Consider the following 115343-nt stretch of genomic DNA (forward strand, 5'->3'; position numbering starts at 1 on the left):
TCAGAATGAGACTCTTTGGCGCTTGTTTGTGTCAAATTCAGCTTATCCTGCAACAACTTGGAGATCTCCAGCTGGATGCATTCCAGACCGTCGACAATCGGCTCCAGATCGCGGATCGTCGCCTGGCGGGGAATATCATCAAGCACAGCGCGAAACGCCGTGTGGTGGCCGTTCCAGTCGATGTCTGGCATTTCCTCAAAGCCCAGCTCAATCAGCTTGACGATGTCGCGGCGCAACAGCGTCACCTTCTCCTTCATCAGCTTCAGCTGCAGCCGCTCGGCCCGCACCGTCTGCGCCATGGTGTCGAACTCCTGCGCCCGCACCACCAATGGTGCCAGCGAGAAGCCAAAGGCCTCGCCGCCCTCCCCTGCCTCCGTCACCCCTGCCCGGGCTTTGCGCGCATAACGCTTGCCGTTGGGGCTGTCCTTGCGGAAAATCAGGCCGGTTTCCACCAGCGCGCTCAAATGCCGGCGCAGCGTTGCCGGCGCCATGCCGTGCGCGCGCAGCGACAGTTGCACATTGGACGGAAACACCACCAGCCCGCCCGCCTCGCTGAGCGCGTTCTGCGGATAGAACGTCAGCAGCGCGTTCAAAACCACCAGCGCCCGGTCGGAAATCCCGATCAGCGCCCGCGCCTCGCATAAGGAGCGAAACAGCTTCCATTTGTCGACCGAAGCCTCGGGATCGACGTCGCTGGCCTGCGCCTGCGTTGCCAGCATGCCAAGCGACAGCGATCGCCGCCCGAAGGGCGTCGTGAATGCATTCCCCGACTGCATCGTCTTCTACCTTTCAATAGGCAAAAGAAATCCATCCGCCCAAACGACGCCAAAATGTCTTGACACTGATTCCCGGAAATGCGATTCTCGATCCTGCTAGAGATATGAGAGAAGCCTTCCAAGACAGAGATGTTTAGGTGGGCTTTTTTCTTGTGCGGTTAATCTCCTGTTTTTCCTACTGTTTCCGATTCCCTGAAGGCTCGATAGAGTTCGTCAAGGTTATCGGCAATATATGCACCGAAACGAGAAGCATTTCTGGCCTTCAACGCCAGTGTAAAGCTCTTTCCCGTATCTTTGATCTCTGCGTTAAGCGATTTATCCTTTGCCGCCCAGGTTTTCGTCCTGGAAGCGCTAGCTTTCGGCGTCGGCCGCTTTGCGTTGTTCAGGCTATCGAACAGGCGCGCAAACCGGTCATCGCTGTTCTCGACAGCAAAATCCGGAGAGCGAATGAACTCGGCCGCCTTGGCCTGATTTCCCGGCTGTTCCAGAAATTTGGAAAGCTGCCACCAGCGATCCCGCCCCGTTGCCTTGGCCGAACCGATGGCAAGAACGATAGTTTCTGGAATGTGCGACGAAACCGACTGCATCTTGGAAAAAGTCGTCGGATCAAGCGCTAGCGCCGATTTGATGACGGCGTGATCATAGCCAAGATCGCCCAGCCGCTTTGCAAACAGCGTCCGCTCGATAAAGGAGAGGTTTTGCCGCGCCGCGTTTTCCTGCCCCTGCGCGATGACGTGATCCTGATCCGCCATCGGCTTGACCACGGCACGCACGAGCTTGCCGAGATGCCGTGCAACCTTAACCCGGCGATGGCCGAAAACGATCTGATAGCGACCCGATACAGAGGGGTGCGGGCGAACGAGAATGGGCGAATCCTGCCCCCTCTCCGCAATGGCAGCCAGCAGCTCCTGAAAGGCCTGATCGTCATCATCGATGCGATCGGTGACAAACGAACCGTCGATCAGTTCCGGATCAAGTTCCACGACACTGCCCTTGGCCAGTTCCTCGAACGAGCTCTTGATGGAGCGCGATGCGCCAGTCACCACATAGGACAAAGCGTCGTTGCGTTCCGTCTGCGCTGGCGCTGCGTTCATCACGCTGCTGAAAATATCCTTCCGGGCCATCTAATTTAGTCCATTCCCAGTCATGCGGTTGATTTTTCTTGCGAAAATCAATGTTTTTACGGCAGTAAATCGTAAGTTCATGTCATCGGCCCCACGCGCGGTGCACGAGCGAGGCGATCTCGGCATTGACAGCATCAAGTGACTCGATCGCCCGCTCATAGGTGGAGCGCGTGAAACTGTTCTTCTCCACCTCGTAGAGCGTCTGCTTGGTCAGGCCGGCATCCGATACCGCCGTGGATTTCAGCATGGCATTGGCCAATATCTCTTCAGCCAGCATGGACTGCATGAAGCCCACCATCTGCGCCTGCGGAATATCTGTCGGTTCATAGCGGGTAATCAGGTAGCGGAACCAATCGAGTTCCACTTTCGCTCCCGCCTGTTTCACGGTCTTCAGGATACCGCCCAGCATGAGCAGGAACTGCGACATGGACATCAGATCCAGCATCTGGGGATGCACGGTGATCAGAACAGCCGTGGCAGCCGACATTGCCGTCAACGTGAGATAGCCGAGTTGCGGCGGGCAATCGACGACAACCACGTCATAGCGGTCATCGACACTCTCCAGCGCGCTGGCGATACGGGTGAAGAACTGCCGGCCTTCGCGCGATGCCTTGTCTTGCATCGCCAGCGGGGTATCGTACTCATACTCCTGCAGTTCGAGATTGGCCGGAATGATATCGAGCCCGGGGAAGTTGGTCGGCAGGATCACATCGGCAATCGGCTTGCGCTGATCGTCATAGCGGATGGACTCGTACAGCGACAGATTCCGGTCCAGTTCAGGCTGGAAACCGTGCAGGGCGGAAAGGGAAGCCTGCGGATCAAGATCGATCGCCAGAACCCGGTGGCCCGTCAGCGCCAGATACTGCGCGAGATGCGCCGACGTCGTGGTCTTGCCGGAACCGCCCTTGAAATTGACGACAGCGATCACCTGCAGCTTGTCGCCGGGCTTGCGGTGCGGCACATATTTTTTAACCTCGGTCCGGCCGTTGCGGTCGAGATAATGGCGCAGCTCCAGCATCTGCTCCGCCGTATAGGAACGCCGCCCGGATGCTGCCTGCGCCGGCACGGGCCCCTTGCCTTCCAGGTGCAGCCGCTTGAGATTATTCTGCGTCACACCAAGATAGTGCGCCACTTCCGCCATGGAGAACTGCCGCAATGTCTTCTTGGCATTCGGCGGAAACTTTTCCATGCGAAGCTGATTCAAGCGGCGTGATATCTCTGCACCCTGGTCGAGGATCTTGTCATCAAACTCAAACTTGGGCAGAGGTAGAGCGAAATTCATCGGAGACAAAACCTCTAATAGCGCTTTTTCAAAGCAAATCTTCTGAGAAGCGCCATTAAGCTCCGATTCGAACAAACCATCAAGAAATTTTAGGTTAACAGAAACTTAACAACAGTTTTGTCATCCAACACATGCGGAGCTTTGAATCCCGATGCATATCCCGCGGTGCCGGAGCACCCCGCATCAAAACGCGATTAACACCCTGTTTTGCTTACAAAAACACGAGAATTTACTGCAGTAAATACGCCTTTGAACCGGAAAACTGACACGACCAGGACAATTCATCCTTCAGCCGGGCGCCGCTTCACCATTGGAGCCCACCTGACTTATCCGATGATTTATCAGCAGGCGCGCCCGGAATCACGCGTTTTCAGCGTCGGTCTGGTCATCGGCGGCGAATCGAACGCGGTTCCTGCCCTCCGATTTGGCGCGGTACAGCGCGACATCCGCCGCCTTGATGAGTTTCGGCCATCCGGCAGAGCCCAACACGCCGCTGGCGACGCCGAAACTTGCGGTCATATTCAGACAAACACCGTCTGCCAGCCGAATCTCATGCCGCTGCAGGGCGAGCCGGATGCGGCGTGCGCGCATGACGACGTCGGCAAGCTGGTCACCCGTCGAGAGAATGGCAAACTCCTCGCCGCCGAACCGGGCGATGACATCCGCCGACCGGACCATCGACTGCAAGAGGGCCGATACGTCCTTGAGCACATGGTCTCCGGCCTGATGGCCATAGGTATCGTTGACGAGCTTGAAGTAATCGATGTCCAGAAGAATAAGGCAGGCCGTCTCTGGCTGCTCATTCTTTTTGGCTGCGCTCTGACCGATCAGGTCGAGCGTGCGTCGGTTGAAGAGACCGGTCAAGCCGTCGGTTTCGGCCTGCTCCTTCAATTTATCCGTCAAGATTGCCCGCTCATGCAGCTTGCCGCGCAAAACCTGCAGCGCATCGAAAAGCCGGCGCATTTCCCCGGCATAATGCTGCCTGTCGCCAAGTTTGACCGGCACGTCGTGGGCAAGGCCGATGACCTCTTCGCGCGCCTGCAGGAGCGGTGACAGCACGGACCGGTGCACCATATGAACAAGGCTCGCAAGAATGGCCAGTATCGCCGATGTTATGGCGACAACCATGATCAAGGTGCTTAAGGCACGATCACGCGTGTGCATGAGTTCGTCGATCTTGACGTTCAAAAACTCGCTGCGCAGGCTCTCCAGCGGTTGAAGCGTTTTGACAAAGCGGTCCGTGAACTGCTCAGCCGTCATGGAATATTGCCCGGAGACCCGACCTTCCGCGACAAGAGCATCGACCATGCCCAGACCCTCGCCGAAAAACACACGCTCGATTTCCTCGCGCTTGCCGGCAAGACGGGCATCGCTGCGGAAGAGGGCATCCTGCACGCCAATCAGGCGCCAGAGCTCATTGAGCCGCCCGCGCGTCCGGCTGCTGTCAATCAGGTGCTTGCGCTCCAGGGGACGATGCGTCGCGATCGGTGCCATGATCTGGGACGCGATGCGACCGCCATATTCGCGGAGATCGCTCAGCATGTGGCCTGTCATCACGGATGCCGCGATGGCATCATCGGACCCGACAAGCTCATTGACATTCCAGGCCACGATCGACTGGAAATCGTCAACCACGGCAAACATGCCTTCAATCGCCTGCTGGACGTCGTTTGTAGTGCGCTGGTCAAATGGCATCGCAGCGACCCGATCGACATCCATTCTGGCGCGTTTGAGATCAACGCCTGTCTGTTCAAGCAGCCGGAGAGGGATGGGGTGGTTTGGGGTTCCGGAATCAGGTGTTTGTGGATCTGCCACTGCGGCAAGAGCCGCATCGCTGGCCGCCCGAAACTGGATCAGCCGCTGGGTTACGTCAGGTGTCAGAGGATCGGCGCTCCCCATGACCGTGTTCGACGGGCCGCGTTCCGCCGACAGGCGATTGGCGGCGTCCAGAACCAGACGAAAGCGCTCAACCCGATCGAGGTTAAGTCGTGCGAGCCGATAATCCCCATAGGATGGCGCTATAACGCTCGCTGCGAGAATGGCAGTGCAGGCCACCGCCATGCCGACGGCAATCCACAGCTTTCGATACAAGCTGGCGCCTGCATTGTTTCGCGGGGCATTTGGGGGTAATTCGGTGGAGCTGGACTGTGGCAGGGCGGGACGTCTTCCAAAACGGGCCGGACGAAATGAAGTCAATCAATACTATCCTATCGCAATAGTTCCCGCCAGCAGCTGAGGCGCTACCGGCAAGACTGTCCTTCGTCCCCTCTGAAGTCCGCGTTTTCTGACAAACGCTTGGTCTTGTCGCTCAATCGTATGGCTGGTTTAAGGGAAGATATCAATAGGCAAGCACACGTATAGGTTGATATTGATGTGCACTTTTTAGTTGTATTATTTCAAGAGGCAAGGGAAAGCCTGGTCTGCAGTCAAATACCGGGCGGCAAATGAGACACATTTGCCGCCCGGCACGCCGGCGATAAATCATCCGACCAATCAAGTTCAAAACAGATATCCGTTGCTATTTCTTGCCGCCCGCCTTGCGGCTGGCATCGTCCTCGACCAGTTCATACCACATGGCATTGAGAACGGCGAAAGCAGCAGCAAACGGCAATCCGAGCAGCCAGGCAAAATACCACATTCTTCTACTCCTTCTTCGTCCTAGTACGCGTGACCGCTCTTGTTGGTGATTGTCTTGTCATCCACTTTCCCCCACAGCACGTGGTACACCCAGCTTGTGTAGAGGACGATCAGCGGCACGAAAATGACCGTCACCACCAGCATGATGAACAGGGTCAGGTGGCTTGACGACGCATCCCAGACTGTCAGGCTCGACCGCGGATCAAGCGACGATGGCAGGATGAAGGGAAACATCGACAGGCCTACGGTCGAAATAATGCCGAAAATCGACAGTGCGCTTGCCAGGATGGTGGTGATTTCCCGCTTGAGACGGAAACCCAGCATGGCAACAAGAGCGCCCAGGAAGCCGAGGAGGGGGGCAACCAGCATCCATGCATGTGTGCTGAAATTGGCAAACCAGGCGTTCTTGTCCGATACGACAGTCTTCAGCAGCGGATTGGATGGCCCCGTTGGATCGACGACGCTGGAAATGCGATACCCGTCCAAACCGGTCCAAAGGATAAGTCCCGCGGCGGCAAACAGAAGCACGGTGAGCGGTGCCGCGATCCCGCCAAATCTGCGGGCGCGCTCGGCGATGATCCCCGTCGTCTTCAATTGCAGCCACGCACTGCCGTGCATGACCAGCATGGCGACCGAAAGAAGCCCGCAGAGAAGCGCGAACGGGTTCAGCAGCCCAAAGAACGACCCTTCATAGAAAATGCGCAGATCGCCGTCAAAACGGAAAGGAACACCCTGCAGCACGTTGCCGAGCGCCACGCCGAAGATGAGTGACGGTACGAAGCCGCCGACGAACAGGGCCCAGTCCCAGGCAGCCCGCCAGGTGGCGCTCTCGCGCTTCGACCGATATTTGAACGCGACAGGCCGGATGATCAGTGCCGCCAGGATAACGAACATGGCGAGATAAAAACCGGAGAAGGAGACCGCATAGAGTGGCGGCCAGGCGGCAAATATCGCGCCGCCGCCAAGAATGAGCCAGACCTGGTTGCCTTCCCAGATTGGACCGATCGTGTTGATGGCGATACGGCGCTCCATGTCGGTGCGGGCCACAAAGGGCAACAACGTACCGATGCCGAGGTCAAAGCCGTCGGTGACGGCAAATCCGATCAGCAACACGCCGAGCAGCACCCACCAGATCAACCTTAAAGTGTCATAGTCGAGAAATTGATGTAGGATCATGATTGTTTACTCCGCCGGTACGATATGGGGGGAAATCAGGACGGCTTCTGGCTCATTGTCCAGTTCCGGTCCCTTGCGAATGGCACGAAGCATCAGGCCCATCTCGATCACGAACAGGATTGTGTAGATCGTCACAAATCCGGCAATCGTGATCAGCAGGGACGTCGCGCCCAGATTGGAAACGGCTGCCGCCGTTGGCAGGACGCCCTCGATGATCCAGGGCTGGCGGCCGAATTCCGCAACGATCCATCCCATCTCCGCTGCAACCCAGGGGAGGGGGATCGCCAGGACTGCAATGCGCAACAGCCACGGATATGTATCGAGTTGCCGCCGGACCGACAGTACGAAGAACGTCCCGGTCAACAGGATGAAGAACATGCCGAGACCGACCATGATGCGGAACGACCAGAAGAGTGTTGGAACGTGCGGGACCGTATCCAGCGCCGCTTTTTCGATCTGGGCATCGGTCGCCTGGCGCGGATCGTCGACATAGCGCTTGAGAAGCAGGGCGTAACCAAGATCGGCGCCGTTGTCTTCAAACTTGGCCCTTACGTCCGGTGCGATCGCATTGGTGCTGCCGGCAGCGCGAATCTGTTGCAGCGCGTCGTAAGCCAGGAGCCCCTGTTTGATCCGCACCTCCGCATGCTTGACCAGATCCTCGATTCCGGGGATTTCCGTGGTCAGCGACCGCGTTCCGATGAGCCCCATCACCCAGGGAATACGAACGGCATAATGGGTTTCGCGGCTCTGCTGATCGGGAAAGCCGAATGCCGTGAAGGCAGCCGGAGCAGGCTCGGTCTCCCACATCGCCTCAATAGAGGCGAGTTTCATTTTCTGGTGTTCGGTGGAGAGATAGCCGCTCTCATCGCCAAGCACGACGACGGAAAGGGCCGCGGCCAGTCCGAACGATGCCGCCACCGTCATCGACCGCTTGGCCAGCGCCGTGTGACGTCCCTTCAGCACATACCAGGCGGAAACACCCAGAACAAAGATGGAAGCCGTTACGTAACCGGCGGAAACCGTGTGAACGAATTTCGCCTGGGCGACCGGATTGAACAAAACCGCAAAGAAATCAGTGACTTCCATGCGCATCGTCTGGGGATTGAACGCTGACCCCACCGGATTTTGCATCCAGCCATTGGCGATCAATATCCACAAGGCGGAGAAGTTCGAGCCGATTGCAACCAGCCAGGTTGCAGTGAGGTGTCCCACTTTGGACAATTTATCCCAGCCGAAGAAGAACAACCCGACAAAGGTCGCTTCCAGAAAGAATGCCATGAGGCCTTCAATGGCCAGCGGCGCGCCGAAGATATCGCCGACATACTGGCTGTAATAACTCCAGTTCATACCGAACTGGAATTCCATGACAATGCCGGTGGCGACACCGAGCGCAAAATTGATACCGAACAATGTGCCCCAGAACTTGGTCATCTGGCGCCATATGACGCGGCCGGTCATGACGTAGACGGTCTCCATGATTGCAAGCAATACGGAGAGGCCAAGCGTCAATGGTACGAAGAGAAAATGATAAAGCGCGGTTATCGCAAATTGCAGGCGCGAAAGCGCTACGATGTCGAGTTCCATCTGCTCATGCCGGGCTTACGCCCGACCCCCTGTTGATCAGCGCCGCGAAGGGCGGACGCCGAGTGATTGAGACTGCGTCCTCAGTCCGGCCGCAGTGCTGCAAGTGCGGCGTCGAATTCTGGTTCGCCGCGGTGTAAAGAGGCAACGATCTGCCCCTGTTTCATGATGAGGAGACGATCGGCCATTTCAGCCTCCCGCCGTATATGTGTGGCGACAAGGACCGTGTGACCGGTCATCTCATGCCTCAGCCGCTGCAGGACATCCCGGGCTGTCTCGCCGTCCAGCCCTTCGGTCGGTTCGTCCAGCAGCCAGAGCGTCGCGTTGCGCAGAAGCAGCCGTGCCAATGCAAGACGGCGCAACTGTCCGCCCGAAAGCCCCAACCCGCCTTCGCCAAGCCTTGTATCGAGCCGGGTCGGTAATTTTTCCACATGGCTTGCCAGCCCGGCTATCACAAGCACCTGCCAAAGGCGGTCATCCCCGGCGTCTGGATCGGCAAGCCTGAGATTCTCGCGCAGACTATCCTGAAAGAGCTCGGTCCGTTGCGTCAGGCGCGCCGAAGGGACATAGGCGGCATGGCCATTCACAGGCTGCAATTCACCGGCAATCAGGGCCAGCAATGTCGATTTTCCCGCACCGCTGGCGCCAACCAGCGCAACGCGCTCGCCCTTCGCCAATGACAGCGAGACATCCGTGAGGGCAGGATGAGCTGCGCCCTGATGAACGGCAGTGACTTTCTCAAGCACTACTGCCAGACCATCGGGAGGAGGGGAGGCGAGGGGAGGCGAGGGCGCAGCGGCAAGATTGCCGCCGATGCGCCGCGCCGCAAGAATGGTGCGGCCAAGTTCAACTGCACCGCGCCGCAGCCCGGCAAAGGGTTCGAGCGCTGCCAGAGCCATGAGAATGGCCAAGGCCGCAACCGGCGCCCCGATCAGGCCCACCTGTGCAAGAATGGCAACGGCCAGCAATGTACCCGTGAGAAGCACGGCGGAGGCGATTCCGAAACCTGCGGTGACCGCCATTTCAACGCGGTTGAGCCTGTCATCCGCATTCACCAGACGATCATCGGCGGATTGGATCGCAGCGCATTGCGCCGCCACCCGGCTGGCCATGATGAGATCCGTCTGCCCCGCGACAAGGTCGATCACACGCGAGCGAAGCGCTTCCATCGCATGGGCCCGGCGGCGCGCCGCATCCAGCGAAAAGCGCCCTGCCAGAAAGGGTATCGCCAGCCCCGTTGCCAAAAGCCAGGCGGCCACGCCCAGGCCAAACAGCGGATGCATCAGCCCGAAGACCACGCTCACAGCCACCGCGGAACACAGCGCGACGGCGCCCGGCACCACAATCCGCAGATAGAGCGAATCCAGGGCGTCAATGTCGGCCGTCAGCCGGAACAGCAGCTTTGACGGCCGGCGAAGCAGCAGACGGGCGGCTTCGGGTCTGGCCCATCCGCGAAACAACGTCTCGCGCAGACCGGCGAGAACGCCGAGCGTGGCCTCATGCGTAGTCAAACGCTCGCCGTAACGCGCAGCGGTACGGGCAAGAGCCAGAAAACGGATACCTGCCGACGGGGCGAAGACATCGAACGCGAAAGCCGTTGCCGACGACAATCCGGCAATGGCCGTGGCGGTAATGAACCAGCCCGACAAGCCAAGCAGGGCAATGCCCGCAAGCACCGTCGCCGCCGCCAAAAGCGCACCTGCCAGCAGCATGAACCGCCGCTCTGCCAGGAAAAGCCGCAGCACAGGCCGGAAATCGCGCCGTAATGACATCACGCATCACTCCTTGCGAAAGCGGTCCGAAGATCGATGATGCGATCTGCCCGTGCGGCAAGAGCCGGGTCGTGCGTTGCGATGACCAATGTCTTGCCTCGCGCCAGCGCAAACAATCTGTCGGCAATATCATTTGCCGTCTCATCATCGAGGTGTGCGGTCGGCTCATCGGCAAGAATCAGGTGCGCATCGAAATTTGCGGCAGCGCGCGCCAGGGCGAGACGCAGCGCCTCGCCGCCGGAAAGACCCGAACCGCCTTCGCCGATGGACGATTTTCCACGGGCATTGGCGACAGTGTCCAGGGCGGCATTGTGCAGCGCCGCCGCCACCGCATCCGCATCGACCTCCGGCCGGCCCAGCGAGACATTCGCGCCGACAGTCCCGGCAAAGATATGCGGTTTCTGGCCGACCCAGGCGATGCACCGCCGCTGTGTCGCAGCATTTGCTGCCATGGATTTGCCGGCAACCATTATGTCGCCGCCGTCCAACGGCGCCAGGCCTGCAATCAGGGCCAGCAATGTCGATTTTCCCGATCCGCTCGGTCCAAGCAGGGCCACGCTTTCACCCGGAGCGATATCGAGGCTGAACCGTTCGAAAACCGGCCGCCCGTCCCCGGCATAACGGAACGTGACATCACGCATATGAACGGAGGGCATTCCGATCTGCCCGGGGAATGCAGTCCGGTCATCATGGGGCTTGTCGCCGTCACGCGGCAGGTCCATGCCCTTGACGGCAAGTTTCCGCAGCGCCTCCAGCGAAGCTTCGCCTGCAGCACGGTCATGCCAGACCGCCGAAAGCTCGCGCAACGGCTCAAAGAAAGCGGGAGCGAGCAGCAGAATGAACAGCCCTTCGCTCAAGGAGAGCCTGCCGCTCCAGGTTCCGAAGTCGAGTTGCCCGAGGAGATGAAAGCCTACGTAGACCGCCACCATGGCGACGCCAAGCGCGGCAAAGAGCTCGAGGACAGCCGACGACAGAAAGGCGATGCGCAGGACCGCCATCGTGCGCGACCGCAACGACTCCGCATCGGCCCTCAGGCGCTTTGCTGTCACATCCACCGCATCGAGCGCGCGAATTGTCGCCAGTCCGCGCAGCCGGTCGAGCAGAAACGCGTTCATTCCGCCCACTTCGACCAATTGCGCCTCGCTCGCCGCCTTGGCGCGCCAGCCGATCAGCGCCATGAACACGGGAATGAGCGGCGCGGCAAGGAGCAGAACGATGGCAACAGCCCAGGACAGGGAAAGAACGCAGACAAGGATTGCAAGCGGAACCAGCGTTGCCTTGAACCGGGCCGGACGAAACCGCGCGAGGTAAGGCACCACGGCTTCCGCCTGCTCGGCCAGGATACTTGCAGCCTCCCCGGAGGCAATCCGGCCGGGATCAAGCGGCGAGCGACGTGCAAGGGCGAAAACGGCGTCCCGGCGCAGTCCGGCAAGCGTGGAGCGCGCACCATGGAAAGCGAGCCGGTTACCCGCGGCGTCGATGAATGCACGCACGACGCCGATTGCAAGAACGCCGGCGGCGAGCCAGACGATACCGGACAAACCGTTGCCCGCAGCGATCCGGCCGACAGCGATGCTGAGCAGGGCCGCCTGCGGTAGCCACAGGAGCGCGGCAACAGCCTGCACAAGGGCTGCGGACCGCCCTCCAGGCAAACGGCTGGACGATTCCACTCCTGTATTATCCGGCTCACTGGTTTTTGCGCGCACCTGGCCGTTTGCGGCCGGATCTCCTGCCCGCAAAGCTATCGGGGAACTGAGTGCATCGACTGACATGACATTTATGCCTTGTCCGGACTGCGTTTGGTGCGGCCGAGCGAGACGATCTTGTCTTTCGCCTCGAGCAATCGCGTTACCTTGGCGCCAAGCGTCAACAGAGTGGCAAGGCGGTCAGTTTCGAGCTTCTTCACGTCATCGTACCAAGTTGTGAGGCGCTCGATAAGCCCATGCATTTCCGCCATGCGTTCCTGGGCATGCCGCTCTGCATCGCTCGCCGGCTGCTGCATGAGTATTTCACGCAAGACGGAGAGTGTCGGATCGACCTCGCGCTTCTTTCGTTCCTCCGCCAGCGTGCGCAAAATCTGCCAGACATCGTCCGGGGTCGTGAAGAAGTCCCGCCGGTCATCCGGCAGGTGTTTCAGCAGGACAAGATTCCAGGCCTGCAGCTCGCGCAGGCTCATCGACACATTGGATCTGGAAATGCCCAGCGATTCGACAATCTGATCGGCATTCAACGGTTCGGGCGTGACATAGAGCAGGGCATAGATCTGCCCCACGGTGCGATTGATGCCCCACCGGCTGCCCATTTCGCCGAAATGCAACACGAAGGACTGAACGAGAGGAGGAAGGTTCATCAGAGATTCCCGACACAACAGTTATTTCAGTAATTACTGAAATTACGATATTCGATAAATCAATGAGATGCAAGTGACCTCGGAACTCAACCTAGCATTGCAACGATGACGGAAAGAATACGCTGTCTGTTCAGGGGCTTGGCCAACAAAAAACCCGGCCGTTGCCAGCCGGGTTTTCCAATTTCCATCTGAACGCCGTGACGCGGTCAGTTCAGTCCGAGCTTGCCGCGCAGGGTCGAAAGGTCTTCAGCCAGCGTGTTCACGGCCGCTGCAAGCACCGCGCGATCGTCGTCGGTCAGCTTGTCATAGAGTTCGTAGCCCTCAGCCGTCTTGTACTTCGACAGGGTTTTGCCGACCGTATCGAAATTACCCGCAACCTTGGTGACGAACGCGCCGTCACCCTTCTCGATCAGCGGACGTGCCAGCTCGAAAATCTTGCGCGAACCATCGAAGTTTGCCTTGAAATCCCACAGGTCCGTATGGCTGTACCGGTCTTCTTCGCCGGAAATCTTGGTCGCCGCCACTTCTTCCATCAAGGTCGCCGCGCCGCCGAAGACCTTCTCGGGCGGGAAGGTCAGATCGGTGATGCGCTTGTGCAGTTCGACCACATCGGCCTGGAGCTTGTCGGCAAACTCCGCCAGGCCTTCCGTGCTGTTCTGGCTGAACAAGCCATACTCAAGACGATGGAAACCGGTGAATGCGGGGTCTTTTTCCTTCAGTTCGTGATTATCGGCGCGCGAATCGATGGAGCCATCGAGATCGCTGAAAAGTTCGGCCACCGGCTCCACGATTTCGTAGTTCATGCGGGTCGGGGCATAGAGCTTCTTGGCCTTTTCGAGATCGCCGGCCTTAACAGCATCGGTAAAGGCCTTGGTCTCGCTGACCAGCTTCTCCAGGTTTTCACCGATGAAAATCTTGTACTCGGCAATGGGCCCGACGAGATCGAGAGGCGAGACCTCCGCATTGGCGGCGCGCGGGGCCGCAGCCGCAGCTATCGCGACGATACTTGCTGCAAGATAGGCTCTGAATTTCATGGTTAGCTCCTTCAGGATTTGGTGTTTGTTGGCGTATGGCCGGCTGCTTCCAAGAGGGTTCGGCCAAGAAAATCGTCAGCGCCGGTGACGCCCGGCAGAGTAAAGAAGAAACCGCCGCCAATAGGCTTGATGTATTCTTCCAGCGGCTCGCCATTCAGCTTGTTCTGAACGGCAATGAATCCCTTCTCCAGATCCGCCTGGTAGCAAATGAACAGCAGCCCCTGCTCGAGCTGACCGGATTTGCTCACGCCGTTGGAATAATTGAACGGGCGGCGCAGGATGAGATGCGCGTCGGCGGCCTTGCTGCGGTCATTTGCCAGCCGGATATGCGCATCGAGCGGCGTGACAGCACCGTCCGGGTCTTTCGCATAATCGGGCACTTCCGTTTCGGTGCGGCCGCCAAAGGGCGCACCGCTGGGCTTGAGCCGCCCGATGATGCGCTCCTGCTCGCCAAGCGGCGTACGATCCCACCGCTCGACGAAATTACGGATGATCCGGACCGCCTGATAGCTGCCATTGCGTGCCCAGGCCGGTTCGTCGCCACTGTCCTGAACCCAGACAATCCGCTGCATCAGACCGGCGTCGCCGGCATCGGGATTGGCCGATCCGTCACGAAAGCCGAGAAAGTTGCGCGCACTCTGGTGCGTCCCGTCGGGGCTGCGCGGCAGGACGGGAACCGACCCCTCCTGCTTCCAGCGCAGGACCATCAGATCCGGCAGGTTCTTCAGGATATCGCGCAGGGCGTGAATATTGGTGTCGGGAGTGTTCGACGATATCTGCAACGACAGGTCGCCATGACACAGCGACTGGTCCAGCGCGTCGTTCTTGAACGCCTTCATGCGTGACAGGCGGGCAGGCTTGTGGGATGAAAGCCACTCCCGCTGCTCGAAGAACGATGCGCCAAGCGAAACGGTGATTGTCAGATTGTCGGGCAGGACCACCGGGCCGAGGATGCCGCTGTCTGCAGGCGGCAGCTTGTCGTCGAGGGCAGGGGGCGTGCCGCCCTTCATCAGGAACGCAATCCGCTCGGTGAGGCTTCTGAACAGCCGCTCCACCTCTTCCGGCTTGCTCGCCAGCACCCGGAACGACGCCACCATGCCGGCGGCCGGACGCGGTGTCACGATGCCGGACTGATATTGTCCGTGGAAGGGCTGCTGCTCCAGCATCTTGTCGCTCACGGGAGCGTCGGTCACCTGTTCGCCGTGGCTGTTCGCAGCTTGAGACGTCGTGATGCCGGCCGCGAGCACACTGCCAGCTGCGCCTGCTCCGAGAAGGAGGCCGCGGCGGCTGGTCATGAAGGGCTTGTTGTCTTTGTCCTTTGTCATGATTGCTTCCCCGGGGCCTATTCCAGCCCGACAGCGGCATTCAGTTTGCCGATGGAATCGGCAAGTGCCTGCATCTGTGCGGCCAATGCCGTCCTTTTGTCCGCGCTTACGCTGTCATAGGCCGGGAAACCATCCGCACCGCGCAGCGATTTCAGCGCGGCGTCCACGGCAGCGAAGCGCGCTTCGATATCCGCGACAACCGCAGGAGAGCCCTGTGCAACCACGGGCTTCATCAGCGCGATCATGCGCGATACACCGGCAAGATTGGCTTCAAAATCGGCAAGGTCGGTTCGCGCGTAGTGATTTTCGCCGGCGGCGATCCTCGTGCCTGCAATGGTACCGATCAGGCGGGCAGCGCTGGCGGCAATCTGATCAGGCGGGACGCGCAATGACCGTACCCGATCCTTGAGCGCCGAAACGTCAGCCAGCAGTTTTGCCGAGACAGGCGCAAGGCCATCGAGGCTCTTGACCGAATAAAGCCCGTACTCGATGCGGTGAAAACCGGTAAAGCCGGCGTCCGCCTCGCGCTTTTCCAGATAGTCGGCGACAGGATCGATCGCATTGTGCAGATCGGCAAAGCGGTCGGCCATGGGCTCGATCTGCATGTAGGGCTGGCGGGCCTTCTGGTAGAGCTCCCGCGCCTTGTCGATATCACCGGCCTTGATGGCCTCGTCAAGCGCCTGCACGCCCTTCACAAGCGCACTCGTCTGCGTGGCAAGAAAGACCTGGTATTCGGCCAGCGGACCAACGAACGCCACCAGCGCCGGGCGCGCAGCCGCCGCGTCGGCCTCCGCCGAAGGCGTTACGGTCAGGGTACCGCGCGGATTGTTGAGCAGCCCGCAGGTAATTTGATACGTGCCGGGATTGAGCTTGGCGGTAAATGTCTGGGTAAAGCCCGGAACAATATTCTCCCGTTCTTCCAGCACCATGACGCCGTCGAGAATTTCCCATTCAAGGGCCCGGTCCGACTTGTTGACGATATTGAACGTGGTGCGCCCCGCCGGAACGGTCAGGGCATTCGGATCACATTTTCCCTCACTGATCGTCACCGTGATCGCGCCAGCCGAAGCGCCGGTCTTGACCTTCGTCGAGGCATAATAAAATGCGCCTCCGCCAGCAACGACAAGCAAGCCGGCGCCCATGACGGCAAGCTTCATCAGCGCTTGTGACGGCGGGCGGGGAGCAGACGGGTTCGCATTCTGGACCATGGGACGCTTTCAGTGGGTTGGCCGGGATGCCGCGGCAGCGGTTTGACGCTGCGCAGGCCGCAGAAAGAAGAACAGGCTTACGGCGAGAAACACGACATAGGCGATGATCTCACCCAGTGTCGGCATATCCTGATAGCCGAACATGCCTGACAGCAGCGTACCGAAGGCGCTGCTGACCGGCAGCACGTTGCTCAAATCGAACACCACCGTCTGCAGGCTGTTCCAGACGCCCGCTTCGTGCAGGTGCCGCAGCGAACCGGCAAGGATGCCGGCGGCCACCACGAGGATGAACAGGCCTGTCCAGTAGAAGAACCGCTTCAGGTTGAGACGGACACCGCCGGCATAGATGCCGTAGCCGAGACCGATGGAGACCAGGATGCCCAGAAGCGCACCGAGCGGCGCATCGGAGTTCGCGCTCTGCTGAAAAATGGCCAGGAGGAAGAAGACGGACTCAAGTCCCTCGCGGGCCACTGCAAAGAAGACCATGGCAACCAGCGCCGCTCCCTGCCCGGAGGAATGGGCGAGCGCATCGTCGATGGATGTGTGCAGTTCCGATTTGATGGAGCGGGCAGCCTTGCGCATCCAGAAGACCATGGACGACAGCACGATCACCGCGATGAAGCCGACAAGGGCTTCGAAAAATTCCTGGGCTTTCTGGGGAAACTGCGCACTGACCATCTGCAGGCCCGCGCCCACGAACAGGGACAGGGCAACGGCAAGCAGAATGCCCACCCACACCGCAGGCATCCAGGCATCGCGACCAGTCTGCTTCAAATAACTCGCAACAATGCCGACAATCAGCGCGGCCTCAATGCCCTCGCGCAGCATAATCAAAAATGGAACAAGCATTAAAACCAATCCTCGGCGCGGCCAGCCCGATGTTGCGCAGCGCTGGGCAAGTCATAAACCGGGACGAAAAACGAAGCAATAACAATATATTAGAAGAATTCTAAGAAGATGCGATGGCGAATTTCTGCAATCTTTTCCGTATGTTGAGTGGTTTTGTCCACTATTTTGCGACACGAAAATGCGCCCTTTGCAGCGCTTGCAAATACCACTGGTTGCAGAACATGAGGTCTTCAGGCAGGTTTTACCAAGAGGAAAGGCGCACCTGCCGGAAAATTCATGCCTCGGGCTTGCCGTAGCCGCCGCCCGTCGGCGTGACGATGATGAAGGCTTCACCTGCTTCCAGCACGGTGTGCGCACAGCCCTGCAGCGCTTCGACGGCCCCACTCCTGCGGCGCACCGCATTGGAGCCGGTCTGCCCGGGCTCTCCGCCCAGCAGGCCGAACGGCGCCACACGGCGATGACCGGAAAGAATGGCGAAGTCGAGCTTTTCCTGTGCACGGATCGTCCGCTGCGTGCCATTCCCGGCTGACCACTTTCCCTTGCCGCCGGAACCGGCGCGGATGTGGAAATCTTCCAGCACCACCGGGAAGCGCGTTTCGAGAATCTCCGGATCGGTCAGGCGGGAGTTGGTCATGTGGGTGTGGATGGCATCGGCGCCGTTATAACCGGGGCCAGCCGGGGCGCCGGAGCAGATCGTCTCGTAATACTGGTACTGGTCATTGCCGAAGGTGAGATTGTTCATCGTGCCTTGCGCGGCAGCCTGCGCACCCACCGCGCCGAACAGGCAGTTCGTGACGGCCTGGCTGACCTCGACATTCCCCGCGACAACCGCAGCGGGATATTCCGGCGAGAGCATGGTGCCATCGGGAACAATGATATGGATCGGGCGCAGACATCCGGCATTCATCGGAATGTCGCTCTGCACCAGTGTCCGGAAGACATAGAGCACGGCGGCGCGCGTCACCGGGCGCGGCGCGTTGAAATTGTCGGACCGCTGTTCCGACGTGCCGGTGAAATCGACAGTCACCTCGCGCGCAACCTTATCGACCGAGATCTTGACGACGATGCTGCACCCCTGATCCATCTCATAGGTGAAGCTGCCGTCCTGCAGCTGATCGAGCACGCGGCGCACGCTCTCGGCGGCATTGTCCTGCACATGGCCCATATAGGCCTCGACGACATCCTCGCCGAAATGACTGATCATCTTGCGCAGCTCCGCCACGCCCTTTTCGTTGGCAGCAACCTGCGCCTTCAGGTCATTGACGTTCTGCAACAGCGTGCGCACGGGATAGCGGGCGCCGGTCAGAAGGGCCGCCAGCTCATCCTCGCAGAAACGGCCGCGATCCAGCAGCTTGAAATTGTCGATATAGACGCCTTCTTCTTCGATGTTCGTTGCCAGCGGCGACATGGAACCCGGCGCGATGCCGCCGATATCCGCATGGTGGCCACGGCTTGCCACCCAGAAACGGATCGTCGTACCGGCATCGTCGAACACCGGCGTGCAGACCGTCAGGTCGGGCAGGTGGGTGCCGCCATTATAGGGGGCGTTGATGAGGAAGACATCGCCGGGATGAATGACCGGATTCTCACGAATGGCGGCAGCGACGGAAGCATCCATCGAACCGAGATGCACCGGCATATGCGGCGCATTGGCGACAAGATTGCCTTCCGCATCGAAAACGGCGCAGGAGAAATCCAGCCGCTCCTTGATGTTGACGGAATAGGCGGTGTTCTGCAGCGTCACGCCCATCTGCTCGGCGATCGACATGAAGAGATTGTTGAAAATCTCCAGCATCACCGGGTCGGCTTTCGTGCCGATGGCGGAGCGGTCCGGCAGCGCCTTGATGCGCTTGAGAACGATATGGTTCTTGGCCGTCAGTTCCGCCTGCCAGCCATCCTCGATGACAATGGTCTGGTTCGGCTCGATGATGATGGCCGGGCCGGTGAGGCGCTGGCCGGGCTGCATCGCACCGCGCAGCACCACGACCGCCTCATGCGCTGCCCCTTGCGAATAAAAACGGTTGTGCCGCACCGCATCCGGCTCGCCGGTTGCTGTCGCATCGACGGCCCCCTCGGCTTGACCGGCACCGCCGCCGACGGTCTCCACTTCCACCGCGTCAATGACCAGCGCCTTGTTTTCGGCAACAAATCCAAAGCGGCGCTTGTGCAGGATTTCGAACTCGCGCCGCAAACGGCCGATGTCGTCATGCGCCGGAAAGGTCGCCTCGACGGCCAGCACGGTATCCGTACCGGCGTAGCGGATATGGGCCCGCACGATGGTGGTGATCTCACTGTTGGCGATACCCTGCGCATTGAGCTCGGACAGGCATTCCTGCTGAAGCTCCGCGGCCAGACCGGCAAGCGGGGCAGGGGCGGCCGGATCGAGCGGCACACCCAGCGCCTTCTGCCGGGTTGCCCGGATATCCGCCAAACCCATGCCATAGGCGGACAGCAGACCCGACATCGGATGCACGAGAATGCTCTTCATGCCCAGTGCATCGGCAACCAGGCAGGCATGCTGGCCGCCGGCACCGCCGAAGCAGCTCAGCGCATAGCGCGTCACGTCATAACCGCGCTGCACGGAAATCTTCTTGATCGCCTCGACCATATTGGCAACGGCGATGCGGATAAAACCGTCAGCCACATCTTCGGGGCTGCGGCCATCGCCGATCCGGCCTGCCAGTTCGGCAAAGCGCGCGCGCACGGCATCGACATCCAGCGGCTGATTCTGGTCCGGTCCGAAGATCGGCGGGAAGAATTCGGGCAGGAGCTTGCCGACCATGACATTGGCATCGGTCACGGCCAGCGGGCCGCCATTGCGGTAGCAGGCGGGACCGGGATTGGCACCGGCGGAATCCGGTCCGACGCGGAAACGACCCGCATCGAAATGCAGGATCGATCCGCCACCGGCGGCAACCGTGTGGATGAGCATCATCGGCGCGCGCACCCGCACCCCTGCAACTTCCGTCTCGAAGGCGCGCTCGTATTCGCCGTCGAAATGCGCGACGTCCGTTGATGTGCCACCCATATCGAAACCGATGACATTGGGAAAGCCGGCTTCCTCGCCGGTGCGGGCCAGGCCGACAACGCCGCCGGCCGGGCCGGACAGGATGGCATCCTTGCCCTGGAACATATCGGCAGCGGTCAGACCGCCCGAGGACATCATGAACATGACCCGCGCGCCGGTGCGGGCAATGTCCAGTTCTGCCGACACCTGTGCCACATAGCGGCGCAGGACCGGCGAGAGATAGGCGTCGATGACGGTTGTATCACCGCGCCCGACCAGCTTGATCAGCGGGGAGACTTCATGGCTGACGGATACCTGGGCAAAACCCATCTCCCGGGCGATGGCGGCCATGGCAGCCTCGTGCGCCGGAAATTTGTAGGCATGCATGAACACGATGGCGAGCGCGCCATAGCCCTCATCCTTCAACGCCTTCAGGGCTGCGCGCGCCTGCACTTCGTCAAAGGCGATTTCAACCGTGCCATCGGCGAGCACGCGCTCATTGATTTCAACAACCTGATCATACAGTGCTTCGGCCTTGATGATCTCGGTGGCAAAGATGTTCTTGCGTTCCTGATAGCCAATGCGCAGCGCATCGCGAAATCCCCTGGTCGTCACAAGGGCAAGCCGTTCGCCCTTACGCTCCAACAGGGCATTGGTGGCAACGGTGGTGCCCATGCGCACTTCGCCGATTCGTCCGGCCGGAATGGCTTCGCCCGGCTTCAGCCCGAGATGCAGGCGGATGCCCTGCACGGCGGCATCCTTGTAAGCCTCGGGATTCTCGGACAGCACCTTGCGGGCATGCAGCACGCCGTGCGGATCGCGCCCGATGACATCGGTAAACGTGCCGCCCCGGTCGACCCAGAAATCCCAGCTTCCGATGCTCATCCCGCACTCCTCTTGATCGACTGCCACATTTGTAAGCATGCCCAATTAATAGACTATAGCGTCATTGACAATATGTCGATAAAATGATGATATAAATTCGTCAAGGCGGAGGCAAGCAGAATGACGACTGGTCCGAAAGACCACACCACGGCGGATCTCGAACAATTTGCAACGGCTTTGCCGAAGCATCTCAAACCCGTCTCCTCCATTGGTCCTATTGTCTCGTCAGCCCATCTTGCCGAGGGCGGTTCGCCCGGCCTTTCCGACGTCGAGTACGGCATGATCCTCGCCTCCCATGCTTTTTCCCGCTGGATGGTGCGCTGCATGGCGGCCGCCGGACTGCCGGGGCTTTCCGCCACAGAAATTCTCATCCTTCACTCCGTGCGGCATCGCGGCCGCGAAAAGAAGCTCGCCGACATCTGCCTGGTTCTCGATATCGAAGACACGCATGTCGCCACCTATGCCATCCGCAAGCTGGAAGCGGCCGGGCTCGTCACCACCGGCAAGGCCGCCAAGGAAAAGACGATCAAGATCACCAACAAGGGCGCCGATGCCTGCACGCGCTACGCCCAGATTCGTGAGCGGCTGTTCGTGGCATCGACGACCAATGCCCGGCCGGCCGAGGATACGCTGTCGGAAATCGCCGCCGTCCTGCGCTTTCTCTCCGGCGCCTACGATCAGGCGGCCCGCGCCGCCACCACACTTTAAGGATAGCTGCGTGACCGATACTGCTTCAGCCCCGCTCTTGGCCGTGGACAATCTTTCCGTCGCGTTCGGTCCGTCGCGTGTCGTGGAGAACCTGAGCTTTTCGGTGCGGGCAGGGCGCACGCTTGCCATTGTCGGCGAATCCGGGTCGGGCAAGTCCGTGACCTCGCTTTCCGTCATGCGGCTTGCCGATATGATGGGCGGCCAGTTCCCCATCGGTCAGGTGCTGTTCGAAAGCCGCCAGGGGCGGATCGACCTGACCACCGCCACGCAGAAAACCATGCGCGGCATTCGCGGCAAGGAGATCGCCATGATCTTCCAGGAACCGATGACCTCGCTCAACCCGGTGTTCACCATCGGCGACCAGATCGCCGAAGTTCTGATCCTGCATGAGGGCATGTCCAAACAGGCGGCGCTGGCCGAGGCCAAACGGCTTCTGGACATGGTGCGCCTGCCCGACGCTGCCGATCTGCTTGGCCGCTACCCGCACCAGCTGTCCGGCGGCATGCGCCAGCGCGTCATGATCGCCATGGCGCTTGCCTGCCGTCCGAAACTGCTGATCGCCGATGAGCCGACAACCGCGCTCGATGTCACCATACAGGCGCAAATTCTGACCATCATCCGCGAATTGCAGACCGAACTCGGCATGGCGGTGATCTTCATCACCCACGACATGGGCGTTGTCGCCGAAATGGCCGACGACGTGGTGGTGATGTGGAAAGGCCGGAAGGTCGAGGAAGGCCCGGCTGCCGATATCTTCGCCCGCCCGCAGCATCCCTACACCCAGACACTGCTCGCCGCCGTACCGAAACTCGGCAGCATGACCGGAGAGGCCTATCCCAAGCGCCTGCCGCTGACGGTCATGGACGGTGACACACCCCGCCTTGTCGGCGGCGAGCATGTTCAGGACACGGCCCGCTACGGCCTGCCGCCCGTCCTTTCAGTGCGTGATCTCGTCACCCGCTTCAACATCAAGAAGGGCATTTTCGGCGGCGTTACCCACCGGGTCCATGCGGTTGAGAAGGTTTCGTTCGACATCCATCCCGGCGAAACTCTTGCGCTTGTCGGCGAGTCCGGTTCGGGGAAATCCACCATCGGCCGCACGATCCAACAGCTCCAGAAAGAAACATCAGGCACCATTCTGTTCGACGGGCGCCCTGTCTCCTCGATGAATGGCACCGAACGGCAAAAGCTGCGGCAGGAAATCCAGTATATTTTCCAGGACCCGTTTGCCTCGCTCGATCCGCGCAAGACCGTCGGCTTCTCCATCGCCGAACCCATCCGCACCCACGCATTGATCGACGGCAGCAAGCCGATCCAGAAACGCGTCGATGAATTGCTGGAACGCGTCGGCCTGACCAGCGCCCATGCCAGCCGCTATCCGCACGAGTTTTCCGGCGGCCAGCGCCAGCGCGTCTGCATTGCCCGCGCGCTTGCTTCCAATCCCAAACTGATCATTGCCGACGAGGCGCTGTCGGCGCTCGACGTGTCCATTCAGGCGCAAATCCTCAACCTGTTCATGGAATTGCAGGAGCAGCAGGGCCTCTCCTATCTCTTCATCAGCCATGACATGGCTGTCGTTGAAAAGATGAGCCATCGCGTCGCCGTCCTTTATCTGGGCCAGGTCGTGGAAATCGGCACCCGCCAGCAGATCTTCGAAACGCCGGCGCATCCCTATACCCAGCGCCTTTTGTCGGCAGTCCCCGTGGCTGATCCGGCGCGTGCGCGCAACCGGGCCATGCTGGAAGGCGAAATACCGAGCCCCATTCGCCGCGTCGGCGACGAACCCGCCATTTTCAAGCGAACCGAAATTGCACCCGGCCACTTTGTGGCGAGTGCGGCCTGAACCAAACGTCTACATATAATGAGGAGAACACAACAATGATAAGAACACGACGGGGAATACATGCAGCGTTTCTGGCGCTGGGTCTGGCAGGCACAGCCTTGCTCGCAGCACCCGCATGGGCGGCGGGAACGCTGACCATTTCGTCGCCGCAGGACCCGGGCAGCTGGGATCCGATCGATACGTTTCTCGTCAACTGGGCCTCGGTTGCCACCAATATCTATGATGGCCTGACCTATCGCGGCGCCGATCTGAAACTGGCGCCCGGCCTTGCCACCGCCTGGGAAGAACTCGACGAAGGCAAGCGCATCCGCTTCACCCTGCGCGAAGGCGTAAAATTCCATGATGGCGAACCCTTCAATGCGGAAGCCGTCAAATTCACCTTCGACCGGCTTCTCGGCGAAGAAGGCAAGAAGGGTCCGCAGCGTTCCAACTATGCCGCCATCGACAAGGTGGAAATCATCGACGCGAAAACCGTCGATTTCCACCTGAAGGCGCCGGATCCGGTGCTTCTGACCAAGCTTGCCGGCTATGGCGCGATGATCGTGCCGCCGAAATACATCCAGGAAAAGGGTGACGATTATTTCAACGCCCATCCCGTCGGCACCGGCCCGTTCAAGGTGGTCTCCTACGAGCCGAAGATCGGCATCAAGCTCGAAGCCTTTGCCGACCATTGGGGCGGCGCTCCCAAACTCTCCAACCTCGAATACCGTTTCATCGCGGAACCCGCGACCGCCGTTGCCGAATTGCAGGCAGGCCGCGTTGACCTCGTCATTCCCCCCACCATTCCCGTCGGCATGATCCCGACCATTCAGGCCGATCCGAAGCTGGAAGTGGTCAGCACCGCCGGACCGACCGTCTATGCCCTGCGCTTCAACACCAAGAGCGGACCGACGGCGGATGAACGGGTGCGCAAGGCACTGATCCTTGGCGTTGATCGCGATGCGATTATCCAGACCATCCTTGGCGGCCAGGCAGCACCGATTGCCAGCTTCCAGGGCGCCCTGTCCTTCGGCAACGATCCCGACATGAAGCCGCTGCCCTACGATCCGGAAAAAGCCAAAGCCCTGCTGAAGGAAGCGGGCATTGCGACCGGCACCACGCTGCAGATCGACGTGCGCGGCAACGACTCCACGTTCAACGAGGTGTCACAGGCCATCGCCAGCTATCTCCAGGTCATCGGGCTCAATGCCACGATCAAGCCCTACGAAACCAATGTCCTGCTCAATGACATCATTCCGGCGGGCAAGACCGGTGCGATGTTCGAACAGGCATGGGGCGGCTGGACGCTCGATTACGACAACACCGCCTATTCCATGTATCACTCGGGTGAAAAGTGGAATCCCTATGACAGCGATCCGAAGCTCGATGCGCTGCTGGAATCGCAGCGTTCCATCACCGACCGGGCAAAGCGCGAGGAAATCCTCAAGTCCATCGCCCACTACACGGCGGACCGGGCGCTGGAAATTCCGCTCTACAATTACAATGCGATTTTCGGCGTGAGCAAGCGCGTGAAGAATTTCACGCCTGTTCCCGACAGCCGCCTGCGGCTGACGGATGTCACGGTCGAGTAGCAAAACAGGCCCGTCGCCTTGCAAGGGGCGGCGGGCCAAGGATTGAAGGATAGAGACGTGGCTGGTTTTCTCATCAAACGCTTTCTGCAGGCGATCTTCGTCGTCATTGTCGTGACGCTCATCGTGGCGTTCGCCATTCGCCTCACCGGCGACCCGGCGCTGATGCTGACACAAGGTGCAGGCAGCGTGACCGAAGCGGACCTTGTCCGCATCCGTGAGGCGCTCGGTCTCAACCAGCCGTTTCTTGTCCAGTATTTCGGGTTCATCAAGGGGTTATTCACGCTGGATTTCGGTCGCAGCTTCCTTGGCGGCACGAAGGTCTCCACCCTGCTTGCCGCCGCCTTGCCCGCGACGCTGCTCCTTGCCTTCTCCTCCCTGATCGTCTCCATCGCCATTTCCATCCCGCTTGGCATCAAGGCGGCGACGGCGCGCGGCAAGTGGGCGGATCAGGCGATCCGCATTCTGTCCCTGGTCGGCCTGTCCTTCCCGAATTTCTGGCTGGCGCTGATGCTGGTGCTTTTGTTCGCCATCACGTTGAAATGGCTGCCGCCAAGCGGCATGAACGGTTTCGAGAGCTTCATCATGCCCGCCGTGACCATGGGCATCATCCTCACCGCCACCAATGTGCGCCTGGTACGCACCGCCATGCTGGAGACCCTCAACTCGCAATACATCATGGTGGCACGGGCCAAGGGCCTCAGCGAGAATGTCGTCCTGTACAAGCACGCGCTGCGCAATTGCGCCATTCCGCTCATCACCTATTTCGGCCTGCAGTTCGGCGGCCTGCTCGGCGGCATCGTGGTGGTCGAGCGCGTGTTCAACTGGCCGGGTCTTGGCACACTCGCATTCGATGCGGTCGGCGCGCGTGATTATCCCGTGCTGCAGGCGGTCATCACGGTCCTTTCCCTGATGATCATCGGCGTCAACCTTCTCGTCGACATCGCCTACGGCCTTGTCGATCCGCGCATCCGGACGGAGTAAGCCCATGTCTGCCGTAGCCTCCACCCCTCGATTTGCGCGGTTCCGCAATCTGGAATTCATCCTCGGCGCACTGCTCGCCGGCGGCATGTGCCTCGCCGTCATCTTCTCCAGCGTCATCTTTCCGGGCGGCGCCGAAAAGATCGACCTGATGGCGCGCCTGCTGCCGCCTTTCATGAAATGGGCGCATCCCTTCGGCACCGATCCGCTTGGCCGTGATGTGCTGGCACGGGTGATCACCGGCGGCAAGATTTCGCTGCAGGTCGGCTTCATCTCCGTTGCCGGCGCCGTCATCATCGGCGTGGTGATGGGCCTGATCTCCGGTTATTACCGCGGCTTCTGGGACATGGTGGTGATGCGGTTTGCCGATGTGCAGCTCGCCATGCCGTTCATCCTTCTTGCCATCACCTTCATTGCCATTGCCGGCGGTGGCCTGACCAACATGATCATCCTGCTGATCGTCTCGCAATGGGTGCAATATGCCCGGCTGGTGCGCGGCTCGGTGCTGTCGCTGCGGGACCGGGAATTCATCCTCTCGGCGCGCGCCATCGGTGTGAAAGACCACCGCATTCTGTTCCAGCATCTGCTGCCGAACCTGATCGGCCCGGTCATCGTGCTGATGACCCTCAACGTCGCCACCAACATCCTGCTGGAGAGCAGCCTGACCTTTCTCGGCCTTGGCGTCGATCCGCTGATCCCCAGCTGGGGCGGCATGCTCGCGGACGGGCGCACCTACCTGCAGAATGCCTGGTGGGTCAGCGTCTTTCCCGGCCTTGCCATTCTCCTGACCGTACTGGGCTTGAACCTTCTGGGCGATTGGCTGCGCGACAGCCTTGATCCCACCGGACGAACATCGCGCTAATCAACAGTGAATTGAAATGACACTTATTTATGAAAGCGGTTTCAACCGCACCCTCGACCAGCTCCTCGCAACCTATGGCGAAGCGGCCGCCCGTGGCACGCGTCTCGAAGCCTGGCTGTTCGAGGATGCGCCGAGCCGGCGTGCCGCCGAGGAAAGGCTTGCGGCCTTTGGCGTCGAGGCGCGCTTGCGCAGCGCCTATAAGCCACTCCTGCATTTCTTTCTGGAAGAAGTCGATACCGGCGCCCTGAAAAGCATCGCCATCGCCTATCCCGTGCACGAAAACTGCCCGCAGAACCGCTTTCTCCTTGAGACCTATCCGCTGGCGGCGCTGACCGGCACCGCCGAGCTGCGCTTTGAAACCGGCAGCAGCGCACCCTTCACCTATGATGTGACGCTGGTCTACAAGGACGGCCGCAAGGCTGAGCACACGATTTTCGCCCCCAATCGCATCCATACGGATTTCATTGGCGAAACCCTTGTCTCGCCCACCGGCTGGATCCGGCTGAACGGCGCCTTCGAGGGCACGCGCCTCGAGACCGACTATGAGGCCCTGTTTGCCAATGCCATGCGCGCCGTGATCGATCACGACTGGGGCAATACCGAGCCCTATTTCGGCGAGCTCAATATCCGCGCAACTCTGCCCATGGCCGACCAGCCGCTGCCATTCGGCGATGAAGTCATCAGCCTGCGCGAGGCGCTGCACGAAGACTTCTATTTTTCGCTGCTGGAAGTATTCCAGAAAAAATCCGGCCGTCCGCTCGGCGACCGCGGGCTGCAGCCCGGGCAGATCATACCGGAGATCGTCCACGGCGAGGGGGCTCCTGCGGTCCGGATCGAAACCCGCACGCTCGATACATCCGAAGTATCCGGCGAGGCACAGTCTCTTGCGACGGCGCATGCGCCCATCTTCGTTGCACAGGTCCGCACGGAACTTGCCGGCATCGAGGGCGAAACCTTCGAGGCACGCTCCCGTGCCGGGAGGGCGGTTCAAGCCCGCTACCACAGGGGCACCGATGCCGCCGTCATGATCAGCGGCGGCCAGCACCCGAATGAAACAACCGGTATCATCGGTGCGTTGCGCGGAGCGCAGGCACTTGCGAGCCGTCCGGGCGCGCATTTCACCATTTCGCCGCTGGAAAATCCGGATGGTTACGCCGTGCACCATCGTCTGCGCGCCGACAATCCGCGCCACATGCACCATGCTGCACGCTACACGGCGCTGGGCGACGACCTGGAATACCGCACCGCCGCTCAGCCCCATGAGAAAGCGATCCGCTTTGAGGCGCAGCGCCTGAGTGGCGCGCGCCTGCACATCAACCTGCATGGCTACCCCGCCCACGAATGGACACGGCCGCTTTCCGGTTATGTGCCGCGCGGCTTTGCCATGTGGACCTTGCCGAAGGGTTTCTTCCTCATCATGCGTTACCAGCACGGATGGGAAGAGCGGGCCGAGCGCTTCATCGATGCGGTGACCCGGCGCCTGGCCGCCGTGCCCGGGCTCGTCGCCTTCAACGACACGCAGATCAGCCTCTACGAAACCCATGCGGGTGAAACCGGTTTCCGCATCATCAACGGCTTTCCCTGCATGATCTCGGTCGATGACAGGCATGACGTGCCCTTGACGCTGATCACGGAATATCCCGATGAAACGATATATGGCGACGCGTTCATCGCCGGACATACCGCGCAGATGGAAACCGTTCTTGCCGCATATGCTGCGTTTCAGATGATCGAATCCGTGGCCTGAGTGAAGGTCTCAGTGTTGGGCTTGCCCACTCAGCGTGATCAACATGACAGCGGTGATGGTGACGGCGGTACCGGCCAATTGTAGAGGCGTCATCATCTCATCCAGAAAAACAAAGGCTATGCCCAAGCCGAAAACCGGCGTCAGATTAAGAAAACTGCCTGCGACGTTCGCGCTGATCAAGCCCAGCGCCCGCATGTAAAGCGAGAAGCCCAGCGCATATTGGACAATACCGGATACAAGAACCAGCAGCCATATTCGAAGGGACTGGGGCAAACCTATACCGTCCGGAGACAAGAGCCATTCCACCGGAAGCAAAACCAAGGCGAAGACCAGAGCCACGGTTTGTTGCCACGCGACGATAACGATCGGGCTGGTTTTTAACGCAATGCGCGACGATAGAACGACATAAATCGCGGCTACGGCTGTCGCAAAAAACATCAACGTGACGCCAAAGACGCCATTGCCCGTTGCTTCACTGAAATTGAGCAGATCCAAGGCAACCACCAGGCCCGCAAGCGCCACGACGGATAGAACCAGAAAGCGCCCCGTCGGTGCCACGCGCAGGATAAAGACGGATGCCACCACGATCATGATGGCTTCCGATGACTGGATGAGCGTGGCTGCGCCCGCCTTCATGTCCGTCAGACCGATAAGACCAAGCAAATAGGCCAGGCCGGGCTCGAGCAGCCCGAGCCAGGAATATCGCATAATCTCCCGCCAACGTCCGGACGCAGTTCGTTGCCCCCAGACAACCAGCCACAACACCGCAACACTGCCAACCAATTGTAGAACCAGGAGGGACACCGGCGAAACATCGGCCAAGACAGATTTTGACATCACGGTCGCTGTTCCCCAGCACAGCGCCGCGAGCATCGCTGCACCTATCCCAGCATGAAAACTCGAAAGACTTTTCACGGGCAACTTCCTGTTTCAAATCACTCTGGTCTGAAGTGCCGGACTGCGTGATTCAGGCGCAAGCCCAGCGTATTCAGTAAAATCAAAAATGAAAATTCTACCGCCTGTCGAAATATTGACAGCACGGCATGATGATAGCCAAAATCACATAGCATGGAATGCACGAGAGGTATTTGAGACTAAAGTCCAAGACTCAAGGCAATTTGTCGAGGAAACTCAGCACCGCCTTGTTGAACAGTTCCGGCCTCTGCAGCGGGGCAAAATGGCTGACGCCGGGCAGGCCGATCAATTTGGCACCGGGAATGCTGCGGGCGAGATAGGCAGCATGTTCGGGTTTGATGAACTCGTCATGCTCGCTCTGCACGATGGAAACAGGCACGCGGATTCTGCCGAGATCGGCGGTGGTATAATTGGGTTCGGTCTGCATCATCAGGCTGACCGCGCCGACAAAAGCGTCGAAGTCATCCGGTGTTGCCGAGAGCGCTGCGTAGTCCTTCTTGTGGCGGGCAAAACACCGGTCGATCACCGGTGTCGGCACGAATTCCCGGGTGCCGCTCGGGTCCATGTTGCAGCCGAAGAAGAAAACACCCGTGACGCGATCTGGTTTCTGGCTGGCAAGCACCAGCGCAATGCAGGCGCCGTCGCTCCAGCCGACAAGGGCCGCTTTTGCAAGCTGCAATCTATCCATGACAGCCAGAACATCCGACGCCATCAGGTGATAGGTATAGGGCCGCTCGTCCCGCGTGCTGCGGCCATGGCCGCGGCTGTCGATGACGATGACCCGGCGGCCGGAATGGACCAGGGCCGGAACCTGATACCCCCAGTTGCCGCTGTGACCGAGGCCGCCATGCAGGAGGATCACCGGAGCGCCAGAGCCGTAGGACGCATACCAGATCCGGGCGCCATCATGTTCGACATTGCCTTCGGCTGTCGCCGCAGGCAAAGGCGCCGCGCCATCCGCCTCGAACATCGTCAGATCGTCGTCCTTGAATGTCATGGTGCCCCCAGTCGGAACAAGTCTTCAATGGGCAAGGCTCGACACGCCAAGCAGCTGATGAACCGTTTCATCGTCCTTGGACAATTGCTCCGACGAGCCATCCCAGACGATGCGCCCGCGTTCGAGAATAATGACACGCTCGGCAAATTCCAAGGCGCTCTGGATACGTTGCTCCACCAGGAGGATCGTCATTTCACCGCTGGAAGCGAGGCGTGAAAATGCCGCCATCAGTTCCTCGCAGATAACCGGCGCCAGTCCCTCCAGCGGTTCGTCCAGAAGCAGCAGGGAAGGGCGGCCAAGGATGGTGCGGGCCGTGGACAGCATCTGCTGTTCGCCGCCCGACAGTTTTGAGCCGGAATTGGCCCGGCGTTCGTACAGGCGCGGAAACATGTCATAGGCTTCCTGCAATGCGCTGCGCGGCCTGCCCTTCAGCCCGACGAACAGATTCTCCTCCACCGTCAGCGATGGAAAAATCGCCCGTGACTGCGGAACGAAACCGAGCCCGCTCCAGGCGCGCGCGGCGCTGTCCATCGCGGTCAGGTCGCTGTTGCCGAGTTTGATGGTCCCGTCATAGCGCTTCGTCTGTCCGGCAAGCGTTGCGAACAGTGTCGTCTTGCCGACACCGTTGCGGCCGAGCACGGCCACGCGTGACCCGGCTGCCGCGGTGAAAGAAATATTCTCGATCACCCGCGTCGGGCCATAGCCCGCGCACAGGTTTTCCACTTCAAGCTGCGCTGCTGGCATGGGCATAGCTCCCCAGATAGGCTTCGCGCACCCGCGCATCTTCGGTCACGTCGCGCGGCGAGCCATCGAAGATGACCGCCCCTGCGGCGAGCACCACGACCCGCTTGGCAAAGCGGAAAACGAGATCCATGTCATGCTCGATCATCAGCACCGCGAGATCGTCGGGCAGTTGCGCAAGCGCATTTTCGATCAGGAACGTATCGCTGTGCGGCACGCCCGCCGCCGGTTCATCCAGCAGCAGCACCTTCGGGCGCAGCGCCATTGCCAGGGCAATTTCCAGGAGGCGCTGCTGGCCATAGGCAATCGCGCCCACCGGCACGGATGCAAGCGCACCGAGATTGAGCGTTTCAAGGATGCCGCGCATTTCGCGCATGACCTGCGGCATGGCATGAAAATTCCCGGCCATGCGCCCGGATTTGCCCTCGCGCTGCAGGATGGCCAGCGCCACATGCTCCTCGGGTGTCATCTCCGGGAACAACCGGGTGACCTGAAAGGAACGCACGAGCCCGGCACGCACACGCCGCATCGGACTGAAGCGGGATATGTCCTCGCCATCCATCAGCACCCGTCCGGAACTCGCCTGCAGGTGCCCGGTCACCAGATTGACGAAGGTGGTTTTCCCCGCGCCGTTCGGGCCGATCAGCGCCAGCCGGTCTCCCCGCGCCATGGACAGCGAAACATCCCGGGTGACATCCAGCCCGCCAAAGGATTTTTTCAGCCGTTCGACTGCAAAGACCGCACTCATGGATTGCTCCTTGCAAAACGTCTGGCGAGCTCTGCCGCCGTGCCATAGAGCCCCTTCGGTGCGAAGAGCACCACGGCAATCAGCAAGGCGCCGACAATGGTCAGCCAGTGGAACGGGTTGGCGGCGGAGACCACATGTTCGAACCACATGAACACGACCGTGCCGGCAAGCGCGCCAAACAGCGAGCCCGCACCGCCCAGCACCAGCATGACCAGCGCCTCGGCTGAGTTGGTGAAGCTCAGGCTGTCGAGCCCGACGACCTGCGTTGACACCGCATTGAGCGCACCGCCAATGCCGGCGACGGCGCCCGATATCACATACATCCTGATCAGGCTCGCCTTGACCGAAGCACCCATCGCGCTGACGCGGACAGGGTCCTGGCGGATGCCGCGGCACAGCATGCCGAAGGGCGAGCGCACGAGGATACGCAGGAGAACAAAGACAGCGATGAGCAGGACGATACCGAAGACGTAGGCCGTCCGCCCCCAGAGATCGAAGGCAAAGAGCCCAAACAGCGGATCGGGTGCAATGCCCGAGAGGCCGTCGCTGCCGCCGGTATAGGTGGACGCCTTGTTGGCCGCTTCATGGAAGAGGTGAATGACCGCAATGGACAGGACCAGTTGGGCAAGGCCATGGCCGCGCAGGATGACGACGCCGGAGACAAGACCGGCAACGGCTCCGGCGATGGCGCCGATAGCGATCATGCTGATCGGTTCGGTGATGCCGAAGGTGACGGCAGCTATGCCTGCCGCATAGGCCCCTGCACCGAACAATGCGGCATGGCCGAGGGTTGCAACACCGCAATAACCGGTGACGAGGTCAAGCGACAGCACCAGCAGCATGATGGCGATGATGCGGGTCAAAAGTGCCAGATTGTCTGGAAACAGGACGTAGCCGCCGATAGCAGCCAGGACGATGACGGCAACGCCAATAAGATCCCGTTGCCATGGCCTGCCCGTGCGGACAGCCGGAGCGGCGGACGGGGAGATGTCGGTGGCACTCATGTCATTTCGCCCTTCCAAGAAGGCCACGCGGAAACACCCAGACGATGGCAATCACCGCGAGATAGAAGAAGAATTCGCCATATTCTGGCACGAGATAGCGTCCTGTCGTGTCGATGGCGCCAAGCAGAAGGCAGGCAATGAGGGCGCCCGGAATGGAACCGGCACCGCCGACCGAAACGACAACGAGGAAGGTCACCATATAGCGCAGCGCATAATAGGGCTCGACGGGCAAAAGCTCCGCACCGATTACGCCGCCGAAGGCGGCAAGCCCCACGGCGAGGGCAAAGCTTGCGGCATAAACGATCCGCGTGCGCACGCCGAGCGAAGCGGCCATGGCGGTGTTGTCGACCGAAGCGCGCAGCTTGACCCCGAACGACGTGCGCTCGATGAGAAACCACAGGCCGAGCGCCACGGCGACGCCGCACGCAATGGCAAACAGCTTGTGGGCGGCAATGGTGCGGAAACCGAGATTAACCGGACCCTGCAGATCAGCGGGCAGGGGAATGGTTTTCAATGTCGGGCCGAAGACATAATTGGCGAGGCCGATGACGCAGAAGGTAATGCCGATGGTCATCAGCACCTGCGTCAGTTCGGGTGCACCGTAGATGCGGCGATAGAGGAAGCGCTCCAGCGGAATGGCGATGACGATCGTGCCGACGACGGCGAGAATAATGGCAAAACCGTAGCCGAGGCCCAGATCGCGCGCCGCATAGGACGCGATATAGCCGCCGATCATGGCAAAGGCGCCATGGGCAAGGTTGACGACGCGCATCAGTCCCATGGTCACGGACAGACCGATGGAGATGATGAAAAGCACCATCCCGTAGGCGAGCGCATCGACGCCTATGCTGAAGAAAACCTGCATCAGATCATCCCGGTCACGGAAAGAAGGCTATCACCCCCCTCCGGGCTTCCGCCCATCTTCCCCACAAGGGGGGAGATCACATCGACATCTGCACTTGTACTGACTTTGCGATGTCTCAGAACTGACTGAAACAGTGATGCAGGCTGATCTCCCCCCTTGTGCGGGAGATGTCCGGCAGGACAGAGGGGGGTGCCTGAATCAGATAGATTTCGCATCGGCTATCGCCTATTTGGCCGCAGCCAGACCGGGGTCGGGCTGTTTCTCGAACGTTTTGATTTCCTTGTTGTAATAGGCGCCGTCGCTGCCCTTGGCGACTTCGCGCAGATAGATGTTCTGCGTGATATGCCGGGTTTCCGGATCGATGGACACCGGCCCGCGCGGGCTTTCCCAGGCAAGGCCCTTCACTGCATCGACCGCCTTCTTCGCATCCTGCTTGCCGCCGGTGGCTTCGATCATCTTGTAGATGACATGCATGCCGTCATAGGCGCCGACTGAAGGGAATGAAAGTTCTGCCGGATTGCCGATGGCCTTGCGCGCGGCCTCGACAAAGGCCCTGTTCTCGGGCGAGTCATGCGCAATGGCATAATGGAACGTGGTGAGGATACCAAGTGCCGCATCGCCAAGCGCCGGCAGATCGGATTCCTGCGTCAGATCGCCGGGCGCCAGAAACTGCACACCGGCTTCCTTCAGGCCATTTTCATTATAGGCTTTGACAAAGCCCAGCGTCGTCGGACCAGATGGCAGGAAAGCAAAGACGGCCTGCGCCCCGGAATTGCGCACCCGCTGCATGACCGGGCTGAAATCATTGGTCGACAGCGGCATGCGGATGGATTCGACGACCTTGCCGCCCTCCTTCTCGAAGGTGGTCTTGAAGGCGTTTTCCGCATCCACGCCCGGTCCGTAATCGCTGACCACGGTGATGGCTTTCTCGATACCGCGCTCGCGGGCAATTTTGGCCATCGGTGCGGACGTCTGCCAGGTGGTGAATGATGTGCGCACCACGTAGGGGCTCTTGGTGACAATGGCCGATGTCGCCGCATTCATAACCACCAGCGGCACGTTGGCCTGCTGCAGCAGCGGCGTGACAGCCATGGCATCGGGGGTGAAATAGAAGCCCGCGAGATACTGCACGCCTTCCTTCACCACCAGTTCCTGCGCCAGCGCCTTTGATTGTGCGGGATCGGCCTGCGGCACGTCGCGGTACAGCACTTCGATCGTGTCATTGCCGATCTTGTTGCCATGGGTGGCGATATAGGCATCAATGCCGGCCTTGAAGTTCTTGCCCTGAATGGCGAACGGACCCGAGAACGGACCGACCACGCCAATCTTGATCACATCGGCATAGGCCACGCCGCCAAGCAGGACGGCTGCCGCTGCAGCCAGAATAAGCTTTTTCATCATTCCTCCCTTTGATCCCCTGCCGGCCAGATCATTCTCCTCATCTGGTCCGTTTGGAATGTTTCGTTCAATGTCTCATACCGGTTGGTAATGTAAAATGAAAACTATGCGCTATTGCATAATCCCTGAGTTATGATTGTTCCGGCGACTTGCCGTTTCCGAGCCCCGTTATGGAAGACAACAGACCGCTCGTCGCCTGCAGCGATGTCGCTGATGCCATGACCATGGACGGCAGGATCATCCACTCCAGTGTCCACGCCGTGCCTGACCGCTCCTGCTCGTGCACCAGCGCCTGGTGCATGCCGGAAAGCTGCGTGGCGTTGTAGCGGGCGAGTGTGACAAGCAGTTCAGCCTGAACCGGATTCTGCTTGTGCGGCATCGCCGATGAACTTCCCCCGCCGCGAAGGCTGATCTCGCCGCCGGATTGTGCAAGCAAGGCAATATCCTGCCCGATTTTTCCCAGGCTGCCCGTCACGAGCGAAAGGAACCCGGCGAAATCTGCGATACGGTCGCGCTGGCTGTGCCACTGCGGCGCGTCATGCAGGCCAAGCGCCGCGGCAAGGCGCTGCCGAACGGCATCCGCCTTATCGCCAAGCTTTTCCAGCGTGCCCGCTGCTCCGCCCAGTTGAATGACCGGAAAAGACCGGGCGAGAAAGGTGAGCCGTTCGCTGTCGCGAAACAAGGGTGCCCGCCACGCGTCGATGCGGTCATGCACGGTAATGGGCATAGCCGCCTGCATGCGCGTATGCCCCATCAGGCTGTTTGCGCCAAAGGCAGCCTCGAGCCGATCCAACCCCGCAATCACATCGTCCAGCCCGTCGGCAAGACACGCAATGGCAGGCTTCAACCGGATCATCAGGCTGGTATCGATGACATCCTGACTGGTTGCGCCGAAATGCAGGGCGTTCCGATGTTCCTCGGGAATTGTCACACGCAATTGCCACACCAGCTCCGGCACGACGACACCATCGCGGGCGGTCGCGGCCTTCAAGGCCGTCATGTCAGGCACGAAAGACCGGCAGGCTGTTGCAATTGCCCGCGCGGCATCGGCGGAGATGACCGCTTCATCCGCCTCTGCCTGCGCCAGTGCCGCCTCGAAATCGAGCATGGCGGCAATATCGGCGCTGGCGGAAAACCAGTCCGCCGCCGCTTGCGCGCCGAGAAGGCCGGAAAGAAACGGATGATCGAAGGGCGAGATACTCATCGGTCAGATATCGAAGAAGACAGTTTCCTTCTCCCCCTGCAGATGGATATCGAAATGAAAGGTCGAACCATCCTTACGGGCGAGAAGTGTCGGCACGCGGTTGCGGTGCTCGATGCGCTGCAGCACCGGGTCTTCGGTGTTCGCGGCCTCTTCATCAGCGAAATACAGGCGGGTCTGCAGACCGATATTGATGCCACGCGCCACGATCCACAGCGTCACGTGCGGTGCCATCAGCCTGCCGTCCTTATAGGGCACACGGCCGGGCCTGATCGTCTCGAAAACATATTCGCCGGTTTCCATATCCGTCGGGCAGCGACCCCATCCGGTGAAGTTGGGATCGGCAGTACCGCGCATTTCCGAGGGGCTGTTGTACAGTCCTCCAGCATCCGCCTGCCAGATTTCCACCAGCGCATCGCGCAGCGGCGTGCCGGTCCCGTCAAAAATCCGGCCGCGCAGCGTGATGCGCTCGCCCAGCGTCCGGTCATTGACCATGGCAACGCCAAGATCGGTGTCGTAAACGCCCGTGATCCCCGAGAAATTCGGCGTGCAGCCGATATGCACATAGGGTCCGGCGGTCTGCGACGGCGTTTCCTTGAGAAAACCCAGAGACTGAACCATCAATTGCCCTCCATCCGGTTCTCGAACAGCGTGGAACGGCGCCCGCGCAGCACGATATCAAACTTGTAGGCGCGCGCATCCATGGGGATAGTGTTCTGGCGGTCGAGCGCGGCGATTAACTGCTCGATGGCCGCCTTGTCGGGGATCGATTTGACGATGGGGCATTGCCAGATCATCGGATCGCCCTCGAAATACATCTGCGTGATCAGCCGCTGGGCGAATCCGTGCCCGAAAACGGAAAAATGGATATGGGCCGGACGCCAGTCATTGACGCCGTTCGGCCAGGGATAGGCGCCGGGCTTGACCGTGCGGAAACGATAATAGCCATCCTCGTCCGTGATGGTGCGGCCGCAGCCGCCAAAGTTCGGATCGAGGGCCGCGAGATAGCCTTCGCGCTTGTGGCGGTAGCGTCCGCCGGCATTGGCCTGCCAGAATTCGAGCAGCGCACCCGCCACGCCGAGACCGCGCTCATCCACCACGCGGCCATGCACGATGATGCGCTGGCCGATGGCGCTTTCACCCGGCCTGGCAAAATTGTGGATCAGGTCCGCATCGAGTTCGCCGAGCAGCGCATGGCCGAACACCGGACCGGTGATTTCTGACAGTGTATTGTCGAGCGACAACAGCGCCCGCTGCGGCGAGCGGACGACGCTTGTCTTGTAGTCCGGCGTATAGGCAGGCGGATGCCATTGCCTGTCGCGCTGGAAGAATGCGCCGGTTTCCGGTTTTCTATTGGACACAGTTGCCTCCCGTCACGCGGCCTGTCCGGCCTCGAGTTCCTTATAGACCTGCTTTGCCAGCTTGATGGCATGGTTTGCCGCCGGAACACCCGCGTAAATTGCAACGTGCAGCAGGGCTTCGCAAATATCGTCCTGTGTCGCGCCCGTATTGGCCGTTGCGCGGATATGCATGGTCAATTCGTCATCCTGACCAAGCGCGGCCAGGAGCGCGATGGTGACAATCGAGCGTTCGCGCTTCGTCCAGCCGGGCCGCGACCAGACATGCCCCCACGCCGCCTCGGTGATCAGTTCCTGGAAGGGCTGATCGAAATCGGTCTTGGTGGTTTCCACCCGGTTGACATGCTCTTCGCCCAGCACGACGCGGCGCGTGGCCATGCCCTGCAGATAACGCCGCGATGGGGCAGCCGTATCCGTCATGGTTTCCCTCCAAGCTTGAATTCGTCGACAAAGGCCCTGATCACGGCGACCAGCGTTTCCGGCTGTTCGACACAGGGAATATGGCCCGCATCCCGGATCACCTCATAGCGCGCACGCGGGATGAGCTTTGCCAGTTCGAGCACCAGATCCGGCGGCGTCGAGCCGTCCTGATCCCCAACAATGCAGATGGCCGGCACCGCAATGCGCTTTGCCGCTTCGGTGAAATCCGCATCGCGCAGCGCAGCGCAGGTACCGCTGTAGCCATCGGGAGGCTGGCGGATAAGCATGTTGCGGTAGCCGGTCAGATCATTGGCCCGCTCCCGGTGGAAGGCCGGGGTGAACCAGCGCTGCAGGATCGTGTCGGCAATGGATGCGATGCCATTCCGGGTCACGGCATCGATGCGCGCATTCCAGAAATCGGCCGTGCCGATCCTGTGCGCGGTATCGCACAGGACCAGAGCCTGCACGAGTTCCGGTCGTTTCGCATAAAGTCCCTGCGCCACGAGCCCGCCGACGGACAGACCGCAGATGACGGCATCCTTGACCGAGAGGTAGTCGAGCAAACCCGCGAGATCACCGACATGATCGTCGATACTGTAAGGAGGCGCTCCCAGATCCGACAAGCCATGTCCACGCATGTCATAGGTGACGATGGCAAACTCTCCGACCAGACGCACGATCACGTCACGCCAGATGCGAAAATCCGTACCGAGGGAGTTGGCGAAAACCAGCACGGGCTTGCCTGCGGGCGCGCTGATCAATTGGTAATGCAGCGTGACGCCATTGATGTGAGCAAATTGCACCGAAGTCCTCCCGGTCAGTTATGTCGATAATGGATTATGCATTTGGTTCAGTAAAATGATATCTTGCCGCATTCGCTTAACCCCGGGGTTATGAAATATATGATCGACGGCCGTATCAAGTTCCGCCACCTGCAGACTTTTCTCGAAGTTGCCCGCCAGAAAAGCGTGATGAAGGCGGCGGCGATTCTTCATATCAGCCAACCGGCTGTAACCAAAACCATTCGAGAAATGGAAGAGGTGCTCGGGGTTGCCATGTTCGAGCGCGACGGGCGCGGCATCCGCATCACCCGGTTCGGGGAGGTTTTCCTGCGCTATGCGGGGGCCGCGATCACCGCGCTGCGGCAGGGCATCGATTCCGTCAGCAACGAGCAGTCGGGCGAGGGGATTCCCGTCCGGGTGGGTGCCTTGCCGACGGTTTCCACCCGCATCATGCCGCAGGCCATCAGCCTGTTCCTGCAGGAGAAGACACAGAGCCGGCTGAAAATCGTCACCGGCGAAAATGCCGTGCTGCTCGAACAATTGCGGCTCGGCGATCTCGATCTCGTGGTCGGACGGCTGGCGGCGCCGGAAAAAATGACCGGCTTTTCCTTCGAACATCTCTATTCCGAACAGGTGGTGTTTGCCGTCAGTGCCCGCCATCCCCTGCTCAATGCCAGCGAGGACATTTTCAATCGCCTTGCCGAATTCCCGGTGCTGATGCCGACGCGGGCCTCCATCATCCGGCCCTTCGTCGACCGGTTTCTCATCGCCAATGGCGTGGCCAAGCTGCCGCATCAGATCGAGACGGTCTCCGATGCTTTTGGCCGGGCTTTCGTCCGCTCGCATCAGGCGGTGTGGATCATTTCCGCAGGGGTGGTTGCCAGCGATATCGCCGACGGAACGCTTGCGTTGCTGCCCATCGACACGACCGAGACCAAGGGACCGGTTGGCCTGACAACCCGCGCGGACGTTACCCCATCATTGCCGCTGATGATCCTGATGCAGACCATCCGCGAGGCGGCGGGGGAGATGAAACCGGATCAGAAAAACTCGTCGAGCAGCCGGTAATAAGCCAGCTTTGCCGGATCGGCCTGCGTCAGGCCGTAGCAATCCAGAAAAAGCTCCACCCATTCTTCGCCGAAATTATCCGCAATGCTGCGGCATGCCAGCGCAATATCCTGGTAGCGATCGGCAAGACCAAGCCGGTCGCAGTCGATATAGCCGGTGAAGATGCCATTCCCGGCCATGAAATTCGGCAGGCAGGCATCGCCGTGGGTAACAACCACATCTCCAACTATCGGCTTTTCGGCCACCAGCCGGCTGAAAAGGTCAGATGTCGTCTTTCCCAGCATATCGTCGTCGAAATCCGTCTCGTCCACCAGCCCGGCGTGCATGCGGGCCCGCGCGGCTTCAATGCGCCCGTCAAGCCGGTGATCGAATGGACAGGTCGCGGGATCAAGCGCATGCAGCTGGCGCAGCGCCCCGGCAAAAATCCGGATACGCGTTTCGATGGACAATGAATCGGCCGAGGCAAGATCTTCACCGGCAACCCCGCTCATCAACAGCCAGAAGCGGCCGGCATGGGCGCCCTCGAAGAGAACATCGGGGCAGGGCATATCGCGGCAGGACAGCCAGCGAAGTCGCGCCGCCTCATCGGGCAACTCACCGTAAGGGCTAACGGCTTCGACCTTGATGAAGAGCCGGGGCAAGCCTTCGCCTTGCAGCATGAAAACCTGCGCATCGGAACAGCCGAGCGCATCGCGGTTCCAGCTGTAGCCCGCGACGAGAGCTTGCAGTTGTGGCGGCACAAGCATCGCGTCCGGCGGATTTGGTGTCGCGGTCATGGGAATGTCCGGTTTCAGGCGTGTTCTTCAGGCACGCATATGCGTGCGGTGGAACCGAAGCAATAACCTAAAACGGCAGTCCCACATAGTTCTCGGCAAGCGCCGTTGATGCCGCCCGGGAGTGGGTGAGATAATCGAGTTCGGCTTCCTGTATTTTCTGGCCGAATGCGCCGGTATCGGGAAAGCGGTGCATCAGCATCGTCATCGACCAGGAAAACCGCACGGCCTTCCACACGCGCAAAAGTGCACGGCGCGAATAGTCGTCAAGGGCCGCCGTGCTCTTATCGGCATAATAGTCGCGCAGGCCTTCGAAGAGATAATGCACGTCACTGGCCGCCAGATTGAGACCCTTTGCCCCCGTCGGCGGCACGATGTGGGCGGCATCGCCAGCCAGGAACAAACGGCCGAAGCGCATGGGTTCGGCCACGAACGAGCGAAGCGGCGCGATGGACTTTTCAAATGACGGGCCTGTCGTGACGGCGGCCGCATCCTCTTCCGGCAGCCGCCGTCGCAACTCGTCCCAGAACCGGTCGTCGGACCAGTCCTCCACCCTGTCGTCCAGCGGGCACTGCACGTAATAGCGGCTGCGCGTCAGGGAGCGCATCGAGCAGAGCGCAAAGCCGCGTGGATGGTTGGCATAGATCAGCTCGTGTGCCGCCGGGGGCACCTCTGCCAGAACACCGAGCCAGCCAAAGGGGTAGGTGCGTTCGAACGTCCGGATCGCCTCCGCCGGCACGGACCGGCGGCTGACCCCATGGAATCCGTCGCACCCGGCAATGAAGTCGCAATCGATGCGATTGGGTCTGCCGTCCCTTTCGAAGGTGACGAACGGCTTTTCCCCGTCGAAATCATGAATGGCAACGTTCTGCGCTCCGTAAAATGCCGGGGCGCCGCTTGCCTCGCGCTGCTGCATCAGATCACGGGTCATCTCGGTCTGGCCGTACACCGTCACCCGCTTGCCGCCTGTCAGGCCGAACAGATCGATGCGATGATTGCGCCCGTCGAACGCCAACGAAAAGCCGTCATGCGGCAGGCCTTCCGCATGCAGACGGGCGCTGGCGCCCGCCTCGTCCAGCAGCCGCACCGTGCCCTCTTCCAGCACTCCGGCGCGCACGCGCCCCAGAATATGGTCCTTGCCCGACCGGTCGAGGATGATGTTGTCGATACCGGCCCGGGTCAGAAGCTGGCCGAGCAGAAGCCCGGCAGGTCCAGACCCGATGATAGCCACGTGCGTGCGCATGATGCCTCCCAGCATGAAATAATTGCGCAAGGCTAGCGGCAGGACGCAACTGAACAATGGACTTCTCAGGCAAAAAACAGGACAATCTGAACATTGGGGACGGGAGGAACCGATGAGCGGCGCAGTACCAACCTATGATCTCTATGGCGAAAACCATCCGAAACGGCCGGATTTCTGGCTGCATTGGGAGACAATCGCCTCCAGAAGCCAATTGCACAATTGGGAGATCAAAACCCATCGCCATGCGGCATTCTTTCAGATTTTGTACTTTCGCGGCGGAACCGGCGATGCGGTTTTCGGCGCGCACAGCCATCCCATACAGCCGCCGGTCATGATCACCGTGCCGCCGCAATGCGAGCATGGTTTCCGGTTTTCCCGGGATATGGATGGCATGGTCATCACCATGCTGGCCGCGCGCTTCGGGTCTTCCGGCCGCACCATCTGCGACGCCGGCATGCCGCCGCGATTGATTTCGCTCGTACCCGATCACGCCGATGCAGCGTTTCTGACGCACAGTCTCGAACGCCTGTGCGCTGAGCTGGTATCGGGCGGCGCCTTTCACGACGATCTAGTGGAATCCTATCTCAAGTCCATCGTTCTTCTGGCCGCGCGCATGACCGCCCCGGAACTGCCGCCCGGCGGTGAAAGCTCCAGTACGGAGGAGCGCCTGAAACTGCTGAACATCATGGTCAACCGGCATTTTCGCGAACATCGCCCGGCGGAATTCTATGCCGGACACCTCGGCTTGTCGGCAACCCATCTCAACCGCATCGTCAAGGCGGCGACGGGGCAAAGCACCAATGGCTTGCTGGCACGCCGCCTTGCCGATCAGGCGAAGCGCGATCTGGTGTTCACCTCTGCCAGTATCAAGCAGATCGCCTATGATCTCGGCTTTGCCGATCCGGCTTATTTCACCCGGTTTTTCACCAGGGAGACCGGCGCGACACCCCGGCAGTACCGCACCGAGCAAAGCGCTAGAATGGCTGTCTGAACCGACGGCCTGTCATACCAGCACCGCGGCGATGGTATCGCGGGTCGATTGCATGGCGGGCAGATAGCGCTCGATCATTTCCGCGATCGTCACGCGCGGTGCCTGCGCGCCGACATTGATGGCGGCAATGGTCATGCCGCGCGTGTTGCGCACGGGAACCGCGATGGAGCACAGCCCGATCTCCAGTTCCTGGTCGATCACCGCATAGCCCTGCGCCCTGACGGTGCGCACTTCATCCATCAGGTCCGGCAGCGTGGTCTTCGTGCGCGGCGTGTTCGCCGGGCGGTTGCTGCCTGCAAGGATGCGCAGTGCGTCGTCATCGCTCATCGCCGCGAGCAGGACCCGGCCCATGGAGGAACAATAGGCGGGAAGGCGGCTGCCGGGATTGAGATTGATCGACATGACACGCTTGTGCGAGGCACGCGCGATGTAGACAATCTCATTGCCGTCGAGCACCGAAGCCGAGGCGCTTTCACCGGTTTTTTCCGACAGCTGGTCGAGAAACGGCTGCATCAGCCGGGGCAGGGGCGTCGATGACAGGTAGGAATGGCCAAGACGCAGGATGCGCGGCGTCAGCGTGAAGAATTTTCCGTCATATTCCGCATAGCCGAGCTGTGTGAGCGTCAGCAGGCAGCGGCGGGCCGTGGCGCGCTCCAGCCCGGTCATCCGCGCAATATCCGTGATCGACAGACGCGTATTGACCGCATCGAAGGCCTCGATGACGGCAAGCCCCTTGGCAAAACCGCTGATGAAGTCCGTTTCACGCATCCGCACCTGCCTTATCCGCTGCATTTCCGCACAATTTGTGCGATATGCGAACAAATGTCAAATAACGCACAAAACCATTGACGGGCGGAACGCGGCGGGACTACGCCATGGGAACAAATGGAGGTTTGCACCGGATGCCGGCCATCGCTGCGCTTCGGGAACAGCGACAGGGAGAGAGACGTGGCAAAAATCTGCACGCTTGCTGAAGCGATCGGGGACAATGTCAGGGATGGCGATACGCTCGCCATGGAAGGGTTCACCCACCTCATTCCCTATGCCGCCGGGCACGAGATCATCCGGCAGGGCCGCAAGGAGCTCTTCCTCGTGCGCATGACGCCTGACCTCATCTACGACCAGCTGATCGGCGTCGGCGCAGCGCGCGGCATGAAGTTCTCCTGGGGCGGCAATCCCGGCGTGGGCTCGCTGCACCGCTTCCGCGATGCGGTGGAAAACCAGTGGCCGCGGCCGCTTGAGATCGAGGAACATTCGCACGCGGCCATGGCCAATGCCTATGAGGCGGGTGCGGCCAATCTGCCGTTCGCCGTGCTGCGCGGCTATATCGGCGCTGACCTTGCCAAGGTCAATCCGAACATCCGGTCGGTCACCTGTCCCTTCACCGGTGAGGTGCTCGCCGCCGTTCCCTCCATCCGTCCTGACGTGTCGATCATCCACGCCCAGCGTGCCGACCGGCAGGGCAATGTGCTGATCGAGGGCATCTCCGGCGTGCAGAAGGAAGCGGTGCTGGCCGCCAGCCGTTCCATCGTGACGGTGGAGGAAATCGTCGACGAGTTGAACCCGCCATCGCCCAATGCTGTGGTCCTGCCCCGATGGGCCATCAGCGCTGTCGTGCATGTGCCGGGCGGCGCCTTCCCCTCCTATGCGCATGGCTACTACCAGCGCTCCAATGCCTTCTACATCGCCTGGGACAAGATCGCCCGCGACCGCGACAGCTTTACAGCGTGGATCAGCGAGAACGTCCTTGCCGGCAAGCCGGAAGATTTTGCCCGTCACGCCGTCCGGCGTGCGGCGAATGCAGCGTGAGGAGCAAGACCATGACCCAGGATTTCACCCCCACGGAAATGATGACCATCGCGGCTGCCCGCGCGCTGAGCAATGACGATGTCTGCTTTGTCGGGATCGGCGCACCCTCCGCCGCCTGCAACGTGGCGCGGCTGACCCATGCGCCTGACATCACGCTGATCTACGAAAGCGGCACCATCGGCACCAAGCCGGATGTGCTCCCACTTTCCATCGGCGACGGCGAACTCTGCGACACCGCCTTGTTCACCGTGTCGGTGCCAGAAATGTTCCGCTATTGGCTGCAGGGCGGGCGCATCACCACCGGATTTCTCGGCGGCGCGCAGATCGACCGTTTTGCCAATCTCAACACGACGGTGGTCGGCCCCTATGATGCACCGAAAGTGCGCCTGCCCGGTGGCGGCGGCGCACCGGAAATAGCCAGCAATTGCGGCCAGATTTTCATCACCATGGCACTGACCAATCGCGGCTTTGTCGATCATCTCGATTTCATCACCTCGATCGGGCATGGCGAGGGCGGCGATCATCGCGCACGCCTCGGCATGAAGACCAAAGGGCCAACCCGCGTCATAACGGACCTGTGCATTTTCGAGCCTGATCCGGTCACCAAAGAGCTGACCGTCGTTTCGATCCACAGGGGTGTGACACGCGTGCAGATCGAAGAGAATTGCGGCTGGCCCGTCCGGTTTGCTAAGGAGATCGTGGAAACGCCAGTCCCCACTGCAACCGAACTTTCCGTGCTGCGCGATATCAATGCCCGCACGAAACGCGCTCACGAGGCCGCCTGATGTCTGAAGCCTATATCTGCGACTATATCCGCACGCCCATCGGCCGCTTCGGCGGCGCCTTAGCCTCCGTCCGCACCGACGATCTGGGCGCCATTCCGCTGAAAGCGCTGATAGAGCGCAATCCCTCCGTCGACTGGGAAGCCATCGGTGAAGTCATCTATGGTTGCGCCAATCAGGCGGGCGAGGACAACCGCAATGTGGCTCGCATGTCCCTGCTTCTGGCAGGCCTGCCGGTGACGGTGCCGGGCACGACGATGAACCGCCTGTGCGGTTCGGGGATGGATGCGGTGATCACGGCGGCCCGCGCCATCAAGGCCGGGGAAATCGAGATTGCCATTGCCGGCGGCGTCGAATCCATGTCGCGCGCGCCCTTCGTTCTGCCGAAAGCCGAAGGCGCGTTTTCGCGCCACGCCGAGATTCACGACACCACCATCGGCTGGCGCTTCGTCAACCCGCTGATGCAGCAGCAATATGGCATCGATTCCATGCCGGAGACCGGCGAAAACGTCGCCGAGGAGTTTCATGTCGCGCGCGCCGATCAGGATGCTTTCGCCGTGCGCTCCCAGCAAAGGGCAGGGGCGGCCATGGACAATGGCCGGCTTGCCCGGGAAATCACGCCCGTCATCATTCCCCAGCGCAAGGGCGAGCCGCTGATCGTCGGCCGCGACGAGCATCCGCGCCCGCAGACAACGCTCGAGCAGCTGGCCAAACTGCCGACGCCCTTCAGGAAGGGCGGATCGGTGACAGCGGGCAATGCTTCGGGTGTCAATGACGGTGCAGCGGCGCTGATCATCGCATCTGAAGTGGCAGCGCAGAAATATGGCCTGACCCCCATCGCCCGCATCATCGGCGGTGCGACCGCCGGTGTTCCACCGCGCATCATGGGGATCGGCCCTGTCGCCGCCACGGAGAAGCTCTGCGCGCGGCTTGGCCTGACACCGCAGGATTTTGGCGTGATCGAACTCAACGAAGCTTTTGCCTCGCAGGGCCTTGCCACCCTGCGCGCACTCGGGCTTGCGGACGATGCCGACCACGTCAATGCCAATGGCGGGGCGATTGCCCTCGGCCATCCCCTGGGGATGTCCGGCGCACGCATCACCGGAACCGCGGCACTGGAACTCGGCGTCAGGCAAGCCCGCTACGCACTGGCCACCATGTGCATCGGTGTCGGCCAGGGCATCGCGGTTGCCCTGGAACGGGTCTGATCAGGCGAAGTGCCGGGCCCGTGGATCGGGGATCGGCACCGCCGCCATCAGCGCCCTTGTATAGTCATCCTGCGGATTCTCGAAAACCGCGCGGCGCGTTCCCATTTCGACGATGCGCCCGCCGCGCATGACCGCCACATTGTGCGACATGCGCTCCACCACCGCCATGTCATGCGATATGAAGAGATAGGCGAGCCCCATCGTTTCCTGCAATTCCAGCATGAGATCGAGCACCCGGGCCCGCACGGAAACGTCGAGCGCCGCCACGCTTTCATCCGCCACGATCAGTTTCGGCTGCAGGGCAAGGGCGCGCGCAATGCAGATGCGCTGGCGCTGGCCGCCGGAAAACTCGTGCGGATAGCGCGTCGCCGCATCCGGCTGCAGGCCGACCCGCCGCAACAGGTCCGCCACCCGGTCGGCGCGTTCGCTCCGCCCGCCCAGACCGTGAATAATCAAGGGTTCGGCAATGGCAGCCCCCACCGCCATGCGCGGATCGAGCGAGGCATAAGGATCCTGGAAAATCATCTGCGCCGAGCGGCGAACCGGCTGCATCTGCCGGGCATGCAAGCCGGCAATGTTCCTGCCGTCGATGACGACATCGCCGGTAAACGGGATCAGCCCGAGAACTGCCTTGCCGGTGGTCGATTTGCCCGAGCCGCTTTCGCCGACAAGCCCCAATGTTTCACCCGGACGCAACGCAAAAGAGACATCGTCGACGGCGGCAAGCGGCGGCTTGCCCTTGAACAGCCACCGCGCCGGGCTGCCATAGGTCACGTTCAGATTGCGGACATGCAGGATCGGCGAGGCTGATACCGGCACAACAGACGCGGCCTGCGCGCTTACACGCGGCGGCCCCTCGGTTCCCGCATGGGCCCCCAGGCGCGGCACGGCCGCCAATAATTCCTGAGTATAGGTTTGGCTGGGCTTTTCGAAAATCGCCAGTGCCTCGCCCTGTTCAACAATGCGGCCATTCTGCATGATCGCAACCCGGTCCGCCATTTCGGCGACAACGCCCATGTCATGGGTGATCAGGATGATCGAGGCGCCGAACTCCTGTTTCAATTCACGCATCAGTTTCAGGATCTGCGCCTGAACCGTCACATCAAGCGCCGTCGTCGGTTCATCGGCGATCAGCACTTTCGGCCGGCAGGAGAGGGCCATTGCGATCATCACCCGCTGGCGCATGCCGCCGGAAAGTTCATGCGGATATTGCGACAGGCGGCGGGCTGGATCGGTGATGTGCACGGCATCGAGCATCCGCCGCGCGATGGCATCCGCCATTCCCCCTTCGCTGCCCTGATGTTCGCGGATGGCTTCCGTCAGCTGTGCCCCGATCGACATGACGGGGTTCAGCGACGTCATCGGCTCCTGGAACACCATCGCCACATCGCCGCCGCGTACGCTCCGCATGGCGCGGTTCGACAGCGCGACCAGGTCCTTGTCGCCGAGCCGGATATTGCCCGACGCCACCTGCAGCGAGGCTTTCGGCAGCAGGCCCATGATCGAGAGCGATGTCACCGATTTGCCGGAACCGGATTCACCGGCAATGCACAGCGTTTCCCCGGCATTGAGATCGAAGCTGATATTGTCGAGCACCCGCCGCCGTCCTTGCGGCGTGCGGGCGTCGACGCACAGGTTGCGGACGGTCAGGATGGGCTTTTGGGCAGACACGATCACGCGAACACGATCCTCGGGAAATAGAACGACACCACCCAGTTTGGCGCATCGACGATTTCACTGATACGCAGATCACCGCAAACCGAGCAGAGCAGATAGGCATCGATGGAACTCATGCCATGTTCGACGCCCAGCAGATCGATCATGCGCATGAGGGCTTCACGGGCGCCGGTCATCAGATCGGGGCCGATTCCGGTTGTCACCTCGTAGCCTGCGCCGTCGAGATGCCGGGTGACCGGTTCGGTCGTGGTGAAGCGCGGGCTCTGCAGCCGGGCATCCCTGACCAGTTCGATGGTGGCTTCCACTTCCATCTGGCTTTCGATGGCTGTGCCGCAGACTTCGCCATCGCCCTGCGCCGCATGGGTATCGCCGATGGAAAACAGCGCGCCGTCCACTTCCACCGGGAGGTAAAGCGTCACGCCCGAAGTCAGGTCGCGAATATCGAGATTGCCGCCAACCCGGCGCGGCGGGACAACGGAATGCAATCCCGGTTCAGCCGGTGCGACGCCAATCGTCCCGGCAAAGGGCTTCAGCGGCACGCGGCCGCCGGGACCGTAAAGCGCCGGTGCCATACTGACGGGGTCATAGGTCCACATGTGCAGCGCAGGTTCCTGGAATTGGTCCGCCAGCAGGCCGAAACCGGGGATATTGGCGGTCCAGCCGATACCCGACGGGACAAAGCGCCGAATGGTGACCTTCAGGGCATCACCCGGCTTGGCACCTTCCACATAGACAGGTCCGGTGACGGGGTTGATCTTGCCGAAATCGAGCGCGCCGAGGGTTTCCAGTGTCGACCCCTTGCCCAGCTGCCCGCCGGAGGAATCGAGGCACTCGAAATGAATCGTTTCACCGGCCTTGGCGACCAATGCTGGTTCGAAGTCGCGGTTCCAGCCGAAATGATGTTTTGCGCGATGAATGGTGTGGGTGCAGGCGATGCACATGTCAGATCTCCCGGAATATGATGCTGGTCCCCGGGGCGTGTTCCCCGGGGATGGGTCGAGGTCAGAACCGCTTTATTGCTTGACGTAGATCGCGTCGTAATTGATGACGCGGGTCGGATCGACATAGATCTTGTCCGAACCGCCCATGCGCGGCGACTTGGCAACAACACGGCGCTCGTTGATCACGGGAATCCACGGCGCATCGGCCATGATATCCGTGAAAATCTTGCCCCAGACGCCCGCCCGCTCGGCTGCCTTGGCCGGATCGGACAGGGAGTCCGCCGCGACCGCACGCTTGTCGAGATCGGCATTGCAGTACCACGACCAGTTCCAGCCGCCGCTGACCGCACCGGAGCAACCGAGGATCGGCCCGTAGAAATTCGACGGATCGGGGAAATCGGCAATCCACGCCATGCCGCCCGACCAGATCATCGGTGCTTCGCCTTCCGTGCCGCCCGCCGCAATCACGTTGGACTGCGCCAGCGCGCGCACTTCCGCCTTGACGCCGATGGCGGCCAGATCCTGCTGGATGGCCTGCGCGATACGCGGCTGCGGATCGGTATTGGTTGAATAGAGGATGGTCTGGAAGCCGCTGGGGAAACCGGCCTCGGCCAGCAAAGCCTTGGCCTTCGCCACGTCATAGGCATAGCCGGTATAACCCTTGTCATAGCCCGGCATTGCCGGTGGCAAAGGCTGGTTTGCGGACGTGGCGCGGCCATTGAGAATGCGGGTGATGCGCTCCTTGTTGACGGCCATGTTCACCGCCTGGCGCACTTTCACATTGTCAAACGGCTTGATCCTGGTGTTCAGCGTCACATAACCGGTATGCAGCTGGTCGCCATCCACGATCATCCCGGCACCCGCCGGAGAGTTCTTGATCTCAAGGAACTTTGCCGGCGGAATGCCATCACCGGCAATGTCGACCTCGCCCTTTTGCAGGCGCAGGAGGGCAACGAGCGGTTCCTGGCCGACTTCCACCGTGAATTTGTCGATATGCGGCATGTCCTTGACGAAATAATCGGGATTGCGCGCGAAGACGAGGCGCTGGCCGATGGTCCATTCCTTCAGGACAAACGTTCCCGAGCCAACCGGCTTCTTGCCGAAATCACCGGCGGCAGCCTCGACGGCTTCCTGCGGGACGACGGACGCGAAATTGATGGCAAGGACATGCAGGAATGTGGCATCCGGACGCGACAGATGGAAGACCACCGTGCTGGCATCCGGCGCTTCGATGCCTTCAAGTGTCGTGGTCTTGCCGCCGGACAGGTCTTCATAGCCCTTGATCGCGCTGAAGAAACCGGCACCCGGGCCCTGTGTCTTCGGATTGACGGCGCGCTCGATCGAGTATTTGACGTCGGACGCCACAAGCTCGCGGCCATTGGTGAATTTCACGCCCTTGCGCAGCTTGAACGTATAGGTCAGGCCATCGGGGGAGACATCGAACGTCTCAGCAAGCGACGGAACAAGATCCGGCGTTCCCGGCGTATAGTCCATCAGGCGTGAGTACAGGCTCTTGATCATCGACCAGTTGACCCAGTCATAGCCGACGGCGGGATCAAGTGTGGCGATATCATCCTTGTAGGTGATGAGCACATCGCCGCCCTGTTTCGGCGTTTCCTGTGCCCATGCGGGCAGCGACGATAGGACAAGCACCGTTGCCATGGTGGTGTTGCGAAGCCAGCGGTTTAACATTCTGTTCCCTTTTCTTGTTCTGGTTGAAATTCAGCGCGCACGGATACGCGGATCGATCAGCGGCGCGATGATATCGGCAAGCAGGTTGCCGAGGACGATCGCGAGCGCGGAAACGAGGGTCACCCCCATGATGATCGGGATGTCGACCTGTTGAATGGCCTGCCACGCCAATTGACCGATGCCCGGCCAGCCATAGACCGCTTCGACGACAACGACACCGCCCATGAACTGGCCGATATCGATGCCGATCATCGCGATGATCGGCAGGAGGGCATTGGGCAGGGCGTGGCGCAGCACGATGCGCGCCGACGACAGGCCCTTGGCCCGGGCAGTACGCACGTAATCCTGGTTGAGCACATCGATCATGGCCGAGCGCACCATGCGGGCGTACCAGCCGGCGCCGAGAATGCCGAGGGTTGCCGCGGGCAGCACGACGTGGGCCGCCGTCCCGAAGCCGCTCATCGGGAACCAGCCGAGCGTGACGGCAAAGACGTAGAGCAACAGCAGGGCGACAACGAATTGCGGCGCGGAGACGCCGACGAACGAGGCCATCATCACAACCCGGTCGACCACGCCGCCCCGGCGCAAGGCGGCGATGATCCCAAGGATGAGGCCGAGGACGACTTCAACGAATATGCCCGCGGCCATCAGGATCAAAGTGGCGGGAAGACGGGCAAGGATCAGCGCGCCGACATCGGTCTTCTGCGCGTAGGAACGGCCGAGATTGCCCTGGAGAATACCCTGCAGATAGGTCCAGAACTGCACGAGCAGGGGCTGGTCCAGACCAAGCTCGCGGCGGATATTGGCCACCGTCTGCGCGGTGGCGCTGCGCCCGGCAATCATGCGCGCGGGGTCCGCCGGCAAGGCATAGAGCAGCAGGAACGTAATCGCGGCGACGCCGAGCAGGATCAGCGCGGTTTGCACAAGGCGGCGTAGAATGAGCAAAGCCATATCAACCCCTCCCGCGCTGCGTGGGATCGAGAATATCGCGCAGCGCATCCCCGACCAGGTTGAAGGAAAGCGCTGTCAGGAGGATGATCGCACCGGGAAAGAACACCAGCCATGGTGCAGCCTGAAAATAGCTCTGGCTTTCGAAGATGATATTGCCCCAGGAGGGCTGCGGCGGCTGCACGCCGATACCCAGGAAGGAGAGGGTGGCTTCCAGCAGTACGGTCGTGGCGATACCGAGCGTTCCCCAGACAATGGCCGTCGGCATCAAATGCGGCAGGATATGCACGAACAGAATGCGCAGATGACCGGCACCAAGTGAACGTTCGGCCAGAATGAAATCACGCTCCACCAGCCCGCGCGTTTCCGTATAGACGATGCGCGCCACCTGCACCCAGTTGACGAGAGCAATGACCATCGCAACGATCCACAGGCTTGGATGCAGGAGCGCCGCAAGCACGATGGCCAGCAGCAGGGCGGGGAATGCCATCATCAGATCGGTGAACCGCATGAGCAGGCCGCCGATGGGCCCGCGCAGATAGCCGGACAGAATACCGACCATGAGCCCGATGGCGACCGCAATCCCATTGGCGACAAGGCCGATGATCAGCGATGTGCGTGCACCGAAGAGAAGCCGCGAAAACAGATCGCGTCCCAGCGTATCGGTCCCGAGCAGAAACTGCGCACTGGGCGGCAGCGGTGCACCCTCAAGCGACAGCCCGTCAAACATCTGGTCATCGGGACTGTAGGGCGCAATCAGCGGCGCGCCGAGTGCCAGAAGCACCACGAGCATAACGACGATCAGGCCGAACAGCGCGGACGGCTGGCGCAGCATGCTTTTCAGAACGCGCATCAGCCAGCCTCCGGCAAGGGTTCAGCCCCGGCAAGGATAAGCGCGGCGATCTGCTCCATGGGGAATCGCCGCTGCATCGCGCAATTGCGCAGGATACTGTAGGCATGTTCCTCATCCACCTTGCGCGCCGCCATGATTTTCTGGACAGCAGCGTGCACCAGCGGGCGAAGCCGCACCCGTTCTTCAAGATGCTGGAGTTGCCTCGACGCCATGGTCCGCTCCGCATGAATGGCAACCGCCATCACAAGCGTCGGATAGACAGCCGACGCTGCAACCGGCTTGGCAATGATCGCACCGGCCCCCTGTTCCATGGCCCATGCGATACGGCCCGGCGCTTCCGACCCGAGCAGGGCGACGACAGGCAGCGGCGCCTTGCTGTCATGCCACGGCAATAGATCGTCCCAGCCCTGATCCGCATCGACGAGGACAATGTCGGGCAGATCGGCGGGTGCCAGGGGCTCCCACTGTACCGATACATGAAGACCAAGCAGCTTGAGCTGGCGGGTCAGCCGTTCGGTCGTAGCATCCGGCCGATGCAGGATCGTGGCGCGCCACCCGGTGAAATTGGGGGTCTCTCTCATGAAACGATCCGCAATCTGACCGGCATTTTCGTGCGGCGTCGGGTGAGGTAGGGATCGGCGGCAATCGCCGGCTGCGCATTGACGATGTCAAAACCGTTATGGTCGTTGATGCGGCCAAGCAGGAAAGGCAGCGCCATATGGTTGGTGTCGGGATCGATGCGGACAGGACCGAACACCGTCGACAGCGGCACGCCGGACAAGGCACGGCGAATGGTCTGTGGCTCGTCCGTTCCGGCGGCGACAATGGTCTCGCCGCAGAGTTTGACCGCCGCATAGGCGCTGGCGAAAATATTGGACAGACGCCGCTGCGGCCCGAAACGTTTGGATGCCGCGCCCTTGAAGGCAAGATTTTCCGGCGAGACAAGGCTGTCGAAATAGGCGGCGACGGAAAAATGTCCGGTCGCCACACCGGCGCCGATCTCGTCCAGTTCGCATTCGGACAGGTCGCAGCTGACGACCGGGCAGTTTTCCGGCAGGAAGGCGGAATCCCGGTCACCAAGCGCCTTAAAAGCCCGCAGGAAAGCATAGCTTGCCGGTCCGATCAGGTTGTTGAGGACAAAGCTCGGCCGTCGCTGTTCGATATCGAGAATGATGCGCTCGACCGCGGTCTCCTCCAGCGGCAGGTAGCGTTCGCCCAATACCTCACCGCCCGCCTTGCTGATCAGCTCGCGCGCAAGCCGGTTCATCTCCCATCCCCACACATAGTTCGCACCGACCAGATAGGGTCGTCGCCCATAGCGCGGCAGGAGGTAGTCGAACAGCGGCAGCAGATGCTGATTGGGGCACGCCCCGGTATAGATCACGTTTTCATTGGCCTCGAACCCCTCATAGGGGCACATGTACCAGAGCAGGCCATCATGCTTTTCGACGAGCGGAATGACTTCCTTGCGGGCAATGGATGTGATGGTTCCGACAATGTGGCGGCAGCCATGCTCACGCAGCATGGAGCGGGCACCTTCGAGATAATCGGGGATATGGCCCTGCGGATCGATGAAGACGGGTTCGATGGCGCCGGGATAGGCCGCCCGGATCTCATCCATGGCAAATTCGGCCCCGTCGCGGCTGTCGCGACCGATAGCGCCGTACGGCCCCGTCGTCGAATAGAGAATGCCAATTTTTATCGCGTCAGCCATGTCCCCGCCAAAACCAAAAACCCCATGACGCAAGCTCCCATCGAGGATGGGGCGTCATGGGGCGAAACTGCCCGTCGACTATCAAAGTCATGTGGATGCAGACAAGCCATTGCTCAATCTGCAGGCACGATTAAAATACGTGCATACGGTCCTTGTCAAGCGGGTACCAGGCAGAATCCTGTCATGGCGATTACACGGCGATGCGTGCCTCCGACTGTTCAAGCGCCTTCCTGATGGCGAGCTGCCGTTCCCAGGCCAGGGCGTCGCCGACGATGAGGTCGAGGTCGGCGCGTTTCGGCTCAAAACCGAATACGGTGCGCACACGTTCGTTCCCTGCCACCAGCACTGCTGGATCGCCCGCACGCCTCGGCGCGGTCCGGACTTCGAAATCGACGCCCGACACGCGCTTGACCGCGTCGATGATGTCAAGAACGGAATAACCGTAGCCGTAGCCGCAATTGGCGGCGGTGCTTGTCCCTCCGGCCTCCAGATAGTTCAGGGCGCACAGATGCGCCTGCGCCAGATCGCTGACATGAATATAGTCGCGAATGCAGGTGCCGTCGGCGGTCGGATAGTCCGTGCCATACACCTCGATATGCGAGCGCTCGCCCGTCGCCGCCTGGCTGGCGATCTTGATAAGATGCGTGGCGCGCGGGAACGACTGCCCCGAGCGCAATTGCGGGTCGGCACCCGCCACGTTGAAATAGCGCAGAGCCACATAGTTGAATTCCGGATGGGCCACGGCCGCGTCCCGCAGCATCCACTCGGTCATCAGCTTGGACGTACCGTAGGGCGAGATCGGCTGATGCGGCATATCTTCGCTGATCGGCGTTCGCTCCGGTTCCCCATAAATTGCGGCGGTCGACGAGAAAATGAAATGCCTGATGCCCTCGGCGATGGCGGCTTCCATCAGGGAACGCGATTGCACGGTATTGTTGCGGTAATAAGAAAGCGGATCGCGCACGGAATCGGGAACGACGATCGAACCTGCAAAGTGCAGGATCGCCGTCACATTGTGCCGGCGGATCAGATCGCGCACCAGCGCCTGATCGCCGATATCACCCTGCACGAACGGCACGTCATCCGGCACCAGCCAGGCGAAACCGCAACTCAGATCGTCAAGGACCACGACCGGGCGGCCGGCATCCTTGAGGGCAAGCACCATGTGGCTGCCGATATAGCCGGCGCCACCAGTAACAAGAACAGTCATGGGGAGGAACTCCTGCAACTTTGTTGGAGAGATTGATAGGGTGGAGCGGCGTATGCCATGTCGATAGTCTGTCTTACACTTCCTTTCCTACGGTTTGCTTTCCTCCCGGGAAATTCTGATTGTTTGCTGTCTAAGCGACTCGTCGGGCGGAGTCCGATGCGCGCCTGCCCGTCTCGGTCATCTTGTGATCCACGCCGTTTTCGGTCAGGAAGACGTTCATCTCGCCATAGGTCTCGAACCAGGCGCGATTGTATTTGTCGAAAAGCGATTGATCCCAATAATCCTCCAGCCGGAACGGCTTGCCGCCAAACACGTCATAACTTGGGATCTTGTAGGTTTCGGCGAATTCGGCCGTGCGGCTGTCATAGGTGAAATAGATCGACGGCACGCCGTTGGCCAGCGCCATGAGATTGCCGTGCAGGCGGTAACCGAGAACCAGCTGATGCGCGCGAACCAAGGTTTCGTAATCCGCGACCACGTCGGAATAATACATGCGCTCGCGGTAGAGCTTTTCCATTGCATCGTCGAAATACCAGTCCGAGACCCAACGGTTCGCCTTCAGTGCGGCGATGGCGTCTTCCTTCTGCTCGTCGGTGCCGAAGACCATCTTCTTTTCTTCCACTTCGCCCTGCGCCATCAGGGTGATGTCGAAGCGGTTCGCCATCGCCTTGATCAGGTCGCGGTGCAGGGTCAGATAGCGCTGGATATCCTGCGCATAGGTTGGCGAGACTTCGCGCCGGACGGTCACACCCACCTTTTCCACCGTGTCCAGCTCAGGCAATTTGATGCGCAGATGCTGGTTGTTGCGCCGGAACGCCGTGGGGCAGCCGATGACGCGGACATTCTTGATGCCGATGTCGTTGAGCACCTGGGCGGAATAGGCGCCACGCACACCGACGGAGGTGGTCGAATCGGCAATGATGCGCCAAACCGCCTTGGACTCCTCCGACAGTTCCAGCTGCCCCTTGACCGGCGCCTGCGCGCCGACACCGAAGGCAATGACCGGCAGCCCCAGGCGCTTGAGAACCGGGATGGTGTCGCGCCAGTTCATCTCCCTGTTGATGTAGTTGGACCCGCGCAGGATGACATAGTCATACTCCTCGCGCAGCTGGTCGATCTTCTCCATCGGCGGTCCGGCAATGGGAAGTTCGGCGACCTTCTCGTAGTTCATGAGCTTCAGGGATGATTCAAAGACGAAGGCATCACCGATATTGTGATAGTGGTCGATGCTGCGCTGAATGTCACTGTGCTGGTACCAGCGGACATTGTCGTGATCGTAAACTTCTCCGGCGGGGATCATTACGAGGACGCGTGCCATGAGGTATTCCTTCTTTTGGCGATGAAAGCTGGATAACCTCAGCTTGCTTGGGAAAGAACAACGTCAGTTCTTGCAGCGATCGAGAGTGGCTGCTGCCGGCTAGATTTAAGCAATTCACCATAGAGAGCAAGGTGTTCCTGAGCACAGTCGATATAGTTCACGGGTTTCCGGATGGTCTGATGCAAACGGTCCCAGATCGAGGTATCGCTGAGTACTTCGGTGAAACGGTCAGCCAGGTCTTCGGCACTGCGCACACGGAAGTGCAGACCATCCAACCCGTCCCGGACTTTTTCGGCCATGCCGCCAATATTGGAACAGATCACCGGGCGGCGATGGTGCAGGGCCTCCTGGATCACAATCGGCGAGTTCTCCCACCAGATCGACGGCATCACCACCCAATCGACGGGCTGCATGAGACGCGGCATTTCCGCATTCTGGTAGGCGCCGTAAAAGCGCACGCGCGACCCGGCTTCCTCGATCAGTTTTCGCATGCGATCCTGAAAGTCGCGCGGCTGCTTCTCCAGATTGCCGCCAAAGATCATCAGGCGCGAATCCTCGCCCCAGGTTTCCTCGGGCACACGCGACACCGCATCGATCAGGACGTCGATGCCCTTGAACGGCGTTATCTGCCCGAAATAAGCGAAGCGGTTGCGCCGCTGCCTTGGGCCCGCCAGCTCGCGCGGCGGTGTCACGCTGTCGATGGCGATGCCATTCTCGATCACCCTCAGCTTGGCGGGATCAAGTCCCCACTCCTTGTACCTGCCGGCCAGGAATTCGCTGGGTGAAACAAAGGCATCGGCAAGCTCGAGCATGCCGCGGATGAAGCGCTCCCGCTTGAGGAAGCGGGCAGGGGGGACATCGGGAAAGCAGGCATGGCAATCGATGGGCGAGGCTTCGTTGCACAGCTTTGCCGAGCTTGCCTTCACCATCTGCCCGTCATTGTTGCAGATCGACAGATATTCGTGAAAGGTCATAAGAATGACCGCGTCGGGCAGCGCCTCGCGGATGGCATAAAGCGTTTCCAGCCCAAGGCCGAGCACGTGGTGGAAATGCACGACCTGCGGATTGAGATCGCGGACAAAGCGCAGGAGATCGCGGCGGATTTCATCGGTGTTCTTGTTTGACAGATAGAAGTGGTCGTATTCGTCGGCATGGAACAGGATTTCATCGCTGCTGCGCCGCATGCTCATCAGCGCCGTGGTGCCATGCCGCGGAATGGGATGTCCGGCGCGCGCCAGATAGACGGACTGGACACCGGTCAGGCTGTTGAGCCCCTTGTGCAGGTTGTAGGAGGCAATTTCGCCGCCTCCCAGGGAAATGCTGGGATGGGCATGGGAAATCACCAGAACCCGAAGCCGTTCGGTCATGCTGTTTCCTCCGCAGACACACTGCGCTTGTTGGAAAGATTGTTGGCCCAGCGCGCGTCGAAAACCTGCCGGTCGATACGCTCTATCAGGGCAATGGTCGAGGCCTTGTCGGACACGGATATGTCGTCGGACCCGAGCATCTGCGCCGACGGCAGCCAATAGGATTTCAGACCGGCCTGCTTGAGCTTGAGGCCAAGATCGAGGCCCTTTTCATGCGTGCCAAGATATCCACGGGTAAAACCATTGACGGAGAACAAGGCGTTTCGCGGCAGGACACAGCATTCGAATGTCGCCGTTGCCACTTCCGTTGTTCCCATCCCCGCCACGGCATCGATGGGATAGCCGGCATAGCGGCTGATCAGGGCGCGATCGGATTGCGCACCCGCCACCCATGTTCCGGCCCAGCGAATGGAATCGTCCTCATAGGCAAGGGTCGGAGACAGCACGCATTCCTTGCGGGCATCATAGGCCGCAAGCAGTTTCCGGAACCACCCGGTGCTGCGCGGCAGGAGTGAGGCGGCAAGAAAGACCACGCTCTCCGTGGACACCGCCCGCGCGCCGACTTCCAGCGCATCATACAGATCCTCCGATCCACTGGCGGAGACAAGGCGGACGCGCAGCCCATAGAAATCCGCCAGCCTGCGCAATTGCACGCCGATGCGGTCGATAATATCCGTGGCAGCCGCAACGACAATCGGTGCCGCGCGCGTCTCCGGATCAAGCGCCAGCAGGGCGAGAAGCGGACCGATCTCCTCGACGCGCTCGTCGACACCGATGATCAGTGCGGGTCCGGCAGCTTTTTCAAACGCGCCGAGATCGACCACGCCGAAAACCTCGGGAGCCGGCCGGCTGACGCCGCGCAGCAGCGGGACAAGCTGCTGGTCGACGATGTGGCGCAGCGCCCAGGCATTCGGATCAATGGCGCGAATCTGGCGAACGACCGCATCGCGCGATGTAATCCGGGTTGGCGTCAAGGGCATGAAGGCTCGGCGGGAATCGCTGAGTTCCAGCTCGATATAGAAGGGAGCCGTGCTGTCGCCCGTAAGCTCCGGGGCAAAGGCGACGAAACCGTGCGCATGGCGGTTGGGGTCCAGTCCGGCATTGAACGGCGGCTGGTTATCGAACTCCCGCGTCACATCCGCCCGGTCCACCCGGGTCCAGTTGCCGTCCAGCTGGATTTCGCCGCGGTGGCGGCGCAACTTCACGCCCTGGACGTGATTGTCGGGGTCGAGCAGCCAGCCGGAGACAAGCAGGCCGCTGCCTTCGACACGAAACACATTGTCGATGCCCATGCGCACCGGAAAGGGCAGGCTGGATATCGTTTCCGTGCCATCGAAGCGGTTGGCGGCAGAACGCAGGCGGAGCAGAATCTCCGTCGAACTGCGCATGTTCGGCAGAATGGCGCGGACATGGTTGGGGGTTTCCCGCGACCCGGCAAGCAGGCGGCGGTCATAAACCTCGATAAACCGCCAGCCGCGCCGGCCGCGAAACAACAGGCGCTCGATATCATTGGGCGAGATGGGTTCGTTCGCCAGCAACAGCCCGGCAAAACCGGATGCCTGCTCGCTCACATCGGGGCGCGCGAAAACGCCGATGGCGCATTCGGCGAGAGATGGCGTTCGGCCGCTGATCAACAGCCGCGTCACGGAAGGCGTCAGATCCTGTGCCCAGCCCTGCACGAAAATCTCGCCCTCGTCGCTGCCGCCGATCAGCTCGATAACGCCATCGGAGCGCGCGCCGGCCTGCAGCAGAATGGTGATGGCCGACAGTTTCTTGCGGCTGATGGGGCCGGAAATCAGCCCTTCGACAAGCCCGTCGATCGCACCCGGCAAATTCGGTCCGGCGAGATCGGCGATCATGGCCGCAAGATCGCCGATAGCGGCGGCACGGGCGGCAAACGAATAGCGGGATACCTTTGCCTTGTGCTGGAACATGATGGTCTTCAGCTGCGCGCGGCGCAGCACGTTTGTCGGCACGATTGCGACAAATCCGTGCGTGCCGGCCGGCGACGGGGCTTTCAGCGGCCAGTTGATGAAGGTCGCTTTGACACTCATGGCGGGATCGCCGTTGAGAAAGACCGTGAGCTGTTCGGGCGTATTGCCGCCGATGCCCATGATGAGCACCAGCGTATCCTCAACCGGGCAGCCGACGACCATTTCGCCTTCCATGACAATGGAATTGCGCTCCGGCGCTTTGCCGCCCGCCGGGACAGGCAGAAGTTTTTTGTCGTCGCGAGTCATCTATGCCACCCTCAACGGAGAACCGCGACGGCCATGAGCGCGCCCGCGGCAAACCCCACCAAAACAAACAACAGCAGAAACAGCGGTCTGGCATCGCCGCCGGCGCGCTTGTGCAAAAGCTCCAGGCGCTTCTCCAGCCCTGCCACGACACCGTCCATCCGCATCAGATGCACGTCGAGTTCCGTCATGCGCTGATTGAGGTCGCTGCGCAGCCCTTCGATCGCGCTGCTGACCTCGCCAAGATCACCCGGCGTTGCCCCGCCTGTGCCGTCGATGGTGGCGGCGGGCCGCTGCAGCGAACGCTGGCTGACCTGCAGCTGCCGCTGCGCCGCCATCAGCATGTCAAGCTTGTCGAGAATGCGGGTCATCGGTGCGGCGATCAGCGCTTCGGCCGCCTGCTCATCCGGCTTCGGCACGCGCAGGGGCTGCTCGACGCCTGCGCCGCTGATGGCGATGACAACCAGTTCACCGGCGCGCGCCGATGCAAACTGCGGCAGCATCACGTCAAAGGCATGAATACCATCGCCGACGCCGTTGCGCTTCAGGTCAGGACGTTCCTTGTCGGCCACCGCCTCGGCAATCGGCTTGCCATCCAGCAGGACGCGAATGATCAACCGTGCGCCCGGCGCCTGCGGATCGAAAGCCCAGCCATAAAGCCGGCCGGCATCGACGGCATCAACGCGGCCCTTCAGAGGCTCGCCGCGCACCGGCTCGGGCTTGGCGGGTCTTGCATTATCCTGTTCGGGGATGGCGGTCGGCTTCACAGATGCCTGCGTCGGTACTTTGGTCACTATGGACATGGGAGAGTCCTTTCTGATTGATCAGGCAGCCTCGACACGTTCGGGCCGCAGCGTCTCGATCAGATCAAGATACCGTCCGGCTGTCGTGTCGATGGTATCGGGGTGGCGTGCCCCAAGGGAAAGATGCGCGCGCAGATCGGCATCTTCGGCGATGCGCCGCATGGCAGCTGCCAGTGCCAGCGGATCGTTCGGGGGGACGGTCAGGCCATTGACGCCATTCTCGATCATTTCGGCCATACCGCCAATATTGCTGGTGATGACGGGGCAATCCTGGCCCTGCGCCTCCTGAATCACCAGCGGCGCATTCTCCCACCAGATTGACGGCATGATCGCGCAGTCGACCGCCGCAATGAGATTGCCGATATCCTCGCGCCGGTAGGCACCGCGCCTCTGTACAAAGGGCGCGGTTTCGGCAAAGAGCCTGTCGATATCGGCGACAAAGGTTTCACTCTGGAATGGCGCCGCACCGTGGACACGCAGCTCGAAATCAAAGCCTTCCGCGATGAGCTGCCTGGCCGCCTCCAGAAGGACGGTCGTGCCCTTCCACGGGTTGAGATTACCGAAATAGCCGAAGACAGGCTTGCTGCGGCCCGGCATGTCGGGCTTTGCCATAAGCGCCCGCGCGGGTTGCCCGTTGGGGATCACATGGATCAGCTCCGCGGCAATCCCCCAGTCCACATAGCGCTGCTTGAGAAATTCACTGGGGGAGGCGAAGGCATCGACCACGCTCAGAAGCGATTTGAGATGACGCTCGCGCAGGACGAACTTGTCGAGTGCGATGTCCTTGAAACAGCTGTGGCAGCGGTCCGGGCTGGCGCCGTAGCAGAGTTCCTTGCCGCTTGTGCGCACCATCAGGCCATCGTGATGGCAGATGGGGTAATAATCGTGCAGGGTCAGGACAATCCGGCATTCCGGCAATGTCTGGCGCACGATATGCGGGAATTCCGCGCCCAGCAGCAGCAGGTGATGCAGGTGGACGACATCCGGCCTGAAATCCCGCAGCAGTTCAACAATGTCGGGAACAATGCCGTAGAGGTCGACCTGACTCATGAAGAACCGGTCGAAATGGCCGGACCACAGCAGGATTTCATCGCCCTTGTCGCCGATACTCTGAAAGCTCGTACCGGGTCTGGCTTCCCGGTGAATGTGATTGGTCGCACCGAGAAACAGCGCTTCACATCCCGCCCGCTGATAGGCCCGGAAAAGATCGTGCGCGAAGATTTCCGTGCCGCCGGGATGCAGGGACGGATGATTGTGGGCCGCAACGAGAACACGGGCCATTATCTGTCGCCCCCGGGACCGGCAATGAAGACGTCCTGATAATGATCGGCGGGAACACCGCGCCAGTGCCCGAGCGACTTGCTGAAAACCTGCAGCCCGGCCCGCGTCAGGGCGCGATCCAGAAACCCGTCGTCGAAGCCGACGGCGGCAAGCGGCGGCAGCTCCTGCACGAACCAGCACGGCCCCTCGTCATAGCGCTGGAAACCCAGGCGCCTGTCGCGCTTGCCCAGCGGATTGTCGGCAGCCGTCTTGTCGACGACGAACGCCGTCATGAACAGACGCCCGCCGGGCGCAAGCACCCGCGCCACTTCCCGCAGGTAGACGCTGACTTCCTCATCGGGAAGATGGGTGACGACCGAGGTCATCATGACGAAATCGAACTGTTTGTCCTCGAAGGGCAAACGGAGCATGAGGCCGTCGATCGCTCCCTTCGGATTGTACAGGGAGTGGGCGATATCCATGTAGCGGAATTCGAAATTCGGATAGACCGGCGTGATCTTCTGCTGGCACCAGTTGATGCCGCCGGACACCGGATCGATGCCGCAATAGCTGCCCTTGGCCGGATCGATATATTGCGTGAGCGGCACCGCCATGCGGCCGATGCCGCTGCCGATATCGAGCACGCGGCTGTCCGGCCGCAGTCCGCCCTTGCGGATGAAATGGCCGAGAAACTCCGAGCCAACCGCCTGGAAATCGCCGTCGCCGACAAACACGCTGTCCGGATCGGGGCAGGGCAGGAAGCGGTTGCGCATGACGGCTTCCATCAGCCAGTCGACATACTCATCGTTCACGGGGCTTATCTGCTCGGCCTGGGTTTTCTTGAGTGCAACAACGTCGGTCAAGCAGCGCTCCTTTCAGACTTTGCCGCGATGAAGGGCGCAACCGTGTCTTGCGCCGCTTCGTCCCGGTACGTCGTCATCAATTCTGTAATGTCATCGTTCCAGCGCTGGGTGTGCAGCCATGAATTGTACTGGCTTGCCAACCCCCGCATGTAATCGGCACTGCGGCGGATGGACCGCCGCTCGAAATGATAGAGGGACACATCAGGCGCGTAGGCGATGTGGAAGCCGATCTGGCGAATTTTCAGGCACAGATCGCTGTCCTCGTAGTCCCCGATGATGTAGTCCTCGGTGAAACCGCCGACGAGATCGTAAATGTCCTTGCGCGTTACCAGACAGGCTCCCGTCACTCCCGGCACGGTGCGGGAAACCCGCGCCGGCGCATAGGCGCCCGGCATGCCCTTGTAGAAATGATGGTTGAGCCAGATGCCTTTCTGGTCGCGGGCGAAGTAAAGCCCGGCATGCTGCAGCGAACCATCCTCGAACAACAGGCGCGGTCCGATGGCGCCCAGTTTCTTCTGGTCGAGCAGCGGCTGCGTCAGGGCCTGGAGCCAGCCATTGGCACAGGGCACCACATCGGAATTCAGCATGACCAGCATCGTCCCGTTGGCGAAACCCGCTCCGGCGTTGCAGGCACGGGCATAGCCGCTGTTGCGGTTCATCGTCACCAGCCGGAAGGGCAGGCCGTGCAGGATATGCAGTCCGCCCAGCATGTGCTCCGTATCATCCTGGATTTCAGGGGAGTCGAGCACGAAGATCAGCTCCGCATTGGCAACGAGCCACGGATCGGTGGCCATTGCCGAAAACTGGAAGCGCAGGAAATCCAGGTTGCGATAGAGCGGAATGACGATCGACACGGCAGGCGCTTCGGGCAGGACGCCGTACTCCTTGGTGTCAGTCACTTTCACCGTCTTGCCAAGCTTGTGTTCGACCTCCTGCAGGGCAGGGGCGAGAATATTCTCGAAGACCTGATCGCGGGCATGCTGCGGCGGCACTGCCCGCAGAATGCGGTTGCGCTGGGCCGATGCTTCGAATGGCTGCAGCGGCGGCACCAGCGCGGCCGTCGCACCGGAAGCCAGCCGCATCTGGAAACGCGGCTGCAGCAGCGGCCCAAGGTTCCTGCTCTGGGGAAGCCAGGCGACAAAACCCGTCACATCCGCGCCGAACCCGTCTTCCCGCTCCCCCGTCTTGCCGGGAAACTTGTAGAAATTGGGCTGCAGCGGCAAGGCGCCGTTGCTGCCGGAAAGATATTCGATGCCCGCCAGCATGGCCGCGGGATCGTGGCTCCAGCCGCCCACCAGCAGCCCGCCCTGAAGCGCAAGGGCAAGATCGATTTCGGCGGCGGGATGCGTTGCGGACTTTGCGATCTGGCGCACCGTCAAAGGCGCGCGCGTCTGCATGTCGATGGCCGTGGCAAGCCCGGGCCCGGTCGCCTGCGCCATTTCCCGGATGAGAAACTCGCGCAGGTCCATGTCCCCGTGACGCTTCGCCCACCATTTTTCAAAATCCGCGGGCTGGCCGTCTCCCTCGGAGAGCTTGCGGACGGCAACGCCGTTGCGGCCGGAAAAGACCAGATGCAAGGACTGCGGCAGCGGACGGACGGATTCAACCAGGAGGTGACACGGCTGCCCGCCGCGTTTCGACTGGGTTCCCATGACCAGCCGCGTCGGCAGGATCGTCACCGCGCTTGGACTGATTGCATAGATCGTGGTGATTTCGCCCAGGACCGGATCAATCGCCGTTTCCAGCAGATATTGACCGTCGACGGGTTGGCCGCACAGGCGCGCCGGGCGAGGCTCGGGTGCCAGCGCCAGCATGACTTCACGCGCTACGCTGGCAAAGATCTGGTTTTGCGAAAGCCGGAACGTGCTGCGCCATGTGCTCAAAATATTGTTGAGCAGCTTGATATGGCCGGCAGCGGACAGATTGGCGACGGCGCTGTTGACGTCAAAGGATACCAGTTCATCGGCGGGATACAGAATGGCCTGTTCCGTTGGCCCGAGCGATCCGGCAGACAGGGTCAGACTGACGGGCTCGTCCTTGGTGCGCATAACCCAAAGGATGCGCTGGCCGCCGGTTTCGAGCGGAATGTTGAGGCTGACGAGCGGAACCAGCTGTTCGGGTGCTTCAAGCGTGCATTTTGTCGAGGCCCGCACCGCGCCGGGAATATCCCAGATCACGACAGCGACATCGCCGCACAGGCGCGAGATGGAAATATTCTCCGTATCGCCTGCAATATCCGTCGAATGGTCGAGGTTCAACACGTTGCCCTTTCATCCACAGCGGAAAGAAAAACGTGCCCGGCCGGAAAGCTGGGCACGCCAATTTTTGCAAAAATCAATGTACGACGAAATACTGGTCGGGATGTGCCTGCACATCGTCATAGCTGGTGTTTACGAGGGTGACGCTGTCGCCATGGCCGAGATCGACCACGACATTATTGCCAACCTGCGTAACACGATCGGCCAGATCCTCGGGAGAATGGATATGGAGACCGTTGATATCCTTGGAAATCTGAAGGATGTCTTCACCTGGGGTAAAGTCCAGGATGACGTCGTTGCCGCCGCCGCCGCTGAAGTGGAAGATATCGTTGCCGGCACCACCTGAGAGGATGTCGTTGCCAGCACCGCCGTCGAGATAGTCATTACCGGCACCGCCCTGAAGAACGTCGTTGCCAGCACCGCCGAACAGAATGTCATTGCCATTTCCGCCCTGCAGGATGTCGTTGCCAGCGTCGCCGAACAGAATATCGTTGCCGTCGCCGCCGCTCAGGATGTCATTGCCTGTGCCGCCGTGAAGGATGTCATCGCCTTCACCGCCATACAGGGTGTCATTGCCTTGATCGCCGAAAAGAATGTCATTGCCCGTGCCGCCGAACAGGGTGTCGTTACCGTGTCCACCGAAAAGGATGTCATTGCCCTCATCGCCGAAGATTATATCGTTTCCGTTTCCGCCAAAGACGAGATCATCACCACCATGGGCGTGAATGAAATCGTCAAAACGCGAGCCAAACAAAACGTCGTCGTAGGCGCCGCCTTCTAAAGTGGCCATCTGCTTCTCCTTCTGTCTGCTTTGAGTTTCGACCAGCTGGAAATGTTCCAGCCATCGATGCTTTGACGATTGTGCGCTGCACCAAATCGAAATGCAACCTAGACTAAGAGTATAAATGCGGTATTCGCGAGTAACAAATTATTACGAATGCGTATTACTCAACATTTTGAAAAAGAACTATAATTTATATTTACCTATACAATACTTCATCAATTAGAGTTGTTTGATTGTATTTTATTTCAAAATTTGAAATATTGCCAAAAACCCTTTGTTTAAGGGATTTTATTCTAATCAATCCTCTCTAAATGCTCGATTCAAGCTGTCGGAAATTGGCGAAATGATATAGTCGATCGCCTTGCGCGCCTTATGCACGATGATGACCTCGGCGGGCATTCCTGGATAAAGTTTGACTGACGGATTGGCCGCCAGCGACTTTGGCATGATTTCCGCGCGGGCGACGAAATAGGCCGTGTCCGTCTTTTCATCGATCACCTGATCGGCGGCGATATAGCTGATCTTGCCATCCAGCGGCGTCAGTGAACGCTGATTGTAGGCGGTCAGGCGAATCTGCGCCTGCGATCCCATCGAAACGCTGTCCACGTCACGCGGACTGATTTTCATTTCAACCACCAGAGGTTCGTTTTCTGGCACGATGTCCATCAGCGCTTCGCCAGCTGCCACGACGCCGCCTGGCGTGCGCAGGCGGATATTGGCAACCACGCCCGCCTGCGGCGATCTGATTTCCACCCGGCGCATGACGTCCTTGGCTGCGACGATCCGCTCTTCCGTATCCGCAAGATCGGTCTGGTTGGTGGTGATCTCGCCGGCAATTTCGGATTGCAGGTCGCTTTCAATGCCGATCAAGCCAAACTCTGCGCCGGCCTTCGCCTGCTCGGCCTTTGCCTTGTCCCCGGCATACTGGCCGCGATTGCCCGCCAGTTCGCTCAGCTTGGTATCGATCTCGGTCAGCTTGGACTTCTGGGCAAAGCCCTTGGCGACCAGCCCGGCAATGGCATTGCGCTGCTCGGTGATCAGCTCGGTCTGCCTGTCCGTCGCGGCCACCTGCGCGGCGGATGATTTTGCCTGTTCGGTATATTGCTCGATGGTTTTCTTCTGCACGTCCGTGCGGCTCATTTTCTGGGCCGAGCGTTTCTGGAAGAAAATGCGTTCCGCCTTGACGGCATTCTCGGCAGCCACATTGTCAGGCCCGCCGAAATGCTCGGGAAAGGTGATCTCCGCTGCACCCGCCTGTTCCGCACGCAACCGTGCAAGTTTGGCGATCAGCCCGATCCGGCGGGACTGCAGCGACTGCAGTTCCGCCCGGGCTTTCGTATCGTCCAGCCGGATCAGCGGTTGCCCGACCTTGACCTCGTCGCCTTCCTGCACAAGCAGGCGGTCGAGGATGCCTCCCTCCAGATGGCTGATTGTCTTGCGCTTTGAATCGACGATAACCGTTCCCAGAGCGACAGCGGCGCTGCCAAGCTCGGCCGAATAGGCCCAGCCGAAGAACCCGCCGAACGCGATGACGATCGTCATGATTCCGGCAATGATGAGCCGGCGCAGCGGCGACTTCGCATCCTCATTCTCAAGATCGATGACCCATTCCGGGCGCACGATTCCAAATTTGGTCAATGCCTGCTTGCCGCCAGACTCGGCGCGCGGCGCCAGCAATTGGGTGAAACGTTTGGGAACAATCGATTTGCCGGTCATGATCCTGTCGCTCCCATTTTGGGACCCGTGGGTGTGATGGAGGCCACGACGTCGGTGCGCGGGCCAAACTGGGTGATTCGACCGTTTTCCAGCACGAGCAGCTTGTCCGCCACCTGCATGATGGTCGGGCGATGCGCGATCATGACGACGATGGCGCCGTCATCGCGCGCCTGCTCGATGGCGCGCATCAGGGCCCTTTCGCCGACGGCGTCGAGATTGGCATTCGGCTCGTCCAGCACGATCAGGCGCGGGCGGTTGTAGAGGCAGCGTGCGAGGCCGATCCGCTGGCGCTGGCCGCCGGACAGCGTCAGGCGCCCGTCGCCGACCGGCGTGTCGTAGCCCAGCGGCAGGCGGCCGACCATCTCATGCACATCGGCAAGGCGTGCCGCCTCCAGAACACGGTGCGGGTCGCTTTCACCCATCCGGGCGATGTTGTCCTTGATGGTGCCGTCGAGCAGCGCCACCGACTGGGGCAGATAGCCGGCGATTTCACCGAACGAGCTGCGCTCCCACAGATACACATTGTTGCCGTCGAGAAAGACACCGCCCGACGTTGGCTTGACGATACCGATCATCAGCCGGGCCAGCGTCGATTTACCCGCTGCGGACGGGCCGACAATGCCAAGCACCTCGCCCGGCGAAAGGGAAAACGAAATGCCCTTGATGATCGGCATTTCGACGCCAGGCGCCGCATAGACAAGCTTGTCGATGATCAGATCGCCATGGGGCCGCGGCGTCGGCATGGTCTGGCGGACGGCGAGGTTTTGCGCGAGCAGGGCCTGGATCCGCTGCCAGTTTCCGATGGCGTTCACCCATTGGCGCCACGTCTCCACCACATGGTCGAACGGCGCGAGAAGGCGGCCGACGATGATCGTCGTGGCAATCATCGCACCGGCCGTGATTTCCTGCTGCATGGCGAGCAGCGTACCGGCGCCCAGGGCGCCAATCTGGATCATGAAACGCAAGGTGCGGGCGATGGTCCCCATGGCCCGGCTGCGCGCGCCGCCCGCGTCCATCAAGTCCAGGGCACTCATCTGCGCCGTACGCCAGCGCCGGGCCAATGCGGGCAGCATGCCCATGGCCTCGATCACTTCCGCATGGCGCAACGTGCTGCCGATTTTCGAGACGGCTTCGATGTTCGCCTGATTCGCATCCTTCACCAGGCTTCGCGTCAAAATGTCCGTGATGACACCGCAGGCGACAAGCACGATGACCGAGACGACGCCGATAATGCCGAAAACCGGGTGAAGAAGAAAAAGCACGGTCAGGAAGATGGGGGACCAGGCCGCGTCAAGCGGCGCACTGACCGCTGACGAGGTGAGGAATGTCCGCAGCTCCGTCAGATCGCGCAGCGCCTGCGTGGCTTTGGGCAGCCCCTGATCGACCGACGCCTGAACCGCAGCGGTCAGAATCGGCAGATTGAGCCGGCGCACAAGCGCGCTGCCCATGGCCTGGAACGACATGGCGCGGATGAATTCGAGAATACCGAAAACGATCAGGGCGCCTGCCGCCAGAATGCTCAGCATGACCAGCGTGTCGGTGCTCCGGCTGTTCAAAACCCTGTCATGCACCTGCAGCATATACAGCGGTACGGTCAGCTGCAGAAGGTTGATACACGCACTCAGCAGAACGGCATAAAGGAGGCCCGACAAGAACACCCGGCGTGCGCGCAGAATGAGGGTCCGAGGTGCCGGAACCGTATGCGTCGTCGCATTTTTTCCAACATTGCTCTTGCCATTTGCATTGTTTTGACGAGTATCACTCATGTGTAATCTGCCTTGGAAATGACACAGCTGCCCGGTAGCCCGATTGAACTTGGTCTATAGCATTAGACTAGTAAAGTAATACCGTGCAGAATGTGACAGAAAAAAGTTCATATGGTGGGGAAAAAAGCAAAGGAGACCTTGGAATATACTTGTAACTTACTTCAAATTTTGAAGTAAAATTGATGATGGAGACAAAGATGATACAAAAACTTCTACACGAAGGAGTGGAAGTCGAAACATCTATTGACGGTTATGATGCCGCCGATTTTCCTGAAATTACAGCGGAAAAACAGGGACATAGACATCCAGTTCACACCGTTGTGGTGACACACTTCGAGCTGGCCAGAATGATTGAGAGAGTAAATCGTCGGTTCGCCAGTCTGCTGAGGACTGAACTGACGAAGTTGGGGATCGAAGACGTTGGCCCAGCCCAGGCGATGGTTCTCCTGGCGATTGGCGACGTCGAACTTTCTGTTGGGGAGCTCTTGGACCGGGGTCACTATATCGGCTCCAATATCTCCTACTATCTGAAGCAGCTCGCCGATGGGGGATACATCGACAGGGTTGCCTCCCAGCGCGACAAGCGGTCCGCAAGGATCCGGTTGACCGACAAGGGCGAACAGCTTTGCGCCAATCTGCGCAATGCAGGCGGAGCTTACAACCGCGTACTCGCCCGGGATGATGACGATCTTCGCAATCTGGAAATCGCATTCCAGACATTGCACAGGCTCGAACTGGTTTGGGGCAATGCCGCGCGTTACGGCATCTGAGCCCCTGTCAATTCGTGTTCTGATGTCTGGAAAGGACTGACATGCATGTGGCTTTCGTTCACAGGCGCGGCCTGGGTCAATTTGCTGCCCTGGCCGAACATCTTGCGGCAAGCGGGCATGATGTCAGCCTTATCTGTGAAACAGTGGACCGGCGCCTCCCATCGGTCCGCGTGATCAGACACAGAATGGAACCTGGCCCTCGGGCGGACAGCCAGATGGCCAGGTATCTCGGCATTCCCGATCACCACGTGCGGATCGGGCACCGCGTTGCCGAAACACTCGATTCCATGACTCGCCAGGGCGAACGCCCCGACATCGTCATCGGTCATATCGGCTGGGGCAGCATGATGTTCGTCAAGGATGTCCTGCCGCAAGTTCCGGCCCTCGGCTATTGCGAATTCTTCTATCGGGCCGAAGGCGCCGATGTCGGGTTTGCGCCGGATGACAATCCGGATGCCGAAACCCGCAAAAGATTAAGGCTGCGCAACATTGCGCAGCTAATTTCCCTTGAGGCAATGAACGGCGGCATCAGCCCGACGTTCTGGCAAAAGAGCCTGTATCCCGCCGCCGCGCAGAAACGCATTGCCGTCTGCCACGAAGGCGTCGACACCCGGATTTTTCGCCCCGACGCGCACGCAGCACTAAAATTGCCCGATGGCCGCATTCTCAGAGCGGGCGATCCGCCTGTAATCACCTTTGTTGCCCGCGACCTCGAGCCTTATCGCGGCTTCCCCCAGGCACTCGAAGCGGCGGCAAAGGTCATCCGGAAAAATGCCGACGCCCTGTTCGTCTTTGTTGGCGGCGACGGGGTGAGCTATGGCACACCGCCGCCCGGTGGCGGCTCGTGGAAAGACGCACTGCTTTCCAAGTATGATTTGCCGCCCGACAGGATCCTGTTTCCGGGTGCGATTTCGCACGATCTCCTGCGCCAGCTCTATCAGATCTCGACGGCGCATATCTACCTGACCTATCCCTTCGTTCTGTCCTGGTCCGTCATCGAGGCCATGGCATGCGGCGCGCTGGTGATCGGTTCGGATACCAGGCCCGTTCAGGAAATCATCCGGTCCGGCCAGAATGGCTTGCTCGTTCCCTTCTATGATACCGACGCGCTCGCCGACACCATTTTGCGCGTGCTTGCCGGGCCGAACGATTTCATGCCGCTGCGTGCGGCAGCACGCCGCACGATCGAGCACCGTTTCCGGCTGACCGATTGTCTTGCGCGGCAAAAATCTCTGATCGACGCGGTCTTGCGAGCGGCCTGAACGGCACTGTCTTTACCCTCCAATACCACCCGCACTGTGAGCGCACACCCGCAGAACCTGCGGGAAATGCTGGGGTTTTGCCACGTAATTGAAAGTATAAATAAAATATTTCGATTTTTGAAATAATTAAAACTTATATCTGTATTACATTTTACTATAGATCGCGAAGATATTCTGTTGACATTACTCTGTTGATATTTTCTCTTAACGGGAGACGCAGTTCGCATCTGCACAATCGACCAACTACACTGCCAAAGATACGGGATGTCTATTTTGAACACATCACTGCCCGCAGCCGTTCATCGACAACCTCGCCGAAGCCGCTACGCTATCGCTTCCAGCCATGATCAGGCGCTGCTCGAAGCTTCGCCCCTGGCCGATTTCATCGTTTTCGTGGAACCGGACGCGGATCAGCTCCGGCTGCTGAATGCCTTTCCGCTGATCGGCGTGGCCGTTTCGGATACCGGCGCGGCGGAGCTGCAGAACGCATTGAAGCGCATCTACCGGTTCAGGACCGTTCCCGAAGTACCGGTTGTCCGGCTGGATGCATCGACGGTTGCCACACAGGCCGCGCTTGTCGCGCAGGTGCTTGAATGCGGGCTGGATCGCCTCACCAGTCACGTGACCAAGGTACACGGCGAGCTTGTCATGCTGCGGCGCGAACGGGAGACGCTCTTCGAGAACTACCGCGCCATCGAAAATGCCTTCCACGCCAGGAACTGGGATTCCGTCACCGAGATTTTCGGCCACACGCCTTGCATCGACCCGAAGGATGAAGGCTTTGCCAACCTTCTGCGGGAATCGGAAATCGAACAGCTTTTCCCGGTATCGAGCTATGCGGTATCCGGCTTTGCCCTGCATTTTCGCGGCCTGCCCACAGGTCGGTCGGGACAGCTGATTGTCACGCTTGACTACGTTGAGAATGGCGAAGGCATCGCGGAATGGCTGGTTCCCTATGCCAGCGTGGCTGCGGACTGGAATTTCTTCTCCCTGCCCAAGGCCTGCGACGGCGGCCATCGCACGCTGCGGCTGCGGGTCTCCGCAACCGGAGGCGTGCCGCCGGAGCTTTCCCTCGGCAACGCCATCACCAACGAACGCTATGCGGCCAGGGCACGCATACCGCATGCCGACCTTGACATGCGCCCATTGGCTTTCCGCGTCTTTACCGGCCTGCCGGGGGTGCGCCCGACCTCCCTCAGCAACGTCTTCGTGCCGACATCGCTGATCGCCGGGCGGCGCGTCGAAGATTACCGGCTGCCGGTGGAAATGCTGCGCAGCGTCGCCAATGTTTCCGTCAATACCGTCGAGCCCGATTTCCCCACGGTGCGCTTTCTGGAACACGAAGACGCTATTGTCTGCCATCCTCTCAACGAGGGCATAACGGCCGGTGCGATCCGCCGCGTCATATCGCCGGGGACGGTTCGCATCTCGGCGCGCGCGATCATCGATCATCCCGAGGGTCAGCCCGGCGCGGTCGGCTTCCTGCTGACAAACCTGTCGGCGGATATCAAGGGCGAGATCGGTGCATTGGGCCGCGCCACGGAAAAGCGGCCGACAGCACTGTTCAGCGGCTGGACCGACATCACTGCGGCACAGCCCGTGGACATCAATTTCATGCTGGACGCGGCGACCACCCGCGCCATGGATCTTGTCATTCTCAGCAAGGCGACCACCGGTTCGGTCGATTTCTCCTGGCTCAAGGTGTTCAACTTCAGGCTTGTCAAGCATATCGAGGCGCGCCCGGCCCAGGAGATGGCCAATGCCCGATAAATCGCAGGACCTGATCGCCATCGCCATGCCGCTTTACGGTCACGCGGCGCTCGTTCCCGAAGCGCTTGAATCGGCACTGGCATCGATAACGAAATTCCGCGTCGCCATCGTTGTCTCGGTCGACGGCGACCCGCGCCATGAAGTGTTCGATCAGTTGGCGCTCTATGCGGCCGCCCATCCGTCCATACACGTGATCTTCGGCGCAAATGCCGGGCCGGGTGGCGCGCGCAATCGGGCGATTGAGTATATCCTGGAAGAATTACCCGAAGCAAAGGCAGTATATTTTCTGGATGCTGACAATCGCGTCCAACCCTATACTGTGGATACACTTTACCGCCGTCTTTCCTCCGGCAAGGCAGGGTGGATTTACACGAATATCGATACATTCTCGGTGAACTGGCGCGCCCATTACGGCGACAGCTATTCCCGGCTGATCCACTGCATCACGGACAATATCTGCGACACGGGATCGATGATTTCGATCGACGTCTTCAACAGCGGCGTGCGCTTCGATGACGACCGTCAGAATGGCTTCGAGGACTGGGAATTCTGGTTGTCGGCGATCGAGGCCGGCTTTGCCGGGCAGCCGTGCCATGACACCGGCTTCGAATACCGTCTGCGTGCGGAAAGCCGCTTCAAGGAAGCCAACCGCGACCGGTCATCATCGATCAACTTCCTGCGCAAACGGCACAAGGCCCTGTTCCGCCGGCCGACCCTGGTCGGTTTTGAACACGAGGAATGTCCCCGCTACGCGCTGATCCGAACAGGCGAGGGGACGCTCAGCACCTTCACCGACCCCACCCGCACACCGGGTGAGATCGGCTTTGACGACGCGATCCGCGCCTATTGGGGTAGCGTCGGCGAACCAGACAATTTCCATTTCCCGCCCTTTGTTGCCGCATGCAGCAACGAAACCTTGAAGCTGTTGAACCGCTCGCGGCTGTTTCCGAACATCCTCTGCCATCTCGAGCGTCTGGCGGAAAAATCCAACATCGTCTTTGTCGAGTTCGGCAATGTGGATTCGGAACGGCGCATCGAATCCGAGATCATGCCCTCCGGCACGCATCAGGGCCCGGCCGACCTGATCTTCGTTTCGACCAAGCTCATCCAGAACGTCATCGACAATGATGCGCTTGACTGGTTTTCGTCCATCGGCAGCCAGCAGCTGTGGCCGACATCATCGCGCCTGAAAATCCGCTTTCCGTTCCCCAAGGCACGGCAGCGCCGCTCGCTGGCACGGCCGGAACAGGCATTGCTCAACCTTGTAACGGCCATTGCAACCAGCCCGCTCAAGCAGACGGCATCCACACGCTGGACGTGGCGCCCGCGCCGGCTGCCGGCCCTGTCGGACATGTATCAGGTCCTGAGGAAGGAACTCGGCGGATCGCCGGTCCTGCCGCTCGCCCACAATACCGCCGGAAAAAAGACGGCGGCAGTGCTGGTTCCCAATGCCTCGTTCGGCGGCGCCGAGAAGGTCGCCTATGCCGCCGGCCGCGAATTGAAACAGGAGGGTTTTGAAACCCATCTGTTTGTGCTCGGTTCAAGCCGCATGGACGTGCTCGACGAGTTCGACCAGGCCTTCGACTACATCCATTTCTGGAAGGACGGCATACCGGCCTGGGGTGACACCAACCGCTTCCTCGGGCAGGATTTCATCACCGAAGATCATCCGCTCGACTGGGAAGCGCTGCGCGGACAGCTGTCCGGCTTCGACCTGATCGTCAACAACCATGTGATGGCCGCCCATCCGCTGATGGGCAAACTCCGCTCGGAAGGCACGCGCACCGCCTGCTATCTCCATGTGGTGGATGAAACCGTCTTCCGCCGCCGCGCCGGGCAGCCCTATGCCGCGATTGCATTCGAGCACGCCTATGACGCGTTTCTCACCTGTTCCGAGCAGCTGAAAACCTATCTGCACAGCTTTGGCGTGCCGTTCGAGAAAATCTTTGCCGTCCCGAACGCCGCCAGCTTTTCCATCGATGCCAAGCTGCGCGCGCAGGTTACCGGTGCCCGCAAGACACCGCAGCCGGCCGAACCGCTGCGGATCCTCTACATGGGTCGGCTGGACCGCCAGAAGGGCATTGACCGCTTGCACGATGCCATCATCAAACTGCGCGAGCGCGGCATCGCCTTCGAAGCCCAGGCCATTGGCGGCGAGATTCTCTCCGACGACCCGAGTTCTTCATGGATGGCGCGCCTCAAGGACGCCGGTGTCCGCGTTTCACCGCCGGTTTTCAGCGGCAAGGATATCGCGGCCCAACTCGCCTGGGCCGACGTGCTGCTGATGCCGTCGCGTTGGGAAGGCGCACCGCTGATGATTGCCGAAGCGCAGCAGCTTGGTTGCGTCCCGGTGGCGACTGCCGTCGGTGCGGTCGATGAGCTGATCATCCATGGTCAGGACGGCATCCTGATCAAGAATGGCAATGATGCGCAGATCGTATCGGATATCGCCCGGCTACTGACCATTCTCGCCCAGGACCGCACGGCGCTGGCCCGCACGGCGGAAGGCGCGCTTGCCACGGCTGCCGAGCGTTCCTGGACCTCATCCTTTGCCAGCTTCATTCACTGGAGCAACACCATCGAACCGGCTCTTCCGCTCGAACGGAATGCGGATGCGCCGGAAATCATCCCAGAATTCGATGCTACCGCCGTGCTTTCCGGCCGTGCTGTCGCGTGACGATCACCAGAAAGGTTTTGTGACCCCCATGAGCCCCAGAATTCTCCTTACAGGCATCCCAGGCCACGTGACACGCCTTATCCAGCGCGCTGAAGACGCCCGGGTCTTTTACTCGGAGAAACAGCCGCAGCCGGAAAGCAAGGATGCTTACCTGCGCGAACTCAAGAACATCAGCAACACAGGCAATTACCTGATCGGGGAGGGCGCCTTGCGCGCACTGTCCCCGGACGCCACCCACATTCCGTTCTGGCATCTGTACAATGCCGTCAACAATGGCACCGGTCTCGATTCCATCAACAAGCAGTTTGATATCTGCGTGTTCACCTGCGCCAACCTCCTGCGCAAAAGCCTGTCGGCCGATGCGGAAGCGCAGGTCCTGTCCAAGCTCGACATGCCTGTGGTCATGCTGGGCATCGGCATCCAGAACCGCCCGGACCTTGAAGAATCATTGCCCGAAGGCACCCAGCGCCTGCTGCAGGTCCTGAAGGAAAAGGAACATTATTTCCTCACCCGCGGCGACGAGACTGCCTCCTATCTCAAGGACCAGGGGTTCTCATTCGTGCGGCCCGTCGGCTGCCCGTCGATGTATTTCATGCCCGCCAATGTGCGCAAGGCCATTCGCCGTCTGCCTGATGTCAAGGTGGGCGAGGGGCGGACCGTGTTCACCGGCTATATGGGTGCCGCGCTGGATACGATCGGCGACATGAACGCGCTGTCGTCCGATGACGGCCGGTCGGCCTATGTCATCCAGGACGAGCCCCTGCATTTCGACATGCAGGTCGAACCCAACGAGGATGGCCGCGTCTACGATTCCACCTCGGGCGAGATGATCGGCGACCTGACGTTCAAGGGCTCGGGCGAACTGAAGAAGAAGATCAAGGTTCACACATTTTTCGACACCAACCAGTGGCGCGCCTGGACATCCTCGATGGACTTCTCCTTCGGCCGGCGCTTTCACGGCAACATCATTGCGCTCCAGTCCGGCGTGCCAAGCCTGATCGTGGCCGTCGATGACCGCATGCGCGAAATGCTGAACTTTTCCGGATTGCCGAAAGTCGAGGCCAACGACCTCAATTCTGCAAATGACCGCTCGGCTTTCATCTCCGACCATCTGGCGCAGATGAACATCCCGCAGGTCATCGAAAAATACTCTGACCGTGAACGCAGCTTCCGCTCGGTCCTGACCGAGATCGGCATCGGATAACTCCCATATCCGGTGCTCCGGAAGCTCCAACCCAAGATGGACGAACATGCGAATAATGATCACAGGCATCCCATCATATCTGATGCGGACAGTCGACAGCGTTTCCGGGGCAACGGTCAAGCACCGTCCCTATTTCGAGAACATCCGGACGAAGAAGGATGTCATCGACCAGGTCAAGCGGATTGCCAATACCGGCAATTATCTCATCGGTGAAGGCGCGGCCAACAGCGTACGCGGCCACGACGTCACCTATATTCCGTTCTGGCATCTGGCCAACAGCATCCATTCGCCCGAGACCTATGCGCGGCTGAACGAGAGCTTTGATCTGTGCCTGTTCGCATCGGCCAACCTGCTTCGGCCCGGCTACGCAGCGGCGACGGAATCCCATGTGTTCGAGCGTCTCAACATGCCGATCGTCGTCATGGGCATCGGCATCCAGAAGAAGGAGAACCTGAAAGCCGAACTGCCGGAAGGCACGCAGCGCTTTCTCAACGTCTTGAAGAAGAAGGAAACGTTCTTCCTCACCCGCGGGCACTTCACGGCGGAATTCCTGAAGGCCGAGGGCATGAAATATGTGCGCCCGACCGGTTGCCCCTCTCTCTATTACGATCCGGCCCAGATGAAGCGCTCGCTCAGCCGCCTCGCCGATCCGGGCCTGGCGGAATCGCAGAAGATCGCCTTTGGCGGTTATCTCGGCAGCGTTCCCGACACCATCGTCGATGCCCATGCGCTGCTGCACAAGGACAGCACGGCAAGCTATGTCATCCAGGACGAAGTCATCGTCTACAACATGAACATGGTGGGCGACGAGGGCACCGAAGCCTATGATCCGGCGGCCAGCCGCATCACCGCGCCGACCGAGTACAAGCATGCGGAGAAATGGCAGCGCAAGCGCGACTATCTCGTATTCTTCGACACGCATAAGTGGCGCAGCTGGGTTTCCGGCCAGGATTTCTGCTTTGGCCGCCGGTTCCATGGTTCGATCATCGGCATGCAGTCGGGCATTCCAGCGCTGATGATCGCCGTCGACGACCGGATGCGCGAAATGCTCGACTTTGTCGGCTTCCCCCACATCGAGGCATCGGTCTGGAACCGCGAGCCGCAAAAGAAGGCCTTCCTGCAGGACTTCCTGTCGAAGATCGACGTTCCCGCCGCCATCCACCGCTATTCCGCCTGCGAAGCCAATTTCAACGCCGCGTTGAAAGATATTGGAATCCGGTGATCGGTACTTGTCCCGGCGTCCACCTTATGAGGAGGCATGAAACCATGGGCTGGAAAGTGCACATGCGTAAGTTGGCCGCCGGTGCCGCCGGTATCGTGGCAGCGATTGTTATCGGCGTTCAGCCGGTAACACCGGCGCATGCGGCGGGCGATACCCGCTTTGGCGTCAACCGGGTCAATCTGGCCTGGCTTTCTCCCGCCGAACGGGAGAAGCTTCTTGATCTCATGGTCAAGAACGGCGTCGTGGCGGTGCGCCTGTCACTGACAAAACCGATCGACCAGAGCATTGACGCGGTCCGCGTTGCCCACGCCAAGGGCCTCGCCATCCTCCTGGAAATATCGCTCAACAATCCGGCCTTCTATCCCGAGGGCACGCAACCCCGTTCCGGCCTTGGCCGGATATGGGACATGTACCGGCTTTCCGATATTGCGCCGGATCAGTTCCGTTCCGTCGTCGGCGATGCCTTGCGCAAGATCGATGCGCTCAAGATTCCGCTTGTTGCCGTGGAGGCCGGAAACGAGATCAACTGGGGCGCCTATAATGGCGATCTGGAAGTGAAGGCAAAGGCCAAAAGCCGCACCGCCCGCTCGCTGGCGGATCTCGACAATTTGCCGGCCGTCGAGCAGGGCGCAGCCCGGTATGTCCAGCTTGCCGCCGTGGTCCGCAGGGAATTGCAATCAACGCAATACAGCCGCAACGCCAAGGTCGTTTCGGCGGGGCTGTCCGATATCCCGGTCGCCGACGCCGACCGGCGCGGCATCGACAGCATCGATCCCGCCAGTTTTACCAATCTCATGCGCAAGCATGGGCTGGACAAGGTCGTGGACGGCTACGGCATCCACATCTACCCCGGCAGCAACGGCACGGCAGCAGCCCGCGCGGCGCATGTCAGCCAGGCGCTGTCCATCTGCCGCTCGGAACCGGACGGCAAACCGTGCTGGATCACCGAATGGGGCTTTTCCAACACGGCGACCACATGCCCGGCCAATGACGGCTCGCGCGAACAGCTGGTCGAGGCGGCACGCAGCCGCTTCGCCGAACTGATGGGAACAGGCCGGGTGGCCGCCGCCTACTACTTCGATTGGGATGCAAAGGGATATGGGGTCTGGCGTTGCGGGGGACTTTCTCCCGCGGGCCGGGCAGCAGTGGTGACACCATGAAACTGAAAACCGTCATCATCGGTGGCTCCAATACCGTCATGCTGCCGGGCTACCTGCCGTCACTTCTGGCGACCATGGCCCGGCGCGGCATCGACCTCGACATTGCCGCCGACCTGGCCGTGGGCGGGACGACCAGCGCCTTCGGCCTCTACCAGCTCAAGACCTATGACAAGCTTGCCGATTGCGATCTGCTGCTGATCGAGTACGCACTCAATGATGCCTTTGTCTATGGCGACGAGCGGCGGCCTTTCCGCCACTGGGCGCGGTTTTATGAGGGGATCATCCGCTATGCCCTCGAGCAGAACCCCAACCTGCGCATTGCCACCCTTGTCTTCGGCGCCCGCAACGGCTCCTTCCTCAGCGCCGTGCCATCCATCGATGCCGGGATCAACTACATCTCACAGTGGTACGGCACCATCTGCGTCGACGTTTCGCGCCACCTGATGCAGCGGCTGGGCCGCGATGTCGTCGGCCATCCCAGTTTCTATTCCGACCAGGGGCATTATGCGCGGCCGGTCGCGACGACTATCGTCGCCAACCTCATTGCCGATGAACTGGAACCGGCATTGCTGCGCCCGCACAAGGCGGCTGCCCTGCAGCCACCCATCGACCCCGACCATTTTGCCGGCGCGCGCGCGCTCGATGGCGTGCAGCTCGGCAAAAGGCTGGGCCGGCTGCCGGTCGAATACAGCAACCGGCGATTTTCCGTCTCGGCCCTTGATCTTGGCCGCGACCGTTTGAAATTCGAAGTGGACAAGGGGCAGCTCCTGGCCATGGCCTATGTCTGCGAGCCCAACATTCCGCCGCTCGATGTGCACATGGGCGAGGAGACGCACCGCGCCGCCCTGCTGAAGGGCGGTGTGCGCGACGGCACCTACAAGTTCCTGGTGTCGATGCTGAGCTTCGAGTTCCTGTATGGCGTCACGCTGCTGCAGACCCAGCCATCCCTCGCGCTTACCCTCGGGGGTGGCGGCGAAGGCGGCGAACACAAGCTGCACGTGCCGAAGGACAGCATCAGGCATGAAACATTCCCGGCCGAACCGGCACTGCCGATCAGCGGCATTCTTTTCACCGGCAACCTGAAGGTCTGCGCCATCGAGAAGGCCGGAAGCGCGGCCAATGGCTCTGCCGCTGCCGCACAACCGGCGGCCAAAGTGGAAGCGCCAGCGCCAAGCGCCTGAGTTCCCGCTACTGCCATCTTTGTCAAACGGCACGGACGTGATACCCGTTCAGACGGACAAGTGAGCGGGAATCATGACGGAAGCCGACATAGTTGCGATTGAAGAATGGCTCGATGCGCAGGGATTGGCCGGCGCCAGCGAAACCGAACTGCTGAACGGTTTCTGCGTGCGGTGCTGCGGCCTTGGCATCACGCTCGAACGCGCCTTGACCTTTGTTGATACGCTGCATCCCATCTACGAGGGCAGGGCGTTCCACTGGCGCCAGCGCGAGGAGGTGGAAAAGCCGGTGATCGAGTATGGCTCGAGCACCCAGGGCCCCGGCGCCGAAAGCTGGCAGCGGACCACTTTCTACCACCTGCTGCAGTCCGGCGAGGATTCGCTCCGCCGCCGCATCGGCGAAATGGACGAACCGGGCTTTCTGCATCTGGAAAACCTCAAGGCCGAAGGGCTCACCGATTATCTCGCGCTGGTTCACCGCTTTTCGACGCAGGGCAGCATCGGCGAAATGGACTGTTTCTATTCGCAATGGTCCACGGCGCATGCCGACGGCTTTGTGGACAGCGACATTGCAACCCTGAAACGTCTGGCGCGGGGGCTGGCGCTCGCGATCAAATGCTCCTCGCTGGCGCGGATCGTGCGCACGGTGGCCGAGGTCTATCTCGGGCACGATGCGGGCGAACGCGTGCTGGCCGGGCGCATCAATCGCGGCGCGGCCGACCGGATCGAAGCGGTTCTCTGGTATTCGGACCTGCGCGACTATACGCGCATTTCCGACGCGGCAGGACCGGATGCCATAATCCCGATGCTGAACGACTATGCCGATGCGGTCATCTCGTCGATCCAGGAAGCGGGCGGCGATGTGCTCAAGCTCATCGGCGACGGCACCCTGGCCATCTTCACCGAAGGCGGGTCGCAGACGGCCTGCGCCGCGGCGCTGAAGGCCCAAGCCCTCCTGCGCAAGCGGCTCATCGTGCTCAATGAGCGGCGCGCCGCCGAGAAACAGCCGATCACCAATGTCTATCTCGGCATGCATGTGGGCGAGGTGTTCTTTGGCAATATCGGCAGCGACACGCGGCTGGATTTTACCGTCGTTGGACCGGCGGTCAATGAAGTCAGCCGCATCGCATCCATGTGCCGGTCCGTCGATCAGGATGTCCTGATCTCGGACCGCTTCGCCGCATTCCTGCCGGAAGAACTTCGCTCCAAACTGGTTTGCGTCGGGCGTTTCGCCTTGCGCGGCGTCGGGCGGGCGCAGGAACTGTTCACCCTCGACCCCGCCGAAAAACGTTGAAACCCGCAATGCCGGGCATTGCGGGTTTCCTGTGCTTTCACAAGCGCATCAAAAGGCGCTGATTATCCGTTTAAATATCGCTTTGCCAGTTCTGCCATATCGCGATCTTTCTTGGTCTTGATCGGATGCAGCACGCGTGAAAGAAGTTTCAGCGTTGAAAAGCCCGGCTTGAGATACGGTGAAAGGGTGGGGAGTTGGATGTTCATTGCAAATATCCCTTTCTTTATAAGTGATTTGAATAGCGGGGGTTTATTCCCAGTCTGAATATCGCATGGCGGAAGGGCGAGGCGGTATACCGATCCACCGAGGTGATTGCCTATTTCTCCGGGAAGATCGTGTTGATCTCTGGGCAGAAAAGCGGCTCAAAAATTACCATCCGTGGAAATCGACAGGGATCGCCATTTGTTGATTTCCGCGTGAACCGAATCCAGCTTCGTCGCGATGCCTTTGACCGCATCGGAACCGGCGGCATAACGCAGGGGTGGCTCCTGCGAGGCGGCCAGTTCGATCAATGCCGATCCGAGCTTTGCCGGATCGCCCGCCTGCTTGTAGCTGTACCCGTCATAGGTTGTGCGCGTTTCACGCGAGGCTTCGGCATAGTCCTCAATGCTTTTATTGCCATAGCGAACCGAACTTTCATCGAGAAAATCCGTGCGGAAGAACCCCGGCTCGACGATGGTCACATGGATGCCGAAGCGGGCCACTTCCATGGCCAGCGATTCGGAGAAGCCTTCAACCGCAAACTTCGTCGAACAATAGACGGAAGCACCGGCAAACCCGACCATGCCGCCTATGGAGGACAGATTGAAGATGCGGCCCGATCTTTGCCAGCGCATCACAGGCAGAACTGCGCGGGTCACGTGCAACAGGCCGAATACATTGGTGGCGAATTGCCGTTCGATGTCGTCGGCGCCATTTTCTTCGAACTGACCCAGCTGGCCGTAGCCGGCATTGTTGACGAGAACGTCGATGCCGCCGAAATGGGTGACGGCAGCGTCCACCGCCTGATCCGCCTGATCCGGCTTGGTCACGTCCAGCTCAACAATCAGCAATTGCCCCTCAACGCCCGCGAACGCCTGTTGCACCTGCTTGCGATTGCGGCCGGTCGCGACCACATTGTCACCGGCTGCCAGCGCAGCCTTGGCAACTTCCGCGCCGATACCCCGTCCGGCACCGGTGATAAACCATGTCTTGCTCATCCTGCATTTCCTTGTCGTGCTAAAACAGAGCCCCTTGGGGCCACGACGTGAACATAGGGCGGCGGGCGGAAGAACACGTAGACCGGAACTCCGGATGGATTGCCTGATCCTCCGGATTTCGCAATGCCGTGAGTTGCATAAGTTTAATTATGGAACTCACGGCATCGATGCAGGCTTTCATCCCAGCGTCGAGTTGAAAGCGCCGCCATCGAGCAGAAGGTTCTGCCCGACGATGAAGCCGGCATACTGGCTGCACAGGAAGGCGGCCGCCGCGCCGAATTCCTCCTTGGTGCCGAAGCGGCCGGTCGGATTGGCGGCATGGGCTTCAGCGCGCGCCTGTTCGATGGAGATACCCTTGGTTTCCGAAGTCTTTTCCAGAAATCCCTTGATCCGGTCGGTCTCGTGCGAGCCCGGCAAGAGATTGTTGATGATCACCCCATGACGCGCCACCTGCCGCGCAGTTCCGGCAACAAAACCGGTCAGGCCGCTGCGCGCGGCATTCGACAGGCCGAGCTGGGCAATGGGAGATTTCACCGAGCCGGAGGTGATGTTGACCACGCGGCCCCATTTGCGCTCGATCATGCCGGGCAGGATCGCGTTCATCAGGTAGATCGGCGTCAGCATATTGGCATTGACCGCCTTCAACCACTCTTCTTCATGCCAGTCCGACCAGAGGCCGGCCGGCGGCCCGCCGGCATTGTTGACGAGAATATCCGGCTGCGGTTCGGCAGCCAGCAATTCCTTGCGGCCTTGCTCCGTCGTCACATCTGCCGCAACGATCTGCACCTTGACGCCATAGGTATCGGCGATTTCCTTGGCCGTCTCGCGCAGCACCGCTTCCGTGCGGGCATTCAATGTCAGGTCAACGCCTGCTTCCGCCAGCTTCTCCGCAACGCCGCGGCCAAGCCCTTTTGAACTCGCGCAGACGATTGCCCGCTTACCCCTGATTCCCAGATCCATTCTGTCCTCACCTGTCCTTCATTCCGTCAAGCGGCCTGCCGTGCAAGAGCAGCAACATTATCGCAAAGACGGTCAATTTCGTCCGTTGTGTTCAGATAGCTGACCGATGCACGCGCAATCTCGTTGAGGCCGCGCGCCGTCATGTCGAGCGGTGTGTAGGGTATCCCATTTGCCGCGATTGTAATCCGCTTTTCCGCAAGTTTGCCGCGCAGAGCCTGCGGCGCAATGCCCGCCACCGTAAAAGAGACCAATCCGGATTTCTCCGTGCCGAGATCATGAATCGCAACACCGGGAATGGCAGCCAGTTGACCGCGCAATTGCCCGGAAAGTTCCCTGATCCGCTGGCGGATCGCACCCATGCCCAGACTGCGCGCTTGTTTCAGTGCCGCTCCCAATCCAAGCAGCAGGGCGATAGGCTTTTCACTCGTCTCGAAACGCTGCGCATCCGCCCGCATAAGTGGCCCGTCCTCGCCCCATGTCGAGGAAAGGACATCGAGATAGGCCGGTTCGAGGGTTTCAAGAAAAGCCTTGCGCAGATAGAGAATGGCAGCGCCGCGCGGGCCACGCAGAAATTTTCTACCTGACCCCTTCAGCATGTCACAGCCGATGGCGCTGACATCCACAGGAAGCTGGCCGAGCGCCTGCGCCGCATCGATGAAATAGGGAATGCCAGCCGCACGCGTGACCCGGCCGATGGCCGCGGCATCATTGATAAGCCCGCCATTGGCGGGAAGCCACGTCAAAGCAACGAGGCGAACGCGGTCATCGATCATGGCAGCGAGCGCATGGGCATCCACACTGCCGTCTTCATTCATCGGGATGGTCTCGACGCGCGCGCCTGCCCTTCTGGCCGCCGCCTGCATGGTCGACAGATTGCCGCCCCATTCCTGACGACCGACCAGAATACGGTCACCCGCAACAAGCGGCGGCAAAGCGGCAAAGGACAGTCCCCAGGCAGCGGACCCGCTGCTGGAGAAGGCAATCTCGGCAGGCGCCGCGCCGATGAGACCGGCGGCATCCGCCCGCGCTTCGTCGATCAGGCCCGCCGCATTGGCCGCAGCTTCCATGGGGCCATAGAGCGATTCACGCTGGAGATGTTCCGTCACCGCCGCCAGCACTGCATTGGAAGGCAGCGACGAGCCGGAATGGTTGAAATGGATGCTGATGGCACACCCCGGCGTCTCCGAGCGCAACTGTTCAATATCGAGCGTTTGGGTCACCGTCAGCCCTCCAGCTCGACCAACGCATCCACCTCGACCGCAACGCCGCGCGGCAATGAGCTGACGCCGACGGCGGCACGGCTGTGACGCCCCGCATCGCCGAACACGGCAACCATCAGGTCCGATGCGCCATTGGCAACCTGCGGGTGCTGGGTAAAGTCAGGCGTCGCCGCCACGAAGACGCCGAGACGCACGATGCGGCGCACGCTGGCAATCGTCCCATCGGTGGCCGCGGCGATCTGCGACAGCACGTTGAGCGCCGCGATCTCGGCTGCCCTGCGGCCTTCCTCAAGGGAAACAGACGCGCCGACAACACCGAGGACGGCGTTCTCGTCATCGATACGGCTGATCTGCCCCGATATGCTCAACAGGGTGCCTGCGCGGACGACCGATACGTAATTGGCAACGGGTACGGACGCGACCGGGAGGTCGTGACCAAGGGTTGCAAGCTTCTTTGCTATGGTGGCTGACATCATCATCTCCGGCTGACTATGCCGGCATCATCAACCGCCCTGCTCCGCAGGTCCAATTCAAAACACTGGCGTCACTGATCGATCTGGCTAATGTCGGTGAACCCGGATAAGCTGGCGATACGCAGTCGAAAGCATGAGGCGAAATGCGCTCCTCCACCACCTTGCCGCCGTTGCAGGCACTTCGAGCCTTCGAGGCCGTCGCGCGGTTGATGAGTTTTCGCCGGGCAGGCGAAGAACTGCTCATCACGCAAAGCGCCGTCAGCCATCATATCCGCCAGCTGGAAGAGTTTCTCGGCCTGCCGCTGTTTGTGCGCAAGGCGCGCAGCATCGCCCTGACACCGGAGGGCGAGGACTATCGCGCCCGCACCACCGATGCATTCCGCCTCATCGCCGCCGCCACCGCAGACCTGCGCGGCAGAAGCAGGCGCAATGTCGTCCGCATCAGCCTGCTGCCCTCCTTTGCCGCCAACTGGCTCGTATCGCGCCTGCACGGTTTTCAATCGCTGCACCCCGATATCGGCCTCGAACTCGATCCCACCCTGCGCAGCGCAGACATTGCCGCTGGGGAGGCCGACATCGCCATCCGCTATGGCGACGGAAACTGGCCCGGGGTCGATGTGCGCCTGCTCATGGCCGAACAGCTCAGCCCGGTTATCAGCCCGGCACTTCTGCAATCGGACAAAACCATCGAGACGCCGCAAGACTTGCTGCGCCACACATTGCTGTTCGCCAGGAAGCCCGTCGACTGGCAGGTCTGGGCGGATGCGGTGGGGCTTGATCTGGCCGGCGCCCGCACCATCCAGCTGACGGATTACAACATCACCCTGCAGGCGGCGCTGGACGGTCAGGGCATTGCCATCGGCCGCATGCTGCTGATCCGCGATCACCTGCGGACCGGGCGTCTGGTGCAGCCATGCGCGCAGACGATCACCTCCACCCGAACCGCCCATTGGCTGGTGACACCCAAAGGGGCCAGCAGCGCTCCGGCGGCGCAAATATTCATCGATTGGCTGATCGCGGAAACCGCAAAGGCATCCAATCAGAGCAATGGAGAAACCGGCAATGCCCTATGAACTCTATTACTGGGACGGCATACAGGGACGCGGCGAGTTCATCCGGCTGGCGCTGGAAGACGCTGGGGCGGCCTATGTCGACATCACCCGCGAAACCGGCAGCGGGCGCGGCACATCCGCAATGATGCGGATGCTGAAAGGCGCCGATACCTCGCACACGCCGTTCGCCCCGCCCTTTCTGAAAGACGGCGAACTGCTTGTTTCACACGTCGCCAATATTCTTCTCTATCTCGGACCCAAACTCGGTCTGGTGCCGGAGAATGAGGGATTGCGCTATGCCGCCAACGGCCTGCAACTGACCATCACCGACTTTGTCTGCGAGGTGCACGACACGCATCATCCGATTGCCACCGAGCTTTACTACGAGGATCAGAAGGACGCGGCGAAGGCGCGCTCGGCCAGCTTCATCGAGCATCGCATCCCGAAATATCTCGGCTATTTCGAGCGCAACCTTGCCAATAATCCGGACGGTGACAGGCACAGCATCGGTAACGGGCTCAGCTATGTCGACCTCTCATTGTTTCAGGTGATCGAAGGGCTGAGATATGCCTTTCCCCGCGCCACGCAGTTGTTTGATCGCCAGTATCCCCTACTGGTTGCATTGCATGATCGGGTCCGGGAGCGGCCCAACATTGCCCGCTACCTCGCCTCGCCGCGGCGTATTCCCTTCAATGAGTCAGGCATTTTCCGCCATTACCCCGAACTCGATCAGGACGCCGTCTAGGCGCGCTTGAGAACAACGACGTTCTTGCCGTCGGCGCAAAGACGCTGCGCAGCAGCGTCGTGAAACGGTTTATCGGCCAGGGGAATGCGCCTGGCCTCCCGCCGCGCCAGCTGCAGAACGGCAGGCGGAATATCCCTGCTGTAAAAGATCGCATCGGCCATTTGCAGCAGGCGCATGGCCTTGAGTGTGAGAAGCTCGGGGTCATCACTCTCCACCGGGATGACGGCCACCATGCCCGTGCGTGTGTTGCGGTCATTGGCGACCTCCATCGCCCGTGCCTGCAGTTTGGCTCTTTCATCGGGCAACGGGTCCACGCCAAAGGCGCGATTGACGAAATCCTCCCAGAACAGCCTTCGCTGGCGGCCGGGCTGGAGCACATCCACGATATGGCTGCGCAACTGTTGTGCCAGTCGCGCCCAGGCTGCCAGCGATGCGGGCAGGACCGTCTCGATCCGCCGGCGGATCGCCTGCCCCAATATAGGCGCTGCGCCATCGGTCGATATGCCGACCACCACGGGCGAACGATTGACGATGGTGCCAAACTGAAACGCGCAGAATGCCGGCTTGTCGATCACATTGCACGGCACACCGGCTTGCGTCGCCGCATGCAGGAATGCTTCAGCCTCCTGTTCCGTCGCGGCGTCGGCAACGGCGATAGCAGCACCGTGCAAGTCCGTCGCCGACCACCTGCGCGCATGATGGACGAACGGTCCTGCCGCAATCAGGGCGGACATTTCCTCGCTCACGGCTTCGGCGTAGACATGAACCTCAGCGCCTGCCGCTGCCAGCAGTTCGGCTTTCCATGCGGCTGCGGCGGTTCCGCCCGCAACGACACCGCGCTTGCCCCGAAGGCTGAAAAACACCGGCAGCACCGCCAGTCGCCCGATACTGCCGGGGCGCGGGCTATTCTGCGGCCTGGACAAGATTTGCATCGACAATCCCCCTGATTTCGGCGCGGCAGGAGCCGCAATTCGTTCCGGCCTTCAAAGCCTCACCGATGGCGGCAACGGTCCGGCAGCCGCCGCGCACCGCGCCGGCGATCTCGTTGCGGCCGACGGAAAAGCAGGAACAGACAATCGCGCCCTTGTCGAGCATATCCCCGCCGGGCCGTCCCGCCAGAAGCTGGAAACGGTTCTGCGCAGCAGGAAAGTGCTGCGACAGCTGCTCGCCGGCCCAACTGCGCGACACGGCGACGGGCTGGCGCGCGATGTAGAGCGCGCCGATCAGGGCATCACCGGCAAAGGCAGCCATGCGGTGCTGGCCATTCCTTGCATCGTGGTAACGCAGCAGCGGCGCGTCATCGCCGCAGCCGAACAATTCTCCGGTAAACATCGCCCAGTCATCCGGCTCGTGAAGACCGGCAAGTTCGATCCGGTATCCTCCATTGGCCTTGGCAAGTGCCCAGTAATCCGCCGCAATCCTCCGGGGCTTGTCGCGCAGGACCGCGAACCCGTACCAGAGAGCTTCGAAAGGTTGGATATCCACCCTTGCCATCTTCAGTGCAGGCTGGCCGGAGACCGGGTCGATCCGCGATGTCACAAGTACGTCCACACGGGCACTACCGGCAAACTGATTGGTCCAGTGCATGGGCACGAACACACTGCCGCGCGACTGCCTGTCCGTCAGTAGTGCCCGGACGATGATATCGCCATGCGCGTTGTACAACCGGACAAGGCTCGCATCGGCAATTCCCAGCCCGGCGGCATCGAGCGGATGTATCTCCGCGAAAGGCTCGGCGAAATGCGCGGACAGGCGCGCGCTTTTTCCCGTGCGCGTCATCGTGTGCCAGTGATCGCGCACACGCCCGGTGTTCAAGGTGAACCGCCGATCGATCGCGCCCGTATCGGCTGGGGATACCGCAATGAACCGTGCCCGGCGATCCCCGGTAAAGAAGCCGCCTTGTGCAAAAAAGCGTCCGTCCGTCGTCGCAGCGTCCCGGCTTTGCGGCCATTGAAACGGGGCAAGCTCGTCATACGCGCGCGCAGATATGCCGGCATGGGCGGCGATGTCGAAATCGCGGCTGCCCTTGTTCTCCGCTCCCGACAAAGCGGCATGCTCGGCAAAGATCTGCGCCGGATTCTGATAGGCGAATGCGGCGGTAAAGCCCATACGTTTCGCCACTTCGGTGATGATCCACCAGTCCGGCCGCGCCCGACCCGGCAGCGGCAGGAATGGCCGCTGCCGGCTGATGCGCCGTTCGGAATTGGTGACCGTGCCGTCCTTCTCGCCCCATCCGGCTGCGGGCAGAAGCACATGGGCATAGGCGGTCGTGTCCGTTTTCGCGTTGATGTCGGACACCACGACAAATGGGCAGGCTTTCAGCGCCTTTGCCACGCGATCGGCTTCCGGCATGGAATCGGCCGGGTTGGTCGCCATGATCCACAGGGCTTTGATCCGCCCGTCGCCAACCGCCTTGAACAGATCGACGGCCTTCAGGCCCGGCCTCGCTGCCATGATCGGGGAAGCCCAGAAATCCTGCACCAGTTGCCGGTGCCCGGCATTTTCGATCTGCATATGGCTGGCCAGCATATTGGCGAGCCCGCCCACCTCGCGCCCGCCCATGGCATTCGGCTGCCCGGTGACCGAGAACGGCCCCATGCCGGGGCGGCCGATGCGGCCCGTTGCCAGATGGCAGTTGACGATCGCATTGACCTTGTCCGTACCGGATGCCGACTGGTTGACGCCCTGGCTATAGACCGTCACGCATCGTTCGGTGCGGGCGAACAGCGCGAAAAAGGCGAGCAGTTGATCCGGCGCAATTCCGGTGTGCTGCGAAATCGCGTCCAGATCGCAGGGACTGGCAAGGGCCAGCGCCGCCGCAAAACCCGTCGTGTGCTGCCCGATATAGGCGCGATCCAAGGCCCCCTGCTCGGCCAGAAAACCGAGCAGCCCGACAAACAGCGCCGTATCCCCGTCGGCACGGATCGGCAGGTGCATATCGGCGATATCGGCCGTCATGGTGCGGCGCGGATCGATGAGGACGATACGCATCTGCGGGCGCTTCACCTTGGCCGCCGCGATACGCTGATAAAGCACGGGATGGCACCAGGCGAGATTGGAGCCGGTCAGCACGATGAGATCGGCGAGCTCCAGATCTTCATAGGTCCCCGGCACGGTATCCGACCCGAAGGCACGCATATGCCCCGCCACCGACGACGACATGCACAGCCGCGAATTGGTATCGATATTCGCCGAGCCGATGAAACCTTTCATCAGCTTGTTGGCAACGTAATAGTCTTCCGTCAGAAGCTGGCCCGAAACGTAGAAAGCAACGCTGTCAGGACCATGTTCCCTGATCGCAGCGTTGAAACGGCTGGCGACGAGATCAAGGGCCTTGTCCCAGCTCGCCGCCTTGCCCTCGACCCGTGGCTCCAGCAATCGGCCATCCAGATGAACCGTTTCACCAAGCGCCGATCCCTTGGAGCAGAGCCGCCCGAAATTGGCGGGGTGATCGGGGTCTCCGGCAATGGCAACCGTACCGTCTTTGCCGGGGGTCGCGAGCACGCCGCATCCGACGCCGCAATAGGGACAGGTGGTGCGAACCGTATCGGGAGAAAGCACCGGATTGTCCATGCTGCTCTACTCCGCAGCCATGGCGGCCAGCTCAAGCGCGGCCAGAATCCGGTCGCCATCCAGCCGGATCGCGATGGTTTTCACGCTGCCTTCATCCGCGCCAAGTGCCTTGCCGGTCTCCAGCGAGATAACCCAGTTGTGCAAGGGACAGGTCACTGCAGCACCGTGGACGATGCCCTGGCTGAGCGGTCCGCCCCGGTGCGGGCACTGATCGTCAATGGCAAAAATCTGGTCTTCCATGGTGCGGAAAACCGCGATCCTGCCCTCGGGCGTGTTCACGCAGCGGGCGCCCCGGCGCGGAATGTCGTTGATTGTTCCAATCTCAACCCAGTTCATCACTCTACTCCGCTGCCTGCTGGTAGCCGATTTTGGCCATCGGCTGGAATTCATGCTTGTCGACGCCCGAAACCCGCTCGGACCACGGATCGACCTGCGCGAATCTCTGGCTGAAGACGAACCGGTCGAAATAACCGCGGCGCTTCACCGCGTCCTGCATGATCTGGCGGCGGATTTCATCGAGGCCGACACGCTTGGCCCATTTGTAGATGCGCTCGAGATAGCGGCCCTGTTCGCGGTACATCTGCGTCAGCGCCACCACGTGTTCCAGCGCCTCATCCTCGGTCTTGACCAGCCCCAGAACTTCCGTCCCCTTGATGTCGAGACCCGCCGCCCCGGCGAAATGGATTTCGTATCCGGAATCGACACAGATGATCCCGACATCCTTGCAGGTAGCTTCGGCGCAATTGCGCGGACAGCCCGAAACCGCCATCTTGACCTTGGCGGGCGTCCACGATCCCCACATGAACTTTTCGATGCGAATGCCGAGCCCGGTCGAATCCTGCGTGCCGAAGCGGCACCAGTCGGTCCCGACACAGGTTTTTACCGTGCGCAGCCCCTTGGCATAGGCCTGCCCCGACACGAACCCGGCCTTGCCGAGATCGGCCCAGACAGCCGGCAGGTCTTCCTTCTTGACGCCCAGCATGTCGATGCGTTGGCCGCCGGTGACCTTGACAGCCGGAATGGCGAATTTGTCGACCACGTCGGCGATTGCCCGCAATTCCCGGGAATTGGTGACGCCGCCCCACATGCGCGGCACGACGGAATAGGTCCCGTCCTTCTGGATGTTGGCATGCACCCGCTCGTTGATGAAGCGCGACTGGTAGTCGTCGGCATATTCATCCGGCCAGTCTGCAACGAGATAATAATTCAAGGCCGGGCGGCACTTGGCGCAGCCGCACGATGTCTTCCATTCGAGTTCCTGCATCACGGCCGGAATCGACTTCAGCTTCTTCGCCTTGATCAGCCGGCGGACATCGTCATGGCCAAGATCGGTGCAACTGCACATGGGCGTCACCGCCGATGGATTGTAGGAATCGCCGAGCGTCAGGGCCAGCAGCTGTTCGACAAGACCGGTGCAACTGCCGCAGGAGGCGGACGCCTTGGTATGGGCGCGCACATCATCCAGCGAGGTCAGCTCCTTGCTGGATATGGCACCCGTAATCTTGCCCTTGCATATGCCGTTGCAGCCGCAGATTTCCGCATCATCTGGCAAGGCTGCAACGGCCGCCATAGGGTCCAGCGGGGACCCTCCCTGATAGGACTGGCCGAAAATCAATGTGTCGCGCATCTCCGAAATGTCGGTGCGTTTTTTGGTCAGGTCATGGAACCAGGCGCCGTCGGATGTCTCGCCGTAGAGCACCGTGCCGATGATGCGGTCATCCTTCAGCACCAGCCGCTTGTAGACACCGGCGGCCGCATCGCGCAGGACGATCTCCTGCCGGTCGTCGCCTTCGCCGAGATCACCGACGGAAAACAGGTTGATGCCTGTGACCTTCAGCTTGGTCGGCGTCTCGCTGTGGACGAATTTCGCATCCGCATCATCCGCCAGTTGCGCCGACACAACCCGAGCCATCTCATAGAGCGGTGCGACGAGCCCGTAGCATTGTCCGCCCACCTCGGCGCACTCCCCGATGGCGAAAATATCGGGATCGGAGGTCCGCATGCCGGCGTCGACAACGATGCCGCGATTGGTTGCAAGGCCCGCCTCCTTCGCAAGCAGGGCGTTGGGGCGGATACCCGCCGCCATGACCACCAGATCGGCAGGCAATGTTGTGCCATCGGCAAGCAGAACGCCTTCCACCCTGTTCTGACCGATGATCTCCTTGGTGCTGGCCTTGGTCATCACGCGGATGCCGCGTTGTTCCACCGCCTGTTCGAGCAGATAGCCCGCAGCGGGATCGAGCTGGCGCTCCATCAGCGTCGGCATGATATGGAGAACCGTGACATCCATGCCGCGTGATTTCAGGCCGGCAGCCGCTTCCAGACCGAGCAGGCCGCCGCCGATGACCACGGCGCGCGCGCGGGACTGGGCCGCGAGCAGCATGGCATTCACATCGTCGAGATCGCGATAGGTCAGGACACCCGGCAGGTTGTTGCCGGGAACAGGCAGAACGAACGGAACCGAACCCGTCGCGATCAAAAGCTTGTCGTAGCTTTCGGTCGTCCCGGCATCGGAGGTGACCGTCTTGGCCTCCCGGTCGATCCCGATAACCTTGTGGCCCTTGTAGAGCGTGATGCCGTGTTTGATGTACCAGCCATCGCCATGGATGATGATTTCCTCGAATTCTTTTTCGCCTGACAAAACCGGCGACAGCATGATCCGGTCGTAATTGACGCGCGGCTCGGCATTGAAAATGGTCACATCATAGGTATCGGGCGCCACCTCGAAGAGATGTTCCAGTGCCCTGCCCGGTGCCATGCCGTTGCCGATGACGACGAGTTTCTGCTTTTCCGCGGTTGTTTCCATCTTACGCGGCCTCCACAAGACGGTGCCGCTCGTAGAGGAATTTCAGCACGGACGAACGGCAGCGGATATAGGTGGCATCGGCGGCAAGCTCGATGCGGCGGCGCGGGCGAACCAGCGGCACATCGAGGATTTCGCCGATCCTGGCAGACGGTCCATTGGTCATCATGACGATACGATCGGAGAGCAGCACGGCTTCATCCACATCATGGGTGATCATCAGAACCGTATTGGCGAGTTCCGTGTGGATCTGCATGACCTGATCCTGCAGGTGGGCTCGGGTGAGCGCATCCAGCGCGCCGAACGGCTCGTCCAGCAGCAGAACCTTGGGCTCCATGGCCAGCGCCCGGGCAATGCCGACGCGCTGCTTCATGCCGCCGGAGACCTCGGACGGGCGCTTGTCCCTCGCATGCACCATCTGCACCAGTTCGAGATTGCGCATGGTCCATTCATGCCGTTCCGCCCGGCTTTTGCTGGACGAGAAGACCTTGTCGACCGCCAGCTTGACGTTTTCATAGACCGTCAGCCAGGGCAGCAGCGAATGGTTCTGGAACACCACCGCGCGGTCGGGTCCCGGCGTGTCGACGACATTGCCTTCGAGAAACACCACGCCGCGCGTCGCCTGCGTCAGCCCGGCAACGACGTTGAGCAGGGTGGATTTCCCGCAGCCGGAATGGCCGATGATCGAGATGAACTCGCCTTTATCGACGCTCAGCGAGACCTGATTGAGAACCTGCGTGCTGGTGCCGGCACGGCTGAACACCATGTCGATCTGTTCGAGGGAGAGATAGGGTTTCGACATGATGGCTTCCTCAAGCGCTTGCGGTGTTGCGGGTGACGGTCCGGGCGACGAAGGCGATGGCGCGGTCAAGCAGGTAGCCGACGATGCCGACATAGATCAGGGCCAGGATGATGTCGCTGATGCGCGACGAGTTCCACGCATCCCAGATGAAGAACCCGATGCCGACGCCGCCGATCAGCATCTCGGCGGCCACGATGGCGAGCCATGACAGGCCGATGCCGATGCGCAGGCCCGTGAAAATATAGGGCGCGGCGGCGGGGATCATGATCTTGGTGAAATATTCGAACTGGTTGAGACGCAGCACCCGCGCGACATTCTGATAGTCCTGCGGAATATTGCGAATGCCGACAGCGGTGTTGATGATGATCGGCCAGATGGCCGTGATGAAGATCACGAAGATCGCCGAGGGATTGCCGTCCTTGAACGCGGCCAGCGACAGGGGCAGCCAGGCGAGCGGCGGCACCGTGCGCAGCACCTGAAAGATCGGATCGAGCCCGCGCATCGCCCATTCGCTCTGCCCGACGAGGGTGCCGAGCGCAATGCCCGCCACGGCGGCGAGACAATAGCCCATAGCAACCCGCCGGAGGCTTGCGAGGATATGCCAGAACAGCCCCTGATCGACACCCTGTCCGGCATAGAACGGATGGATGATCAGCTCCCAGGTCTCCGAGACCACCCGTGAGGGCGGCGGCACGCTTGCCGTGGGTGACGAACAGAGGATTTCCCACAGCACCAGCAGGAAGACCAGCGTGATGATGGGCGGCACCACATGTGCCGCCAGGGAGGTGAGCCATGGTGGCAGGCGGCGGGATGAACCGGTTTTCGGCGGGATGGAAAGCGTCATGATTTTGGCCGCCTGGGGCTTTTCGGTCGGACGGATGGGAACGGGGCTGGCTGTCATGCCGGTTTCCTCACGCAAAACGTTTGATTTCAAGGCTGGCGAGATAGGTCTGCGGGGCATCCGGATCGAACACCTTGCCATCGAAGAAGGTTTCGGGACCCCGTGATGTCGAAGCCGGAATGTCGGCCGCAGCAACACCAAGTTCCCTGGCGGCGTCGCGCCAGATGTCCTCGCGGTTCACCTTGCCGACCAGCGCTGAAATATCGGTGTCCGGTGCAAATTTGCCCCAGCGGATATTCTCGGTCAGGAACCATTTTTCATGGCTCTGGAAGGGATAGGATGTGTGATCGCGCCAGAACTTCATCAGATGCGGGCTGGCTGTCTCGACGCGTCCCGAACCATAGTCGTAGTCGCCCTTCAACCGCCCCGCGATATCGCTTGCAGGCACATTGAACCACGCGCGCTTGCCGACGATTGCCGCCAGTTCATCCTTGTTGGCGAGATCATCCGCCCATTGCTGCGCCTCCATGACAGCCATCAGCAGGGCCTTGGTGGCATTAGGATTTTTCTCCACCCAGTCCGCCCGCATAGCGAAGGATTTTTCCGGATGCTTGGCCCAGATTTCAGCTGTGTTGACCGCGGTATAGCCTATGCCCTGATTGACGAGTTGCGCATTCCACGGTTCACCGACACAGAAGCAGTCCATGGTGCCGACCTTCATGTTGGCAACCATCTGCGGCGGCGGAACCACGATGGTTTCCACGTCCTTGTCCGGGTCGATCCCGCCGGCGGCCAGCCAATAGCGGATCCACAGATCATGCGTGCCGCCGGGAAAGGTCATCGCCGCCTTTGCCGCATTGCCTTCCGCCTTCTTCTTGGCAAAGGCTTCCCTGAGCACGCCCGAATTGACCCCGGCTTTCAGACCGGCATAGGCCGAACCAACCGAAATACCCTGCGCATCCAGATTGAGGCGCGCAAGGATGACCATCGGCAGGGGCTGATTGTTCTGGGTGACCTTGCCGGTGCTGATGAGATACGGCATCGGCGTCAGGATATGCGCGCCGTCAATGCCGTTGCCCGCCGAGCCGAGCACCAGATTGTCCCGCGTCGTGCCCCACGATGCCTGCTTGACGACCTCGACATCGGGCATGCCGTGTTTGGCAAAAAGGCCTCTTTCCTTGGCAACGATCAGCGGCGATGCATCCGTCAGCGCAATGAAACCGAGCGTCGCCTTGGTGGTCTCGGGTCCGGCAGCGGCCGCATGGGCGCCGCCGGGAAGCGCAGCCTTTGCCGCCGCCAGCAGCGCCAGCGTGCCGCCTGCCTGCAAAAGCGTTCGTCTTGTCAAGCCTGTCGGCAAAATCACCTTCATCGCAATTCCCCTTCGCAGCGCTGCTTCTGGTGCAGCTTGAGCCATAAAAAAACGCCGCCGGATGAAGTGCATTCACCCGATCCGGTGAATGAACTCGCCCAAGCGACGTCTGTGTCTTTGAAAGCATCCGATGGCGATGCTCGCGGTTCCTGTCCTCGTTGACGGAACGGTTTTATAAAAGCAATAAGCGTGCCAACCGGAAATTATATTTATAAGCCATTGTAATTGATATATATTATTATAGTTCAGTTATTTTTCACTAACCGCAGACGAAGAGCGGCGCAGGCGAAATGGGCAGAACGGCCATCAAACCCGCTCATTTATTGTGCAGAGCACAAATTCTACCCATCAGGTTTCATCCCGGGTTGCAACGGGGTTTTCAAGATTGTGGACATTGAAGCCCTTGAGATAGGCGGGAATGTCCTGGGGGTCGAAGACAGCCCCATCGATGAACCCGTCCTGGCGCTGGCCGCCCTCCACGCGCACATCCGCCGACGGTATGTCGGCGCGGGGTCCCAGCGCATGGCGGTAGAGATCGGGACGAAAGGCGGTCGCAACCTTTTCCTGCTTTTCCTTGGAGTGATCAACCTGCCCCCACCGCACCATCTGGCTGAATATCCATTGCGCCTGGCTGATCCACGGAAAATTCGCGCCATCGCGATGGAAGGTGAAGTAGTCGGAGACCGTCCGCTCGTGCCCGTCGGGGTCGGTGGTGAACCTGCCCATGAGAACCCGGTGCAGAATGTCCTCCGGCGCATCGATATAACGCGGCTCGGCCAGAACATCGGCAAGGACGCGCCGGTTGTCCGGCACATCGCACCATGCGGCGGCGCGATCCAGCGCGACGATCAGCCTCGCCAACGTTTCAGGATTGGTATCCGCCCATTCCGGCCGCACGCCGACGACCTTCTCGGGACTGGACGGCCAGATATCCTCCTTGACCGCAACAATCCGTCCGACCTCACGGGCGACGGCCACCATATTCCAGGGCGCGCCGACGCAGAAGCCGTCAATGGCCCCCGCCGACAGGGCATCGGATGTCATGGGTGGCGGCACGACCACCAGTTTGACGTCGCGGTCCGGATGGATGCCGCCGGCCGCGAGCCAATAGCGCAGCTCATAATTGTGCGATGAAAACGGATAGGTCGTGCCAAGCACCGGCAATGGCTCGCCGCGAACCTTTATGTCGTCAATGACGCACTTGAGGGCTTCGGCATTGGCAAGCGCGCCCTCGTCTCCGGCCAGATCCGCCAGCGCCTGCATGCGGCGATACAGCTTCACCGACAGGGTAATGGCATTGCCGCCCCGCCCCAGCGTGAACGGCGTGATGACCGCTGACGGATTGGAACCGAGCCCCAAGGCGGAGGCGACCGGCATGGGCGCCAGCATGTGCGCGATATCAAACTGCCGGAACGCCAGCCGATCCCGGATATTGGCCCAGGACACGTCTTTCACAAGTTCAAGTTGAATGCCTTCGCGCGTGGCAAATCCGAATTCGGCCGCCGCGATGAGAACGGAAGCATCGACAAGCGGAATGAAGCCCGCGCGAACGACGGAGACGCCGTCACGGCGGACCGCTGCCGGCGCCGCGAGGCCGCCGCCCAAGCCCTGGCCATTGTCCATCCGGATAAAACTCACGGCCAACCTCTCTTTCTAGCTTCCGAGCATGGCTGCCGCCATGACGACGCTCTGTGCAATATCGGCGAGCTTCTTCTTCTCGTTCATGGCGGCCTGCCGCAGCAGCGCATAAGCCTCGTCTTCCGATATTGTGCGCGATTTCATCAAAATACCCTTGGCGCGCTCGACAACCTTGCGCTCTTCCAGGGCGCTTTTTGCCTCCGCCAGTTCCTGCTGCAGCCGGCTGAAAGCCTTGAAGCGGCTGACCGCCATGTCGAGAATGGGTTTGACGCGCTCCTTCTTCAGGCCATCGACCACATAGGCGGACACACCGGCATCCACCGCCGCTTCGATCGACGCCGTATCGGAGCTGTCGACAAACATGGCGATCGGCTTGCGCACGGAACGGCTGAGCTGGAACAGATGCTCCAGCATGTCGCGATTGGGGGTTTCGATATCGATGACGATGACATCGGGCGCGATCCGCTCGATCTGCCGGGCAAGACCGACGATGTCGTGCAGAACAACGACGTGATCATGCCCGGCCTCCCGCAATCCCTCTTCGATAATGGAAGCGCGGATACGGTTTTCGTCGAAGACCATGATCGATAGCGGTGTAGACATGCCTTAATTTTGCGCATGCCCTCAAATTGTGCAATGCTACATTAGCGCACATCAACAAAAGTAGTGCGGGCGGCCGCTTCACACCCGAAACGGCCGCCTTCAGCGCAATGGATCAGGCCTTGAAGGCAGCCCGCGGCAGTTCGGACAGCACTTCCGCCCTGTTGCCGCGCATAATGACGATCTCCTCGAGGCGGACGCCGAATTTACCGCTGAGGTAAATGCCCGGCTCGATCGAGAACACATGCCCGTCCTCGAGAATGGCCTCGGAAGTCGCGGTGATATAGGGCGGCTCGTGGATGTCGATACCCATGCCATGGCCGGTGCGGTGCAGGAAATATTCACCGTAACCCGCCTGGGTGATGACATCGCGTGCCGCCTTGTCAACTTCCTTGGCGGCAACCCCCGGCTTGGCCGCAGCCAGCGCCGCCTTGACGGCGGCATCGAGAACCGCGTGCACCTTGTCGAAATCCGCGGGCGTTTCACCGCACACGGCAACACGGGTCATGTCGCTGGGATAGCCGTCACTGCGCCCGCCAATGTCGATCAGCACCGCTTCATTGGCCTTCAGCACGCGCTCGCCCGTGTGATGGTGCGGATATGCGCCATTTTCACCGAAGCAGACGCTGGTGAATTCCGGCTTCGCATTGTTTGCCTTGTAGTAGTCCCGGACAACACCGGCAATCTCGAGCTCGGTCACGCCGGGCTTCAACGCGGCAAAAGCTGCACGCATCGCGCCGTCATTGATGAGCGCATTGGCCTTGAGCGCGGCATATTCCGCCTCATCCTTGCGGGCGCGCAGATAGCCGACGGTGTCGTTGAGGAAGGTGCGCCTGGCACCCGGCAGCGCATCGATCACCAGCAGGGCGAAATCCGCCCGCATCGTTTCATCCAGCGCGATCCTGATATCCTGTTTTGTCCCGACAACGTCTTTCAAAACAGCGGCCAGCGCCGCATCGGGACCCTCGCCGTCCGTCCATGGGTAGAACGGCAGGTCGGTATGCTGGCGCGAGCTGTCGGCATTGAGTGCCGGCATCAGTATCCCGGCGTGATCCCTGCCGACAAACAGCATGACCGGCCGCTCGTCGCCATGCGGCGAGAGCCCGGCAAGCCAGACCATGTGCGAGGACGGACCGACGACGACAAGGTCGGTTCCGGTTTCAGCCATGCGCTCCCGCAGGCGCGCCATCCGAAGTTCAGACATTTTTCTATTCCCGTTGTTATGGATGCCGTGGCAAGGCCGCCCGATGATCCGGACGGCCTTTAAAGTTTCTGGTCAGTTCTTCTTCACGAGGCGGTAGAAGACGAAGTCCGATGTTGCACCGTTCACATAGCCCGAAACAGTCTTGGCGAGCGCAACCTGTGTGGCCGCCTGGAACATGACGATGATCGGTGATTTCGCCTGCACCTGCTTCTGCAGGTCGACATACATCTGATTGCGCTTGGACTGGTCCGCCTCAGCACGCGCCGCCTTCGTTTTAGCATTGAGTTCGGCAGGCACCGCCCAGCCATTGCGCCATGTGGTGGTCGACTGGTAGTTGCCGTCCGAATTGTCCTCGTTGAAGGCAAATGCCTTGGCGTTCGAATCCGGGTCCATGAAATCCGGGCCCCAATAGAGCAGCATGGCTTCGTGGGTGCGGGCACGGTATTTGGTGATGACCTGGCTGCCCGTTCCCGGAATGATGTTGAAGTTGATCCCGGCTTCGGCAAAACCCGCCTGCAGCGACTGCGCCATATCGGTAAACGGCGTTGAATTGATCACATCCAGCGTCACCTTGATCGGGGTTTTCACGCCGGCATCGGCAAGGATCTTCTTCGCCTTGGCCGGATCATAGGTATAGGGCGTCTCATCGAGCGATCCGGGGAAACCCGCCGGCCAGAATGCCTGATGCACCTGCATCTGGCCCTTGAGGAACGAGTCCGTCATGCCCTTGTAGTTGACGAGATAACGTGCGGCCTCCCAGATGGCCGGATTGGTCAGCGCCTCGTCCTTCTGGTTCAGGCTGAGGAAATGCACGGCGGCCTGCGGATAGGTTTCCACATTGACCGTACCCTTGGTCGAAAGGCTGGCGACCTGATCCGGCGTCAGGTTCTTGGCAATGTCCACATCGCCGGATTCGAGCAGCAATTGCTGTGTCGCCGCTTCCGCCACGTGGCGGATGATGACCGACTTCATTGCCGGTGCGCCGCCGAAATAGTTGGGATTGCCGGAAAGGTTGATGATCTCGGCCGGACGGAAAGCCTTCAGGACGAAGGGGCCTGTCCCGGCGGAATTCGCCTTGAGCCAGGCATTGCCCATGTCGCCATTGGCTTCGTGGCCCTGCACTGTCACCGCATCGATGATCGAGGCCGGGCGGGCAGCGAGAACATTGAGCACAAAGGCGGATGAGAAATCGCCATCATATTTGACGACGATCTTATTGCCTGAAGCCGTGACCATCTTGTCATAGTTTGCAGGGGTCCAGCCCAGCTGCGCCAGGATGAAGGCAGGCGCCTTGTTCAGCGCGATGACGCGCTTCCAGGAATAGACCACATCTTCCGCGCGCAGTGGGTTGCCGGATGTGAATTTCACGCCGTCCCGCAGGGTGAAGGTGATGGTCCTGGCGGCATCATCCGCCGTCCATGCCGTCGCCAGACCTGGCGCCAGCGTCTTCACATCGGGCGCATCATACTGCACCAGACGGTCATAGGTCTGGGTCACATATTCGCCCGAGGTGAACTCATAGGCCTCGGCCGGATCGATGCTGACGATGTCGTCGATATTCTGGGCCACGACAAGCGCATTGCCGGGCGTTGCCGCATGGGCAAGCGGCGTTGCCGATACGATCATGGAAGCGGCCAGCAGTGCCGCCTTGAACAGTTTCATTCTTCATTCTCCTCTGGATTGTTCTTGTTGTTGGGTTTTTTGTTGAAGGTTTTAGAGCCGGGGCCGGAACACGGGCAATGTCCCCGTCCACAGAACCCGCGCCGTCTTGCCGGTGTCATTCCACCAGGCATGGGGCCGGTTGCCGCGAAAATGCAGGCTGTCCCCCGCCGAGATCACCACTTCCTCGTCATCGAGCCTGTGGGTGATGGCACCCTCCAGCACGTAGAGGATTTCTTCGCCTTCGTGGCTGACCGTTTCGGAACGATAACCCGCCGGTATGTGCATGATGACGGACGAGAGGACGTTCCCGGCAAAATCCGCAGCGATCTGCTCGTAGACAATGGAGGAACCGTCGACCGAAAACTTCTGCCGCTCGCCCTGACGGGTCAGCGCATCTTCCGCCGTGGGCGTGGCAATGAAATAATCCACTCCGACGTCGAGACTGCGCGCAATCTGTGCAAGCGTTCCCAGCGACGGTGTGGCATGATCGCGCTCGACCTGGCTGAGATAGCCGACAGAAATACCTGCAGCGTCGCAGATTTCCTGCAATGTCAGCTGCAGTTGCCGCCGGCGTGCCCGGATCATGGCCCCGACCTTGGGCTGTGGCGCAGCGTTGCGAAGTTCGGACGTCATGGGCGATTCCAATCCCAGTAAAATTTCTTTGATCTAAGCAAAAATTTTTGTATGGTCCAAGCAGAATCTTCGGCGAGGTCAGGGAAAGTGTCATCACACCTGCGACTTTCAGACCGGGATCAACGGGAACAATCGACACACATGGGCCAACCCAATGGCCCAAAATGGGGAAGGCTCTGGGTTTGGCATTCGAATCCGAAACAGTGGCAGATATTGCCGCCAAGCCGGTCAGACGGCCGGGCTTGCACAGGAGCCGTGGCGCCCGCCTGCTGCTTGGGCTGGCCGGGTTCATCGTATCGGTGCTCATCACCTTTCTCGGACTTCTGGCAATCACCTTCTTTATCGGCCGCGTTGTTCCCATTGACCCGGTTCTGGCCGTCGTGGGCGACCGGGCGCCGCGTGCTGTCTACGAGGCGGCACGGCTACAGATGGGCCTGGACCAGCCCGCTCCCATCCAGTTCATCCGCTATGTTGGCTCAGTCCTGTCGGGCGACCTCGGCACATCCGTGTCGACGGGCAAACTCGTTCTCGATGACCTGAAGCGCGTCTTTCCGGCAACGCTCGAAATGGCAACGCTCGGCATCATCATCGGCGTCCTGCTCGGCGTTCCCATGGGTGTCTATGCGGCGAGCCGCCGGGGCAGCCTCGTTGATCAGGTCATCCGGGTGATCGGGCTTTTGGGCTATGCCGTGCCTGCCTTCTGGCTCGGCCTTGTCGGCCTTGCCGTCTTCTATGCACGGTTGAAATGGGTCGCCGGACCCGGCCGCCTCGACATCTTCTATGATGGCCTCGTCGATCCCGTCACCGGCATCGTGCTGATCGACAGCCTGCTTGCCGGTGAAACCGAGATTTTTGTCAATGCGCTCTGGCACCTCGCACTGCCCGCCTCGGTGCTCGGCTTCTTCAGCCTTGCCTATATCGCGCGCATGACGCGCTCCTTCATGCTCGACCAGTTGTCGCAGGAATATGTGACGACCGCGCGCGTCAAGGGCGTTTCGGAGCGGCTGGTCATCTGGCGCCATGCCTTCCGGCCCATTCTGGTTCCCCTGATCACCGTGATCGGCCTTTCCTATGCGGGCTTGCTGGAGGGCTCGGTGATGATCGAGACGATCTTCTCCTGGCCGGGCATCGGCAATTATCTCACCGTGGCGCTGCTCAATGCCGACATGTCCGCCGTTCTCGGTGCCACGCTGGTGATCGGCGCGGTGTTCATCGGCATTAACAAGATTTCCGACGTGCTCTACCGCGTCCTCGATCCCCGTGCGCGTTAGGAGCTCCTGATGGCAAACGTCCACAGCTGGCTGATCGACGACAGCCCCGCCTCCCGCCTGCAGGCCCGGCTCGGCCGCCTCTACCGGATATGTGGCGCCCTGTCGCGCAATCCGCTGGCAGCCGTCGGCGCGATCATCATTCTGGTGCTGATCCTCACGGCGATCTTCGCGCCGCTGATCGCAACCCATGATCCGCTGAAGCAGGATCTGGCGCAGCGCCTGCTGCCGCCCGGCAGCAGCAACTGGATGGGCACCGATGAGCTGGGGCGGGACATCTGGTCCCGCGTCGTCTACGGCGCGCGCATCACCCTTGTGATCGTCGTGCTGGTCGCGGTGCTGGCAGCGCCTGCCGGCCTGATCATCGGCGCCATATCAGGATATTTCGGTGGATGGATTGACCGCGTCCTCATGGGTGTCACCGATATTTTCCTGTCCATGCCGAAACTCATCCTGGCGCTCGCCCTCGTCGCGGCATTGGGGCCCGGCATCGAGAACGCCATCATCGCCATCGCCATCACCTCATGGCCTGGCTACGCCCGCATCGCCCGGGCGGAGACACTCACCTTCAAGAATGCGGAGTTCATTGCCGCCATCCGCCTGCAGGGCGCATCGTCGCTGCGCGTCATTCTCGGCCATGTCCTGCCGCTGTGCACCTCCTCGATGATCGTGCGTGTCACGCTCGACATGGCCGGCATCATCCTGACCGCCGCCGGTCTCGGCTTCATCGGCCTCGGAGCGCAGCCTCCGCTGCCCGAATGGGGAGCCATGATTGCGCGCGGCCGCTCGTTCATTCTCGACCAGTGGTGGGTCGCCACCATGCCGGGCTTTGCCATCATCATTGTCAGCCTCGGCTTCTGCTTTCTCGGCGACGGCCTGCGCGATGTCCTCGATCCCAAGAGCGGAGAACAGCGGTGAGTAAGCCCCTGCTTGAGATTGAAAACCTGCGGGTCTCCTTCCCCACGCACAAGGGCATGATCGACGTGGTGCGCGGTGTCTCCTTCACGCTTGGCCGCGAACGGCTGGGCATTGTCGGCGAAAGCGGCTCGGGCAAATCGATGACCGGGCGCGCCATCCTCAAACTCATCCGCGCGCCGGGAACGATCCGTGCTGACAGGTTCCGCTTCGATGGTATCGACCTGCTGCAACAGTCAGAGAGGGCAATGCGCGGCATTCGCGGCGCCCGCATTTCCATGGTGATGCAGGACCCCAAATTCTCGCTCAACCCCGTCATGACCGTGGGCGAGCAGATTGCCGAAGCCCTGCAAACCCACCAGCGCCTGCCCCGCCGGGAAACCCGTCAGCGTGTACTCACCATGCTCGAAGCGGTGCGCATCGATGATCCCGAACGGGTCGCCAGCCTTTATCCGCACGAGATATCCGGCGGCATGGGCCAGCGGGTGATGATCGCCATGATGCTCATCCCCGAGCCCGATCTCCTGATTGCCGACGAGCCGACCTCGGCGCTCGACGTTTCGGTGCAGGCACAGGTTCTCGATATCATCGACGAGCAGGTCAAACGCAAAGGCATGGGCCTGATCTTCATCAGCCATGACCTCAACCTCGTCTCCAGCTATTGCGACCGCATACTGGTGATGAACACCGGCGAGATCGTCGAGGAATGCCAGGCGGGCGAATTGCGCAACGCCGTGCATCCCTATACGCGGGGACTGATTGCCGCCATTCCGCGGCTCGATGAAACGCGTGAGGAGCTGCCTGTTCTCGACCGCAGCGCATGGGTGGCCAAATGACCGCGCTTTCCCTGAAACAGCTCGACATCTCCTATGGCGAGACCCAGATCACCCACGGCATCACCCTCGATATCGCGGAGGGTGAAAGCTTTGCGCTGGTCGGCGAAAGCGGCTCCGGCAAATCGACGGTGCTGAAAGCGGTTGCCGGTCTCGCACCGCAATGGACCGGATCGATCACCGCTTTCGGCCAGGCGCGCACGCATGGTATCGACCAGCATTTCGCCCGGCATTGCCAGATGGTGTTCCAGGACCCCTACGGTTCGCTGCATCCGCGTAAAACCATCGATGCCATCCTGAGCGAACCGCTGGCCATCCATGGCATCGGCAATCAGAACGGCCGGGTCGAGGATATGCTGGTTGCGGTCGGGCTCGACCGCAAGTTCCGTTTCCGCTATCCCCATCAATTGTCCGGCGGTCAGCGCCAGCGCGTCGCCATCGCCCGCGCCCTGATGCTTGAACCCAAGCTCCTGCTTTTGGACGAGCCGACTTCGGCGCTCGATGTCTCGGTGCAGGCCGAGATTCTCAATCTGCTGAAGCGCCTGCGCCGCGAACAGAACCTCACCTTCCTCATGGTGACCCACAACCTGCCCGTCGTGTCCTTCCTCTGCGACCGTCTGGCCGTGATGCGCCATGGGCGGATTGTCGAGATCGCCGCTGTGGCCGACCTCAAGCGCGGTGCGCTCCAGGAAACCTATTCGCGTGAACTGATGGATATCAGCGTCGCGCATGCCGGTTGAACAATGACCCCAAGGAAATGAAAATGACACAGGATGAAGTAACAACGGCTTTGGCCGAATTTGACGCCGCCATTGCCGTGGGCACCCATGCCGAAGCGCCGTGGCAGGCATTGCAGACGCTGTCGCAAAAGATCATCGGCGCCAAGCTGTTCACCATCATGACCGTCGACATGAAGAACGAGCTCGCCCGCCGTGAATACACATCCGACGCCGAAAGCTATCCGGTGTCCGGCACCAAGCCGATCCATTACGACCGTTGGTTCGACACCGTGCATAAAGACAGGCAGTCCTTCGTTGCCAACACCATCGCCGATATCGCGACGGTGTTTTCCGACCATGAAACGATCTGGGCGCTCGGCTGCGGCTCGGTCATCAACATTCCCGTGGTGATTGCGGGCGAGCTGCTCGGCACGGTCAATTGCCTCGATGTCGAGCACCACTACACGCCGGAGCGGGTCGAGTGCTCCAAACTGCTGGCCATTCCGGCCAAGCTGGCGTTTCTGGCGGCCAGCAAAGCCGCCTAGCCAGTGCGCTCCTGCCCGTGCAATCAGCGGGCAGGAATGACGGCTGTCGCCTCGATTTCAACCAAAGCGCGATCTTCCAGGAGGGCCACGACCTGTACCAGGGTCATCGCCGGATAGTGCCGGCCGAAAACGCGGCGATAGGCTTCGCCCAGCCGTTTCTGTTCGGCGACATAGACCTTCTTGTCGGTGATGAACCAGGTCAGCCGCACGAGATCGGTTGTCTCGGCACCCGCACTTGCCAGGATGTCGACAATGTTGTGCATCGCCTGCTCGGCCTGCTCGACGAAATCATCGGTCTCGAATGTCTGGTCCTTGGTCCAGCCGATCTGGCCGCCGACAAAAATGACCTTCCCCTCGGCTGCCATGCCGTTGGAGTATCCCTTTGCCGCCGGCCAGCCCTGCGGGTGTATGATCTCTGCCATTCGAGTTTCCTGCCTGATTATTAAATGGGTTATTGCTGATATGCCTTGCGCAATTGAAAGCGCTGTATTTTCCCGGTCGCCGTCTTGGGCAGCGCATCGAGGAATTTGATCGAACGCGGATATTTGTACGGCGCTATGACCTGTTTGACATGGTCCTGCAAGCGCTTGACCGTTTCCTCACTGGCCGCAACACCCGCCTGCAGCACCACATGCGCCTGCACGATCTGGCCGCGCTCCGCATCGGGGGCGCCGATGACGGCGCATTCGCTGACATCGGGATGGGCGAGCAGTGCCGCTTCCACCTCGGGACCGGCAATGTTGTAACCGGCGGAGATGATCATGTCGTCGGAGCGCGCGGCAAAATGGAAATAGCCATCCGCGTCCTGAAAGAAGGAATCGCCGGTCAGGTTCCAGCCGTCGCGCACATAATTCTTCTGGCGCTTGTCGGCGAGATAGCGGCAGCCGATCGGCCCGCGCACCGCCAGCCTGCCGATCTCGCCGCGCGGCACTTCGCGCATCGCCTCGTCGACTATAATGGCCTGGTAGCCGCTGACGGGCTTGCCCGTCTTGCCCGGCCCGGAATCCTCCAGCCGGTTGCTGATGAAGATGTGCAGCATTTCCGTGGCGCCGATACCGTCGAGCAGCGGCTTGCCGGTCTTCTGCATCCAGGCTTCATAGATCGGCGCCGGCAGCGTCTCGCCCGCCGAAACCGCGATGCGCAGCGAGGAAAGATCCGCCCCCTCGTTCATCGCCTGCAACATGACCCGGTAGGCGGTCGGTGCGGTAAAGCTGATCGTTGCCTTGTAGGTCTCGATGATGTCGATCATTTTCGGCGGTGTCGCCTGTTCCAGCAGGGTTGCCGCCGCGCCGAACCGCAGGGGGAAGATCGCCAGCCCGCCAAGACCGAAGGTGAAGGCAAGCGGCGGCGAGCCCACGAATACATCGTCGGGCCGCACATCAAGCACTTCCTTCGCATAGCCGTCGGCGATGATGAGAAGATCCCGATGAAAGTGCATCGTCGCCTTCGGCTCGCCCGTGGTGCCCGATGTGAAGCCGAGCAGCGCAACATCGTCGCGGCCGGTCTTCACCGCCTCAAAACGCACGGATTTGTCGAGCGCGATCCGGTCCAGTTCCGCCTCGTGATTGGCCGTGCCGTCAAAGCCGACAACGCGCTTCAGGAACCTGCTCGTTTTGGCACAGGTTTCCATGTCTTCGAGCAGCCGCGTATCGCACAGCGCCAGGGATATCTGCGCCTTGTCGACGATCTGGGTGAGTTCGCCGGCCCGCAGCATCGGCATGGTATTGACGACGACGGCACCCACCTTGGTTGCCGCCAGCCAGCAGGCGACCATGGCCGGATTGTTGGCGGAGCGGATGAGGATGCGGTTGCCCGGCTCGACGCCGTAGTTCTCCACCAGCGCATGGGCGATGCGGTTGGTCCAGTCGGTCAGTTCCTTGTAGGTGCGGCGGCGGCCATTGCCGATCAGCGCCGTATTGTCACCGAACCCCTTGGCCACCATCGCGTCGGTCAGTTCCACGGCGGCATTCAGCCATTCCGGATACTGGAAATTTTCCATCAGCAATTCCGGCCATTCCTCAAGCGGAGGAAGATTATCCCGGGTAAAGTGATCCGTATGCGCCGATGGTCCCAACATTCTCTTTATCCCCTTGCAAGTTCATGCCTTGCGATGATTATTTTTTGTACGTCCGACGCACCTTCATAGATGCGCAATGCCCTGATTTCCCGGTAGAGGCGCTCGACGACACTGCCTTTGCGCACGCCGTCGCCGCCGTGAATCTGAACCGCCTTGTCGATCACGCTCTGCGCGCGGTCGGTGGCATAGAGTTTGGCCATTGCGGCTTCCCGGCTGACCCGCTCGGCACCGCTGTCCTTCAGCCACGCCGCCCGGTAGACCAGCAGCGCCGCTGCATCGATGTCGAGCGCCATGTCGGCAATATGCCCCTGCACCATCTGCAGCTCGGACATCGGCGCGCCGAAGAGTTGGCGGCCATTGGCGCGCTTGACCGCTTCCTCCAGCGCCCGGCGGGCAAAGCCCAGCGCGGCTGCCGCCACCGTCGAGCGGAAGACGTCAAGCACCGACATGGCAATGCGGAAGCCCTGCCCCGGTGAACCGATCAGCGCGGATGCCGGTATCCGGCAATTATCGAAGACCAGCCGCGCCAGCGGATGCGGCGCGATCACTTCAAGACGTTCGGCAATGATCAGGCCCGGCGTATCTGCAGGTACGACGAATGCCGAGATTCCCTTGGCACCCTCCCCCTCGCCGGTGCGGGCAAACACCGTATAGACGTCGGCAATACCGCCATTGGAAATCCAGGTCTTTTCGCCGTTGAGGACAAATCCGTCGCCATCGCGCACGGCTGACAGTTCAAGATTGGCAACGTCGGATCCCGACTGCGGTTCACTGAGGGCGAAGGCCGAGAGCGCCTTGCCCGCCCGCGTCCGCGTCAGCCATTCCCGCTTCTGCGCATCGGTCCCGAACAGGGAGAGTGCGCCGGTGCCGAGCCCCTGCATGGCAAAGGCGAAATCCGCCAGACCATCGTGCCGCGCCAGCGTCTCGCGGATGATGCAAAGGCTGCGCACGTCAAGCTTGCCACCGGCTGCCGGATCAATTGCCGTGTGTTTGAGAAGGCCGGCCGCTCCAAGCCTGGCAACCAGTTCGCGGCAGGCGTCATCGACCTTTTCATGATCGATATGGCCGGTGTTGTCCGTGGCCCACTGCTCCACCGCATCGGCGAGCCGGCGATGCACATCGTCGAAGAAAGGCCATGACAGGAAGCTGCGGTCCATCATCTCAGTCGCCCTTGAACACTGGGGTCTGATGCGCAACGAAGGCATCATAGGCCCGCTGGAAATCCTGCGTCTGCATGCACAGGGCCTGCGCCTGCGCCTCCGCCTCGATGGCCTGATCGATAGACATGGACCATTCCTGGTTCAGCATGGTCTTGGTCATCATATGGCCGAATGTCGGGCCTTCGGCGAGGCGTCTTGCCAGTTTCAGTGCCTCAGCGTCCAGCGTTTCCGCATCGACAATGCGGTTGTAGAAGCCCCAGCGCTCGCCCTCTTCGGCGGACATGCTGCGCCCGGTATAGAGCAGTTCGGCCGCCCGGCCCTGGCCGATGATCCTTGGCAGGATGGCACATGCGCCCATATCGCAGCCGGCAAGTCCGACACGCGTGAACAGGAAGGCGGTTTTGGCGGCCGGTGTCGCCAGACGCAGATCGGACGCCATGGCGATGATCGCGCCTGCACCCACGCACACGCCGTCCACGGCGGCTATAACCGTCTTGCCGCAATGCATGATGGCTTTGACCAGATCGCCCGTCATGCGGGTGAATTCCAGCAGGCTCTTCATGTCCATCTGCAGAAGCGGGCCGATGATATCGTGCACATCGCCGCCCGAGCAGAAATTGCCGCCATTGGAGCCGAAAACCACGGCCTTGATGTCGTCGGCATAGACGAGCGCGCGAAAACAGTCGCGCAGTTCGGCATAGCTGTCGAATGTCAGCGGGTTCTTGCGCTCCGGCCGATCAAGCGAGATAACCGCGATGCCGTCGGTGACATGCCATTTGAAATGGGTCGCCGTGTAATTTGCCATCTCACGCATCGTGTTCCCCCTCGCTGTGCAGTCCTTGCGCATGTTCAATCGTGTCCAGCGTGGCGAGCAGCCCGGCTGTCACATCCACCGGCAGGCTGCCGAAAATCTCGTTGATCCAAAGCTCATGCGCGGCGGCCATCCGGGCGAACTCATCCCGGCCCCGCTGGGTTAGCCGGACCAGCATGGCGCGTTTGTCACCCGCAACCGGCACCCGCAACACCGCCCCATCCAACACGAGCCGCTCGATGATGCCGGTGACATTGCCGTTGGAAACCCGCAGCGCCGAGGAGAGCTCGCTCATTTTCAGCCCCTCCTCGAACCGGTAGAGCGCGGCCATGACATCAAAACGCGGCAGGGTCGTATCGAACTCGACCCGCAGGTTTTCGCGCACCACCGCCTCGACATGCTTGGTCGCCTTGAGCATTTTCAGCCAGACGCGCAGGCTCTGCTTCACCTGCTCGGGCCCGGCTTTGCGGGCGGCGGACGGGCTGGTCTTGCTGCTCATACTTCGCCTCCTGAAATGGATATGGCCTGCCCGGTGACGGAGCCGGAATGCGCGCCGCACAGCCAGAGCACCGTCTGCGCGATCTCCGCAGGCTGGATCAGGCGTTTCTGCGGATTGGATGCAACAAGCGCTGCAACGGCGTCCGCATGGCTCTTGCCGGTCTTCTGCATGATCGTTTCGATGGCGCGTTCAAGCATCGGCGTTTCGGTGAAGCCGGGACAGACGGCATTGACTGTCACCCCGGTCTTCGCCAGTTCCAGCGCCAGCGACTGCACCAGCCCGATCACGCCGTGTTTCGCCGCGGCATAGGCTGAGACATAGGGATAGCCCTTCAGCCCCGCCGTCGAGGCAATGGCAATCAGCCGTCCGTCATTTTTCGCCAGCATATCGGTCAATCCCTGCTGGAAGGTCAGGAACACGCCGGTCAGGTTGAGATCGATCTGGCTTTGCCATGTCGCAAGGTCAAGTTTCTGGAATGGCGTGCTGGCAGCCGACCCGGCATTGGCAATGGCGATGTCGAGCGGACCAGCTTCGCTGCGGATGCGTTCGAACAGCTGGCGGGAGGAACCCTCATCCGTGACATCGGCAGCGATGGGAACAATGCGTTCCGACTGTGCCGCGATCTCATTCAAGGCATCCATCCGGCGGCCCGCGATCACCACCCTTGCCCCCTCGCCCGCCAGGGCAAGCGCGATGGCGGCGCCGACGCCGGAGCCGCCGCCGGTGACCAATGCGACCTTGCCCTGGAGTGATTGCGTCATCTATGCGCCCTCGATGGGAGCAATGACTTCGGCACGCTCCGCCAGCCGGTACATCTGATCCCGCCCGGGATAATAGGGTTTCGGCCAGTCCACGCCCTTGTCACCCAGCGCCACGGCCGCATGCAGGGTCCAGTAGGGATCGGCGAGATGCGGGCGTGCAAGGCACACCAGATCGGCACGGCCGGCAAGCAGGATGGAATTGGCGTGATCCGGCTCGTAGATATTGCCGACGGCCATGGTTGCCATGCCCGTCTCGTTGCGGATGCGGTCGGAGAACGGCGTCTGGAACATGCGGCCATACACCGGCTTGGCGTCTATCGAGGTCTGTCCAGCCGACACGTCGCAGATATCGACACCCGCCTCCTGCAGCATCCGTGCGATATCGACGGCATCCTGCGGGGTTATGCCCTTGTCGCCCACCCAGTCATTGGCGGAAATGCGCATGGAGATCGGTTTTCCCGACGGCCAGACGAGACGCACCGCACGGAAAATCTCCAAGGGATAGCGCATGCGGTTTTCCAGGGAGCCACCATAGGCGTCGGTGCGGTTGTTCATGACCGGCGTTATGAACGACGACAGGAGATAGCCATGCGCCGCATGGATTTCCAGCATGTCGAACCCGGCCCGGTCAGCCATTTCGGCCGAGGCAACGAACTGGTCACGCACCCGGTCCATATCGGCCCGGGTCATGGCGGTAGGTGTCTGGTTGTCCGCTGACCATGGCAGGTCGGAGGCGGACAGAACCGGCCAGTTGCCGTCAGGCAGCGGCACATCCGTTCCCTCCCAGCCAAGGCGCGTCGAGCCCTTCGCACCGGAATGCCCAAGCTGGCAGCTGACCTTGGCACCGGTCTCCGCATGGATGAAATCGACAATGCGCTTCCACGCCACCTCATGCTCCGGCGCATACATGCCGGTGCAGCCGGGTGTGATCCGCCCTTCCGGACTGACGCAGGTCATCTCGATGGTCACCAGTCCCGCCCCGCCCTTGGCGCGCTCCCCGTAATGGACGAGATGCCAGTCGGTGGGCGTCCCGTCGACGGCCTTGTACTGCGCCATCGGCGAGACCACGATGCGGTTCTTCAGGGTCAGATCACGCAGTCTGAATGGCGCAAACATCGGCGCGCGCTGCGTTCCCCGCTTCGCCCCGGCCTTTTCCTGAAACCACGCTTCGGCGCTTCCCAGCCACGCCCTGTCACGCAGCCGCAGGTTTTCATGGCTGATGCGCTGCGAACGGGTCAGAAGCGAATAGTTGAATTGGACCGGATCGAGATCGAAATAGCGCTCGACCTCCTCGAACCATTCGAGCGAATTGCGCGCTGCCGATTGCAACCGCAGCACCTGCAGCCGCCGCTCGTCCTCGTATTTGGCAAAGGCGTCCGCAACGGACTTTTCCGAATGCAGATAGCCAGCCAACGCAATCGCGCTTTCCAGCGCCAGCTTGGTACCGGAACCGATGGAGAAATGCGCTGTCGCCGCCGCATCGCCCAGCAGGACCACATTGTCGTGGGACCACTTTTCGCACAGCACGCGCGGAAAACTGATCCAGGCCGAACCGCGGATATGGTTGGCATTGGTCATCAGCGCATGGCCGCCAAGATATTTGGCGAAAATCCGCTCGCAGACCGCAATCGACTCCTGCTGGCTCATTGCGCCAAAGCCGAACTTGTCCCAGGTCTGCTGGCTGCATTCGACGATGAAGGTCGCCGTATCCGCATCGAACTGGTAGGCATGCGCCCAGACCCAGCCATGCTCGGTTTCCTCAAAGATGAAGGTGAAGGCATCGTCGAATTTCTGGTGTGTGCCAAGCCAGACGAACTTGCATTTGCGCGTGTCGATTTCCGGCTTGAAATGCGCGGCAAAGGTCGAGCGGGCGCGGGAATTCAACCCGTCGGCGGCAACGACCAGATCGTAATTCTTGGCAAGGGCGGCGATGTCTTCGACAGGTGTTTCAAACTGCAGCTTGACGCCGAGTTCGCGCGCCCGCTCCTGCAGCAGCATCAGCAGCGTCTTGCGCCCGAT

The 115343-nt window shown here is 60.9% G+C and carries 99 protein-coding genes (1 of these 99 running past the window's edge); 27 read left to right on the top strand and 72 right to left on the bottom strand.

What is annotated here, in order from left to right:
- From repC to ACP7B1_RS14270, 15 genes are all read right to left on the bottom strand, one after another.
- On the bottom strand, positions 1-719 hold a 719-nt coding region (gene repC, locus ACP7B1_RS14200), incomplete at its 3' end, for a plasmid replication protein RepC (protein WP_426137046.1).
- A 215-nt stretch (positions 720-934) separates the two neighbouring features.
- A complete protein-coding gene (repB, locus tag ACP7B1_RS14205) occupies positions 935-1900 on the bottom strand; it encodes a plasmid partitioning protein RepB (protein ID WP_346305403.1) in 966 nt (321 codons plus the stop codon).
- A gap of 82 nt (positions 1901-1982) precedes the next feature.
- A complete protein-coding gene (gene repA, locus ACP7B1_RS14210; RefSeq protein WP_105735049.1) occupies positions 1983-3182 on the bottom strand; it encodes a plasmid partitioning protein RepA in 1200 nt (399 codons plus the stop codon).
- 360 nt (positions 3183-3542) lie between these two features.
- Positions 3543-5273, bottom strand: a complete 1731-nt coding sequence (locus tag ACP7B1_RS14215; protein WP_346305405.1) for a GGDEF domain-containing protein — start codon at positions 5271-5273, stop codon at positions 3543-3545.
- A gap of 427 nt (positions 5274-5700) precedes the next feature.
- Positions 5701-5820 (bottom strand): cytochrome bd-I oxidase subunit CydX, encoded by a 120-nt coding sequence (gene cydX, locus ACP7B1_RS14220; protein WP_105735051.1) that lies wholly within the window; start codon positions 5818-5820, stop codon positions 5701-5703.
- A gap of 20 nt (positions 5821-5840) precedes the next feature.
- Positions 5841-6995 carry a cytochrome d ubiquinol oxidase subunit II gene (cydB, locus tag ACP7B1_RS14225; protein WP_346305406.1) on the bottom strand — a complete coding sequence of 385 codons (1155 nt, stop codon included), beginning with the start codon at positions 6993-6995 and terminating at the stop codon, positions 5841-5843.
- 6 nt (positions 6996-7001) lie between these two features.
- Positions 7002-8579, bottom strand: a complete 1578-nt coding sequence (locus tag ACP7B1_RS14230) for a cytochrome ubiquinol oxidase subunit I (RefSeq protein ID WP_223615876.1) — start codon at positions 8577-8579, stop codon at positions 7002-7004.
- An 80-nt stretch (positions 8580-8659) separates the two neighbouring features.
- Complete coding sequence (locus ACP7B1_RS14235; RefSeq protein ID WP_426137047.1) at positions 8660-10351, bottom strand: amino acid ABC transporter ATP-binding/permease protein; 1692 nt, start codon at positions 10349-10351, stop codon at positions 8660-8662.
- Positions 10348-12120: a thiol reductant ABC exporter subunit CydD gene (gene cydD / locus ACP7B1_RS14240; RefSeq protein ID WP_346305407.1), complete on the bottom strand. Its 1773-nt coding sequence runs from the start codon at positions 12118-12120 to the stop codon at positions 10348-10350. The genes ACP7B1_RS14235 and cydD overlap by 4 nt, the downstream gene beginning before the upstream one ends.
- Before the next feature lie 5 nt (positions 12121-12125).
- On the bottom strand, positions 12126-12698 hold the full coding sequence (locus ACP7B1_RS14245) for a GbsR/MarR family transcriptional regulator (RefSeq protein WP_223615878.1): 573 nt from the start codon (positions 12696-12698) through the stop codon (positions 12126-12128).
- A gap of 206 nt (positions 12699-12904) precedes the next feature.
- Positions 12905-13732, bottom strand: coding sequence for an iron uptake system protein EfeO (efeO, locus tag ACP7B1_RS14250; RefSeq protein WP_346305408.1), 828 nt, complete (start codon positions 13730-13732; stop codon positions 12905-12907).
- 11 nt (positions 13733-13743) lie between these two features.
- Positions 13744-15057: an iron uptake transporter deferrochelatase/peroxidase subunit gene (gene efeB / locus ACP7B1_RS14255; RefSeq protein ID WP_346305409.1), complete on the bottom strand. Its 1314-nt coding sequence runs from the start codon at positions 15055-15057 to the stop codon at positions 13744-13746.
- A gap of 17 nt (positions 15058-15074) precedes the next feature.
- Positions 15075-16265, bottom strand: coding sequence for an iron uptake system protein EfeO (efeO, locus tag ACP7B1_RS14260; RefSeq protein ID WP_346305410.1), 1191 nt, complete (start codon positions 16263-16265; stop codon positions 15075-15077).
- Between the two features lie 9 nt (positions 16266-16274).
- The gene (gene efeU / locus ACP7B1_RS14265) at positions 16275-17114 is read right to left on the bottom strand and encodes an iron uptake transporter permease EfeU (protein ID WP_346305411.1); all 840 of its coding nucleotides are present in this window, start codon (positions 17112-17114) and stop codon (positions 16275-16277) included.
- Between the two features lie 274 nt (positions 17115-17388).
- Positions 17389-21006, bottom strand: coding sequence for a hydantoinase B/oxoprolinase family protein (locus tag ACP7B1_RS14270; RefSeq protein ID WP_346305412.1), 3618 nt, complete (start codon positions 21004-21006; stop codon positions 17389-17391).
- Positions 21007-21126: 120 nt separating this feature from the next.
- Between ACP7B1_RS14270 and ACP7B1_RS14275 the strand changes: the two genes are divergently transcribed.
- Genes ACP7B1_RS14275 through ACP7B1_RS14300 form a run of 6 tightly spaced genes read left to right on the top strand, consistent with a single transcriptional unit; the run spans position 21127 to position 28715 of the window.
- The gene (locus ACP7B1_RS14275; RefSeq protein WP_426137048.1) at positions 21127-21714 is read left to right on the top strand and encodes a winged helix DNA-binding protein; all 588 of its coding nucleotides are present in this window, start codon (positions 21127-21129) and stop codon (positions 21712-21714) included.
- 10 nt (positions 21715-21724) lie between these two features.
- Entirely contained in the window at positions 21725-23557 is a 1833-nt protein-coding gene (locus ACP7B1_RS14280) for a dipeptide ABC transporter ATP-binding protein (protein WP_346305413.1), read from the top strand.
- Positions 23558-23592: 35 nt separating this feature from the next.
- Positions 23593-25128, top strand: coding sequence for an ABC transporter substrate-binding protein (locus tag ACP7B1_RS14285; protein WP_346305414.1), 1536 nt, complete (start codon positions 23593-23595; stop codon positions 25126-25128).
- A 57-nt stretch (positions 25129-25185) separates the two neighbouring features.
- A complete protein-coding gene (locus ACP7B1_RS14290; protein ID WP_105735065.1) occupies positions 25186-26109 on the top strand; it encodes an ABC transporter permease in 924 nt (307 codons plus the stop codon).
- A gap of 4 nt (positions 26110-26113) precedes the next feature.
- A complete protein-coding gene (locus tag ACP7B1_RS14295; RefSeq protein WP_130272160.1) occupies positions 26114-26968 on the top strand; it encodes an ABC transporter permease in 855 nt (284 codons plus the stop codon).
- A 16-nt stretch (positions 26969-26984) separates the two neighbouring features.
- Entirely contained in the window at positions 26985-28715 is a 1731-nt protein-coding gene (locus ACP7B1_RS14300; protein ID WP_426137049.1) for a M14 family metallopeptidase, read from the top strand.
- A 9-nt stretch (positions 28716-28724) separates the two neighbouring features.
- Here ACP7B1_RS14300 and ACP7B1_RS14305 read toward each other — a convergent pair whose 3' ends face one another.
- The 12 genes from ACP7B1_RS14305 to pcaD all read right to left on the bottom strand — a co-directional run bounded on the left by ACP7B1_RS14305 (position 28725) and on the right by pcaD (position 39165).
- The gene (locus ACP7B1_RS14305; RefSeq protein ID WP_346305955.1) at positions 28725-29630 is read right to left on the bottom strand and encodes a DMT family transporter; all 906 of its coding nucleotides are present in this window, start codon (positions 29628-29630) and stop codon (positions 28725-28727) included.
- Positions 29631-29823: 193 nt separating this feature from the next.
- Complete coding sequence (locus ACP7B1_RS14310) at positions 29824-30627, bottom strand: alpha/beta hydrolase (protein ID WP_346305954.1); 804 nt, start codon at positions 30625-30627, stop codon at positions 29824-29826.
- A gap of 24 nt (positions 30628-30651) precedes the next feature.
- Positions 30652-31371: an ABC transporter ATP-binding protein gene (locus tag ACP7B1_RS14315; RefSeq protein WP_346305953.1), complete on the bottom strand. Its 720-nt coding sequence runs from the start codon at positions 31369-31371 to the stop codon at positions 30652-30654.
- A complete protein-coding gene (locus ACP7B1_RS14320) occupies positions 31352-32116 on the bottom strand; it encodes an ABC transporter ATP-binding protein (RefSeq protein WP_346305952.1) in 765 nt (254 codons plus the stop codon). The genes ACP7B1_RS14315 and ACP7B1_RS14320 overlap by 20 nt, the downstream gene beginning before the upstream one ends.
- Positions 32113-33120, bottom strand: a complete 1008-nt coding sequence (locus ACP7B1_RS14325) for a branched-chain amino acid ABC transporter permease (RefSeq protein WP_346305951.1) — start codon at positions 33118-33120, stop codon at positions 32113-32115. Before ACP7B1_RS14325 ends, ACP7B1_RS14320 begins: the two co-directional genes overlap by 4 nt.
- Before the next feature lies 1 nt (position 33121).
- Positions 33122-33985 (bottom strand): branched-chain amino acid ABC transporter permease, encoded by an 864-nt coding sequence (locus tag ACP7B1_RS14330; RefSeq protein ID WP_346305950.1) that lies wholly within the window; start codon positions 33983-33985, stop codon positions 33122-33124.
- Between the two features lie 225 nt (positions 33986-34210).
- Positions 34211-35383 (bottom strand): ABC transporter substrate-binding protein, encoded by a 1173-nt coding sequence (locus tag ACP7B1_RS14335; protein ID WP_223615894.1) that lies wholly within the window; start codon positions 35381-35383, stop codon positions 34211-34213.
- Between the two features lie 130 nt (positions 35384-35513).
- The gene (locus ACP7B1_RS14340) at positions 35514-36587 is read right to left on the bottom strand and encodes a 3-carboxy-cis,cis-muconate cycloisomerase (RefSeq protein WP_346305949.1); all 1074 of its coding nucleotides are present in this window, start codon (positions 36585-36587) and stop codon (positions 35514-35516) included.
- A 3-nt stretch (positions 36588-36590) separates the two neighbouring features.
- Positions 36591-37205 (bottom strand): protocatechuate 3,4-dioxygenase subunit alpha, encoded by a 615-nt coding sequence (gene pcaG / locus ACP7B1_RS14345; RefSeq protein ID WP_346305948.1) that lies wholly within the window; start codon positions 37203-37205, stop codon positions 36591-36593.
- Positions 37205-37945 (bottom strand): protocatechuate 3,4-dioxygenase subunit beta, encoded by a 741-nt coding sequence (gene pcaH, locus ACP7B1_RS14350; protein ID WP_346305947.1) that lies wholly within the window; start codon positions 37943-37945, stop codon positions 37205-37207. The genes pcaG and pcaH overlap by 1 nt, the downstream gene beginning before the upstream one ends.
- Before the next feature lie 12 nt (positions 37946-37957).
- Positions 37958-38362 carry a 4-carboxymuconolactone decarboxylase gene (pcaC, locus tag ACP7B1_RS14355; RefSeq protein ID WP_346305946.1) on the bottom strand — a complete coding sequence of 135 codons (405 nt, stop codon included), beginning with the start codon at positions 38360-38362 and terminating at the stop codon, positions 37958-37960.
- On the bottom strand, positions 38359-39165 hold the full coding sequence (pcaD, locus tag ACP7B1_RS14360) for a 3-oxoadipate enol-lactonase (RefSeq protein WP_346305945.1): 807 nt from the start codon (positions 39163-39165) through the stop codon (positions 38359-38361). The genes pcaC and pcaD overlap by 4 nt, the downstream gene beginning before the upstream one ends.
- Positions 39166-39264: 99 nt before the next feature.
- Between pcaD and pcaQ the strand changes: the two genes are divergently transcribed.
- Positions 39265-40212 carry a pca operon transcription factor PcaQ gene (gene pcaQ, locus ACP7B1_RS14365; protein ID WP_403184790.1) on the top strand — a complete coding sequence of 316 codons (948 nt, stop codon included), beginning with the start codon at positions 39265-39267 and terminating at the stop codon, positions 40210-40212.
- Here the strand turns inward: pcaQ and ACP7B1_RS14370 are convergent.
- Together ACP7B1_RS14370 and pobA are read right to left on the bottom strand one after the other, a co-directional pair.
- Positions 40185-40958 carry an APH(3')-II family aminoglycoside O-phosphotransferase gene (locus ACP7B1_RS14370; RefSeq protein WP_426137101.1) on the bottom strand — a complete coding sequence of 258 codons (774 nt, stop codon included), beginning with the start codon at positions 40956-40958 and terminating at the stop codon, positions 40185-40187. The two genes, pcaQ and ACP7B1_RS14370, sit on opposite strands and share 28 nt — an antisense overlap.
- Before the next feature lie 97 nt (positions 40959-41055).
- Entirely contained in the window at positions 41056-42228 is a 1173-nt protein-coding gene (pobA, locus tag ACP7B1_RS14375) for a 4-hydroxybenzoate 3-monooxygenase (RefSeq protein ID WP_346305942.1), read from the bottom strand.
- Positions 42229-42340: 112 nt separating this feature from the next.
- On the opposite strand from pobA, the gene ACP7B1_RS14380 reads away from it, so the two are divergent.
- Positions 42341-43219, top strand: a complete 879-nt coding sequence (locus tag ACP7B1_RS14380) for a helix-turn-helix domain-containing protein (protein WP_346305941.1) — start codon at positions 42341-42343, stop codon at positions 43217-43219.
- 12 nt (positions 43220-43231) lie between these two features.
- Here ACP7B1_RS14380 and ACP7B1_RS14385 read toward each other — a convergent pair whose 3' ends face one another.
- Positions 43232-43987, bottom strand: a complete 756-nt coding sequence (locus ACP7B1_RS14385) for an IclR family transcriptional regulator (RefSeq protein WP_346305940.1) — start codon at positions 43985-43987, stop codon at positions 43232-43234.
- Positions 43988-44167: 180 nt separating this feature from the next.
- On the opposite strand from ACP7B1_RS14385, the gene ACP7B1_RS14390 reads away from it, so the two are divergent.
- The 3 genes from ACP7B1_RS14390 to pcaF are packed head-to-tail and all read left to right on the top strand — an operon-like array spanning position 44168 to position 47018.
- Positions 44168-45028 carry a CoA transferase subunit A gene (locus tag ACP7B1_RS14390; protein ID WP_346305939.1) on the top strand — a complete coding sequence of 287 codons (861 nt, stop codon included), beginning with the start codon at positions 44168-44170 and terminating at the stop codon, positions 45026-45028.
- Between the two features lie 11 nt (positions 45029-45039).
- Complete coding sequence (locus ACP7B1_RS14395) at positions 45040-45813, top strand: CoA-transferase subunit beta (RefSeq protein ID WP_346305938.1); 774 nt, start codon at positions 45040-45042, stop codon at positions 45811-45813.
- The gene (gene pcaF / locus ACP7B1_RS14400; protein WP_346305937.1) at positions 45813-47018 is read left to right on the top strand and encodes a 3-oxoadipyl-CoA thiolase; all 1206 of its coding nucleotides are present in this window, start codon (positions 45813-45815) and stop codon (positions 47016-47018) included. The genes ACP7B1_RS14395 and pcaF overlap by 1 nt, the downstream gene beginning before the upstream one ends.
- Here the strand turns inward: pcaF and ACP7B1_RS14405 are convergent, their stop codons facing one another.
- The 18 genes from ACP7B1_RS14405 to ACP7B1_RS14490 form a co-directional block, all read right to left on the bottom strand.
- The gene (locus ACP7B1_RS14405; RefSeq protein ID WP_346305936.1) at positions 47019-48695 is read right to left on the bottom strand and encodes an ABC transporter ATP-binding protein; all 1677 of its coding nucleotides are present in this window, start codon (positions 48693-48695) and stop codon (positions 47019-47021) included.
- Positions 48692-49636, bottom strand: a complete 945-nt coding sequence (locus ACP7B1_RS14410; RefSeq protein ID WP_346305935.1) for an acetamidase/formamidase family protein — start codon at positions 49634-49636, stop codon at positions 48692-48694. The genes ACP7B1_RS14405 and ACP7B1_RS14410 overlap by 4 nt, the downstream gene beginning before the upstream one ends.
- Positions 49637-49708: 72 nt before the next feature.
- Positions 49709-51328, bottom strand: coding sequence for an ABC transporter substrate-binding protein (locus ACP7B1_RS14415; protein WP_346305934.1), 1620 nt, complete (start codon positions 51326-51328; stop codon positions 49709-49711).
- A gap of 30 nt (positions 51329-51358) precedes the next feature.
- Positions 51359-52279 carry an ABC transporter permease gene (locus ACP7B1_RS14420; RefSeq protein ID WP_426137050.1) on the bottom strand — a complete coding sequence of 307 codons (921 nt, stop codon included), beginning with the start codon at positions 52277-52279 and terminating at the stop codon, positions 51359-51361.
- A gap of 1 nt (position 52280) precedes the next feature.
- On the bottom strand, positions 52281-53129 hold the full coding sequence (locus ACP7B1_RS14425; protein ID WP_346308372.1) for an ABC transporter permease: 849 nt from the start codon (positions 53127-53129) through the stop codon (positions 52281-52283).
- Entirely contained in the window at positions 53129-53710 is a 582-nt protein-coding gene (locus ACP7B1_RS14430) for an ANTAR domain-containing response regulator (RefSeq protein WP_346308371.1), read from the bottom strand. Before ACP7B1_RS14430 ends, ACP7B1_RS14425 begins: the two co-directional genes overlap by 1 nt.
- Positions 53707-54843: a transporter substrate-binding domain-containing protein gene (locus ACP7B1_RS14435; RefSeq protein WP_346308370.1), complete on the bottom strand. Its 1137-nt coding sequence runs from the start codon at positions 54841-54843 to the stop codon at positions 53707-53709. Before ACP7B1_RS14435 ends, ACP7B1_RS14430 begins: the two co-directional genes overlap by 4 nt.
- Before the next feature lie 190 nt (positions 54844-55033).
- Positions 55034-56053, bottom strand: coding sequence for a UDP-glucose 4-epimerase GalE (gene galE / locus ACP7B1_RS14440; protein WP_346308369.1), 1020 nt, complete (start codon positions 56051-56053; stop codon positions 55034-55036).
- Positions 56054-56183: 130 nt separating this feature from the next.
- Entirely contained in the window at positions 56184-57371 is a 1188-nt protein-coding gene (locus tag ACP7B1_RS14445; protein ID WP_346308368.1) for a polysaccharide pyruvyl transferase family protein, read from the bottom strand.
- A 38-nt stretch (positions 57372-57409) separates the two neighbouring features.
- Positions 57410-58738, bottom strand: a complete 1329-nt coding sequence (locus ACP7B1_RS14450) for a glycosyltransferase family 4 protein (RefSeq protein ID WP_346308367.1) — start codon at positions 58736-58738, stop codon at positions 57410-57412.
- Positions 58735-60978, bottom strand: a complete 2244-nt coding sequence (locus ACP7B1_RS14455) for a hypothetical protein (RefSeq protein ID WP_426137051.1) — start codon at positions 60976-60978, stop codon at positions 58735-58737. The genes ACP7B1_RS14450 and ACP7B1_RS14455 overlap by 4 nt, the downstream gene beginning before the upstream one ends.
- 11 nt (positions 60979-60989) lie before the next feature.
- On the bottom strand, positions 60990-61778 hold the full coding sequence (locus ACP7B1_RS14460) for a hypothetical protein (RefSeq protein ID WP_346308365.1): 789 nt from the start codon (positions 61776-61778) through the stop codon (positions 60990-60992).
- A gap of 21 nt (positions 61779-61799) precedes the next feature.
- Entirely contained in the window at positions 61800-63062 is a 1263-nt protein-coding gene (locus tag ACP7B1_RS14465) for a glycosyltransferase family 4 protein (RefSeq protein ID WP_346308374.1), read from the bottom strand.
- Positions 63059-63901, bottom strand: a complete 843-nt coding sequence (locus ACP7B1_RS14470; protein WP_346308364.1) for a class I SAM-dependent methyltransferase — start codon at positions 63899-63901, stop codon at positions 63059-63061. Before ACP7B1_RS14470 ends, ACP7B1_RS14465 begins: the two co-directional genes overlap by 4 nt.
- Positions 63898-66159 (bottom strand): glycosyltransferase family 2 protein, encoded by a 2262-nt coding sequence (locus tag ACP7B1_RS14475; protein ID WP_426137102.1) that lies wholly within the window; start codon positions 66157-66159, stop codon positions 63898-63900. Before ACP7B1_RS14475 ends, ACP7B1_RS14470 begins: the two co-directional genes overlap by 4 nt.
- Before the next feature lie 76 nt (positions 66160-66235).
- Positions 66236-66949 carry a calcium-binding protein gene (locus ACP7B1_RS14480; RefSeq protein WP_223615915.1) on the bottom strand — a complete coding sequence of 238 codons (714 nt, stop codon included), beginning with the start codon at positions 66947-66949 and terminating at the stop codon, positions 66236-66238.
- A 291-nt stretch (positions 66950-67240) separates the two neighbouring features.
- Positions 67241-68659, bottom strand: a complete 1419-nt coding sequence (locus ACP7B1_RS14485) for an HlyD family type I secretion periplasmic adaptor subunit (protein WP_288194711.1) — start codon at positions 68657-68659, stop codon at positions 67241-67243.
- Positions 68656-70425: a type I secretion system permease/ATPase gene (locus ACP7B1_RS14490; protein ID WP_223615917.1), complete on the bottom strand. Its 1770-nt coding sequence runs from the start codon at positions 70423-70425 to the stop codon at positions 68656-68658. Before ACP7B1_RS14490 ends, ACP7B1_RS14485 begins: the two co-directional genes overlap by 4 nt.
- 200 nt (positions 70426-70625) lie before the next feature.
- Here ACP7B1_RS14490 and ACP7B1_RS14495 point away from each other — a divergent pair, with 200 nt between their 5' ends.
- From ACP7B1_RS14495 to ACP7B1_RS14535, 9 genes are all read left to right on the top strand, one after another.
- Complete coding sequence (locus tag ACP7B1_RS14495) at positions 70626-71195, top strand: MarR family transcriptional regulator (protein ID WP_223615929.1); 570 nt, start codon at positions 70626-70628, stop codon at positions 71193-71195.
- Between the two features lie 41 nt (positions 71196-71236).
- Positions 71237-72457, top strand: a complete 1221-nt coding sequence (locus ACP7B1_RS14500) for a glycosyltransferase family 4 protein (RefSeq protein ID WP_346308361.1) — start codon at positions 71237-71239, stop codon at positions 72455-72457.
- A gap of 264 nt (positions 72458-72721) precedes the next feature.
- Complete coding sequence (locus ACP7B1_RS14505) at positions 72722-74227, top strand: DUF6212 domain-containing protein (protein WP_346308360.1); 1506 nt, start codon at positions 72722-72724, stop codon at positions 74225-74227.
- Positions 74217-76904 carry a glycosyltransferase gene (locus ACP7B1_RS14510; protein ID WP_346308359.1) on the top strand — a complete coding sequence of 896 codons (2688 nt, stop codon included), beginning with the start codon at positions 74217-74219 and terminating at the stop codon, positions 76902-76904. Before ACP7B1_RS14505 ends, ACP7B1_RS14510 begins: the two co-directional genes overlap by 11 nt.
- A 28-nt stretch (positions 76905-76932) precedes the next feature.
- Positions 76933-78108 carry a polysaccharide pyruvyl transferase family protein gene (locus ACP7B1_RS14515; protein WP_105735376.1) on the top strand — a complete coding sequence of 392 codons (1176 nt, stop codon included), beginning with the start codon at positions 76933-76935 and terminating at the stop codon, positions 78106-78108.
- 46 nt (positions 78109-78154) lie between these two features.
- Positions 78155-79330 carry a polysaccharide pyruvyl transferase family protein gene (locus ACP7B1_RS14520; RefSeq protein ID WP_223615922.1) on the top strand — a complete coding sequence of 392 codons (1176 nt, stop codon included), beginning with the start codon at positions 78155-78157 and terminating at the stop codon, positions 79328-79330.
- 62 nt (positions 79331-79392) lie between these two features.
- On the top strand, positions 79393-80490 hold the full coding sequence (locus ACP7B1_RS14525) for a glycoside hydrolase (RefSeq protein ID WP_346308358.1): 1098 nt from the start codon (positions 79393-79395) through the stop codon (positions 80488-80490).
- The gene (locus ACP7B1_RS14530) at positions 80487-81671 is read left to right on the top strand and encodes an SGNH/GDSL hydrolase family protein (protein ID WP_346308357.1); all 1185 of its coding nucleotides are present in this window, start codon (positions 80487-80489) and stop codon (positions 81669-81671) included. The genes ACP7B1_RS14525 and ACP7B1_RS14530 overlap by 4 nt, the downstream gene beginning before the upstream one ends.
- Before the next feature lie 73 nt (positions 81672-81744).
- Positions 81745-82962, top strand: coding sequence for an adenylate/guanylate cyclase domain-containing protein (locus ACP7B1_RS14535; protein ID WP_346308356.1), 1218 nt, complete (start codon positions 81745-81747; stop codon positions 82960-82962).
- A gap of 62 nt (positions 82963-83024) precedes the next feature.
- Here the strand turns inward: ACP7B1_RS14535 and ACP7B1_RS14540 are convergent, their stop codons facing one another.
- The 5 genes from ACP7B1_RS14540 to ACP7B1_RS14560 form a co-directional block, all read right to left on the bottom strand.
- Complete coding sequence (locus ACP7B1_RS14540) at positions 83025-83168, bottom strand: hypothetical protein (RefSeq protein WP_163364476.1); 144 nt, start codon at positions 83166-83168, stop codon at positions 83025-83027.
- Between the two features lie 156 nt (positions 83169-83324).
- Entirely contained in the window at positions 83325-84161 is an 837-nt protein-coding gene (locus tag ACP7B1_RS14545; RefSeq protein WP_346308355.1) for an oxidoreductase, read from the bottom strand.
- Positions 84162-84338: 177 nt separating this feature from the next.
- Positions 84339-85121 (bottom strand): SDR family oxidoreductase, encoded by a 783-nt coding sequence (locus ACP7B1_RS14550; RefSeq protein ID WP_346308354.1) that lies wholly within the window; start codon positions 85119-85121, stop codon positions 84339-84341.
- 26 nt (positions 85122-85147) lie between these two features.
- Positions 85148-86341 carry an aminotransferase class V-fold PLP-dependent enzyme gene (locus ACP7B1_RS14555; RefSeq protein ID WP_346308353.1) on the bottom strand — a complete coding sequence of 398 codons (1194 nt, stop codon included), beginning with the start codon at positions 86339-86341 and terminating at the stop codon, positions 85148-85150.
- Between the two features lie 2 nt (positions 86342-86343).
- Positions 86344-86814 carry a RidA family protein gene (locus tag ACP7B1_RS14560; protein ID WP_346308352.1) on the bottom strand — a complete coding sequence of 157 codons (471 nt, stop codon included), beginning with the start codon at positions 86812-86814 and terminating at the stop codon, positions 86344-86346.
- A gap of 143 nt (positions 86815-86957) precedes the next feature.
- Between ACP7B1_RS14560 and gcvA the strand changes: the two genes are divergently transcribed.
- Both gcvA and ACP7B1_RS14570 read left to right on the top strand, forming a co-directional pair.
- Complete coding sequence (gcvA, locus tag ACP7B1_RS14565; RefSeq protein ID WP_346308351.1) at positions 86958-87887, top strand: transcriptional regulator GcvA; 930 nt, start codon at positions 86958-86960, stop codon at positions 87885-87887.
- Positions 87877-88611: a glutathione S-transferase gene (locus ACP7B1_RS14570; RefSeq protein WP_346308350.1), complete on the top strand. Its 735-nt coding sequence runs from the start codon at positions 87877-87879 to the stop codon at positions 88609-88611. The genes gcvA and ACP7B1_RS14570 overlap by 11 nt, the downstream gene beginning before the upstream one ends.
- Here ACP7B1_RS14570 and ACP7B1_RS14575 read toward each other — a convergent pair.
- The 12 genes from ACP7B1_RS14575 to ACP7B1_RS14630 form a co-directional block, all read right to left on the bottom strand.
- Positions 88608-89543 carry an NAD(P)-dependent oxidoreductase gene (locus tag ACP7B1_RS14575; protein WP_426137052.1) on the bottom strand — a complete coding sequence of 312 codons (936 nt, stop codon included), beginning with the start codon at positions 89541-89543 and terminating at the stop codon, positions 88608-88610. The genes ACP7B1_RS14570 and ACP7B1_RS14575 overlap by 4 nt on opposite strands.
- Positions 89515-92184 carry a molybdopterin-dependent oxidoreductase gene (locus ACP7B1_RS14580; RefSeq protein WP_426137053.1) on the bottom strand — a complete coding sequence of 890 codons (2670 nt, stop codon included), beginning with the start codon at positions 92182-92184 and terminating at the stop codon, positions 89515-89517. The genes ACP7B1_RS14575 and ACP7B1_RS14580 overlap by 29 nt, the downstream gene beginning before the upstream one ends.
- A gap of 6 nt (positions 92185-92190) precedes the next feature.
- Positions 92191-92520, bottom strand: coding sequence for a nitrite reductase small subunit NirD (gene nirD, locus ACP7B1_RS14585; protein WP_346305715.1), 330 nt, complete (start codon positions 92518-92520; stop codon positions 92191-92193).
- A gap of 4 nt (positions 92521-92524) precedes the next feature.
- On the bottom strand, positions 92525-94990 hold the full coding sequence (gene nirB / locus ACP7B1_RS14590) for a nitrite reductase large subunit NirB (protein WP_346305716.1): 2466 nt from the start codon (positions 94988-94990) through the stop codon (positions 92525-92527).
- A gap of 1 nt (position 94991) precedes the next feature.
- Positions 94992-95789 carry an ABC transporter ATP-binding protein gene (locus ACP7B1_RS14595; protein WP_346305717.1) on the bottom strand — a complete coding sequence of 266 codons (798 nt, stop codon included), beginning with the start codon at positions 95787-95789 and terminating at the stop codon, positions 94992-94994.
- A 10-nt stretch (positions 95790-95799) separates the two neighbouring features.
- Positions 95800-96690, bottom strand: a complete 891-nt coding sequence (gene ntrB, locus ACP7B1_RS14600; RefSeq protein WP_346305718.1) for a nitrate ABC transporter permease — start codon at positions 96688-96690, stop codon at positions 95800-95802.
- A gap of 10 nt (positions 96691-96700) precedes the next feature.
- Complete coding sequence (locus tag ACP7B1_RS14605; protein WP_346305719.1) at positions 96701-97999, bottom strand: CmpA/NrtA family ABC transporter substrate-binding protein; 1299 nt, start codon at positions 97997-97999, stop codon at positions 96701-96703.
- A 348-nt stretch (positions 98000-98347) separates the two neighbouring features.
- Positions 98348-99622: a CmpA/NrtA family ABC transporter substrate-binding protein gene (locus tag ACP7B1_RS14610; RefSeq protein WP_426137103.1), complete on the bottom strand. Its 1275-nt coding sequence runs from the start codon at positions 99620-99622 to the stop codon at positions 98348-98350.
- 30 nt (positions 99623-99652) lie between these two features.
- Positions 99653-100240 carry an ANTAR domain-containing response regulator gene (locus ACP7B1_RS14615; protein WP_346305721.1) on the bottom strand — a complete coding sequence of 196 codons (588 nt, stop codon included), beginning with the start codon at positions 100238-100240 and terminating at the stop codon, positions 99653-99655.
- A gap of 112 nt (positions 100241-100352) precedes the next feature.
- Entirely contained in the window at positions 100353-101441 is a 1089-nt protein-coding gene (locus ACP7B1_RS14620) for a M24 family metallopeptidase (RefSeq protein ID WP_346305722.1), read from the bottom strand.
- Between the two features lie 72 nt (positions 101442-101513).
- On the bottom strand, positions 101514-103103 hold the full coding sequence (locus tag ACP7B1_RS14625) for an ABC transporter substrate-binding protein (protein WP_346305723.1): 1590 nt from the start codon (positions 103101-103103) through the stop codon (positions 101514-101516).
- Positions 103104-103154: 51 nt separating this feature from the next.
- Positions 103155-103736 carry a helix-turn-helix domain-containing protein gene (locus ACP7B1_RS14630; protein ID WP_346305724.1) on the bottom strand — a complete coding sequence of 194 codons (582 nt, stop codon included), beginning with the start codon at positions 103734-103736 and terminating at the stop codon, positions 103155-103157.
- 182 nt (positions 103737-103918) lie between these two features.
- Here ACP7B1_RS14630 and ACP7B1_RS14635 point away from each other — a divergent pair, with 182 nt between their 5' ends.
- Genes ACP7B1_RS14635 through ACP7B1_RS14655 form a run of 5 tightly spaced genes read left to right on the top strand, consistent with a single transcriptional unit; the run spans position 103919 to position 108016 of the window.
- On the top strand, positions 103919-105007 hold the full coding sequence (locus tag ACP7B1_RS14635) for an ABC transporter permease (protein ID WP_426137054.1): 1089 nt from the start codon (positions 103919-103921) through the stop codon (positions 105005-105007).
- Between the two features lie 9 nt (positions 105008-105016).
- Entirely contained in the window at positions 105017-105922 is a 906-nt protein-coding gene (locus ACP7B1_RS14640; protein ID WP_346305725.1) for an ABC transporter permease, read from the top strand.
- Positions 105919-106755: an ABC transporter ATP-binding protein gene (locus ACP7B1_RS14645; protein ID WP_346305726.1), complete on the top strand. Its 837-nt coding sequence runs from the start codon at positions 105919-105921 to the stop codon at positions 106753-106755. The genes ACP7B1_RS14640 and ACP7B1_RS14645 overlap by 4 nt, the downstream gene beginning before the upstream one ends.
- Positions 106752-107492 carry an ABC transporter ATP-binding protein gene (locus ACP7B1_RS14650; RefSeq protein WP_346305727.1) on the top strand — a complete coding sequence of 247 codons (741 nt, stop codon included), beginning with the start codon at positions 106752-106754 and terminating at the stop codon, positions 107490-107492. Before ACP7B1_RS14645 ends, ACP7B1_RS14650 begins: the two co-directional genes overlap by 4 nt.
- Positions 107493-107515: 23 nt before the next feature.
- Positions 107516-108016 carry a GAF domain-containing protein gene (locus tag ACP7B1_RS14655; RefSeq protein ID WP_346305728.1) on the top strand — a complete coding sequence of 167 codons (501 nt, stop codon included), beginning with the start codon at positions 107516-107518 and terminating at the stop codon, positions 108014-108016.
- Positions 108017-108039: 23 nt separating this feature from the next.
- Here the strand turns inward: ACP7B1_RS14655 and ACP7B1_RS14660 are convergent, their stop codons facing one another.
- The 7 genes in view from ACP7B1_RS14660 to ACP7B1_RS14690 are tightly spaced (at most 29 nt apart) and all read right to left on the bottom strand, a layout consistent with a single transcriptional unit that may run on beyond the window.
- Complete coding sequence (locus ACP7B1_RS14660) at positions 108040-108438, bottom strand: RidA family protein (protein WP_346305729.1); 399 nt, start codon at positions 108436-108438, stop codon at positions 108040-108042.
- Between the two features lie 29 nt (positions 108439-108467).
- Positions 108468-110093, bottom strand: a complete 1626-nt coding sequence (locus ACP7B1_RS14665) for an AMP-binding protein (protein WP_346305730.1) — start codon at positions 110091-110093, stop codon at positions 108468-108470.
- A gap of 5 nt (positions 110094-110098) precedes the next feature.
- Positions 110099-111253 (bottom strand): acyl-CoA dehydrogenase family protein, encoded by a 1155-nt coding sequence (locus tag ACP7B1_RS14670; protein ID WP_346305731.1) that lies wholly within the window; start codon positions 111251-111253, stop codon positions 110099-110101.
- A 1-nt stretch (position 111254) separates the two neighbouring features.
- Complete coding sequence (locus tag ACP7B1_RS14675; RefSeq protein ID WP_346305732.1) at positions 111255-112067, bottom strand: enoyl-CoA hydratase family protein; 813 nt, start codon at positions 112065-112067, stop codon at positions 111255-111257.
- On the bottom strand, positions 112060-112563 hold the full coding sequence (locus tag ACP7B1_RS14680; RefSeq protein WP_346305733.1) for a MarR family winged helix-turn-helix transcriptional regulator: 504 nt from the start codon (positions 112561-112563) through the stop codon (positions 112060-112062). Before ACP7B1_RS14680 ends, ACP7B1_RS14675 begins: the two co-directional genes overlap by 8 nt.
- Positions 112560-113324: an SDR family NAD(P)-dependent oxidoreductase gene (locus tag ACP7B1_RS14685; protein ID WP_346305734.1), complete on the bottom strand. Its 765-nt coding sequence runs from the start codon at positions 113322-113324 to the stop codon at positions 112560-112562. The genes ACP7B1_RS14680 and ACP7B1_RS14685 overlap by 4 nt, the downstream gene beginning before the upstream one ends.
- A protein-coding gene (locus tag ACP7B1_RS14690; protein WP_346305735.1) for a bifunctional salicylyl-CoA 5-hydroxylase/oxidoreductase crosses the window boundary here: on the bottom strand, positions 113325-115343 show its 3' portion. 279 nt of this gene lie beyond the right edge of the window; the window shows 2019 of its 2298 coding nt (coding positions 280-2298); its start codon lies beyond the right edge, outside the window; the stop codon is at positions 113325-113327.

This window comes from Phyllobacterium sp. SL163, assembly GCF_049896885.1.
Lineage (GTDB): Bacteria > Pseudomonadota > Alphaproteobacteria > Rhizobiales > Rhizobiaceae > Phyllobacterium > Phyllobacterium calauticae.

Coding starts and splice junctions, on each gene's coding strand:
- repB (WP_346305403.1), bottom strand. CDS start 1,900: ATGGCCCGGAAGGATATTTTCAGCAGCGTGATGAACGCAGCGCCAGCG.
- repA (WP_105735049.1), bottom strand. CDS start 3,182: ATGAATTTCGCTCTACCTCTGCCCAAGTTTGAGTTTGATGACAAGATC.
- cydX (WP_105735051.1), bottom strand. CDS start 5,820: ATGTGGTATTTTGCCTGGCTGCTCGGATTGCCGTTTGCTGCTGCTTTC.
- cydB (WP_346305406.1), bottom strand. CDS start 6,995: ATGATCCTACATCAATTTCTCGACTATGACACTTTAAGGTTGATCTGG.
- ACP7B1_RS14230 (WP_223615876.1), bottom strand. CDS start 8,579: ATGGAACTCGACATCGTAGCGCTTTCGCGCCTGCAATTTGCGATAACC.
- cydD (WP_346305407.1), bottom strand. CDS start 12,120: ATGTCAGTCGATGCACTCAGTTCCCCGATAGCTTTGCGGGCAGGAGAT.
- ACP7B1_RS14245 (WP_223615878.1), bottom strand. CDS start 12,698: ATGAACCTTCCTCCTCTCGTTCAGTCCTTCGTGTTGCATTTCGGCGAA.
- efeO (WP_346305408.1), bottom strand. CDS start 13,732: ATGAAATTCAGAGCCTATCTTGCAGCAAGTATCGTCGCGATAGCTGCG.
- efeB (WP_346305409.1), bottom strand. CDS start 15,057: ATGACAAAGGACAAAGACAACAAGCCCTTCATGACCAGCCGCCGCGGC.
- efeO (WP_346305410.1), bottom strand. CDS start 16,265: ATGGTCCAGAATGCGAACCCGTCTGCTCCCCGCCCGCCGTCACAAGCG.
- efeU (WP_346305411.1), bottom strand. CDS start 17,114: ATGCTTGTTCCATTTTTGATTATGCTGCGCGAGGGCATTGAGGCCGCG.
- ACP7B1_RS14270 (WP_346305412.1), bottom strand. CDS start 21,006: ATGAGCATCGGAAGCTGGGATTTCTGGGTCGACCGGGGCGGCACGTTT.
- ACP7B1_RS14275 (WP_426137048.1), top strand. CDS start 21,127: ATGACGACTGGTCCGAAAGACCACACCACGGCGGATCTCGAACAATTT.
- ACP7B1_RS14285 (WP_346305414.1), top strand. CDS start 23,593: ATGATAAGAACACGACGGGGAATACATGCAGCGTTTCTGGCGCTGGGT.
- ACP7B1_RS14295 (WP_130272160.1), top strand. CDS start 26,114: ATGTCTGCCGTAGCCTCCACCCCTCGATTTGCGCGGTTCCGCAATCTG.
- ACP7B1_RS14300 (WP_426137049.1), top strand. CDS start 26,985: ATGACACTTATTTATGAAAGCGGTTTCAACCGCACCCTCGACCAGCTC.
- ACP7B1_RS14310 (WP_346305954.1), bottom strand. CDS start 30,627: ATGACATTCAAGGACGACGATCTGACGATGTTCGAGGCGGATGGCGCG.
- ACP7B1_RS14315 (WP_346305953.1), bottom strand. CDS start 31,371: ATGCCAGCAGCGCAGCTTGAAGTGGAAAACCTGTGCGCGGGCTATGGC.
- ACP7B1_RS14320 (WP_346305952.1), bottom strand. CDS start 32,116: ATGAGTGCGGTCTTTGCAGTCGAACGGCTGAAAAAATCCTTTGGCGGG.
- ACP7B1_RS14325 (WP_346305951.1), bottom strand. CDS start 33,120: ATGAGTGCCACCGACATCTCCCCGTCCGCCGCTCCGGCTGTCCGCACG.
- ACP7B1_RS14330 (WP_346305950.1), bottom strand. CDS start 33,985: ATGCAGGTTTTCTTCAGCATAGGCGTCGATGCGCTCGCCTACGGGATG.
- ACP7B1_RS14335 (WP_223615894.1), bottom strand. CDS start 35,383: ATGAAAAAGCTTATTCTGGCTGCAGCGGCAGCCGTCCTGCTTGGCGGC.
- ACP7B1_RS14340 (WP_346305949.1), bottom strand. CDS start 36,587: ATGAGTATCTCGCCCTTCGATCATCCGTTTCTTTCCGGCCTTCTCGGC.
- pcaG (WP_346305948.1), bottom strand. CDS start 37,205: ATGGTTCAGTCTCTGGGTTTTCTCAAGGAAACGCCGTCGCAGACCGCC.
- pcaC (WP_346305946.1), bottom strand. CDS start 38,362: ATGACGGATACGGCTGCCCCATCGCGGCGTTATCTGCAGGGCATGGCC.
- pcaQ (WP_403184790.1), top strand. CDS start 39,265: ATGATCGACGGCCGTATCAAGTTCCGCCACCTGCAGACTTTTCTCGAA.
- ACP7B1_RS14370 (WP_426137101.1), bottom strand. CDS start 40,958: ATGCTTGTGCCGCCACAACTGCAAGCTCTCGTCGCGGGCTACAGCTGG.
- pobA (WP_346305942.1), bottom strand. CDS start 42,228: ATGCGCACGCACGTGGCTATCATCGGGTCTGGACCTGCCGGGCTTCTG.
- ACP7B1_RS14380 (WP_346305941.1), top strand. CDS start 42,341: ATGAGCGGCGCAGTACCAACCTATGATCTCTATGGCGAAAACCATCCG.
- ACP7B1_RS14385 (WP_346305940.1), bottom strand. CDS start 43,987: ATGCGTGAAACGGACTTCATCAGCGGTTTTGCCAAGGGGCTTGCCGTC.
- ACP7B1_RS14395 (WP_346305938.1), top strand. CDS start 45,040: ATGACCCAGGATTTCACCCCCACGGAAATGATGACCATCGCGGCTGCC.
- pcaF (WP_346305937.1), top strand. CDS start 45,813: ATGTCTGAAGCCTATATCTGCGACTATATCCGCACGCCCATCGGCCGC.
- ACP7B1_RS14410 (WP_346305935.1), bottom strand. CDS start 49,636: ATGTGCATCGCCTGCACCCACACCATTCATCGCGCAAAACATCATTTC.
- ACP7B1_RS14415 (WP_346305934.1), bottom strand. CDS start 51,328: ATGTTAAACCGCTGGCTTCGCAACACCACCATGGCAACGGTGCTTGTC.
- ACP7B1_RS14420 (WP_426137050.1), bottom strand. CDS start 52,279: ATGGCTTTGCTCATTCTACGCCGCCTTGTGCAAACCGCGCTGATCCTG.
- ACP7B1_RS14425 (WP_346308372.1), bottom strand. CDS start 53,129: ATGCGCGTTCTGAAAAGCATGCTGCGCCAGCCGTCCGCGCTGTTCGGC.
- ACP7B1_RS14430 (WP_346308371.1), bottom strand. CDS start 53,710: ATGAGAGAGACCCCCAATTTCACCGGGTGGCGCGCCACGATCCTGCAT.
- ACP7B1_RS14435 (WP_346308370.1), bottom strand. CDS start 54,843: ATGGCTGACGCGATAAAAATTGGCATTCTCTATTCGACGACGGGGCCG.
- galE (WP_346308369.1), bottom strand. CDS start 56,053: ATGACTGTTCTTGTTACTGGTGGCGCCGGCTATATCGGCAGCCACATG.
- ACP7B1_RS14445 (WP_346308368.1), bottom strand. CDS start 57,371: ATGGCACGCGTCCTCGTAATGATCCCCGCCGGAGAAGTTTACGATCAC.
- ACP7B1_RS14450 (WP_346308367.1), bottom strand. CDS start 58,738: ATGACCGAACGGCTTCGGGTTCTGGTGATTTCCCATGCCCATCCCAGC.
- ACP7B1_RS14455 (WP_426137051.1), bottom strand. CDS start 60,978: ATGACTCGCGACGACAAAAAACTTCTGCCTGTCCCGGCGGGCGGCAAA.
- ACP7B1_RS14460 (WP_346308365.1), bottom strand. CDS start 61,778: ATGTCCATAGTGACCAAAGTACCGACGCAGGCATCTGTGAAGCCGACC.
- ACP7B1_RS14480 (WP_223615915.1), bottom strand. CDS start 66,949: ATGGCCACTTTAGAAGGCGGCGCCTACGACGACGTTTTGTTTGGCTCG.
- ACP7B1_RS14485 (WP_288194711.1), bottom strand. CDS start 68,659: ATGACCGGCAAATCGATTGTTCCCAAACGTTTCACCCAATTGCTGGCG.
- ACP7B1_RS14490 (WP_223615917.1), bottom strand. CDS start 70,425: ATGAGTGATACTCGTCAAAACAATGCAAATGGCAAGAGCAATGTTGGA.
- ACP7B1_RS14500 (WP_346308361.1), top strand. CDS start 71,237: ATGCATGTGGCTTTCGTTCACAGGCGCGGCCTGGGTCAATTTGCTGCC.
- ACP7B1_RS14505 (WP_346308360.1), top strand. CDS start 72,722: ATGTCTATTTTGAACACATCACTGCCCGCAGCCGTTCATCGACAACCT.
- ACP7B1_RS14510 (WP_346308359.1), top strand. CDS start 74,217: ATGCCCGATAAATCGCAGGACCTGATCGCCATCGCCATGCCGCTTTAC.
- ACP7B1_RS14515 (WP_105735376.1), top strand. CDS start 76,933: ATGAGCCCCAGAATTCTCCTTACAGGCATCCCAGGCCACGTGACACGC.
- ACP7B1_RS14520 (WP_223615922.1), top strand. CDS start 78,155: ATGCGAATAATGATCACAGGCATCCCATCATATCTGATGCGGACAGTC.
- ACP7B1_RS14525 (WP_346308358.1), top strand. CDS start 79,393: ATGCGTAAGTTGGCCGCCGGTGCCGCCGGTATCGTGGCAGCGATTGTT.
- ACP7B1_RS14530 (WP_346308357.1), top strand. CDS start 80,487: ATGAAACTGAAAACCGTCATCATCGGTGGCTCCAATACCGTCATGCTG.
- ACP7B1_RS14535 (WP_346308356.1), top strand. CDS start 81,745: ATGACGGAAGCCGACATAGTTGCGATTGAAGAATGGCTCGATGCGCAG.
- ACP7B1_RS14540 (WP_163364476.1), bottom strand. CDS start 83,168: ATGAACATCCAACTCCCCACCCTTTCACCGTATCTCAAGCCGGGCTTT.
- ACP7B1_RS14545 (WP_346308355.1), bottom strand. CDS start 84,161: ATGAGCAAGACATGGTTTATCACCGGTGCCGGACGGGGTATCGGCGCG.
- ACP7B1_RS14550 (WP_346308354.1), bottom strand. CDS start 85,121: ATGGATCTGGGAATCAGGGGTAAGCGGGCAATCGTCTGCGCGAGTTCA.
- ACP7B1_RS14560 (WP_346308352.1), bottom strand. CDS start 86,814: ATGTCAGCCACCATAGCAAAGAAGCTTGCAACCCTTGGTCACGACCTC.
- gcvA (WP_346308351.1), top strand. CDS start 86,958: ATGCGCTCCTCCACCACCTTGCCGCCGTTGCAGGCACTTCGAGCCTTC.
- ACP7B1_RS14570 (WP_346308350.1), top strand. CDS start 87,877: ATGCCCTATGAACTCTATTACTGGGACGGCATACAGGGACGCGGCGAG.
- ACP7B1_RS14575 (WP_426137052.1), bottom strand. CDS start 89,543: ATGCAAATCTTGTCCAGGCCGCAGAATAGCCCGCGCCCCGGCAGTATC.
- ACP7B1_RS14580 (WP_426137053.1), bottom strand. CDS start 92,184: ATGGACAATCCGGTGCTTTCTCCCGATACGGTTCGCACCACCTGTCCC.
- nirD (WP_346305715.1), bottom strand. CDS start 92,520: ATGAACTGGGTTGAGATTGGAACAATCAACGACATTCCGCGCCGGGGC.
- nirB (WP_346305716.1), bottom strand. CDS start 94,990: ATGGAAACAACCGCGGAAAAGCAGAAACTCGTCGTCATCGGCAACGGC.
- ACP7B1_RS14595 (WP_346305717.1), bottom strand. CDS start 95,789: ATGTCGAAACCCTATCTCTCCCTCGAACAGATCGACATGGTGTTCAGC.
- ntrB (WP_346305718.1), bottom strand. CDS start 96,690: ATGACAGCCAGCCCCGTTCCCATCCGTCCGACCGAAAAGCCCCAGGCG.
- ACP7B1_RS14605 (WP_346305719.1), bottom strand. CDS start 97,999: ATGAAGGTGATTTTGCCGACAGGCTTGACAAGACGAACGCTTTTGCAG.
- ACP7B1_RS14610 (WP_426137103.1), bottom strand. CDS start 99,622: ATGGACAATGGCCAGGGCTTGGGCGGCGGCCTCGCGGCGCCGGCAGCG.
- ACP7B1_RS14615 (WP_346305721.1), bottom strand. CDS start 100,240: ATGTCTACACCGCTATCGATCATGGTCTTCGACGAAAACCGTATCCGC.
- ACP7B1_RS14620 (WP_346305722.1), bottom strand. CDS start 101,441: ATGTCTGAACTTCGGATGGCGCGCCTGCGGGAGCGCATGGCTGAAACC.
- ACP7B1_RS14625 (WP_346305723.1), bottom strand. CDS start 103,103: ATGAAACTGTTCAAGGCGGCACTGCTGGCCGCTTCCATGATCGTATCG.
- ACP7B1_RS14630 (WP_346305724.1), bottom strand. CDS start 103,736: ATGACGTCCGAACTTCGCAACGCTGCGCCACAGCCCAAGGTCGGGGCC.
- ACP7B1_RS14640 (WP_346305725.1), top strand. CDS start 105,017: ATGGCAAACGTCCACAGCTGGCTGATCGACGACAGCCCCGCCTCCCGC.
- ACP7B1_RS14650 (WP_346305727.1), top strand. CDS start 106,752: ATGACCGCGCTTTCCCTGAAACAGCTCGACATCTCCTATGGCGAGACC.
- ACP7B1_RS14655 (WP_346305728.1), top strand. CDS start 107,516: ATGACACAGGATGAAGTAACAACGGCTTTGGCCGAATTTGACGCCGCC.
- ACP7B1_RS14660 (WP_346305729.1), bottom strand. CDS start 108,438: ATGGCAGAGATCATACACCCGCAGGGCTGGCCGGCGGCAAAGGGATAC.
- ACP7B1_RS14665 (WP_346305730.1), bottom strand. CDS start 110,093: ATGTTGGGACCATCGGCGCATACGGATCACTTTACCCGGGATAATCTT.
- ACP7B1_RS14670 (WP_346305731.1), bottom strand. CDS start 111,253: ATGATGGACCGCAGCTTCCTGTCATGGCCTTTCTTCGACGATGTGCAT.
- ACP7B1_RS14675 (WP_346305732.1), bottom strand. CDS start 112,067: ATGCGTGAGATGGCAAATTACACGGCGACCCATTTCAAATGGCATGTC.
- ACP7B1_RS14680 (WP_346305733.1), bottom strand. CDS start 112,563: ATGAGCAGCAAGACCAGCCCGTCCGCCGCCCGCAAAGCCGGGCCCGAG.
- ACP7B1_RS14685 (WP_346305734.1), bottom strand. CDS start 113,324: ATGACGCAATCACTCCAGGGCAAGGTCGCATTGGTCACCGGCGGCGGC.